We start from the raw sequence: 114438 nt of genomic DNA, 5'->3' as shown, positions 1-114438 counted from the left end.
CTGCTTCTTCTCTTCTGGTGTCATGTCGACCTCCTCGGGATCGATGGGGTTGAGGGAGGCGGGATATCCGCCGGTGAAATGCCAGGATTCGGGCGTCGGTCGGAAGTCCCTTCCCGTATGGCGGATGCCTCGGAGGCGTCCGCGTGCGACGACCCACGCGTGGGCCGCCTCGTCGTCCTCGAGCGCCCGGTTCCGCCCGTCGGGCAGTGTGATGCCGAAGTCGAGGCCGGCGCCCTGCGCCTGGTCGTGCGACGACGTGTAGGGCACCGCCGCGAGCGGGGCCCAGGGGCCGCCGTCGACGAACGCCTCCCATGCGGCCCGCTTGATCTCCTGGTCGCGTCGTGAGCGGAGCCCCTCGTTCACCGACAGGATGCCGCCGTCCGCGAAGACGCCTGCGGACTCGGCGATGAGCGAATTGACCTGCGCTGCGTCGGTCTCGTCCGTCACGTACTGGACGACACCCCGGAGCGAGCCGTAGCTCGAGGGGCCGACGGGGTGGAGGGTCACGGCTCCTCCCCGGAGAGGGAGGGGAGGCCCCCGCCGAAGCGGAGGCCTCCCTCGTCGTCGTCCGTCAGGCGCCGACCTTGGTCCGGATCGCTCCGACACCCGACTTCACGGCCTCGAGGTTGCTCGAGACGGTGTACTGGATGTTCGGGGTGGGGGAGTCCGCGTTCAGCGCGAGGCTGATGTTGCGGTAGCGGTCGAAGTCGTTGATCGACACGCTGCCCGAATCGGGGATGCTGTGCAGCGCGAGCACGCGACCCATCTCCGATGTCGTGACCTCGATGCCGTCCGAGAGCGCCAGGCCGACGAGGGCCAGATCGGCGGTCGACACGAGCCGGCTGCGTCCGTTCGAGATGAGGAACTTGCTGCCGGGAGCCCAGCGGCTCGTGGTTCCCTGAGTGATGATGTAGAGCTTGTCCATGTCTTCTTCTTTCGTATCTGTCGGAGGTGCGGTGATGGGCTCGTAGGCCCGGATGTAGTCGAAGTGCCACGGCTCCCGGGAGGGGAAGCCGTTGCCGGTCGGTGACCAGCCGAAGGTGGGCGCGTTGGCGTCCATCCAGGCCTTCTGAGGTGTGCCGTAACTGGCTACGCCGGCGCCGAAGTCGCAGGCGGTCGCCCACCCGTGATTCGACGTTCCGGGTTCTGCTGCGTAGTTGAAGCCCGGCTGACCGTTGAGCCAGCCGTCGTAGAGGTACTTCTGACGCTCGTAGCTCCGGTAGCCCTCGGTGATGACGAGGTCTGCCCCGAACCGAGCCTGGAATGCACTGTTCAGTGCGGTGTACTGCCTGGCGGCGTCGCTTCGCAGATAGCCGGAACCGGTGAGGGTCGCCGGCACGGGTACGAGTGCCGAGGCGGGTATCTGGCCATTCGTGTGGCCTCCCCATTCAGGAATGTGAATCTCCGTTTCTTCTCTTTCTTCGGCTCAGCGGTCGCTGAGCCGCTCCCCGTGTGGGGAAGCAGGTGCTCGGTTGTCGTGGCGAGCGTGCACGGGACTCAGCGGTGGCGGAGTCCGAGTGGTGCCGACCCGACCTGATGGCGGGTGGCGAGCAGTCGTTCGACGACGAAGAGCCGGTCGAGCGGTGCCGAGGGGAAGAGCAGCTTGGTCCGGGCCATGAAGCCGTTGGACGGCGGACCGCCTGCTGCGACCCGGGCGAGGGTCGTCCGGTCGACGCCGATCATCCGGGCCAGCTCGGCGTCGGACTCGATCTGGTGAGTCCTTCGCAGCTCGTGCAGAGCGACGACGTCCAGAACCAGACGGTCGACCCTGGTCGGTGTTGCATGTGCGGATGGCTTGTTCATGCGAGGAACACTACGGCGTATCTCCGCACGTGCAACAGCATCCCGCGGGCGGAACACGGCGTGTCGCGACAGGATGCCCACAGGACTGCTGCTCCGTATATGGAAATGCGTTGCACGTATGCAGCGAGACCTGTAGCGTCTCCTCGTGATCACCCAGACCTGGTCGGCCTTCCTCACTGCGATCGCCGGCCCCGAAGCCGGAGTACCCAACCAATCCGAGATCGCCCGTGTCGCGGGCGTCTCGACGGCCACCGTGAGTCGATGGGTCTCGGGCGAGGTGCAGCCCAAGGCGGAACAGGTCATCGGAGTGGCACGGGCCTACGGGGTCAGCCCCTTCCTGGCCCTCGTCGCCGCCGGCTACCTCCGGCCAGGCGACATCGAGGGCACGCTGAGCGTTCCGCGAGCCCTGCAGATCACGGACTTCACCGATCTCGAGATCGCCCGCGAGATGCTCCGCAGGGTCAGCTCGGCGGCGGACGCCTCCGCGACCTCCGCGCCCCCGGTCGATCACCCTGCGTGGGCCGTTGTCAGTGGCTCCAGTCAAGATGACATCGAGTCGCTGCCGAGTGCGGCCAAGAGCGACGCCCACGAAGTCGAGGAGGACGACCACACACCGTGACTCAGTACGTACCGCGGGAGCACGCGGCGGATCTGGGGGTCCCGATCATCGAGTACCCGCTTCGAGCGGACTTCGGCAGGTACGTACCCCAGCTCGGCGCCATCCTCATCAAGCCCCGGATGCGAGGCGCGCTCGAGCGGTCCGTCCTCGCGCACGAGCTCGTCCACGCCGAGCGAGACGAGTACGAGACGGGCGTCCCGCTCATCGACCTGCGGATGGAGCGCAATGCCGACAGGGTCGCCTCCCTCCGACTCATCGACGAGGACGAGCTGCTCGATCTGATGAGGTGGTCGTCCGACCCGGGGCGTTGGGCGGTCGAGCTGGCCGTCACGGCCGACCTGCTGGAGGCGCGCATCGCGCAGCTGAGGGTGTCGGAGTCCGACCGGGCGGCTGGTAGACAGGTGTCATGACGATTCGATGGGGAATACTCGGCGCGGGCGGCATCGCCCAGGCCTTCACCTCCGACCTGCTGGGGGCCGGCCTGGCCGTCTCGGCCGTCGGTTCGCGCGACCAGGCCAAGGCGGACGAGTTCGCCGGCCGGTTCGGCATCGACCACGCGCACGGCAGCTACGAAGACCTCGTGGCCGACCCGACCGTCGACGCCGTCTACGTCGCGACTCCGCACGTCTTCCACGCCGAGCAGGCCCTGCTCGCGATCGCCGCCGGCAAGCACGTGCTCGTCGAGAAGGCCTTCACCGTCAACGCCGCCGAGGCGCAGACGGTCCTCGACGCCGCGTCCGCCGCCGGCGTGGTCGCGATGGAGGCGATGTGGACCCGCTACCTCCCGCAGAGCGCGCGACTGCGGGCGATCGTGCGATCCGGCACCATCGGCGAGGTGCGCCTCCTGACGGCCGTGCACCTGCAGTCCCTGCCGACCGACCCGCGCCACCGCCTCAACGACCCGGCGCTCGGCGGCGGCGCGCTGCTCGACCTCGGCGTCTACCCGGTGTCGTTCGCCCACGATCTGCTCGGCGCCCCGACCGACATCGCGACCGTCGGGGTCCTCAGCGACCAGGGCGTCGACGCCCGCCATTCGGTGACCCTCGGCTATGCGAGCGGCGCTTCGGCGCAGCTGTACTCGGCGCTCGACTCGACGGGGCACAACGTCGCCGTCGTGCACGGCACGGCCGGTCGCGTCGAGATCGACGCGACCTGGTACACCCCCGTCGGCTTCACCGTGTACGACAGCGACGACGCCGTCATCGAGCGCTTCGACTCCGACGAGGGGTCCCTCCGCGGCATGCACCACCAGGCCATCGAACTCGACCGCGTCGTCTCGGCGGGCGAGACCGAGAGCCCCCTGCTCACGGCCGAGGGCATCGTCGACGTCATGCGCACCATGGACGAGATGCGGAAGCAGATCGGGGTCCGCTATCCCGGCGAGTAGAAGGCACGGGTAGGAGGCGCGGCGACGGTTTCGTACACTGGCTGCGATGGACGACCACGCACCCCGAGAACGTCCGCGTGACCGACGCGGCGGTCCGCGGAGAACCCTCGCGCGCCTCCTCGACGAGCACCCCCGAGGGGTGCGCGTGACCGCGGTCGTGACCGCGATCGCCCTGCTGGCGGGGGGAGCGGTCGCGGCCGGGGCCATCACGACGCCGGGCGAGCCGACCGTCTCGACCTCGTCGCCGACCGACTCGCCCCGTGCGACACCTGAGCCCACCGCGGACGACACCCCGACGGCGGCACCCGACGTGGCCCCGACGAGCCCGACGCCGACCGCGACTCCGACGGCGGCCCCGGTGCGCTCCTGCTCGGTCGCCGCCGCGGCCGCCGACCCCCGCCTCGCGCAGTTCGAGGGCACCGTCGTCGACGCCGCGACCGGCGAGGTGCTGTTCGACCGAGACGGATCGACGCCCGCCCGCACGGGCAGCGTCCTCAAGACCCTGACGAGCGCGGTCGCCCTCGCGGTGCTCGGGCCCGACCATCGTCTGACCACCAGGGTGACGGGCGACGTCGGCAGCGGCGCGATCGCCCTCGTCGGCGGTGGCGACGCCACGCTCAGCGCCGTCCCCTCCGGCGGCAGCGTGTACGCCGGGGCGCCGACGCTCGCCGACCTCGCCGCGCAGGTGAAGACCCGGCTGGGCGACGCCCCCGTCTCGCGGATCACTCTCGACGCCACCTACTGGAGTCAGGCCGACGAGTGGGACCCCTCCTGGAAGCGCTCCGAGCAGACCATCGGCTACCACTCCGAGGTGACGGCGCTGATGGTCGACGGCGACCGGGCCGACCCCGCCGCGCAGACCAGCCCGCGCAGCACCGACCCCGTCGCTCGCGCCGGCGACGCCTTCCGGGCCGCGCTGGTCTCCGCGGGGGTCGCGGGGGCCGACACCGCGGCGATGTCGCAGGGCGCCTCGAGCAGCGCCACCGTGCTGGGCGAGGTAGCGTCGCAGCCCGTCTCCACCCTGATCTCGCAGCTGCTGCCCACCTCCGACAACACGCTCGCCGAGATGCTCGCACGGACCTCGTCGCGTGCGTCGGGCGCCGACGGGTCGTCCGCCTCGCTGACGCCCCTCTACCGTTCGGTGCTGTCGTCGACGTACGGGCTCGACACCTCGACCACGACGATCATCGACGGGTCGGGGCTGAGCGAGAACGACGCGGTCCCCTCGACGGTCGTGGCGAGGCTGATGATCGCCGTGGCCGACCGCCGCGACGGCCTCGGCGTCGTCTACGACGCGCTGCCGATCTCGGGGCGCACGGGCACCCTCGCGAGTCGCTTCACCGGCGACAACGCGGTCGCGGCCGGCTCCGTGCACGCGAAGACGGGCTGGATCGACACGGCCTACACGCTGGCGGGCAGCATCGACTCCGCCGACGGCACCCGACTCGCCTTCGCGTTCTACGCGATCGGCGACGTGCGCGACGACGCCCGCGCCGCACTCGACACGCTGACGGCGGCCGTGTACCGCTGCGGCACCGATCTGTCAGGAGAATGAGCGCATGGTCAGAGCACTCCTCGTCATCGACGTCCAGAACGACTTCACCGAAGGAGGCGCGCTCGGCGTGGCAGGTGGCACCCGCGTCGCCGAGGGGGTCGCCGAGCACCTGGCGCTCGCGGCAGGCGACTACGCCCTCGTGCTGGCCAGCCGCGACTGGCACGAGGCCGAGAGCGACAACGGCGGGCACTTCTCCGAGCAGCCCGACTACGTCGACTCGTGGCCGGTGCACTGCGTCCGCGGCACCACCGGCGCCGACTACCATCCGGCGCTCGACGCGTCGTCGATCGACGTGCATCTCACGAAGGGCACGGGCAGCCCGTCGTATTCGGCGTTCGAGGGCGTGACGGCCGACGGCGAGAGCGCCGCCGAGGTGCTCCGGGCTCGGGGCGTCGACTCGCTCGACGTCGTCGGGCTGGCCACCGACCACTGCGTGCGGGCGTCGGTGCTCGACGCCGTGGCCGCCGGGCTCGCCGTCCGGGTCGTGACCGATCTCGTCGCCGGTGTCGCCCCCGTCTCGAGCGAAGCCGCACTGGCCGAGATGTCGGAGGCGGGCGCGACGCTCGTCACCCGCTCCGATCTCGGGGTCGAGTCGTGAGCGGGGCGCCGATCCGGGTCGGCATCGTCGGTTTCGGGCTCGCCGGGCGGGTGTTCCACGGCGCCCTCCTCGCCGCCGACCCCGACTACGACGTGGCGGCCGTCGTCACGCGAGACGCCGATCGCGCGGCCGACGCTGCGCATCGGCACCCCGCCGCAGCGGTCGTGGCCTCCAGCGCGGACCTCGCGGGCATGGGGCTCGACCTCGTCGTCGTCGCGACACCGAACGCGACGCACGCCGACGTGGCCGCCGAGGCGCTCCGTGCCGGGTCGGCCGTCGTGGTCGACAAGCCGGTGGCGACCTCGGCCGCCGAGGCTCGCGCACTGATCGCGCAGGCCGAGAGCTCCGACCGACTGCTCACCGTCTACCAGAACCGCCGATGGGACGGCGACTACCTGACGGCGTCACGTCTGATCGCCGACGGGGCGCTCGGCGACGTCCACACCTTCGAGTCCCGCTTCGAGCCGTGGAAGACCGCGAACCGCGCCGGCTGGAAGTCCTCCGCCACGGTCGCCGACGGCGGCGGCATCCTCTTCGACCTCGGCCCGCATCTCGTCGACCAGGCACTGCGGCTCTTCGGCCCGGTCTCCGACGTGCACGCCGAGATCGCGACGCGTCGGCCCACCGCGTCGGCCGACGACGACGTCCTGCTGTCGCTGCGCCACGAGAGCGGCGTCCGCTCGCGTCTCTGGATGAGTCACGTCGCCGCGCAGCCCGGCCCGCGCCTCCGGGTGCTCGGATCGGAGGGCGCCTACGTCGTCTCGGGTCTGGACCCGCAGGAGGCGCAGCTCGCGGACGGTCTGTCGCCTGCGGACGACGCCTACGGACTCGTCGACCCGGCACGGCACGGCACGATCGGCGTCGGAGACGACGCCCGGGTGGTGCCCACCGAGCGGGGCCGCTACCCGCTGTTCTACGGCCGCCTCGCCGCAGCGCTGCGGGGCGAGGCCGAGGTGCCCGTCGACCCGCGAGACGCGGTCGCAGCGCTCGAGGTCATCGAGGAGGCGCGGCGCGGCACCCGCTGACCCTCGCGCCCCAGCGGCCCCGGCGGCCCCGGCTCGCCGCTAGACGAGCAGCTGGTGCTTCGCGAGGTCGCGGTAGAGCGGCGTGCTGACGACCAGCTCGGAGTGCGTGCCGACCCCGACGACCCGCCCGCCGTCGACGACGACGATCTGGTCGCTGTCGACGACGGTCGACAGTCGGTGGGCGATGACGATGAGCGTGCGGTCCTCCGCCACGGCGTCGATCGCGCCGCGCAGACGCTGCTCGTTGACGCCGTCGAGGCTCGACGTCGACTCGTCGAGCAGGAGGATGGGCGGGGCGGAGAGCAGGGTGCGGGCGATCGCGAGACGCTGGCGCTCGCCGCCCGAGAGCATGACGCCGTCTTCGCCGACCTGCGCGTCGAGGCCCTCGTCGCCGCGATCGAGCACCGCGGTGAGGTTCACGGCCTCGAGCACCCGTCGGCAGTCGTCGTCGGTGGCGCCCGGCGAGCCGAGGGTCAGGTTGTCGCGGATGGTGCCCGCGAGCACGGGGGCGTCCTGTTCGACGTACCCGATGCGCGAGCGCAGCTCGTCGCGGTCGAGGGCGCGCAGGTCGACCCCGTCGATCCGCACGACTCCGGACGTCGGGTCGTAGAAGCGCTCGATGAGCGCCAGCATGGTGCTCTTGCCCGCGCCCGACGGCCCGACCAGAGCGGTGCGCCCGCCGGCCGGGACCGAGAAGCTGACCCCGCGCAGCACCGTGAGGTCGTCGTCCGGCACGACGCCGTCGACGCCGTCGACCCCGCCGGCCGCTGCGTCCGGTGCCGCGGGGTAGCGGAAGTGCACGTCGTCGAAGGTCACGGCGTCGGTGGTCTCGACGCGGGCGACACCGGCGAGGTCGGCGGCGGTGCGGCGGTCGTCGTGGTCCTCCGACGGGAGATCGAGGATCTCCTGGATGCGACCGAGGGCGCCCAGCGCCTGGTTGACGCTGAGGACGGCGCCGAGCGCCTGGCCGAGCGGCATGATCATCAGGAAGAGGAAGAGCACGAACGACACCAGCGACGCGATCTCGATGGCGCCGCTGGCGACACGGAAGCCCCCGACTCCGAGCACGACCAGGAACGAGGCCTGCAGCGCGATCGACGAGATGGGCACGACGAGCGCCGAGATCCGGGCGACCTGCAGCCCCCGCTCGTAGGCCCCGACGGCGTCGAGCTCGACCGCGGCGACCTCGCGTTCGGTGGCCCCCGACGCCCGGATGGTGCGGACCGAGCTGATGGCCCGTTCGACGGCCGCCGTGAGGTCTCCGACCTTCTCCTGCGCCTGTCGGCTTGCGACCCGGATCCGTCCCGAGAGCAACACGACGACGAGCACCGAGACGGCGACGACCAGCACGGTGAGTCCGAGCAGCACGGGGTCGATCAGGAACATGCCGACCAGGGCGCCGATGAAGGTGAGGCTGCCGCCGATCGCCTCGACGAGGCCCTGCGTCAGGACGGCGCGCAGCAGCGTGGTGTCCGAACCGACCCGCGAGACGAGGTCGCCCGTGCGGCGGGAGTCGAACTCGCTGACCGGCAGTCGCAGCATGCGCCCGACGAGGCGGCGCCGGCTGGAGAGCACGACGCCCTCGCCGGTGCGCTGCAGCAGGTAGTGCTGGAACCCGCTCAGCAGACCGGCCACGACCACGAGGCCCACGAGGGCCCAGACGAGCGAGCCCAGGGCCCCGCCCTGCTCGACGACGGCGATCACCCGCTGCACGAGCAGCGGCTGACCGAGCGAGGCCGCGGCGCCCAGCACGCTGAGCACGATGATCACCGTCATGACCTTCTTGTGCTCGAAGAGGTACGGCAGCAGCTGACGGAACGTGGCACGGGGCCCCTCGGGAGGGCGACGGCGTCCGAGACCGCGGCGCGCCCTCGGGGGGTCGACCCGCGCCTCCTCGGCAGGGGTCGTCGGGGTGCGCGCGCTCGTGTCGGAGCTCATGGTGCCTCTCGTGCCTGGAGGCCGCGCGGCGCGCGGCGGGTGACCGGGGCGGCCGACGGACCGCCTGAGACGACCGTACTTCGTCGGCGGCCCCGGCACCTGTCAGTCGACGGCCTCGTAGTCGACGTCGCGGGTCTCGCGGCTGAGGATCAACGCGACGAGCGTCAGAGCGGCCATCGACGAGAGGTAGAGCCCGACGAGCCAGGTGCTGCCGCCTGCAGCCGTCCAGAGCCACACGGCGATGAACGGGGCCACGGCCGCGCCGAGGATGCTCGCGACGTTGTAGCTGATCGCCGAGCCGGTGTACCGGACGCTGGTCGGGAACAGCTCGGGCAGCACCGCGCCCATGGGGCCGAAGGTGAGCCCCATCAGCACGAAGCCGATGATCAGCAGTGCCTGCGCGCCGAGCACGCCGCCGGCGAACAGCGGGGCGAACAGGAACCCGAACACCAGGATGCCGGCCGTGACGCAGATGAGCATCGCCCGTCGCCCGTACCTCTCGGCGAGCGGCCCGGAGACGAGGGTGAAGACGCCGAAGAAGACGACCCCGAGGATGAGCATCCACAGGAACTGCGTGCGGGGGATGCCGAGACCCGCCGGGTCGCCGGCGGCATCGGCCGTGCCGAAGGTCAGGGTGAAGGTCGTCATCAGGTAGAACAGCGTGTACGTGGCCAGCATGATGAACGTGCCGAGGATCAGCGGGCGCCAGCTCGTCGTGAAGACGCGGGCCAGGGGCAGCTTCGCGACCGAACCCGAGTCGACGACCTTCTGGAACGCCGGGGTCTCGATCAGCTTGAAGCGGACGTAGAGCCCGATGATCACCAGCAGGGCGCTCGCCAGGAACGGCAGCCGCCAGCCCCAGGCCATGAACTGCTCTTCGGTCAGGGTGGTGTTCAGCAGCACGAACAGCAGGTTGGCGATGATGAAGCCGATCGGCGCGCCCAGCTGGGGGAACGTGCCGTAGATCGCCCGTCGGTTCTTCGGGGCGTTCTCGGTCGCCAGCAGCGCCGCGCCGCTCCACTCGCCGCCGAGGCCGAGACCCTGGCAGAAGCGCAGCACGACGAGGCACGCGGGGCCCGCGACGGCCCAGCCGGGCGTCGTGCCGGCGGGGATGCAGCCGATCAGCACCGTCGCGATGCCCATCGTGAGGAGGGAGGCGACGAGGGTGCCCTTGCGGCCGATGCGGTCGCCGAAGTGGCCGAACACGATCGAGCCGACGGGTCGGGCGATGAAGGCGACCCCGAAGACGGCGAACGAGGCGAGGCGCGCGACGGCGGGGTCGTCGTTCGCGAAGAAGACGGTCGGGAAGACGAGGACGGCGGCCGTCGCGTAGACGTAGAAGTCGTAGAACTCGATGGACGTGCCGACGAGGCTCGCGATGATGACGCGCGAGCGCTTGTTGGCAGGAGGTGCGGGCTGCGTCGACGAGGCGACGGCTGATGACGACATGGGGGGACTCCGGAGCGGCGGGGAGGACGATGCCGGCGACGACGGCGGAGCGGGGCCGGGTGGGGCACGCAGGGGCTCGGTCGTGGACGTGCGTCGGCCGGGGATCAGCAGGGGCGCACGACGCCGGTGGGGTGTGGCCGCTCGTGACAGCCGTCGTTCAGTTTAGCGCCTTCGTGAGTGGTGCTCAGCCGTCGGTGGGGAGGTGCCCGGGCAGCTGGTGACCCATGCGGTCGCGTTTCGTGTCGAGGTAACCCTCGTTGAACGTGCCGACGCCGACCACGAGGGGCACGAGCTCGGAGACGGCGATGCCGTGCTCGACGAGCTGGCGGCTCTTCTCCGGGTTGTTGCTGAGCAGCCGGATCTCGTGGATGCCGAGGTCGCGCAGCACATCGGCCGCCGCGCCGTACTGCCGGGAGTCGGCCGGCAGCCCGAGGGCGAGGTTCGCGTCGAGGGTGTCGAGACCGTCTTCCTGCAGCCGGTAGGCGCGGAGCTTGTCGATCAGACCGATGCCGCGGCCCTCGTGGCCCCGCAGATAGACGACCACGCCGCCGTGCTCGTGGATCGTGTCGAGGGCGGCGTCGAGCTGCGGACCGCACTCGCACTTCAGCGACCCGAAGGCCTCGCCGGTCAGGCACTCGGAGTGCACCCGCACGAGCGCGCCGTCGCCGGGAGCACGACCGTCGGGGCCGGTCGCGACGACGGCGACGTGATCGGCCCCCGTGACGAGGTCGCGGTACGCGCGGAAGGCGAACGTGCCGTGCCGGGTCGGCACGGTGGTCTCGACCTCGAAGGTGATCTGGGGCGAGGCGGCGGGCGAGGCGGTCATGGTGTTCTCCGGGGCTGGGCGCGGGCGACGATCAGGACGTCGTCGCCGAGGGGGGTCACGCGGGTCGTCACGAGACGGACCTGACCGTCGATGCTCGCCACACCGAGGTCGCCGAGGGCCGTGCGCGGTCCGCCGAGGAGCGTCGGGGCGAGGTAGACGAGATAGTCGTCGACGAGGCCGCGTCGCACGAACTCGCTGGCGACGGTCGGACCGCCCTCGACGAACACCCTGCGGACGCCGCGCGCGTAGAGGTCGGCGAGCACGGCCTCGAGGTCTCGGCTGCCGGTCTCGACGAGAGCCCTCGGGTGTCTCCGGAGTCCGGCGTCGGCCGGGACGGGCCGGTGGCCGACCACGACGGGCAGCGGCTGGTCGGCGAGCAGCTCGCCGCCGTCGCCGCGCGCGGTGAGCCCGGGGTCGTCGGCCAGGACGGTGCCGGTGCCGACGAGGATGGCGTCGTGCGCGGCCCGCTGCTCGTGCACGTGCTGTCGGGCGGCCGTGCCCGTGATCCACCGGCTGGTGCCGTCGGCCGCGGCGGCGCGTCCGTCGAGACTGGAGGCCCACTTGAGGGTGACGAACGGGCGACCCGCACGGGTCGCCACGAGCCAGGGGCGGATGGTCTCTTCGGCGTCGTCGCGGAGGACGCCCGCCACGACCTCGACCCCGGCCCGCCGGAGGCGCTCGGCACCACCCGAGGACGACTCGCCGGGATCGGAGACGGCGTAGACGACCCTCGACACCCCGGCGCCGATCAGAGCCTCGCTGCAGGGGCCCGTCCGCCCGGTGTGATCGCAGGGCTCGAGACTGACGACGGCCGTGAGACCGACGGAGGACTCGCCCGGCGCGAGCCTCGACAGCGCGTCGACCTCGGCGTGCGGTGTCCCGGCGCCGCGGTGCCATCCCTCGGCCGCCACCGTCAGATCGGGGCGGAGGAGGACGCACCCGACCTGGGGGTTGGGGCCGAGGGACGTGCCGCGGAGAGCCAGCTCGAGCGCTCGCCGCATGGCGTCGTCGTACGCGCTCGAGGGGGTGGTCATGGTCTCTCCGGTTCGGTCTCGCCGATCGGTTCGTCGAGGCCACGGATGTCAACCGCAGGGTCGCGCGAGTATTCCGAGGGGGAGACGCCGACGGGCCACCCGGGCTTCACCGACCGGTCGTCGCTCGAACGGAGTCGCGCCGTCCGGCAGAGCGGATGGGAGCCGTCCCGTGCCGGATGGAGACCCGGGGCGTCGCCGGTGTACCGGAACCCCGTCGACCGGGCGACGCCGGCGCTGCCGTCGTTGTCGACGAACCCCTCCCAGTAGAGCTCGTCGACCCCACCGTGCGCGAACGCCCAGTCGGCCACGAGAGCGACCGCGGCCGTCATGAGACCGCGACCCCGATGGGCGGGTGACGTCCAGAAGCCGATGTCGTCGTCCGCGAAGCGCAGGCTGATCATGCCGACGAGCAGCGACGAGCCGGGAGACCGGAGCCCCCAGGTGCACTCGCGCCCGGTCGACCAGCCGTGGTCGACGATCCGTCGGAGGAAGAACTCGGCGTCGGACTCGTCGTAGGGCACGGGGACGGTCGTGAACCTCTGCAGCTCGGGGTCGCGGCACGCGTCGACGATGGCGGCGACGTCGGCCCGCTCGGGCACCGCCAGACGCACGGCGTCGGACTCGAGGACGAAGGGCTGCACGATCAGGCCTTGCGGAGGAAGCCGATGCGGTCGTAGACCGTGTCGAGGGTGGACTGGGCGAGCTCGTTCGCGCGATCGGCGTTGCCGGCCAGCACGCGGTCGAGCTCGGCGGGGTCGTCGAGCAGCTCGAGCGCGCGCGCCCGGATCGGCGTGAACGTCTCGACGACCACCTCGGCGACGTCCTTCTTGAGGTCGCCGTAGCCGCGGCCGGTGTAGTCGCGCTCGAGATCGGCGATGGCGCGCCCGGTGAACGCCGACTGGATCGTCAGCAGGTTCGACACCCCGGGCTTGGCGCCCCGATCGAAGCGGATCTCGCGCTCCGTGTCGGTGACGGCCGACTTGATCTTCTTCGCTGTGCGGGACGGCTCGTCGAGCATCCAGACCACACCCGACTCGGTGGCCGCCGACTTGCTCATCTTCGATTCGGGGTTCTGCAGGTCGTAGACCCGCGCCGACTCCTTCTGGATGGTGGCCTCGGGCACCACGAACGTCGTGCCGAACCGGGAGTTGAAGCGGGTGGCGAGGTCTCGTGTCAGCTCGACGTGCTGACGCTGGTCGTCGCCGACGGGCACCACCTCGGCGCCGTAGAGCAGGATGTCGGCCGCCATGAGCGTGGGGTAGGCGAACAGGCCGAGCGAGGCCGAGTCGGCGCCCTGCTTGGCCGCCTTGTCTTTGAACTGCGTCATGCGGCTGGCCTCGCCGAAGCCGGTGAGGGTGTTCAGCACCCAGGCGAGCTGCGCGTGCGCCGGCACGTGCGACTGGATGAAGAGCGTCGACAGCGACGGGTCGATGCCCGCGGCGATGTACTGGGCGGCCGTCCGCCGGGTGGACTCGCGGAGCGTCGCGGGATCCTGGGCGACGGTGATGGCGTGCTGGTCGACGACGCAGAAGAGGGCGTCGTGGGTCGACTGCTGCTCGCGCCACTGCAGCAGGGCCCCGACGTAGTTGCCGATGTGCAGCGAGTCGGCGGAGGGCTGCATGCCGGAGAAGAGCCGGGGGCGGCCGGCGCCGCGAGGGGGCTCGGCCGTCTCGGAGGCGGCGGATGCGGGGGAGGGGGTGGTGCCGGTCATGACGTCCTCAGGGGGTCGGAGAGATCAGATGTCGTAGTCGACGACGACGGGTGCGTGGTCGGACCAGCGCTCGGCGTACGACGGCGCTCGATCGATGGTGTGGTTCTCGGCCTTGGCCGCGAGAGCGGGCGTCGCCAGGTGGTAGTCGATGCGCCAACCGGTGTCGTTGTCGAAGGCCTGGCCGCGCCACGACCACCACGAGTACGGCCCCTCGACCTCGCCCGCGAGTCGGCGCCCGACGTCGACCCAGCCGAGTCCGCTGCCGCCGGTGCCGTCCACCGTCTCGATCTCGGTCCCGGCCTCGCCGAGGAACCGGTCGAAGTACGAGCGCTCGCGCGGGAGGAAGCCGGCCCGCTTGACGTTGCCCTTCCAGTTCTTGATGTCGAGCTCGCGATGACCGACGTTCAGGTCGCCCGTCACGACCGAGAGCCCGTTGTGGGCCGCCAGCTGCGGCAGCCGGGCGGTCATCGCGTCGAGGAATCTCCACTTCTCGTCCTGCTTGGGGGTGTCGACCTCGCCCGAGTGCACGTAGGTGCTGACGACCGTGACGATCGTCCCGTCGACGTCGTAGTCGGCCTCGATCCACCGCCCGGCGCTGTCGAAGTCGTCGTCGCCGAGCTCGACGCGGTGCACGGAGGCCGCCCCGCGGGAGGCGATGGCCACACCCGCGCGGCCCTTCGCCGTCGCGGGGTGGTGGACGACGTTCCATTCGGGGCCGAGCAGGCCCTCGAGGTCGTCGGTCGAGGCGCGCACCTCTTGGAGCGTGAGGATGTCGACGTCGCGCTCGGCGAGCCAGTCGCCCATGCCCCTGCGGTACGCGGCCCGGATGCCGTTGACGTTGACGGAGGCGAGGCGGAGACGTGTTCCCATGCGCAGAACACTACCGGCGGCCACCGTCGCCGTCGCCGCGCGGTCGGGAGGGACGGGGCAGGCGGGAGACGAGGCCCCGCACGGCCGCGACGGCACGCCGGGAGCGGGTGGCGACCCGCGCCTCCTGGGCCAGCCGCTCCTCCTCGAGCAGGCGCAGGCGCTCGGCCTCCTGGTGCGGGTCGGCGAGCACCCCGATGTCGTCCATGCCGACCGCGATCCAGGCCGCGGCGAGCAGCAGCACCTGGCAGAGCAGATCGATGACGATCAGCAGACCGATGACCGCCGCGAACGACGCCAGGAGGGGGTTGGCGCCCGTCGCGCGGAGCAGGGTCCCGCCGACGACCGTCAGACCGACGAAGCCCGCGGCGCCGAGGGCGGACCCCACGAGGAGGCGCGGGCCGGGGATGTGCAGACCCGCCAGCACCCGGAACAGCGCGGCGAGCACGAGAGCGTCGAAGACGAAGACGAGCAGGAGCGCCGTGACACGGAGCAGCAGGACGGACGCGGCCGACGTGGTCGACAGATCGAGCAGGTGCAGGGCCCAGCGCACCGCCGTGGTGCTGAGCAGCGAGACCGTGGCCGAGACGACCACGGCGGCGCCGAAGGCGAGGGCGAGGGCCAGGTCGCGCAGCACCAGCCGGAGGAACGGGGTGGCCGGCGACGGCGCACGGAAGATCGTGCGGACGGAGTCGCGCATCCCGCCGAAGAGGGTGATGGCGGAGAAGAGCAGACCCACGAACGCGATCGCGCCGGTCCAGCCGAAGACGGTGGCGTCGAGGAGGGCGTCGGGGTCGACCACCCCCGCCCCCGAGTCGTCCTGGATCAGGCCGGGGACGGCCGAGCGGATGAAGACGACCAGCTGGTCGCGGAGGGCCTCGTCGCCCGAGACGACGAAGCCCGCGACGGAGAAGCCCACCCAGAGGCCCGCGAACAGTGCGAAGAGGGCCTGGTACGTGAGACCGGCGGCGAGCAGCGGGCCCTTCGCTCCGACGTAGCGGCCGACCACCCGCACGGGCCGCGCCGTCGTGACGCGGCCGACCCTCGACCGGGCGTCGGCGTCGTCTCCGGCCACGGGGTCGTCGATCGACCGCTCGTCGTCCGGTCGTCGTCGCATCGCACCAGGGTAGGGGTGCGTGACGCTCGCGTCCGGACCACGCACCCGTGCGCCTCGCGTACGATGGCACGCGACCGCGCGGCACAGGGTCACCGCCCGTGCCCGGCATCCGAACTCACCGAAACGAAGAGGTCTCACAGTGGCACTACAGGGCGTTGGCGTCGGACGCGGAGTGGCCGTCGGCCCGATCCTCCGGATGCCGGATCCGCTGCCCGAGCCGAGCAGCGACAAGCGGACCGCCGAGGCGGACGCCGAGTTCGCCGACGTCACCCGGGCGCTCCGCTCGGTCGCCGCCGATCTGTCGGCACGGGGCGAGAAGGCCGGCGGCGAGGCGAAGGACGTCCTCGACGCCCAGGCGCTCATGGCCGAAGACCCCACGCTCTCCGACGACGTCCAGCAGCGCATCGCCGACGGCGCGACGGGCGAGCGGGCCGTGTTCGAGGCCTTCGCGGCCTTCCAGGAGATGCTCGTCGGCATGGGCGGCTACATGGCCGAGCGCGCCACCGACCTCGGCGACGTCGCCCAGCGCGTCATCGCATCCCTCCGCGGAGTCGCGGCGCCCGGCGTCCCCGAGAGCGACACCCCCTTCGTGCTCGTCGCGCCCGACCTCGCGCCCGCCGACACAGCCCTCCTCGACCTCGACAAGGTGCTCGCACTGATCACCCGCGACGGCGGACCGACCTCGCACACGGCCATCCTGGCCCGCTCGAAGTCGATCCCCGCCATCGTCGGCGTCACCGGAGCCCTCGACCTCGTCGACGGCACCGTGGTGGTCGCCGACGCGGCCACGGGCGTCGTGACCGTCGACCCCGCAGCCGACGAGATCGCCCAGGCGGAGCAGCGCATCGCCGACCGCCGCGCCGCAGCAGCCGCCCCGCTGACCGACGGCGCCCTCGCAGACGGCCACGCCGTGCCCCTCCTGGCCAACCTCGGCTCGCCCGACGAGGCCGGCGGCGCCGTCGAGCTCGGGGCCGAGGGCGTCGGCCTGTTCCGCACCGAGTTCCTCTTCCTCGGGTCGTCCACCGCCCCGACCGTCGAGAGTCAGACCGCCAGCTACACGGCGCTGCTCGAGGCGTTCCCCGGCAAGAAGGTGGTCGTCCGCGCGCTCGACGCCGGTGCCGACAAGCCGCTGAGCTTCTTGAACGACGCCCACGAGGAGAACCCCGCCCTCGGGCTCCGGGGGCTCCGCGCCCTCCGCGTGAAGGAGCAGATCCTCCGCGATCAGCTCACCGCGCTCGCCGAGGCCCAGGCGGCCACGACGGCCGACCTCTGGGTCATGGCGCCGATGGTGAGCGACGCCGAGGAGACCGAGTACTTCGTCTCCCTCGGTCGCGAGCTCGGACTCAAGACCGTCGGGGTCATGGCCGAGGTGCCCTCGCTCGCGGTGCTGGCCGACCAGGTGCTCCGCACCGCCGACTTCGTCAGCATCGGGACCAACGACCTGACGCAGTACACGCTCGCAGCCGACCGCATGCTCGGCTCGGTCGCGTCGTATCAGGACCCGTGGCACCCCGCCGTGCTCCGCCTGGTCCGGGCTCTCGGCGACGCCGGGGCGACCGCGGGCAAGCCCGTGGGCATCTGCGGCGAGGCGGCGGCCGACCCGCTGCTCGCCGTCGTGCTCGTCGGACTGGGGGCCACGACGCTGTCGATGACCCCGGCCGCCCTGGCCGACGTCCGCCTCGAGCTGTCGAAGTACACGATCGAGCAGGCGCGCGCCCTGGCGGCGGCTGCGATCGATGCGACGACGGCGCCGGGCGCGCGCGAGGCCGCCGAGGCGGTCGCCGCAGGCCTGTAGTCGAGCGGGCCGGTCGGGCCGGGGTCCGATCGGCTCACGGCCCGTCCGGCTGCCGTCCGACGGGCTGCGCACCGACCCGCCGCGAACTCACCGGCCCCGTGCCGAGGTCATCCGCTCAGCTGCCTGCGACGGCGGGTGCCCACGTCGGACGGTACTTCGCGCTGCGGGGGAAGCGCTCGAGGTCGGCCGCGTAGTCGGCATCGGACGGCACCTCGCCGGCCGGACCCGGCTCGAACGGGGACGCCGGGTTGTCGTAGACGCGACGGTCGAGGGTGAAGCGTGCCGTGAACGACCCGTCGCTGGTCAGCGTCAGGGCGAACGAGAACCATGCGCCCTTCTCGGGGTCGGCCATCACCTCGCGGAGGCGCGAGCCCGCGGCGGCGACGTCGGGGATGCTCAGGCCCTGCTTCGCGCCGCCGGCGGCGTCGAGCGCGTCGACCCACACGCGCGACGTCGAGCCGACCTCGAGCAGGAACAACGTCGCCTCCGCCCAGTCATGACCGGCGAGCGACTCGGCGAATGTCGCGGCGATGTCGTTCTGCAACTGCTGCTGGCGGGTGACGTCCATGGGTCGCGGCCTCTCGTTCGGGGTCGTGGTCGGCGCCGACGCGGGCGTCGACGACGTCCCGTGAGGAGCTCTCACCAGCTTAGGTGCCCACCGTCGCCGCGAGGCCCCTCGCACGGGGGGACTTCCCGTCCGCTGCATGGACGCCGCCTGCGAGTCCGGGTCCGAACGGACCCGACCGGCGCCCGCGGAGCACACTGGACGGGTGGGCACCCCTATTCGACATCCGCTCGTCGACGCCGTTACGGCGCGCGTCGTCCGAGTCGACGGTCGGGGCCGGGTCCTCCGCCTCAGCCCTCCCATGGCCGATCTGCTCCGGCGTCGCAGGCACCGACGGCGGGTCGTGCTCGTATCGAGCGAGCGCTCCCGTCTGACGGTCGGTCTCCGGTCGGCGCTCGTCGAGGCGGGTGCCGCCTGGGTCGTCCACGACGACCGAGGAGATCTGCGAGACGGCCTGACCGGTCGTCCGTACGGCGCCGTCGACGACGCCGGCATCCCCGTGGAAGAGCTCGGCGTCGAGAAGGTCGAGTTCCCCGAGATCGGTCCGGCCGTCGACACCAGGGTGCAGCTGACGATCGATCTCACGGTCCTCCACCTCCCCGCCCACGACATGAGCCTGGGAGGCGCGCTCGAGACCATCTCGCAGGCTGTGTCCGGTTCGCTCCCCGTCTCGTGGGGCGTCACCGAGCCGATGCTGTCCGCCTGGGATCGATGGGCTCTCACCCAGCACGCCCGCCATGCCGCGCCGGAGCCCCTCCGCATGCTCGTCGAGGGCCCGCATCTGTCGGCCACCGTCACCGCCCGGGTCACCGAGCACGGGACGGAGGAGACGATGTCGATCACGGTCGACGTCGTCCACCCCGCCGACGGAGAATCCCTCGACGCGGGCATCGACCGGCTGACCGGCGCCCTCGCCGACATCGCCCGGGACAGCCTGCCGACCTTCGCCCTCGTGGTCGCACGGGAGGGCGAGGTGGATCGCTGCGTCTGCGCCGTCACCTACCCGCCGCCCAACCCGGTCGCACTGCTCATCGGAGCGCCGTCCGTCAAGCGTCTCGGGCTCGACCTGACCGCGTTGCCGACCGGCGAGACGGTCCGGGTCGTAGGCCGCCCGAGCCTGCCGGCCTTCGTGGTGCCGCTCGGTGACGCCAGCACGCCCGGGTGGGACGCACTGCATCAGACCCTCGAGGCCGTGGGGCCGGAGCGTCTCGCCACCCTGGTCTCGCCGCCCCTCCTGCAGGCGTGGGAGGAGGACCTCGACGAGTTCGACCTCCTCGACGAGAGCAGGGTGCAGGGCGACGCGAAGGGTTCCGAAGCTGGCGACATGGAGGAGGGGCGTGACGACAGTGCCTCGTGAGATCACCATCCTGAGTCCTCAGGCTCCCGACGGGCTCGATCTCGCGAGCGCCGCGCACGCGGTCGACGAGTCGTACGGGGTCCGCCCCATCGACGGCGCGACCGCCCATCAGGTCTTCGCCCGCGGAGGCCGCGCTCTGCTGACCGTCTACGGCGCCCAGGAGCTGAACACGTCGGGTGAGATCGAGCGCCTGCTGACCGATCCGCCGGAGGTGCGCCTCCCGGTGTTCTGGGTCGATGCCATCGCGCCGCTCGGTGAGGACGGCGAAGCCGGTGTGTCGGTCGCGCTCCGGCTGGCTCTCGCTCTGGACGCCGTCTGCATCGTCGAAGACGACTGAACGGCCCCGCACCGTGCGCCCGCCGACCGACGGCGCGTCTCGGATGCACGAGAGGCGCCGGGCTCGACAGCCCGGCGCCTCTCATCCGCGTGTCTTTCGCGACTAGGCGCGACCTCGCAGCACGGCCTGCTTGACCTCGGCGATCGCCTGGGTCACCTGGATGCCGCGGGGGCACGCCTCGGTGCAGTTGAAGGTCGTGCGGCACCGCCACACGCCCTCCTTGTCGTTGAGGATGTCGAGACGGACCTGAGCGCCCTCGTCGCGGGAGTCGAAGATGAACCGGTGCGCGTTCACGATCGCGGCCGGGCCGAAGTACTGCCCGTCCGTCCAGAAGACGGGGCAGCTCGACGTGCAGGCCGCGCAGAGGATGCACTTGGTGGTGTCGTCGAACCGCGCACGCTGGGTGGCGCTCTGGATGCGCTCCTTCTCGGGCTTCGATGAGGCCATCAGGAACGGCTGGATCTCGCGGTACGACTGGAAGAACGGCTCCATGTCGACGACGAGGTCCTTCTCGAGGGGCAGGCCCTTGATGGCCTCGACGTAGATCGGCTGCGTCACGTCGAGGTCTTTGATCAGGGTCTTGCAGGCGAGACGGTTGCGGCCGTTGATCCGCATGGCGTCCGAGCCGCAGATGCCGTGGGCGCACGAGCGGCGGAAGGTCAGCGAGCCGTCCTGCTCCCACTTGATCTGGTGCAGGGCGTCGAGCACCCGGTCGGTGGGCAGCACCTCGACGTCGAAGTCCTGCCAGCGCGGCTCGGAGTCGACCTCGGGGTCGAAGCGTCGGATGATGAGCGTGGCGGTGAACGTCGGGATCGCGTCGGCCCCTGCGGGGGAGTTCTCGAGGACTGCGGTGCTCATGTCAGTACTTCCGTTCCATCGGCTGGTAGTTCGTGATCACGACGGGCTTCGTGTCGAGGCGGATGTGGTCGCCGGCGAGCGACGAGTGGGGGTCGCCCGTCAGATAGGCCATGGTGTGCACGAGCCAGTTCTCGTCGTCGCGCGTCGGGTAGTCCTCTCGGAAGTGCCCGCCGCGGCTCTCCTGTCGCGACCGGGCCGAGTAGACGACGACCTCGGCGAGGTCGAGCAGGAACCCGAGCTCGATCGCCTCGAGCAGGTCGGTGTTGAACCGCTTGCCCTTGTCTTGCACGCTGATGTTCTTGAACCGCTCACGCAGATCGGCGATGACGTGGGTCACCTCGTCGAGGGTCTCTTCGGTGCGGAACACCTGGGCGTTGCGGTCCATGCTGTCCTGCAGCTCTTTCCGCAGCGTGGCGATGCGCTCGGTGCCGGTCGCGGCGCGGACGTCGGCGACGAGCCCGCGGACGAAGCCCGCCGGGTCGTCGGGGAGCGGCACGAACGGCGCGTCCTTCACGAACTCGACGGCGTTGTTCCCGGCGCGCTTGCCGAAGACGTTGATGTCGAGCAGGGAGTTGGTGCCGAGTCGGTTCGAGCCGTGGACGCTGACGCAGGCGCATTCGCCCGCGGCGTAGAGACCGGGCACGACGGTGGTGTTGTCGCGCAGCACCTCCGCCTTGACGTTGGTGGGGATGCCACCCATCGCGTAGTGCGCCGTGGGCAGCACGGGCACGGGCTCGGTGTACGGCTCGACACCGAGGTAGGTGCGGGCGAACTCGGTGATGTCGGGCAGCTTCGCATCGATCACCGCGGGGTCGAGGTGGGTGATGTCGAGGTAGACGTAGTCCTTGTGCGGGCCGCCGCCGCGTCCTTCGCGGATCTCGGTGGCCATGCACCGGGCGACGATGTCGCGCGGTGCGAGGTCTTTGATCGTCGGTGCGTAGCGCTCCATGAAGCGCTCGCCCTCGCTGTTGCGGAGGATGGCGCCCTCGCCTCGGGCCGCCTCGCTGAGCAGGATGCCGAGCCCGGCGAGACCGGTCGGGTGGAACTGGAAGAACTCCATGTCCTCCAGGGGGAGGCCCTTGCGCCAGATGATGCCGACGCCGTCGCCGGTGAGAGTGTGGGCGTTCGACGTCGTCTTGTAGATCTTGCCGAAGCCGCCGGTCGCGAAGATGACGGCCTTGCCCTGGAACACGTGCAGGTCACCCGTCGCCAGCTCGTAGGCGATGACGCCGGCGGGGCGCTCCTCGCCGTCGATCTCGCCCATGATCAGGTCGAGCACGTAGAACTCGTTGAAGAAGTTGATGCCGTGCTTGACGCAGTTCTGGTACAGCGTCTGGAGGATCATGTGACCCGTGCGGTCGGCGGCGTAGCAGGCCCGACGGACGGGATTCTTGCCGTGCTCGGCCGTGTGGCCGCCGAAACGACGCTGGTCGATCTTGCCCTCGGGGGTCCGGTTGAAGGGCAGACCCATGTTCTCGAGGTCGAGGACGGCGTCGATGGCCTCCTTCGCCAGGATCTCCGCGGCGTCCTGGTCGACGAGGTAGTCGCCGCCCTTGACGGTGTCGAAGGTGTGCCACTCCCAGTTGTCGTCCTCGACGTTGGCGAGGGCCGCGGCCATTCCGCCCTGAGCGGCGCCCGTGTGCGACCGCGTCGGGTAGAGCTTCGAGATGACGGCGGTGCTGGCGTTCGGACCGGCCTCGATGGCCGCTCGCATCCCCGCGCCTCCTGCTCCGACGATGACGATGTCGTGCTGGTGGTAGTGGATGCCGTCGACGACGGTGCTCTCAGGAGCGGGAGAAGGTGTGGTCACGGTGCTTTCCGTCGGTATGTGGTGCGGGCGTGGGGCTGAGGAGGCGCGGGTCGGGCCGGTCGCCTACGAGCAGATCGAGGGCAGCAGGTCGGCGGGGGCGCCGGCCGGGCACGGATCGAACGTGTAGATGACGAGGGTGCCGAGGGTCAGCAGCACCACGGCCGAGACGAGCAGGGCGCCCAGCAGCACCTTGCGGACGGCGGGTTTCGACACGTAGTCGTTGACGATCGTCCGCATGCCGTTCGAGCCGTGGATCAGGGCCAGCCAGAGCAGGAGGGTGTCGTAGACCTGCCAGAACGGCGACGCCCACTTGCCGGCGACGAAGGCGAAGTCGATGGCCTTGATGCCGCCCTCCGCCGCCAGCAGGTTGATGAAGAGGTGGCCGAAGATGAGGACGACGAGGACGACGCCGCTCGCCCGCATGTAGATCCAGCCCCACTTCTCGAGGTTGCTGCTGCGCGAGGCGGGTCGGGCCGAGCGGGGGGCCTCGATGGTTTCGGTGGTCATCGTGCTACTCCGAGAAGACGTTCATGAGGTGGCGGGGGGCGAAGCCCGCGAAGAGGACGACGGCCACGCCGATGACGATCCAGAAGAGGAGTCGCTGGTGCTTGGTGCCGGGTCCCCAGAAGTCGATGAGGATGATGCGGAGGCCGTTGAGCGCGTGGAACAGGATCGCCGCCACGAGCGCCGTCTCGCCGAGCCCCATGATCGGGTTCTTGTACGTGCCGATGACGGCGTTGTACGCCTCGGGGCTGATCCGCACGAGGGCCGTGTCGAGGATGTGCACCAGCAGGAAGAAGTAGATGCTGACACCGGTGATGCGGTGAAGGACCCACGACCACATGCCCTCGCGACCACGGTAGAGCGTGCCCGCCAGCCGGTTCTTGCCGCGTGGCGCGCCGATCTCGGGTGCTCCCCGTCGGCCTGCCGGTGGGGGCAGGGTCTCCGTCGACTGCTCGGCCATGAGCGGCCCTCCTCGCGGACTGGGGCGGGTCGGGCTGTCATCGGGAGAGGACAGCCGTGTCCGCCGTGTGTGTTCTCAGAACGCCCTCAGTCTATGTTCGAGGCCCGTCGCGGCGCCGCCAAGGCCCGCCTAACTAGTTCGATGTCGAGACACCGCGATCACGGTCGGGAGCGGCGCGTCGGAGGGCCGCGGGCAGGGGCGCGTGCACCGATCGGCGGGCGTCGGCGTAGTGGTCCAGCAGCTCGTCGCCGAGGCGCTCCCAGGTGCGGCCGACGACGGCGCGCCTCCCCGCCTCGCCGAATCGGGCGCGCAGCTCGGGCTCCTCGACGAGGCGGCGCACGGCTCGGCGGAGCGAGTGGTCGTGTCGGGGGTCGACGAGGTAGCCGTCCACACCGTGCCGCACCAGGTCGAGGGGCCCGCCCGCGGCCGGTGCGACGACCGGCAGTCCGCTGGCGTGCGCCTCCTGCACCGTCTGACCGAAGGTCTCGGTCGTGCCCGTGTGCACGAAGACGTCGAGCGCGGCGTAGGCCGTGGCGAGCTCGGAGCCGTGCAGCGGTCCCGTGAAGACCGGGTCGAGGTGGCGGAGGCGACGGCGCAGCCCGGGGAGGCTCGGGCCTCCGCCGATGACGGCCAGACGCATTCCGTCGAGGCCGCGCAGGGCGGCGAGCCGGTCGAGCTCCTTCTCGGCCGCGAGGCGCCCGACGTAGCCGACGACGACCTCGTCGGGGCGGGCCAGCCCGGCCCGGAACGCCGCGGCCTCGGGCGAGTGCCGGTTGTTGGGGTGGTACCGGACCGAGTCGACGCCTCGTCCCCAGGTCGCCAGGCGGCGGACGCCCACGGCCTCGAGGTCTCGCCGGGAGGCGGTCGACGGCACGAGGGTCAGCGTCGCCTGCTCGTGGATCCGTCGGACGAGACGCCAGGCCAAGGAGGCGGCGGTCGCCCCGAGCCCGGAGGTCGAGGCGTACCGCGCCACGTCGGTCTGGAAGACGGCGACGCTGGGGACGCCGAGACGCGCTGCCGCGGAGATGGCCTGGGCCCCGAGGAGGAACGGCGACGCAGCGTGCACCACGTCGGGTGCGAAGGCCGCGATGGCGCCGGCGACGAGGGGGTTGGGCAGCCCCACCGGGAACTGCCGGTAGGCCACCGACGGCACCCGGTGGACGGGGAACCCGGCGTACGAGTCGTGCCCGCGACCGGCGGGGGCGATGATCAGGGCCTCGTGACCCCGGGCGGTGAGATGGTCGAGCACGCGGAGCACGCTGGTCGTGACCCCGTTCACGGTCGGGAGGAAGCTCTCGGTCACGACGACGACTCTCAAACGGTGCTCCTCGGCTCGCGGTGAGCCCAGGCTGACGCCGCGACGTGTCGTCCTCGTCTCGACGCCGTGGCCGACGGATGGCGGCTGCGTGAACGCCCGGGTGAGCGGACGGGTGGCCGCGTCGTCCACCGGCGGCCGACGGCGCGGCCCGGCGCGGTGCCCTCAGTAGGGTGGGGGGATGACGACCCAGAGCAGCCTCGACCGGTTCTACAGCATCATTCCGGCCGGCGGGATCGGCTCACGGCTCTGGCCCCTGAGCCGCGCCGACGCCCCGAAGTTCCTGCACGACCTCACCGGCAGCGGCTCGACCCTGCTGCGCGGCACCTGGGACCGCCTCGCGCCGCTCAACGGCGAGCAGCGCATCATGGTCGTCACCGGCCGGGCGCACCGCGCCGCGGTCGAGCGCCAGCTGCCCGACCTCGAAGACCACAACGTCGTGCTCGAGAGCGAGCCGAAAGACAGCACGGCCGCCATCGGACTCGCGGCCGCCATCCTCCGACGCCGCGAGCCCGACGTGATCGTCGGCTCGTTCGCCGCCGATCACGTGATCGCCGACACCCGCGGCTTCGCGCGCGCCGTCCGCGAGGCCATCGTCGTCGCCGACGACGGGTACATCGCCACGATCGGCATCACGCCGACCGAGCCGGCCATCGGCTTCGGCTACATCCACGTCGGCGGGCCGCTCGCCGTCGAGGGCGCGCCGTCCGCGCGCATGGTCGAGTCGTTCGTCGAGAAGCCCGACCTCGAGACCGCCGAGGCGTACGTCGCCGGGGGCGACTACCTCTGGAACGGGGGCATGTTCATCGCACGCGCCGACCGCCTCCTCGAGCAGCTCGGTCAGACGGATCCCGCTCTGCTCGCCGGCATCGAGGAGCTCGCCGAGGCCTGGGACACCCCGCGGCGTGGCGCCGTCGTCGACGCCGTCTGGCCCGCCCTCGAGAAGATCGCGATCGACTACACGGTGGCCGAGCCCGCCGCGGCGGCCGGGCGGCTGGCGGTCGTGCCCGGCGACTTCGACTGGGACGACGTGGGCGACTTCGCCTCGATCGCCAAGCTGCACTCCGGCGGGCGCAAGAGCGACCTGGCGATCCTGGGCGAGAACGCCCGGGTGCTCGCCGACGCGTCGAGCGGCATCGTCGTCGCCGGCAGCGATCGGCTGATCTCGCTGATCGGCGTGAACGACATCATCGTCGTCGACACCCCCGACGCCCTGCTCGTCACGACGACGGCCAACGCCCAGCGGGTCAAGTCCGTCGTCGACGCCCTGAAGCTCAGCGGTCGCAGCGACGTCCTCTGACCCATCGCGGCGTCGCTTCGTTTCGTCTTCGTTTCGCGCCGGTCCCGCTTGTGTAACGGGACGGCATCACTCCATCGGGACGGCCGTGAGCGCTCGTCGCAATGAGTAACCTGACAGCCATACGTGCCCGGCTCAGCTGCCGGGCTGCATCTTGGAGGACAACTTGACTACAACTGCGCGCAAGGCCGTGCTCAGCGGTATCGCCCTGTTCGGCACCGCGGCGATCCTGGCCGGCTGTGCCTCGGCTCCCGAAGAGTCCGAGGGCGGCTCGTCGAACGGCGCCTCGAGCGACTTCGTCCCCTGCATGGTGTCCGACGCCGGCGGGTTCGACGACAAGTCGTTCAACCAGCTCGGCTTCGAAGGCCTGACCGAGGCCGCGGAGGAGATCGGTGCGACCCCGAAGACCGTCGAGTCCGCCGACGAGACCGTCTACGACGCCAACCTCACCAACCTCGCCTCGCAGGGCTGCAACCTGATCGTCACGGTCGGCTTCGCGCTCTCCGACGCGACCGGCACGGCGGCGGCGGCGAACCCCGACATCGACTACGCGACGATCGACGACGCGGCGAACGACGCCGAGAACGTCCGTCCCATCACCTTCAACACCTCGGAGGCGGCGTTCCTCGCGGGCTACGCGGCGGCCAGCTTCACGAAGACCGGCACCGTCGGCACCTTCGGCGGCATGCAGTTCCCGACCGTCACCATCTTCATGGACGGCTTCGCGGACGGCGTCGAGTACTACAACGAGCAGAAGGACGCCGACGTCAAGACGGTCGGCTGGGACGTCGCGAGCCAGACCGGCACCTTCACGGGCGGGTTCGAGGCCGGCACGGTCGCGAAGCAGAGCGCCCAGACGCTGATCGAGCAGGGCGCCGATGTGATCCTGCCCGTCGGCGGACCGATCTACCAGAGCGCCGCCGAGGCGATCCGCGATTCGGGCGACGAGATCGTGCTGATCGGCGCCGACAGCGACACCTACGAGACGGACAGCGCCAACAGCGACCTGTTCCTGACCTCCGTGCTCAAGGGCATCAAGCAGGCGACCGACGACGTCACCAGCCAGGCCGCCTCCGGCGACTTCACGAACGAGCCCTACGTCGGCACGCTCGAGAACGACGGCGTCGGCATCGCGCCGTTCCACGACTACGAGGACCAGGTCGACTCCGGCCTGCAGGACGAGCTGGACGACATCGAGGCCGGCATCATCGACGGTTCGATCGAGGTCGAGTCGCCTTCCGCCCTCACCGAGTAACGACGCACCACCCGTCATCGATTAGCATCGACTGACCCAGGGCCGGGAGCGACGGTCACCCCGTCGCTCCCGGCCCTCGCAACGCCTCCGGCCGCACGCCGACCCGACGTGCACCGGCGCCCTACCCATCACCCGACCCGAGGTAGACACCTGAGATGAAGCTCGAACTGCGGGGCATCACGAAGCGCTTCGGCGCACTCACCGCCAACGACCACATCAGCCTGACGGTCGAGCCGGGCGAGATCCACTGCCTGCTCGGCGAGAACGGTGCCGGCAAGTCGACTCTGATGAACGTCCTCTACGGCCTGTACCAGGCCGACGAGGGCGACATCCTCCTGGACGACGTCGTCCAGGACTTCGCAGGCCCCGGCGACGCGATGGCCGCGGGCATCGGCATGGTCCACCAGCACTTCATGCTCGTCCCCGTGTTCACCGTGGCCGAGAACGTCATGCTCGGCCACGAGCAGACGAAGGCCGGCGGTCTGCTCGACCTGGCAGCCGCCCGGGCGAAGGTCCGCGAGATCAGCAGCCGCTTCGGCTTCGACGTCGACCCCGACGCGCTCGTCGAGGAGCTCCCCGTCGGCGTGCAGCAGCGGGTCGAGATCATCAAGGCCCTGTCGCGCGACGCCAAGGTGCTCGTCTTCGACGAGCCGACCGCAGTGCTCACCCCGCAGGAGACCGACGAGCTCATGGTCATCATGCGTCAGCTGCGCGACGCGGGCACGGCCATCGTCTTCATCACCCACAAGCTGCGCGAGGTCCGCGAGGTCGCGACCCGCATCACGGTCATCCGTCTCGGCCAGGTCGTCGGCGAGGCCGAGCCGAGCGCCTCGAACGCCGAGCTGGCCTCGCTCATGGTCGGTCGCGCCGTCGAGCTGACCGTGCAGAAAACCCCGGCCGAGCCCGGCGACGCGGCTCTCGTGGTCGAGAACCTCCGTGTCGTCGACCCCATCGGGCAGGTCGTCGTCGACGACGTCTCGTTCGAGGTCCGCCGCGGCGAGATCCTCGCGATCGCCGGCGTGCAGGGCAACGGCCAGACCGAGCTGACCGAGGCCATCCTCGGTCTGCAGCCCCGGGTCGAGGGCCGCGTGTCGCTCGACGGCAACGACATCACGGGGCGCAGCGTCCGCCAGGTGCTCGACGCCGGTGTCGGCTTCGTCCCGGAGGATCGCAACCAGGACGGCCTCGTCGGCGAGTTCACCGTCGCCGAGAACCTCATGCTCGACCGCTCGCAGTCCGGTCCGTTCGTGAAGCGCGGCTCGCTGAAGCTCGCGCAGCTCGCCGCCTTCGCAGTCGAGAAGGTGCGCGAGTTCGACATCCGCACCCAGGGCATCGCGACTCCCGCGGGTCGCCTCTCGGGCGGCAACCAGCAGAAGGTCGTCCTGGCGCGCGAACTCAGCCGCGATCTGCGACTGTTCGTCGCCGCGCAGCCCACCCGGGGGATCGACGTCGGTTCGATCGAGTTCGTCCACAAGCGCATCGTCGAGACGCGCGATCGCGGCGTCCCCGTGATCGTCGTCTCGACCGAGCTCGACGAGGTCGCCGCACTGGCCGACCGCATCGCGGTGATGTACCGCGGAACGATCGTCGGCATCGTGCCGGCGAACACGCCCCGCGAGGTTCTGGGGCTCATGATGGCCGGCGAGATGCCGCACGGAACGGAGCAGGCAGCGTGAGCGACGCCACCACCACGACGTCGGGCACGACGCCCCCGAGCACGCCTGGCGCCACGCCCGGTGCCGGCGCCGAGGGCGGCGACTCGCGCGGGTCGCGCCTCCTGAGGGAGCTCACGACCGGCAACGCCGCGATCTCGGTGCTCGCCGTCGTGCTCGCCCTGATCGTCTCGGGTCTCCTGATCGGCTTCACCGATCAGGACGTCCAGAGCACGATGGGCTACTTCTTCTCGCGCCCGACGGACTTCCTCCAGGCCTTCGGGTCGGCGGTCGGCGGGTCGTACTCGTCGCTGTTCCAGGGTGCGGTGTACAACTTCCGGGTCGACGGCTTCGCCAACGGGATCCGGCCGCTGACCGAGACCCTGAACTACGCCGTGCCCCTGATCGCCGCCGGGCTCGGGGTCGCCGTCGCGTTCCGGGTCGGGCTGTTCAACATCGGCGCCCGCGGTCAGATGCTGATGGCGTCCGCCGCGGCCGGCTGGGTGGGCTTCTCGTTCCACCTCCCGCTCGCTCTGCACCTGCCCCTGGCCCTCGCTGCGGGCATCGCCGCCGGTGCCCTGTGGGGCGGCATCGTCGGTCTCCTCAAGGCCCGCACCGGCGCCCACGAGGTGATCCTGACGATCATGCTGAACTACATCGCCTTCTACCTGCTGGCGTTCATGCTCCGCACGCAGGGTCTGCTCCAGGCCCCCGGCAGCAACAACCCGAAGTCGCCCGCGACCCTCGAGACGGCGATCCTGCCCGATCTGTTCGGTCCGAGCTACGGGCTGAACTGGGGTTTCATCCTCGTGATCGCGATCACGGCCGCCGTCTGGTGGCTGATCAACCGGTCGACGCTCGGATTCCGGTTCCGGGCGGTGGGCGAGAACCCGCACGCGGCCCGCACCGCCGGCATGAACGTCAAGAACATCTACCTCTACGCGATGCTCATCTCGGGTGCGCTGGCCGGTGTCGCCGGGTCGACGCAGGTGCTCGGCACGCTCACCTCGGGCTTCACGTCGGGCATCGACGCCGGGATCGGCTTCGACGCCATCACCGTCGCGCTCCTCGGTCGTTCGCGCCCCTGGGGCGTCTTCGCGGCCGGCATCCTGTTCGGCGCCCTCAAAGCGGGCGGATACTCGATGCAGGCGGCCAACGGCGTGCCGATCGACATCGTGCTCGTCGTGCAGTCCCTCATCGTGCTGTTCGTGGCGGCCCCGCCGCTCGTCCGCAGCATCTTCCGTCTGCCGGCCCCGGGCGCCCGTCCCGTGCGCAAGGCCTCGACCAAGGAGGCGGTGGTCACCAAGTGAGCACCCTCAGTCCCGACACCGCGGCACCCGCCGCCGCGTCGCCCGATCTGGCCCGTGCGGTGAGCCGCAGCTACAAGGCCCCCATCGCGTTCGCCATCTTCACGGTGATCGCCTTCGTCCTCTTCGTCGGCTTCGGACGCGACGGTTCGAGCACGTTCCGACTCGCCACGGCGCGCGACTTCTTCGCCCTGCCCGACGCGGTTCTGCCCTCGGCCGCCACGGGTCTCGTGCTCTCGATCGTGCTCGCGCTCCTCACGGCGGCGTCGGTCGCCCTGGTCGTCCGGGCGCAGCGCGTGCCGATCTGGCTGGTCGCCGTCTTCGGCGTGCTCTTCCTGGTCGCCTTCCTCACCTGGACGAGCGCCGGCGCGACGATCCCCGTGCCCGGCCTGCTGCTCGGCGCACTGGCGCTCAGCACCCCGCTCATCTTCGGAGCCCTCGGCGGAGTCATCTCCGAGCGGGTGGGCGTCGTGAACGTCGCCATCGAGGGCCAGCTGCTGGCCGGCGCCTTCGTGTCGGCCCTCGTCGCCTCGGCGACCGGATCGGCGTACGTCGGTCTCGTCGGCGCCATGGTCGCCGGCGTGCTCGTCTCGATGGTGCTGGCCGTCTTCAGCATCCGCTACATCGTCGACCAGGTCATCGTCGGCGTCGTGCTCAACGTCCTGGTGACGGGTCTGACGAGCTTCCTGTACTCGCAGGTGCTGGCGCGCTCCGAGTCGCTGAGCCGCGGTGTGCGGTTCCCGCAGCTGGACATCCCGGTGCTCAGTCAGATCCCGATCGTCGGGCCGGTGTTCTTCCGCCAGACGATCATCGTGTACCTGATGTACATCGCCATCGCGCTGGTGTTCTACGGTCTGTTCCGCACCCGCTGGGGTCTGCGCCTCCGCTCGGTCGGCGAGCACCCGCAGGCCGCCGACACCGTCGGCATCAAGGTCAACGCGACGCGGTTCTGGAACGTCTCGCTGGCAGGGGCCATCGCGGGGCTCGGCGGCGCGTACTTCACGCTCGGCTCGCTGGGCAACTTCCAGAAGGAGATGACGGCGGGAGCCGGCTTCATCGCGCTGGCCGCGGTCATCTTCGGTCGCTGGGATCCGATCCGGGCCACTCTCGCCGCCCTCCTCTTCGGCTTCGCGAGCAATCTGCAGAACGTGCTCGGCGCCATCGGCTCGCCGGTCCCGAGCGAGTTCATGCTGATGCTGCCGTACATCGTGACCATCTTCGCCGTCGCCGGTCTCGTCGGGCAGTCCAGGGGTCCGGCGGCGTCCGGCAAGCCCTACATCAAGTCGTGAGCGTCGTCGAGAGCACCGACTGGGCCGCGCTCCGCGACGCCGCCCGTTCGGCGATGGCCAAGGCGTACGTCCCGTACTCGAAGTTCCCGGTGGGTGCGGCCGCGCTGACCACCGACGGGCGACTCGTGTCGGGGTGCAACGTCGAGAACGCCTCGTACGGCATCACGCTCTGCGCCGAGTGCTCGCTGGTCAGCGATCTGATCATGTCGGGCGGCGGGCGCCTCGTGGCCTTCGCCTGCGTCGACGGGAACGGCGACGTGCTCATGCCGTGCGGCAGATGCCGTCAGCTGCTCTACGAGCACTCCGACGCCTCGATGGTGCTCGACACCGTCTCGGGCTTCAAGACCATCGACGAGGTCATCCCCGACGCGTTCGGGCCCCGCCAGCTCGACGAGTTCAGGGACTCGCGACCGTAACCAGACCGCGCGGGGCGACCCGCGCCTCCTCGGTGCCCTGCTCCTCCCGTCGTTCTGACATCATTCCGGAGGCGCGCCACCGGATCCGGGGAGCCGCCAGCACCGAAGGAGAATCATGGCCAGCATCGTCGAACCGTTCGACACCGTCGACCTCATCCGCGTCAAGCGCGGGTCGGGCGAGCTCAGCACCGCCCAGATCGACTGGCTGATCGACGCGTACACCCGGGGCTACGTCGGCGACGAGCAGATGGCCGCGATGACGATGGCGATCTTCCTGAACGGGATGGAGCGCCGCGAGATCCGCGACATGACCCTCGCCATGATCCGCAGCGGCGAGACCATGGACTTCGCGGGTCTGGGCAAGACCACCGTCGACAAGCACTCGACCGGGGGAGTGGGCGACAAGATCACGCTGCCGCTCGCTCCGCTCGTGGCCTCGTTCGGCGTCGCCGTGCCGCAGCTCTCGGGTCGCGGCCTCGGTCACACGGGCGGCACCCTCGACAAGCTCGAGTCGATCCCCGGCTGGCAGGCGTCGATCTCGAACGACCGGATGCGCGAGATCATGGCCGACAGCGGCGCGGTCGTCTGCGCGGCCGGTTCGGGGCTCGCGCCCGCCGATGGCAAGCTCTACGCCCTGCGCGACATCACGGGCACGGTCGAGGCCATCCCGCTGATCGCGTCGTCGATCATGAGCAAGAAGATCGCCGAGGGCACCGCCGCGCTCGTGCTCGACGTGAAGTTCGGCTCGGGGGCGTTCATCCAGGACATCGACCAGTCGCGTCTGCTCGCCCGCACCATGGTCGACCTCGGAACGGACGCCGGCGTGGCCACGACCGCGCTGCTCACCGACATGAACGTCCCGCTCGGTCTCACCATCGGGAACGCGCTCGAGGTGCGCGAATCGGTCGAGACCCTCGCCGGCGGGGGACCCGCCGACATCCGCGAGCTGACGGTCGCCCTCGCGCACGAGATGCTCGCGTCGGCGGGTCTGCCCGACGCCGACGTCGAGGCCGCCCTCGACGACGGGCGCGCCATGGACGCCTGGAACCGCATGATCCGAGCACAGGGCGGGGACCCCGACGCCGAGCTGCCGACCGCCCGCGAGACCCAGGTCGTGACCGCCGAGCGCTCCGGGTTCCTCACCGAGCAGCACGCCCTGCCGTTCGGCATCGCGGCCTGGCGGCTCGGTGCGGGGCGGGCGCGCAAGCAGGACCCGGTGCAGGCCGCGGCCGGCATCGAGCTGCACGCCAAGCCCGGCGACGCCGTCGTGGCGGGGCAGCCGCTCTTCACCCTGCACACCGACGAGCCGGAGCGGTTCGACCGCGCCCTCGAGGCCGTCCAGGGCGGCTGGGCGATCGGCGACGAGGCGCCGGCTGCGCGCCGCATCGTCGCGGAGCGCATCGCGTAGCAGGCGGCGTCCAGATCCGCGGTCGCGGGCGCGAGTAGATTGAGCCGTATGAGCGCACCGGACAAGGACTACCGCATGCCCGACGGGGGGCCGAGGCTCGCCTCGTTGCCGAAGGTGTCGTTGCACGACCACCTCGACGGCGGCCTCCGCCCCGAGACCGTCGTCGAGCTGGCCGCCGAGGCGGGTCTCGATCTGCCGGTGCAGGGCGGGGCGCAGGCTCTCGGACGCTGGTTCGTCGAGTCGGCGTCGGCCGGCAACCTGCCCGACTACCTCGCCACGTTCGACGTGACCGTCGGGGTCATGCAGACCACCGCCGCGCTCGAGCGCGTGGCCCGCGAGTTCGTGCTCGACCTCGCAGCCGACGGCGTCGTCCACGCCGAGATCCGCTGGGCGCCCGAGCAGCACCTCCGCGGTGGTCTCTCCCTCGACGACGCCGTCGCCGCCGTCCAGTCGGGGATCGACGACGCGGTCGACGAACTCGCCGACGGCGGGCACGAGCTGTCGGTCGGTCAGATCCTGACCGCCCTGCGGCACGGCGACCGCTCGCTCGAGATCGCCACGCTGGCGGTCCGTCACCGCGAGACGGGGGTCGTCGGCTTCGACATCGCCGGGCCCGAAGAGGGGCACCCGGCCGGGGCGCATCGAGCCGCGTTCGACCTCCTGGCCCGCGAGTTCTTCCCCGTCACCGTGCACGCCGGCGAGGCCGACGGCCTCGACAGCATCCGCGGGGCCCTCCTCGACGGCCGGGCGCTGCGTCTCGGTCACGGGGTCCGCCTCGCAGAGGACATCCGGGTCGTCCGCAACCGCGGCGACCAGACGACCGTCGAACTGGGGCCGATCGCGGCGTGGGTCCGCGACCGCGAGATCGCACTCGAGCTGTCGCCGCAGTCGAACCTCCAGACCGGGGCGATCTCGGCCTGGGGCGCCGACCTCGACGACCACCCGTTCGATCTGCTCTACCAGCTCGGCTACCGGGTGACGGTCAACACCGACAACCGCCTCATGAGCGGCACGAGCCTCAGTCGCGAACTCGCCCTGCTGACGCAGGCGTTCGACTACTCGCTGTCCGACCTGCAGGCGTTCCAGCTGAACGCCGCGGCGGCGTCGTTCCTGCCGTTGGAGGACCGCGACGACCTCGCCGACCGCATCGTGCGCGGCTTCGAGGCGGTCTGACGTGGCGCTCCCACCGCTGCCCGACAGCGCCATCGTCATCGCGACCCGGGTCGACGACTGGCGCGAGGCCGTCCACGTCGCCGGTGCGGCGCTCGTCGCCTCGGGCGCGGCCCTCGAGGGTTACGGCGACGAGATGGAGCGGATGATCGACGAGCACGGCCCGTACGTCGTCATCGCCCCAGGGCTCGCCCTGGCCCACGCGCGACCGGGTGACAGCGTCGTCCGCGACGGCCTCGCCGTCGTCACCCTCGCCGAGCCGGTGCCCTTCGGGCATCCGCACAACGACCCCGTCTCGGTCGTGCTGGGTCTCGCTCTGCCGACCGTCGGCGCTCACCTCGAGTCCGTCGCCGATCTCGCGAACGTCTTCAACGACGAGACGGTGATCCCGGCTCTGGCCGCGGCCACGACCTCGGACGAGATCAGACGCCTGATGGGCGTCCCGGCCTGAGCGCCGGCCCCGACCCCTGCTGCACCGAGACGGAAGCCATGTCATGAAGATCGTCACCATCTGCGGGGCCGGCATCGGCAGCAGCGGAATCCTCAAGGTCAACGCCGAGCGGGTGCTCGCCCGTCTCGACATCGAGGCCGACGTGGTGGCCGCCGACATCGGCTCCATCTCGACGGTCGCCGACGACGCGCAGGTCATCCTGACCTCGGCCGAGTTCGTGGAGGCGATCGGCAGCACATTCGCCGACGTGATCGTCATCCAGAACCACTTCGACCAGCAGGAGCTCACCGAGAAGCTGCAGAAGTCGCTCGGCTGAGCGACGCCCGGGCTGCGCGCCCCCGACCCTCAGGCCAGGAGCGCGCGCATCCCCGCCTCCAGGTCGGCGACCGCGGCCTCGGCGGCTGCGCGTCGGGTGATCGCATCGCCCTCGGTGCTCGAGGCGTCGATGTAGACCTTGAGCTTCGGCTCGGTGCCGCTCGGGCGCACGATGACCCTCGAGCCGTCGGTGAGCCAGTACCGCAGGATGTCGCCGGCGGGGAACGCGCCGAACCCGTCGCGGAAGTCGTCGACGCGGTCGACGCGTCGTGAGCCGATCGTCGAGGGCGGCGACTGCCGGAGGCGCGACGTGAGGGCGCCGATCGTCGCGAGGTCGTCGACGCGGAGGGAGACCTGCGCCGAGGCGTAGGCCCCGAACCGCTCGTCGAACGCGACGAGGTGCTCGCCCAGGCTGGAGCCCGCCGTGTGCAGCTCGGTGGCGAGGGCGAGCAGGTCGACGGCTGCCGAGATGCCGTCCTTGTCGCGGACGACCTCGGGGTCGACGAGGTAGCCGAGCGCCTCCTCGTAGCCGTAGAGGAGGCCGCCGACCCGCGACACCCACTTGAAGCCGGTGAGCGTGTCGACGTAGTCGAGGTCGTAGACCCGGGCGATCTCGCGGAGCGCCGGGGACGAGACGATGCTCGCCGCGAGCGTGCCGTCGGCGTCGGCGCGCCGCGCGCGTTCCGCAGCGCGCCAGCCGAGGATCGCTCCGACCTCGTTGCCGCTCAGTCGACGCCAGCCGCCCTCTGACGGGACGGCGACGGCAAGACGGTCGGCGTCGGGGTCGTTCGCGATGATCAGGTCGGCGCCGACCCGGTCGGCCGTGGCGTAGGAGAGGTCCATCGCGCCGGGCTCCTCCGGGTTGGGGAACGCGACCGTGGGGAACGCAGCGTCGGGGGCGCTCTGCTCGCTGACGGGGATCGGCTCGGCGAACCCGGCGGTCGCGAACACCCGGCGCGCGACCTCCCATCCGACGCCGTGCAGGGCCGTGTAGACCACCCTCGGCTGGCGGCCCGTCGACGAGGTGCCGGCGACGGCGGCCGTCCGTCGGACGTACTCCATGACGAGGTCGTCACCCGCCACGCTGTAGTCGTCGGATCGGGCGATGTCGGCGACCGACGATCGCGCGGCCTCGTCGATGCGGGCGGCGATCTCGCCGTCGACGGGCGACACGATCTGCGATCCGTCGTCGACGCCGCCGAGGTAGACCTTGTAGCCGTTGTCCTGCGGCGGGTTGTGACTCGCCGTGACCATCACGCCGGCGCTGACGTCGAGCTGACGGACGGCGAAGGCGAGCACGGGGGTGGGGAGCGCCCGCGGGAGGATCGTGGCGCGCACGCCCGCCGCGGCCATGATCTCGGCGGTGTCGCGGGCGAACACGTCGGAGTTCCTGCGCCCGTCGTAGCCGATGACGATCGACGGCTCGCTCTCGCGCCCGGTCAGGAACGCCGCGAAACCGGCGGCGGCCTGGGCGACGAGCACGCGGTTCATGCGCTGCGGACCGGCGCCGAGGGCCCCGCGCAGCCCGGCCGTGCCGAACTGGAGGCGCCCGGTGAAGCGGTCGCCGAGGTCGTCGGCCGCGTCGGCGTCTCCGTCGCGGGCCCGCGTGATCAGGGCGTCGAGCTCGTCGCGGGTCTCGACGTCGGGGTCCTGGTCGCGCCAGGCGACGGCGAGGGCGAGCAGTGCGTCGCCGCCGGTCTGCGCGGTACGGCTCACAGCGCGGCCACGATGCGGGCGAGGAGGTCGCTGATCACGGGCTCGGCCTCGCGGCCGGCCTCGAGCACCTCCTGATGGCTGAGCGGCGTGGTCTGGATGCCCGCCGCGAGGTTGGTGATGAGCGACATGCCGAGGATCTCCATGCCGGCCTGACGGGCCGCGATCGCCTCGAGCGCCGTCGACATGCCGACGATGTGACCGCCGATGGCCTTGGCCATCTGCACCTCTGCGGGGGTCTCGTAGTGCGGCCCGCGGAACTGCGTGTACACGCCCTCGTCGAGCATGGGGTCGATCGACCGGGCGACGTCGCGCAGCCGCTTCGAGTACAGATCGGTCAGATCGATGAAGGTCGCGCCCTCGAGGGGCGAGTCGGCCGTGAGGTTGATGTGATCGCTGATCAGGACGGGAGTGCCGGGCTTCCAGGTCTCGCGGATGCCGCCGGCGCCGTTCGTGAGGATCATCGTCGTAGCCCCCGTCGCTGCGGCGGTGCGGACGCTGTGCACCACCCGGCGTACGCCGTGGTTCTCGTAGTAGTGCGTGCGGGCGCCGATCACGAGCGCGTGCTTGCCCGACGGCAGCAGGATGCTGCGGATCGAACCCGTGTGACCCACGACCGCGGACGCGCTGAAGCCGGTGATCTCGGTGGCGGGGACCTCGGCGACGGTCTCGCCGATCAGGTCGGCGGCCTTGGCCCAGCCGCTGCCCAGGGTCAGGGCGATGTCGTGGTGGGCGACGCCGGTCTTGTCGGCGATCTCGGCGGCGGCGGTGCGGGCGACCTCGAACGGGTCTGCGGCGCGGTCGTCGAGCGGGTGCATGGTGGTCTCGGACATGCCCACCACTCTAGAGTCTGCGGCCGTCCCGACCTGCTCGACCCGCGCCTCCTCGGCGCTCCTCCCCGAGTCGGGATGCGCTGCACCGGATCGGGGGGAGGAGGGCGCCGGGGGCGATCAGTCGATGCTGAGCAGCACGTGACCTGACGAGACGGTCTGGCCGACCGTGGCGTCGATGCCCGAGACGACGCCGTCGCGGTGGGCGGCGACGGGCTGCTCCATCTTCATGGCCTCGAGCACGAGCACGAGGTCGCCCTTGACGACCTGCTGACCCTCGGTCACGGCGAGCTTCACGACGGTGGCCTGCATCGGCGACGTGACGGACGAGCCGGTCGCCGTCACGACACCCGAGCGGGAGGCCCCGCGGCGCTTCGGGGCGACCGAAGGAGGCGCGGTGCGGGCACCGAGACCGGCCGGCAGCGAGACCTCGACCCGCTTGCCACCCACCTCGACGACGACGGTCGTGCGCTCGTCGTCGGGTCGGGGAGCCTCGGCCTCGCCGCTCCAGGCGGGGATGGTGTTGTCGAACTCGGTCTCGATCCAGCGGGTGTAGATCGAGAACGGGGCGCCGTCGGCCGGCGCGAAGGCCGGGTCGTCGACGATGGCACGGTGGAACGGGAGGACGGTGGGGAGCCCGGCGACCTCGAACTCGGCCAGGGCCCGGCGCGAACGCTCGAGCGCGACCTCACGCGTGGGGCCGGTGACGATCAGCTTGGCGAGCAGCGAGTCGAACGAGCCGCTGATCTCGTCGCCGGCCTGAACGCCGCTGTCGACGCGCACGCCCGGCCCGCCCGGGGCCTTGAAGACGTGGACCGGGCCGGGGGCGGGCATGAAGCCGCGACCGGCGTCCTCGCCGTTCACCCGGAACTCGAACGAGTGCCCGCGGGCGATGGGGTCGTCGTAGTCGAGCACGCCGCCCTCGGCCAGACGGAACTGCTCGCGGACGAGGTCGATGCCGGTGACCTCCTCGGAGACGGGGTGCTCGACCTGCAGGCGCGTGTTCACCTCGAGGAACGACACCGTGCCGTCCTTGCCGATGAGGAACTCGCAGGTGCCGGCGCCGACGTAGCCCACCTCGCGGAGGATGGCCTTCGACGACTCGTACAGCGCGGCGGTCTGCTCGTCCGTCAGGAACGGCGCGGGGGCCTCCTCGACGAGCTTCTGGTGCCGACGCTGCAGCGAGCAGTCGCGCGTCGAGACGACGACGACGTTGCCGTGCTCGTCGGCGAGGCACTGGGTCTCGACGTGTCGCGGCTGGTCGAGGTACTTCTCGACGAAGCACTCGCCCCGGCCGAACGCCGCGACGGCCTCGCGGGTCGCCGAGTCGAACATCTCGGGGACCTCGTCGCGGGTCCGGGCGACCTTGAGGCCGCGACCGCCGCCGCCGAAGGCCGCCTTGATGGCGACGGGGAGTCCGTGCTGGTCGACGAACGCGAGCACCTCGTCGGCACCCGAGACGGGGTTGAGCGTGCCGGGGGCGAGGGGTGCGCCCACGCGCTCGGCGATGTGCCTCGCGGAGACCTTGTCGCCGAGCTGCTCGATGGCCTCGGGCGACGGCCCGATCCAGACGAGGCCGGCCGCCTGGACGGCGCGGGCGAAGTCGGCGTTCTCGGCCAGGAAGCCGTAGCCGGGGTGCACGGCGTCGGCGCCCGAACGACGGGCCACCGAGAGGATCTTCTCGATGACGAGGTAGGTCTCGGCGCTCGTCGAGCCGTCGAGCGCGTAGGCCTCGTCGGCGAGGCGGGCGTGCTGGGCGTCGCGATCCTGGTCGGCGTAGACGGCGACGGAGCCGATGCCGCTGTCACGCGCGGCCCGGATCACCCGGACGGCGATCTCTCCACGGTTGGCGATGAGGACCTTGCTGATACGCGGCATAGTCCCTCAGCCTATTGGGCACCTCTCATCGGTCTTTGGCTGACGTGCACAAAAAGGCGCCGGAGGCGCGTGACGAGTTCTACAAGAGACCCGCGGTCGACGAGTTCCAGAGCTCGTGCCACGGCACGCCGAACGCGCGCACCATGGCTCGGAGCTCCGGCAGCGACAGGCCGACGACGGCACTCGGCGTCCCGTCGATGCGGGTGATGAAGGCGGCCGCTCGCCCGTCGATGGTGAAGGCCCCGGCCACCTCGAGGGGCTCGCCCGTGGCGACGTAGGCGGCGAGCTCGTCGGGGTCGAGATCGTCGGCGAAGGTGAGCGTCGCGCTCGCGACCCGACCCGCGCCTCCTTCGGGGTGCTCGCGGCTTCGACGGGGCGCCCCGCCCCGATGGTCGATCAGCCAGTGACCCGACCAGAGGGTGCCGTGGCCGATCTCGGCCATCCGCCGCCAGCGCTCGAGGGCGATCGCGGGCTCGTGGGGCTTGCCGTGCACCTCGCCGTCGAACTCGAAGGCGGAGTCGCCGCCGAGGACGAGCCCGTCGAGGGGGAGGCCGTCGCGCCGGGTGTCGAGCACCGCCTCGGCCTTCGCCCTCGCCAGCAGCGCCACCGTCTCGGCCGCGGTCAGCGCCCGACCCGCGGCCGCTTCGGCGACGGCGACCGCCGCCTCCTCGTCGACCCCGGGGCTGATCAGGACGGGTTCGACGCCAGCCGACCGGAGCAGCGACAGACGGGCCGGGGAGGTGCTCGCCAGGAAGAGGGGAACGGTCATGTCGACCAGCCTGTCAGACTCGTCGTATGGGAGACATGCAGGGCCGAGAGGTCGAACTGGACGTGACGGGCATCGCACACGGGGGGATCTCGGTGGCGCGACTGGACGGCCGCGTCGTCTTCGTCTCGGACACGCTGCCGGGCGAGCGGGTCGTGGCGCGCATCACGGAAGACCGCAAGAAGTCGTTCTGGCGTGCCGAGACCGTGTCGGTCGTCGAGGCGAGCGAGCACCGCAGGCCTCACGTCTGGTCGGCCGCCGCGGTCGAGGTCGACCCCTCGGCGCGGGCCGGCGGCGCCGAGTTCGGACACATCGACCTGGCCCATCAGCGCGAGCTCAAGAGGCAGGTTCTCCGCGATGCGCTGACCCGCACCGGCGGTCTCGACGCCGAGCGGTCCGACGTCGAGGTCGCGGCCCTGCCGGGTGACGACGAGCGCGGCGGCACCGGCTGGCGCACGCGCGTGCGACTGCACGTCGACGCCGACGGACGCACGGGGCCGTACGCGGCACGGTCGCACACGGTCGTGCAGGTCGACGACCTCCCGCTCGCGACTCCCGAGCTCGTCGAGGCGGCGCCGCTCGGCGACGTCTTCCCGGGTGAGGCCCACATCGACGTGCTGGCCCCGAGCGTCGGCGGCGCCCGTCTCGTCATCGGCGACCAGTCGCGCACCACGATCTACGAGACGGTCGGCGACCGCGAGTTCCGACTCGACGACCGGGGCTTCTGGCAGGTGCACCGCGAGGCCGCCACGACGCTGACGGAGGCCGTCCAGCAGTCGATCCGACCCGACCTGTTCGACCCGAAGGCCGCGAACCTCGACCTCTACGGCGGCGTCGGCCTGCTCGCCGCGGCCGTCGGCGACGCCTTCGGCGCGGGGACCCGCATCACCAGCGTGGAGAGCGACGAACGCGCCACCGAGCACGCGTCCGAGAACCTCGCCGACTGGCTCGGCGCCTCGGCGGTGACCGGGCGGGTCGAGCGCTGGATCCGCCAGACCGCCGCCCAGGCGGGATCCCTCGACCGTGGTCGCTACGCCGCCTCGACCGTGGTGCTCGACCCGCCGCGGTCGGGCGCCGGTCGAGACGTCGTCACGGAGATCGCCGGGCTCGCACCGGCCCAGATCGTGTACGTCGCGTGCGACCCGGTCGCCCTGGCCCGCGACATCGCCCTGTTCCGCGACCTCGGGTACGACGTCGACGCGCTCGCCGCGTACGACCTCTTCCCCAACACCCACCACGTCGAGACGGTCGCGCGGCTCGTCCGGGCCTGACCCGTCGACGCGGACCCCGAGCCCCGGACCCCGAGCCCCGACCGATATGCCGATACGATGGGGCCCGTGCACGCCCGGGGTTTCCAGGGGCCCGGACGCACGCCGAGCGAAGGAACACCGTGTCTGAGACATCGACTGATCCGAACAAGCCCGCCCCGACGACCGCGCCCGTGCGCGTCGCGATCGTCGACGATCACGAGTCGGTGCGGTTGGGCATCCAGGCGGCGTGCCAGAACGAGGGCTTCGAGGTCGTGCTGACGGCCGCCGGCGTGCAGGAGCTCGTCGAGAACCTCTCGGGCCGTGAGGTCGACGTCGTCGTGCTCGATCTGTCGCTCGGCGACGGCTCGACCGTGACGGAGAACGTCAAGCGCGTCCAGGCGACCGGCTCGGCCGTCCTGGTGCACAGCATCGCCGACCGCGTCGCGTCCGTCCGCGAGGCGCTCGCCGCCGGCGCGGCCGGCGTGATCCCGAAGTCGTCCGCCACGAAGACGGTCATGGCCGCGGTCGCGACGGTGGCCCGCGGCGACGTGCTGAACAACCTCGAGTGGGCGAGCGCGATCGACGCCGACCGCGACTTCGCCAAGGCGCAGCTCGGACGGCGCGAGCGCGAGATCCTGCACCTCTACGCCTCGGGGCTGCCGCTCAAGCTCGCCGCGCAGCAGCTCGGCATCGGGTACTCGACCGCGCGCGAGTACCTCGACCGCATCCGCGTCAAGTACGTCGAGGTGGGTCGTCCCGCTCCGACCAAGGTCGACCTCCTGCGCCGTGCCGTCGAGGACGGAATCCTCCCCGGGCTCGACGCGGACGGCGGGGATGGTCGCTGACCAGGCCTCCGTGGGGCCGACGGCGCCACCGCGTCCGTCACGGAACCCGATCAGTCGGGCGCTCCTCGAGAAGGTCGTGGGCAGGGTCGTCGGGGCCGGCGGCATCGTCTTCGGCGTGCAGACCATCCCGTCGATGGTCGACCAGATCGGTTCCATGCAAGAGGCGTGGGCGTGGTTCATCGGCATCTCGATCTTCGGCGGGTTCGTCGCCGTCGCCGTCGCGAGCATCGTCGTCCGCGGTGCCGAGACCGCTGCGGCCTTCGTCGCCATCTCCTATCTGATCGCGCTGATCACCTGGCCGCTGGCGGTGAACGACCCCAGCGCGGTGCAGACGTCGGTGCCGTGGCTCTGGTACCTCTGCACCGTCGCGACGGCTGCGGCCGCGTACGCGTTCACGGCGTGGATCGCGGTCGGGTACCTGTTCGTCGCCCCGCTGGTCTACGGGCTCATCCGTCTGACCCCCTCAGGAGGCGCGGTGTCGCTGGCGCACGCCGCCCTCGACTCGATCTACGCCGTGCTGCTCGGTGGCGCCGTGCTCATCCTGGTCGTGATCCTGCGGCAGGCGGCCGCCAACGTCGATGCGGCGCAGGCTCTCGCCGTCGCGCGCTACTCGAACGCCATCCGCGAGCACGCCACGGAGCTCGAGCGGGTGCAGGTGGACGCGATCGTGCACGACAGCGTCCTCACGACGTTCATCCAGGCCGCGCGGGCCTACTCGCCCGACGAGCGCGTCCTGGCGACCAACATGGCCCGGAACGCCGTGGCGCACCTCGCCTCCGCTGCGGCCGCGACGCCGTTCGACGAATCGACGACGACCCTCGAGTCCCTGCGTGAGCGGCTCGCCGTCGTGAGCTCCGAGATGGGGGTGTCGGTCGATCTCAAGGCCGGCGACCTCGAGGAGTGCAGCATCCCGTCCGCGGCGGCCGAGGCCCTGTACAGCGCCGCCGTGCAGGCCCTCGTCAACAGCTCGCAGCACGCCGGCCACGGGGTCGAGGTCCGACGATGGGTCGGCATCGACGCGGGTCCGGACGGCGGGGCGCTCATCGAGGTCGGCGACACCGGGCACGGCTTCGATCCCGCCGTCGTCCCCGGGGAGCGCCTCGGCGTCCGGGTCTCCATCGTCGAGCGCCTGCGGAACGCCGGCGGACGTGCCTGCATCGACTCGCGGCCGGGCGACGGCACGGTCGTCCGTCTGCTGTGGCCGAGCGGCGACATCACCCCGCCGATGCCGGGGCGGCTCTCGTGAGGGTCTCCGTGCCGCGGTGGCTCATCGTGCTGCTCGCCGCCGTCTTCTCCTGCTACCACCTCGTGCTGGCCTCGGTCTCGCTCGACCGCTTCGACGATCCCTGGCCCGTCGTGGCCTGCATGGTCGCGTACGCGGCGGCGACCGTCGCGGCGCTCTGGCCGGGCAGGGGGCCGGCGATGCCCGTCTGGATCGCGGCCTTCGCGCTGGCGGTCAGCATCGTCATCCCGTTGCAGATCACGTCGCAGCTCGACTCGGCGGGGAGGAACGGCTACGCCACCTGGTACGTGGCCGCGATCGGCACCTTGATGGTCATCGTCGCCACGCGGCGCCGGCAGGCGTTCGCCTGGCTCGGGGTGGGCTTCATGGCGCTGCACGGTGCTGCCTGGAGCGGAGCCGACACCCTCGCCGATCTCGGCGTGATCGGCAGCGTGACCTGGGTCGCGTTCGCCACCGCCATGTCGTCGTCGTTGACGAGGGCGAGTCGCGAGACGCGCGAGTTCATCCTCGCCGAGCACGAGGCGGCCGACTGGCAGGCGGCGCAAGAGGCCCATGTCAACGAGCGTCAGTACCGTCTGCTGCAGACCGGACGGACGGCCCGTCCGATGCTGCTCGCCATCGTGTCTCAGGACGGCGATCTGAGCGCCGAGCAGCGGCGCGAGTGCTTGAACCTCGAGGGCGCCATCCGAGACGAGATCCGCGGTCGACGTCTGCTCGACGACGACGTGCGGCGCGAGGTGATGGCGGCTCGTCGGCGCGGCGCGGTCGTGAGCCTGCTCGACGAGGGCGGCCTCGATGACGTCGACGGTGCGGATCTGGCGCGCATCCATCGGACTCTGGCCGATGCGCTGCACGGTTCGGTCGCCGATCGCATCGTCATCAGGACGGTGCCGGGCGGGGGCGACCACGCCGTGACCGTGGTCGGGCTCGGATCGCCGGATCCGAGTTCGAGCGCCCTGGGGCGCGGCTTCTCGAGCACGTCGGACGACGACGAGGGCGACGACGACGAGGTCCAGCTCTGGCTGCAGATCCCGAGGACCCTCTCGGCCTGAACGCCCGAAAAGAAGAAGGGCCGGACGATGTCCGGCCCTTCTGGAAGATTTCGGATCAGGGCGGCAACCCGAATGCCGCCCTGACCCGCCCCCGATTGAGAACCCGCTTACCCTAGTTGATTCTCAAACGGTGGTGCGACTCGAAGAGTTACACCTAGCAAGAACAATGATGCCCATCGTCGCACCGAGTGCAAAGTCGACATTTAGGGGGACAACCAGGGGACGATAACCTCGTCTACCCCTGTTCGGGTGGCCGGAACGGTGCCGATTCGCCGGGTTGTCGATCCGGAGCCGCATGACGCGCGGGGGACAACGGCGCCGAGGAGGCGCGGGTCGGGTCGATCAGCCCGAGAACGAGCGCCAGTGGCCCGGTCCGACGGTCAACGGCCCTCGGGGGCGACGTCTCGAGCGCGTCCACGCCGATTCGGGCTGCGGCACGAGGAGGGTGGTCTGCTCCGCGGCCGCCGCGGCCTCGCCGGCCGCCAGGACGGCCGTGATGGCCGCGAGCTCGTCGTCGGTGGGACGCCCCGAGACGATGGTCAGCATGACGGGCAGGGCGGGCGCGGGATCGGCGAGGACCTCGCGCGGGTCTCCGTCGACCGGGAGCGCGGCGTGCCGTCCGCTCACAGGGGGATGTTCCCGTGCTTCTTCGCGGGCTGTGCGGCCCGCTTCGTGCGGAGGGCCCGCAGGGCCTTGATGACGGCGACGCGGGTGGCGGACGGCTCGATGACCCCGTCGAGCTCGCCGCGCTCGGCTGCGAGGAACGGACTCGCGACGTTGTAGGTGTACTCCTTCGCCAGGCGGCTGCGCACGGCCGCGACGTCCTCGCCCGCGGCCTCCGCGGCCTTGATCTCGTTGCGGTAGAGGATGTTCACGGCGCCCTGGCCGCCCATCACGGCGATCTCGGCCGTCGGCCAGGCGAGGTTGATGTCGGCGCCCAGCTGCTTCGAACCCATCACGATGTAGGCCCCGCCGTACGCCTTGCGGGTGATCACGGTCACCAGGGGCACCGTCGCCTCGGCGTAGGCGTAGAGCAGCTTCGCCCCGCGGCGGATCACGCCGGTCCACTCCTGATCGGTGCCCGGCAGGTAGCCGGGGACGTCGACCAGCGTGAGGATGGGGATGCCGAAGGCGTCGCAGAACCGCACGAAGCGGCTGGCCTTCTCGCCGGCCTCGATGTTGAGGGTGCCGGCCATCGCCGAGGGCTGGTTCGCGATGATGCCGACCGAGCGACCCTCGACGCGGCCGAAGCCGATCACGATGTTCGGCGCGAACAGCGGCTGGACCTCGAGGAACTCGCCGTCGTCGACGACGTGCTCGATGACGGTCATCACGTCGTAGGGCTGGTTCGGGCTGTCGGGGATGATCGTGTCGAGCGCACGGTCGTGGTCGGTGGTCTCGAGTTCGACGGCCCGGTCGAAGACCTGCGGTTCGGACAGGTTGTTGTCGGGCAGGTACGACAGCAGCGAGCGCGCGTAGTCGAGCGCGTCGTCCTCGTCGCTGGCGAGGTAGTGCGACACCCCGCTGATCTTGTTGTGCGTCAGCGCGCCGCCGAGCTCCTCGAAGCCGACGTCCTCTCCGGTGACCGTCTTGATGACGTCGGGGCCGGTGACGAACATGTGGCTCGTCTTGTCGACCATGATGACGAAGTCGGTCAACGCGGGGGAGTACACCGCGCCTCCGGCGGCCGGGCCCATGATCAGCGAGATCTGCGGGATGACACCCGACGCGGCCGTGTTCAGACGGAAGATCTCGCCGTACTTGCCGAGGGCGACGACCCCCTCCTGGATGCGGGCGCCGCCCGAGTCGAGGATGCCGAGGATCGGGACGCCGGTCTTCAGAGCGAGCTCCATCACCTTGATGATCTTCTCGCCGGCGACCTCGCCGAGGGACCCGCCGAAGATGGTGAAGTCCTGGCTGTAGACGGCCACCTGACGACCGTGGATCGTGCCGGTGCCGGTCACCACGGCGTCACCGTAGGGGCGCTTCGCCTCCATGCCGAAGGCGTGCGTGCGGTGGCGGACGAACTCGTCGAGCTCGACGAAGGAGCCGGGGTCGAGCAGCTGGTCGATGCGCTCGCGAGCGGTCTTCTTGCCCTTGGCGTGCTGCTTGGCGACGGCCGCCTCGCCGCTGGCCGTCACGGCCTCGTGGTACCTCGCCCGGAGGTCGGCCAGCTTGCCCGCGGTGGTGTGCAGGTCGGGCTCGGTGCCGGCGGTGGTCTCGGGGGAGGGCGTCGTGTCGGAGGTCACCCGCCTCATTCTACTGACCACGTCGTCCGACACCGTTGGAGGTTTCCACGCGTGGGGAGCATCGTCCGTGGTGGGTTCCGTGAACACCCGGGGCCGTCCGGCCTAGGCTGACGCGATGACCTTCCCACTCAGCTCGGCACGGAGCCCGTTCTTCGAGCACGTCGGGACGACGGGTTCCACCAACGCCGACCTGGTCGCCCGAACGGACTCCCGTCACGGCGGCGTGGTGGCCACCCTGCGTCAGACCGCGGGCCGTGGGCGACTCGACCGCTCGTGGTCGGCACCGCCCGACGAGACCCTCGCGGCGAGCGTGCTGCTCGACGCGAAGGGGCTCGACGGGTCGTCCCTCGGCTGGCTGCCGTTGCTGGCCGGGGTGGCGATGCGCGCCTCCCTCGCCTCCCTGGTGGCGCCCGGTCGGGGCGAGGTCGGTCTCAAGTGGCCGAACGACGTGCAGGTGGACGGCCGGAAGATCTGCGGTGTGCTGGCCGAGGCCCGACCGGACGGCGCAGTCGTGATCGGCGTGGGCGTCAACCTCACCGTGCCGGCGGAACGCCTGCCGACCCCGACCTCCACCTCTCTGTCGCTGCACGGGGTCGACGGCGCCGCCTCCGACCTCGCCGATCGGGTGCTGGCCGCGTTCCTCGACGAGACCCTCGGTCTCTTCGGCACCCTCGTCGAGCACGGGGGCGACGCGATGGCGTCCGGACTCCACGCCCGCGTCTCGACGGACTGCTCGACCCTGCGGCGCGACGTCCGCGTCGAGCTGCCCGACGGGACGGATCTGCACGGCGTCGCCGTCGCGATCGACCCGACCGGACGCCTGGTCGTCCGACCCCGCACAGGGGCCGATGCGGCGGTGTCCAGCGGCGACGTCACCCACCTGCGCTATGAATGACCCCATGAGCACCGCCGACCAGCAGGCCCCCGAGGCCGTCGTCGCGCGCCTCCGGCCGCACTCCCGCGTCATGTTCTGGCCGTCGGTCGCGCTCGTCGCGGTCTGCGCCGCGACGGGGTACCTCGGCGGGCGCTTCGACGCCGACTGGCAGAACACGCTGGTCTTCGCCGCCGCCGGGGTGCTCATCGTGCTGGTCTGGCTCGTCCCCCTGCTGGTGTGGCTCGGTCGGCACTACGTCATCACGACGCGTCGCATCATCCTGCGGCGGGGGCTGCTCGTCCGGACCCGTCAGGAGCTCCTCCACAGCCGCGGCTACGATTTGACGGTCAGGAAGAACGGCGTGCAGAGTCTGTTCCGCAGCGGCGATGTCCTGATCAACAGCGGTCTCGATCGGCCCGTCGTGCTGTGGGACGTGCCGGGGGCCGACCTCGTGCAGTCCACTCTTCACGACATGATGGAATCGAACACGAACTTCGTCGCACAGCGGCGGCAGCACGACCAATCGGCCCCGGTGGACGGGGCGCCCCTCTGGAACGGCGACTAGACCCGTTCCGACCCTCGAACGACAAAAGGTGTCTCCATGCGTATTTCTGTGATCGGTTGCGGCTACCTCGGCGCCGTGCACGCGGCCTGCATGGCCGAGCTCGGGCACGAGGTCGTCGGCATCGACGTCGACGAGCGCAAGGTCGCCGAGCTGTCGGCGGGGCGCGCCCCCTTCTTCGAGCCGGGCCTCCCCGCGGTCCTCGGCCGGGCGCTCGACTCGGGTCGGCTCCGATTCTCGACGGATCTCGCCGACGCCGCGGGCGCCGAGGTCCACTTCGTCGCCGTCGGCACACCGCAGACGAAGGGCAGCCACGCGGCCGACCTCACCTACGTCGACGCGGCCGTCGAGGGGCTCCTCCCGTACCTGGCCGACGGCGACCTCGTCGTGGGCAAGTCGACCGTCCCGGTCGGGACGGCGAGTCGCCTCTCCGAGCTGGTGCGCGCCTCCTCGGGGGCCGATCTGGCCTGGAACCCCGAGTTCCTCCGCGAGGGCTTCGCCGTCAAAGACACCCTCACCCCCGATCGCTTCGTCTACGGCGTCGCACGAGGCGAGACCGGCGAGCGGGCCGCCGCCCAGCTCGACGCCGTCTACGCGACCGCGCTCGCGGCCGAGACGCCGCGTCTGGTCACCGACTACGCCACGGCCGAGCTCGTCAAGGTCTCGGCCAACGCGTTCCTCGCCACGAAGATCTCGTTCATCAACGCCATGGCCGAGGTCGCCGAGGCGACCGGCGCCGACGTCACCCAGCTCGCCGACGCCATCGGCTACGACGCGCGCATCGGTCGCAAGTTCCTCAACGCCGGCATCGGCTTCGGCGGTGGCTGCCTCCCGAAGGACATCCGGGCGTTCCAGGCCCGAGCCGACGAGCTCGGTCTCGACTCGCTCGCCTTCCTGGCCGACGTCGACGCCATCAACCTCCGTCGTCGCGATCGCGTCGTCGCGCTCGCCGGCGAGCTCGTCGGCGACCTCGCCGGGGCGCGCGTCGCGGTGCTGGGACTGGCCTTCAAGCCGAACAGCGACGACGTCCGCGATTCGCCCGCGCTCGACGTGGCGCGCCGCCTCCGGGCGAGCGGCGCGATCGTCACCGCGTTCGATCCCGAGGCGAACGCCACGGCCGGTCGCGTGGCGCCCGAGCTCGAGTACGCGACGGACGTCGAGTCGGCGCTCCGCGACGCCGACGTCGTCCTCGTCCTCACCGAGTGGACCGAGTTCCGTGAGCTCGACCCGGCCGTCGTCGCCGGACTCGTGTCGCACGCTCGCGTCGTCGACGGCCGCAACACGCTCGACTCCGAAGCCTGGCGTGCGGCCGGCTTCGACTACAGGGGACTCGGCCGCCCCTGAGCCTCGATGCCGGTCCGCGCGGGGTGGAACACCCAGAGCTTGTAGAGCGTGAACCGGAAGGCCGAGCCCAGGGCGAGGCCGACGACGTTGCTCGAGACGTTGTCGGCCGCTGCCGATCGGAATCCGAGCACGTAGTGGGACACCCCGAGGCAGGCCAGCCCGATCAGGAGACCTCCGAGCGCCACGCCGAAGAACTCGACGGCCTCGCGGAGGGCGCGGCTGCGTCGCGTCGCGCGGAACGTCCAGTACCGGTTGCCCAGCCAGACGACGACGATCGCGATGACTCCCGAGGCGACCTTGGCGAGGAGCGGCCCGGCCGCGATGCGCTCCGGGTCGAAGACCGTCGCCCGGAAGACGTTGAACAGACCCAGGTCGACGACGACCCCGAGGGCGCCGACGGTGCCGTAGCGGACGAGCTGCAGGGCGAGCCGGCGCATGCGCCTCCTCGGGGTATCGGCCAAGATGGGGAGGGCTCGACGAGCCCGGAAGATTCTACCGCGCCCCTCTCGGACCGGCCCCGCGCAGGGTCCGGGACGGACGCCCGCATCGAGGAGACACCATGGCCTACCGGATCGGCGTGATCGGAGGCGGGCAGCTGGCCCGCATGATGGTCCCCCCGGCCATCCATCTCGGACTCGACATCCGCGTCCTGGCCGAGACGGAGGGCAGCTCGGCGCGCCTCGCCGCGACGCAGGTGGGTGACTACCACGAGGTCGAGACGGTCCTCGCCTTCGCCCGCGACGTCGATGCGGTGACCTTCGACCACGAGCACGTCCCGCAGGACGTCCTCCGGACGCTCGTCGACGCCGGCGTCGCCGTCCACCCGTCGCCCGAGGCGCTGGCCGTCGCGCAGGACAAGATCGTGATGCGCCGTCGGCTCAGCGAGCTGGGTCTGCCCGTGCCCGACTGGGCGGCCGTGCGCGACGCCGAGGCGCTCGGCCGGTTCCTCGCGGAGCACGGCGGCAGCGCGGTCGTCAAGACTGCCCGCGGCGGCTACGACGGCAAGGGCGTGCGGGTCGTCCGCGAGGCCGACGGTGCTGACGACTGGTTCGCCGACCTGGCCGACGGAGAGGCACTGCTCGTGGAGGAGCTGGTCGACTTCCGCCGCGAGCTCGCGCAGTCGGTGGCCCGCCGCCCGAGCGGTCAGATCGTCGCCTGGCCCCTCGTCGAGAGCGTGCAGAGCGACGGCGTCTGCGCGGAGGTCATCGCGCCGGCGCCGAAGAGCGCGGGTCGTCTGGCGGAGGCCGCGGAGGCCATCGCGCGCACGGTTGCCGAGCGGCTCGGGGTGACGGGCGTGCTGGCCGTCGAGCTGTTCGAGACCGACGACGACCGCCTGCTGATCAACGAGCTGGCGATGCGCCCGCACAACACGGGGCACTGGACGATCGACGGATCGACGACGAGTCAGTTCGAGCAGCACCTCCGTGCCGTCCTCGACCTCCCTCTGGGCGACACGAGACCGCATGACGCCTGGAGCGTCATGGTGAACGTGCTCGGAGGGCCCGAGGCGGGCACCCTGGCCGAGCGGCTCCCCGCGCTCATGGCGGATCACCCGTCGGTCAAGGTGCACGACTACGGCAAGGACCCGCGCCCCGGTCGGAAGGTCGGGCACGTGACGGCGACCGGCGACGACCTCGACGAGGCGACCTACCGGGCGCGCGCCGGTGCGGCGTTCTTCGAGGGCTGACGCTATCCTCTAGCTCGTGTCCGACCCGAACCGCGCCTCCTTCGCCCCCTCCGTCGCGAACGATCCCGGCACGCCGCCGCGGGTCGCGATCGTCATGGGGTCCGACAGCGACTGGCCGACGATGCGGAGCGCGTCCGAGATCCTCTCCGAGTTCGGCATCGCGCACGAGGTCGAGGTCGTCTCGGCGCACCGCACGCCCGACAAGATGATCCGGTTCGGGCGCGAGGCCGCCGGGCGCGGTCTCGGCGTCATCATCGCGGGTGCAGGAGGCGCGGCGCACCTCCCGGGGATGCTCGCCTCGGTCACCACCCTGCCCGTCGTCGGCGTGCCCGTCGCCCTGGCGAAGCTCGACGGTCTCGACTCCCTGCTGTCGATCGTGCAGATGCCGGCCGGCATCCCGGTCGCGACGGTCTCCATCGGCGGGGCGGCCAACGCCGGCCTCCTCGCCGCGCGCATCCTCGGGGTCTCCGACCCGGGCCTCGCCGCCCGGCTGACGGACTACGCGACCAGCCTCGGCGAGCTCGTCGAGGAGAAGAACACGGCCCTGCAGCGGTCGCTGTGAGCACGGCTCTGCCGGTCCGCAACCCCGACCTCGGGTCGGAGCCGTTCATGACCCGGCGGGCCTGGGTGCTGGTCGTGCTGAACGTGCTCGTGCCGGGCTCCGCCCAGGTCCTGGCCGGCAACCGGCGACTGGGTCGGATCGGGCTCGCCTCGACCCTCGTCTTCTGGGCCGTGCTGGTCGTCGTGCTGCTCTCGGCGCTGTTCTTCCGCCGCCCCCTGATCGAGATGGCGACGAGCGTCGTGGCCCTGACCGTCGTGCAGGTCTACCTGGTCTACTTCGCGGTGCTGTGGGTCGTGCTGACCCTCGACACCCTCAGACTCCTCCGCATCGTCCGCACGAATCCGACGTCGCGCGGCTTCCTGGCGGGCGTGATGGCCCTGCTGCTCTTCGTCACCGTCGGCCCGGCCGCCTGGGGCGCCTATCTCTCGGGTGTGCAGCACGGGCTGCTCAACGACCTCTTCACCTCTCAGGCCCAGGCGGCCGACCCCGTCGACGGCCGGTACAACATCCTGCTGCTCGGCGGCGATGCGGGGGCCGATCGCACGGGGCTGCGTCCGGACAGCATCTCGGTCGCGAGCATCGACGCCGAGACCGGGGCGGCCACGCTCATCGGGATCCCCCGCAATCTGTACAACTCGCCCTTCTCCGAGGGATCGCCGCTCTGGGGCGTCTACCCGGACGGGTACTCCTGCGGTGACGACTGCCTGATCAGCTACCTCTACACCTACGGTGAAGAGCACCCCGAGCTCTATCCCGATGCCGAGCAGAACGGCTCGAACGCCGGGGTCGAGGCGATGCGCGACGCCGTGTCCGGCGTCACCGGTCTGACCCTGCAGTACTACGTGCTGATCGACATGGAGGGCTTCGCGCAGTTGATCGACGCTCTCGGCGGCATCGAGGTCGACAACACCGAGGGTCGTCTCCCGATCAACGGCGGCGTCGACGCGGCCGGTGAGCCCATCAACGTCGACGGGTGGATCGAGCCCGGCCGACAGACCCTCGACGGCTACCACGCCCTCTGGTACGCCCGAGCGCGGCACGGATCGGACGACTACCACCGGATGGTCAGACAGCGTGAGGTGCAGCAGGCCCTGCTGACCCAGTTCCAGCCGACGACCGTCCTGGCGAAGTTCCAGGCGGTCGCGAGCGCGGGCGTGCAGACCGTCGACACCGACATCCCTCGGGGAGCGCTGAGCGCGTTCGTCGAGCTGGCGCTGAAGACGAAGGGGCAGGAGATCGGCGACCTCGAGATCGTGCCGCCGACCTACGACAACGTGTACCCCGATTACACGATCATCCGCGCCGACGTCGCCGCCGCGACCGCGTCCGCCGCGGGCTGACCGGCCTCGCGCTGCTCGCCCGCGGGCGGACGGGCCTCGCGGTGCTCGCTCGTGGCCTGACGGGCCTCCGCCCGTCCGGACTCGACCCCGTCGGCCGAGCCCCGACGGATCGGGTCGACGGGTCTAGAGGTCGGCGTGCAGCTGCCAGACCTTGTCCGCCGAGTCCGACCAGCTGAAGGCGTGCGAGCGGTCGATGCCGACCACTCCCAGCCGCGTGCTGAGCTCGACGTCGTTGACGATCTGGTACATGGCCTGAGCGAGGCGCTCGGGGTAGTGCTCGGGGTCGTCTCGCGCCACGACGGCCGCGGCGTCGGCCGCGACCTCGACGAGGGCCGGAGTGTCCGAGATGATCGTCGGGGTGCCCAGGCTCAGGGCTTCGACCACCGGCAGGCCGAAGCCCTCGGCGAGGCTCGGGAAGACGAAGACCGTCGCGCGCTGCAGCAGCACGGCCAACTGCTGGTCGCTGACGAAGCCGAGCGACCGCACCCGGTCCTCCGGCAGGTTCTCGCGGGCGACGATGTCCGCGATGCTGACGTCGCCCCAACCGGCCGGCCCCACGATGAGGAGCGGGATGTCGGGGGCGTCAGGGTGTCCCATGGCCTGGATGAGGGGCTCGATGCCCTTCCGTGGTTCGAGCGTGCCGATGCTGAGGGCGTAGGCCTCGGGCAGACCCAGTTCGTCGGCGACGGCGTTTGCATCGGCGGGCACGGTGAGGTCCCGGCTGACGGCGCCGCCGATTACGCGGAGGCGATCGCCGAAGTCGAAGCGCTCGGAGAGCTCGTCGGCCACCGCATGGGTCGGGACGACGACGGCGTCGGCGAACCGGTGCGCGCGCCGGGCCATCGCCTTGTGCCAGCGGACACCGCGAGGGGTGAGCGTGTGCGGGTGGGTCCACGGGACCGTGTCGTGGATGGTCGCGACGGTCTGCGTCGCGGGCTCGAGCGCACGGTCGTGCCGGAACAGCGGTGCGAGCAGGCTCGTCGAGTGCACCATGCCCCGCCCGGGGAGCCCGGCGAGTCCGGTCTGCCAGGCGAGCGAGAGCTCCCGCCGACCGAGCGGCGCCTTGGCCAGCCCGGAGAGACCGGGGATCAGATCGGTGAGCCGGTCGTACTCCGCCTGCGGGTGGGCCGCCACGACGCCTTCGACGTCGCACCCTCGCGGGGCGTTCGCGATGAGACTGCGCGTGAGCTCTACGGTGTAGCGGCCGATGCCGCCGGGAACGGGTGCGAGGACCTGGTCAACGACCACTCGGAGTGTCGTCATCGGACGAGAAGACCCCCTTCGCGGCGGCGTCGTGGAGTGCTTCGTCCCACGGACGCAGCGGAGCGAGGCCGGCAGCGGTCCACGCGTCGTGGCCGAGGACGCTGAACGCCGGGCGGGGGGCGGGGCGGACGAAGCTCGAGCTGTCGGTCGCCTTCACGCGGTCGGCATCCAGACCGGCGGTCTCGAAGACCGCACGGGCGAAGTCGAACCAGCTCGCGCGACCGCCGTTCGTGCCGTGGTAGACACCGGCCGGTGCGTCGGAGTCGACGAGTCGGACGATCTGCTCGGCGAGGTCGAGAGTCCAGGTCGGCTGACCGATCTGGTCGTCGACGACGCTCACCGTGTCGTGGGTGGATGCCAGACGGAGCATGGTCTTCGCGAAGTTCGGACCGTGCTGCCCGTAGAGCCAGGCCGTCCGGACGATGTAGGTGCCGTCGGGGTTGGCCTCACGGGCCAGGCGCTCGCCCTCGGCCTTGGTGCGGCCGTAGGCACTGACCGGAGCCAGGGGAGTGGACTCCGCGTAGGGCTCCGTGGCGGTGCCATCGAAGACGTAGTCGGTCGAGACCTGGACGAGTCTCGCCCCCGAGGAGGCGGTGGCCTCGCCGAGCAGACCGGCTGCGGTCCCGTTGACGGCTCGGGCCGCCTCCTCGTCGGTCTCCGCCGCATCGACCGCCGTGTAGGCCGCGGCGTTGATCACGACGTCGTGCCCGGCCACCGCGGAGAAGACCGCGTCGCGGTCCGTGACGTCGAGGTCGGCGCGACCGAGCACGGTCACCTCGCGGCCGAAGAGAGCCTCGAGGAGGTCGGACCCGAGCATGCCGCGGGCGCCGGTGACGAGGTAACGGAGGTTCTGCGGAGTGCTCATCAGAGGGCCGCGCGCTCTTTCAGGGGCTCCCACCACTGACGGTTGTCGCGGTACCACTGCACGACCTCCGCGAGTCCGTCGGCGAACGGGACGCGAGGCTCGTAGCCGAGTTCGTCGCGGATCTTGGAGATGTCGACGGAGTACCGGAGGTCGTGGCCGAGGCGGTCCGCGACGCGGTCGACGTAGGACCAGTCCTTGCCGGTGGACTCGAGCAGCATCTCGGTCAGCTCGCGGTTGGTGAGCTCGGTGCCACCGCCGATGTTGTAGATCTCGCCGGCGCGGCCGTCGACGAGCACCATGGCGATCCCGCGCGTGTGGTCGTCGACGTGCAGCCAGTCGCGGATGTTGTTGCCCTCGCCGTAAAGGGGGACGTGCTTGTCGTCGATGAGGTTCGTGACGAAGAGGGGGATGACCTTCTCGGGGAAGTGGAACGGGCCGTAGTTGTTGCTGCAGCGCGTGATCGAGACGTTGAGGCCGTGGGTGCGGTGGTAGCTGCGGGCCAGGAGGTCGCTGCCCGCCTTCGAGGCGGAGTACGGCGAATTGGGCTCGAGCGGGCGGTCTTCTGCCCACGACCCCTCGGCGATCGAGCCGTACACCTCGTCGGTCGAGACGTGGACGAAGCGCTTCAGGTCGTTGCGCAGGGCGGCGTCGAGGAGCTGCTGGGTGCCCAGGACGTTCGTCTCGACGAAGATCGACGCGTCGCGGACGGAACGGTCGACGTGCGACTCCGCAGCGAAGTGGACGACGGCGTCCACCCCGGGGAAGAGCGTGTCGAGGAGTGCGCCGTCGCGGATGTCGCCCTTGACGAAGGAGTACCGGGGCGAGTCGGCCACGGAGGCGAGATTGGCCTCGTTGCCCGAGTAGGTGAGGGCGTCGAGGACGACGACCTCGGCGCCTTCGAGACCCGGGTAGGCGTCTTCGAGAGTGCGGCGGACGAAGTTGGAGCCGATGAAGCCGGCTCCGCCGGTGACGAGGATTTTCACACTGATTCCTTGGTGTTGAGGCGCGGACGTGTCGGTCGATGCTACCGGAGGCCGCTCGTGTCCCCCTTTCTGCCGATGCCCGATAGGGGGGTGGACGATCCACTTCCCGCATGAGAGGTTTGACCAATGGTCTGCTCTCCAGACGACCCCACGCGGTCTGCTTCCTCTCTCGGGCGCCGACGGGTGCTGGCCTACGCCGCGGCCGCGACGACCCTCGGCACGGCGGCCGTGCTCGCCGGCGAGTCGGACCGCGCATCGGCGGCGGTCAGTCTGGGCGAGACCTCCGGCTCCGTCGAGACCGTCGCGGACGCCCAGGCGCTCGCGGCGCTGTCGGCCTGGGGCGGGCACTCGAACGGCAAGATCCCCGCCGGTGCGCTGACCCGGGTCGTCTCCGACGTCGCCGGGTCGGGGTTCCTCCGCGACGACGCCGCCCGGCAGTACCTCAAGATGAGCCTCGCCTTCGCCCAGGCCATCGGCACATCCCTGCTCATCACCGAGGGATACCGCAGCTTCGCGCGTCAGACCGACTACTGGAACAAGTACCAGAACGGAACGGGCAACCTGGCGGCCTACCCCGGCACGTCGAATCACGGCTGGGGGATCGCCTGCGACTTCGGTGCGGGTGTTCAGACGGCCGGGTCCGCGGCGAAGCGGTGGATGGACGCCAACTCGATGTCGTACGGCTGGAAGCCCACGGGCAACGCCTTCTCCCAGCCCGAGCCGTGGCACTTCGACTACGTGGCCACCTACGCGGCGACCACCGGTGGCGGTGCGATGACGCCTGCCGACGCCGGGATGATGATCCTCCGAGCCGTCGAGCCGCTCACCGAGGTCGCGTCGATCTACACCGCCGTCGTCGGCGTCCGGAGCCTCCGGCACGTCCCCGTCATCACCCGGATCAACGCCCTGCGCGTCGCAGGCGTCCCCTACTTCGAGGTCACGCGCAAGGCCTTCTACGAGATCACCAACGGTCTCTCCATACCCCGCAAGGCCATCCGGGTCGACGCCGACTACTGGCGCCCCTGACGGCGGTCCCCTCCCCGGGGACCCGTTCCGCACCGAATCCCCGAGCCCAGAAGGATCCCCACATGCTGCTCCTCCGATGCACCGACTCGCTCTCCGGCGTGGGCAGGGGGTACACCTGCGTGGTCGACACCCGTTCGCTCCGGCACATCGCCTCCGCTTCTCAGATGAACAACCTCGTCGCCGTCGGCATCCCCGCCCGCAACCTCAACGCCGTGGCCTTCTACGAAGTGCTGAACGGCCTCGGTATCCCGCGGGCCGCGGTCAAGAAGAACGCCGACTGGACGCGCGGCTGAGTCGAGGGCTCGTCCTCCCCGCCTCGGCGGAGGCCCTTGCTAGGCTCGCCGGGTGCAGATTCGCGAACTGAAGATCCCAGACAGCTACGAGATCACACCGAAGCAGTTCGGTGACGACCGGGGAGTCTTCCTCGAGTGGTACCGGTTCGACCGGTTGTCCGAGGCCGTCGGGCACTCCATCGACCTCCGGCAGGCCAACACCTCGGTCTCGAAGCGGGGTGTGGTCCGCGGCATCCACTTCGCCGACGTGCCGGTCGGTCAGGCCAAGTACGTCACGGCGACCCACGGCGCCGTCCTCGACTTCGTCATCGACATCCGGGTCGGATCGCCGACCTTCGGCGAATGGGACTCCGTCCTCCTCGACGGCGTGGACCGCCGGGCCATCTACCTGGCCGAGGGCCTCGGGCACGCCTTCGTCGCTCTGACGGACGACGCGACGGTCAGCTATCTGGTGACCGACACCTTCAACGCCGCCCGCGAGCACGGCATCAACCCGCTCGACGAGCGCATCGGTCTGGTCTTCCCCGACGAGGCGGGCGAACCCCTCCTGTCGCCGAAGGACACCGACGCTCCTGGTCTCGACGAGGCCGCCGCGCAGGGTCTGCTCCCCACCTACGACGCCATGCGCGAGTTCTACGCCACCCTCGATTCGAAGGAGAACCGGTCATGAAGGGCATCATCCTCGCCGGCGGGTCCGGCACCCGCCTCTGGCCCATCACCAAGGGCATCTCGAAGCAGCTCATGCCCATCTACGACAAGCCGATGGTCTACTACCCCCTGTCGACGCTGATGATGGCGGGCATCAACGAGGTGCTCGTGATCACGACCCCCGAGTACAACGATCAGTTCCGTGCGCTCCTCGGAGACGGTTCGCACCTCGGCATGCGCATCGAGTACGCCGTGCAGCCGTCGCCCGACGGTCTCGCCCAGGCGTTCATCATCGGTGAGGAGTTCATCTGCGACGACAGCGTCGCCCTCGTCCTCGGCGACAACATCTTCCACGGGGTGGGTCTCGGCTCGAGCCTCTCGAAGAACGCCACGGTCGACGGAGCCACCATCTTCGCTTACCACGTGGCCGATCCGACCGCATACGGAGTCGTCGCCTTCGACGACTCGTTCCGTGCGACGTCCATCGAGGAGAAGCCCGTCGCGCCGAAGAGCAACTACGCCGTCCCCGGTCTGTACTTCTACGACAACAGCGTCGTCGCCATCGCGAAGACCATCGAGCCCAGCGCTCGCGGTGAGCTCGAGATCAGCACGGTCAACGAGCGCTACCTCCGTGAGGGGCGCCTCCAGGTGCAGGTCCTCGATCGCGGCACCGCCTGGCTCGACACCGGCACCTTCGGCTCGATGATGCAGGCCTCCGAGTACGTCCGGGTCATCGAGGACCGTCAGGGCCACAAGATCGGCTGCATCGAGGAGATCGCCTGGCGGAACGGCTGGATCTCCGACGACGATCTCCGCGAGCTCGCATCGCCCTTGGCCAAGAGCGGCTACGGGGTCTACCTGAGCAACCTGCTGGGCTGAGCACCGCCGTGGGGTCGATCGTGCGACCGAAGGTCGCCCTGGTCGTCCACGGCGCGGACGGGAGGCACCCCGGGTCGGCGTTCGTTCGTGTGGTCCTGCGGGCACGCTGGGCCGGACGTCTCGGCCTGGCGGACTTCATCTTCGTCACGCCTGAGGCGCTGGCGGTGGGGCGGCACCTCGACGGGGTCGACGCCGTGATCGTCCAGCGCGACGCCCTGCTGGACAGCGTGCTCGCCACCGCCGCGGTCGGCGAGATCTCCCGACGCGGGATCCGGATGGTGCATGACGTCGACGACGACTTCTGGTCGGAGGAGTCCCGAGCGCGCCTCCTCGGTCAGGACTACTCGCCTGCGCGACTGGCGGCCTTCGACGTCGCGTCGACGGCGGCCGACATCACGCTGGCGAGCACGGCGGTGCTCGCCACGCGGCGGCCGGACTCCACGGGAGCCGTCGTCGTCGTCCGGAACGCACTCGACCCCGAGCTCTGGTTCGGCGGGGTGCCGGCCGACCCGGGCGGGCATCCCCGGGGCGAGTCGGCGGTGACGGCCCTCGACCGGGACGCCGTGGGCGGATCGTGGTACCTGTACTCGGGCAGTCACACGCACGGCGACGATCTCGAGCTCCTCCGTCGCGTGCCGTCGGCGCATCGCCGTCTCGAGGTCGTGGGCGTCACCCCGGAGAGCGCCTCGTGGTACTCGCTCTCGCATCTCGCATCGACCCCGATGCCGTATCCCGAGTACGTGCGTCTTCTCCGTGCGTCCTCCGCACGATGGAGCGTGGGCCTGGCCCCGCTCGTGTCGAACGGCTTCAACCGTGGGAAGAGCGACCTGAAGTTCCTCGAGTACTCGGCGCTCGGCATCCCCACCATCGCATCGCAGGGCACCGCGTACGACGAGGCGGGCCCGCACGGAGCGGTCCTGGTCGGCAACGACCCCGACGAGTGGCGCGAGGCCGCCGATGCTCTGTCCGACGACCCGCACGGACGCCGACGTCACGCCCAGCAGGCCCGCAGCCACGTCGAGGAGGAGCGGGTCTTCAGGGTCGACGACGGATGGTGGGAGGCGGTCGTCGGCCTGGGTGGTCTACCGTCGTCGTGAGGCGGCTCGGTCTCGGACCGCCGCTCACGCCTGGACGGGGCGTCCCGTCTTGGGTCGCGCCGAGCGGTTCCGTCGGCGTCGAGGGCTGGTCTTCAGCGACAGGAAGGCGCCGGACGGGCGGACCGTCACACGAGCGGCCTGCTCGCTGTTGTCCGCGCCGAGGGTCAACGGGAGGTCCAGGACACCGGGGACGTCGAGCCGGGCGAAGACGTCGTAGTTGCCGGGACGGGTGATGACGGCCCGGGGCACGGGGACGCCGTCGGCCTGTCCAGGTGACGACTGCACCACGTTCTCGACCAGCGTGCTGCGGTTGAGGAAGACCGTCGAGACGGCCGGGGTCGATTCGTACGCGGCCTCCGGAACGATGAGGAACTTGCCCCGTCGTTCTTGCACCAGCGAGAAACGACCGGTCTCGCCGAGGCGCACCACCGCCCGGGCCGCCTCGACCGAGTGCGCCAGTGCCGCGGTCAGGGAGCCTGCCCAGGGCCAGAAGTCGGCGTGCAGCACGTACGGACGCAGACGGTCCGCGAAGCGACCCGTGATGGCGGCGAGCTCGGCGAACTCCGCGTCGTCCGCCGAATCCACGACGGCGATCAGGTGACGCAGCAGGTGCGCCTCGTAGATGGTCGTGACGAGTCGTTCGGGGGCCGAGCTGCGGACGATCTGCTGTGCCAGGTCGAAGCCTCGCTGGAGGTCGTCCGCCCCGATCCGCCGGCCCTTGAGGTAGGTGCCGCCGGGCACGTCGGGGAGCATCGACGCGAGGTCGGATCGATCGGCCGACAGGAGCTGGTAGATGCGTCGCTGCTTCGGCTCGAGGCCGGCGACGACCTCGGGACGCGCGCCCAGTACGGCGGCGAGCGGGCCGGCGAGCGTCTCGCCCGATGTCGCGCTGCGGGTCAGCGTCCCCTCGGTGAGCGCGCGCATGGTGGGTGTCCACCAGGTGTGGCGGAGGAGACGATCCAGTTCGGGCTTGGGGACGTCGCCCGCCCGGCCTGCGACCTCGGCGATCTCGGCCGCCAGCTCGACGACGTCTTGCTCGTCGGTGCCGAGTCCGGTGGCGGTGCCGGCTTCGGCTGCTGGGCGGTGAGTGTTCTCGGGTTGCACCTTGTCCTGCCTTCCATCCGCCACGACGGCGACGACGACGATCTTACGGCAAGGGTGCAGGCCGACCTCGGGGGATGCCCCAGTAGGCTCGAACAATGAGAGAAACGCCAGATTCGGGCCTCGGTCACCTCACCAACCGCCTCCGCTCGGCGGCCAGGAACCCCCGATCGGTGCTCGCCGCCGCGGCACGGCGTCTCGATCCGCCGACCGTTCAGGCCCCCTCGCTGGTGGCGACACGGGTGCGTGACATCGCTCGCTCAGGGCCCGGTCGACCGGGCGTGACCGTGGTCCTCACCGTCCGGCACGACCAGGGCGCCTTCGTGCCCCACCGCCTCGCCGAGCTCGACGCCGCCCTGCCGCAGATCTCCGCGGAGCACGAGGTGATCGTCGCGGCCTATCAGGGTGCGGGCCTCCCGGCGGCCACCGCTCTGCCGACGGCGGCGCCCGCGCGCGCCTTCCTCGCCGACCTCCACGACGATTGGACCTCGGCCTTCGCCGCCGGTGCGAGCAGGGCCGCCTTCTCGCGTGTGCTCGTGCTCGACGCGGCCGTCGAGATCGACTCGTCGGTCATCGTCCGACTGGTCGGGCTGCATGACGGCGGCGTCACGACCCCCGTCGTGCGGGGGACCGACGACGTCGTCCTGTCGGCCGGGGCGTTCCGTCCGCATCGCTCGCTGGCCCCTGCGGACCTCCTCGAGGGGCATCCCTACGAAGACGCCGAGATCATGGGGGCGGCCGAGGTCTTCGGCGCCACGCAGCCGGTGTTCGTCACCGACCTCGTCGATCTGCCCGAGCGACTGCCCGAGACATCGGACGAGGTCCTCGCGATCACCGCCCTGACCCGCGACGCGGGGCTGTCCGGCGGCCGAGGCGTGACGTCGACGCCCGTCGGTCGTGTGTACCGGGTGTCCGGTGCCGCGCCCCGCAGGCTCGACGCGCCCGCGGCCGAGCTCGTCGCGGCATGGAGCGACATCCCCGCGGACTCGTCGGCCCTGGGTCAGGCGGGGCTCTCCCTCGATGCCGTCGCGGGCGCCCGGGTGCCGGTCCGTCATCTCGTCAGGCCGGCCCGCCCGGTCGTCGGGGGCGGTCGAGTCGATCCGGCCTTCGACGGTGTCGACGGTCTCCCGCGTCTCCGCTGGTCGATCAAGATCGCGGCCCACCCCGGTGCGCGGGGCGACGACTGGGGAGACCTCTTCTTCGCACGCGACCTCGCCAACGCCCTCCGTCGTCTGGGCCAGCGGGTGGTCATCGATCACCGGCAGGCGCACAGCCGCCCCTGGTCCGAGCACCTGGACGACGTCAGCCTGACGCTCCGCGGGCTGGACGTCACCACGCCCTCGTCGGCCCGGACGAACATCCTCTGGGTCATCAGCCACCCCGAACTCGTCTCACGAGACGAGCTGTCGCTGTTCGATCTGAGGTACTCGGCCGGCGCCGCCTGGGCTGAGAGGACGACCGCATCGACGGGTCTGCCCGTCGAGACGCTGCTGCAGGCCACGGATCCGAACCGGTTCGCGGCCGGGGCGCAGGCATCCGACGTCGCGTCCGACGTCCTGTTCATCGGCAAGACGCGTCTCGTCTTCCGCCCCATCGTGCGAGACGCCCTCCAGGCCGGCGCGGACCTCACCCTCTACGGCGAGGGGTGGGCGGAGTTCGTCGACGCCGACTCGGTGGCGGGGGAGTTCGTCTCGAACGACGACCTGCCGGGTCACTACCGGGGTGCCCGCATCGTGCTGAACGACCACTGGGCCGACATGCGGGACTTCGGCTTCTTCTCGAACCGGCTGTTCGACGCGGCCAGCGCGGGGGCGCGCATCGTGTCGGACGACATCGCCGGCATCACGGACGTCTTCGGTCCGTCCGTGCAGGCGTACTCGAGCCCGGACGACCTCCGCAGACTCCTGAGCGACGATCAGGCATGGGCCCCCGACTCGGAGATCCAGGCGAACGCCCGCCGAATCGGTGCCGAGCACTCCTTCGACGCCCGAGCACGGCGCCTCATGACGGACGTCGTGCGTCACCGATCCTGATCGTCCCGCCGACGTCCCGGCCATCGGGCGGACCCTGAAGGAGGTGCGCGGCACCTCCTTCGGGGCCTACCGACGGCGGAGCCGGTTCAGCTGCTCGGCGGCCTTGACGATGCGGCGGTTGCGGAATCCCTCGAGCTCGCGATCGCGACGGTCGATCTCGGCGACGAGCTGACGGCGCTCTTCGGCCCACATCTCCTCGGCGAGCTCGAGGACCGCGGCACCGTCGGCCTCGACGAGCATGTACGTCTGCGCCAGCTCACGCTGCTCGGCCACGAACTCGGCCTCCATGAGGCTCTCGGGCGCCGTAGCCAGCTCGTGACGAGGGGCGGGGAGGAGCTCGAGCGATCGGGCGAGGGAGTCGTCGAACCGGAAGGGGCCGTGGTCGGCGCCCGGCAGCAGGTCGGCGGGATCAGGTTGGCGGAGCAGGTAGATCGGCAGGAGTCGGTCCTGCTGGAGCCGTGCGTAGTCGCGCATGCCGTGGTGACGAGGGCTCGGCTTCAGTCTCGGGTTGTCGCGGTACGCGCGACCCGCTATCTCGACCTTGTGCTCGAACTGGCGCCACGAGCGCCACGGCAGGTGCAGCACCTCGAGCTCGAGACCGGCCGGCGGCTGGCCGGCCGAGGGGATCGACACGTGGTGGTTGCCCTGCTTGACGATGACACCCGCGTCTCCGACGTGGATCGCGTTCGGGGTCGGCTGGGCGTGGACTCCGCCGAGGCGCAGCTGCTCTTCGGAGCGGCCGTCGCGCCAGACGAGACGACCGACGCCCGAGCCCGACCACGCCGGAGGGCCGACGAGGTTGACCACCGGAGCGGTGAAGGCCCCGAGCGAGGTCGGCATCTCACGGAAGACGTCGCGCAGCGTCTTCGAGGGGTCGACGGGACGCAGGAACTCGTCGGCGTCGGCGTTGATGACCCAGTCCGCCCCGAACTCCGTGTGGGCGCGGCGTGCCATGTTGGTGACCAGCTGACCCTGCTGCTTCTTCTGGACCGGTTCGTGGAACAGCCGGATGCGCCCCGCGGCCGCGTACTCCTCGAGGATCTCCGTCGTGCCGTCGGCCGACCCGTTGTCGGTGACGAGGATCTCGTCGACGCCCTGGGCGAGGTGGAACTCGAGCATCGTCTCGATGATGTCCGCCTCGTCGCGCACCATCATGGTCAAAGCCAGCGTCACGTCGGCGCTCCCGGTTCTCGTGGTCTTGTCGTCGGCGGTCATCAGGCGACGGGGCCTCTGCGGCTCGAGACGATCTCGATGGCCTTGTCGAGCATCACCGTGACGTCGTCGGCGACCGAGCCCGTCCGGGTCAGCACGGACTGCGTCGCGGGGACCGCTGCGGTCCGGCCGACGTCGCCGTCCGCCACGACGAGGTCGTAGGAGTGCGCTTCGTCGGGGGAGATCCGGACGGGGTCGCCGACCGTCCAGAGGAAGCTCGTCGCGCCGGGCTGCGGCGAGACGGCGACCGAGCCCTGGATGGTCACGGTCGCATCGTCGAGGTAGTCCGAGGTGCGGTAATGCGTGCCGCGCTGGTCGACGACGACCTCCTGTCCGTGCTGCTGCAGGACGCTGCGGATCTCGTCGACGAGCGGGTCGGTGGACTCGACTCCCCAGGTGGTCTCGTCGAACACGCTGTCGACCTTGATGGCCCAGCGGAGGCTCGGACGGCCAGCCGACGGCCCGTCGGGGACCATGCGGGGCGGGCGCACCACGACGGGGTGGCTGGTCCGCAGCAGGCGGAAGGCCTGGGGGGTGCCGGCGGTGGTGTGCAGCGCCTGGAGACCGGCGGCGGTGTAGCGGGGGAGGTCCGATGCGGGATAGCGCCCACGCCACCGCAGGTCGAACAGACCGCGGTTCAGCACGCTGGAGTTCATCCGGCCGACGCTCTTGGACTCGTGGTGGAAGACGGTCGACTCGAGGACCGTCTCGAAGTGGGCGTCGTCGCGGAGCAGGTTGCCGCGCAGGCACAGGTCGACGTCCTCGAGACCGTTCTGGAACTCCGGATCGAACCCGCGCAGCTGGACCACGTCCGACGCGCGCATCATCAGCGCTGCGGCCGTGACGGCGGAGAACCGTCGCACCCCGGCGGCGTACGCATCGCTGCGCGGGTGGCTCGCCAGGAAGTGCCACGGCATGATGCGCTCGCCGTTGAAGAAGGTGCCGGCGGTCTGCACGGTGCCATCGGGATAGAGGAGGAGCGGCTGCACGCCGACGACATCGGGCGCCTCGCTGAGTCGATCGCGCAGCGCAGCCAACGACCCGGGTGCGACCACGGTGTCGTTGTTGAGGAAGATCGCGAACTCGCCCGAGCTCTGCGCGAAGGCCAGGTTGGAGCCCGTCGAGAAGTTGTGGTTGCGGGGCGAGCGGACGACGCGCACCCGGTCTTCGTCCTCGTAGAGGGCCGTCAGGATCGACGACACGGAGCGACGCGAGCCGTTGTCGACGATGACCACCTCGACGTCGCCGTCGGGCGACGAGTCGAGCACCGCGGCGACCGCGCGGCGGGTCATCGACCAGTCCTCGTAGGTGGGCATGCAGACGGAGATGCGCCCGGCGACCCGCTTCGGGAGTCCGACCTCGAGGGCTTCCCAGTCGATCAGATGCTTGCTGACGACGACCTTCTCCCAGACCCGGGGGTCTGCGGTGGAACGCGGCCTCACCGGTCGCTCGGGGAAGGTGTGTCGGACACCGCGCCCCGCGCGCACGCCGCGGCCCGACGAGAGCAGGCGGATGAGGAGATCGAAGTCCTCCGCGCCTCCCAGGTCGGTGTCCATGCCGCCGATCTCGGCGACGAGCTCGGCCTCGACGACGACGGCGGCCAGAGAGGTGTCGATGCCGCGTTCGCGGAGGGCGACGGGACCGAGGTCGTTGGCACTCCAGGCGACGAGATCGGAGTTGTGCTCGGAGACGCCGGCCGAGAACCAGGCGAACGATGTTCCGCTGCAGCGGGTGACCCCGTCGAGCAGCACACTCGGAGCCCAGCGGGACCCCGCGACCAGGAAGCCGACGGGGCCCGAGGCCACCTGCGCCAGGGCGGCCGCGAGGATGCGGCTCGGGTCGCCGTCGGCGGCCACGAACGTGAAGCGGTCGACGGCGAGACCCGACCCGGCGACGACGTCGCGGGCGGAGTCGACGTCGCCGACGACCACGGCCTTCCAGTCGCCGTGCGTCTGGGCCGCGAGGTCGCTCAGACGCTCGGTCAGGTCGGAGGCCTCGAGGGAGGTCGGGATGACGACCGTCACGGCGCGCGGACCGGCGATGGCCGGATCGGTGGCGGTCGAGCGCTTGGCGCCGACCGGTGCGAGCCAGGCACGCTCTTCGGCGAAACGGCGCGCGTTCTCGACGACGGCGGCGCGGATCGCCGCGGTGGAGTCGTCGGTCTGGAGCGAGCGGAGCTGCGACAGCGGCCCCTCCGCCCCGACGGGGAAGCGGTCGTCGACGGGCCCGCAGGAGGTGCCCGCCGCATCGTCGAGGAGGTACGCGACGCCGAGCTTCTCCGCCGGAGTCGACAGCCCAGCCAGCAGCCATTCGGGCTCGAAGAGGGGGTTGAGGGAGAAGTCCTCACCGCGTGTCCGGCTCATCAGATGACGCGCCGCCGCCTCGTCGGACGAGAACGTCTGCCCCGTCTGGATCTCGTAGTAGCGGCGATCCACGACGCCGGCCCGGGCGATGCGTCTCGCCCAGAGCTCGCGCCGGACGGGGGCCGCCTTGGGCGTCTGAGCGAGACTCCGCAGACCGGCGGTGGCACGGTCTCGAAGAGCGGGTAAGGGGCTCGTGCGTTCGTTGATGATTGCTCCGTCTGTGAATGTCGAGGGCCGCGACGTCGACACGATCTTACCCAGGGGTCGTCGTGCAGCCCGTCGGGTCAGGGGGCCCCGTGTCTCGCGAGCAGCGCAGCCCGCACACGCAGGCCGACGTGGACCACGAGCCGGAGCGGGGCGGCGAGAGGACCGGGATAGAGGGTGTCGACGAACCGCCCGGCCGAGACGTGATGCGCCTTGACCATGGCCGCCCGCCGACCCGACGTCGAGTGCGCGCCGACGTGGACGATCGAGGCCGACGGGACGAAGCGCCTGAGCCAGCCCGCCCGGTGGAGCCGGAGCGAGAGGTCGACGTCTTCGAAGTACATGAAGTAGCCCTCGTCGAAGCCCGAGACGTCGACGTACGCCTCGCGGCGGACGAGCAGGCACGCGCCGCTCAGCCAGTCGACGTCGCGCGAGCCGCCCTCGACCCCCGCCATCAGGTAGGCGGTGCTCCAGGGGTTGTTCTTCCAGATGCGGGCGAAGAGCGCGTGGCCTGTTCCCGAGACGATCGAGGGGAACCGTCGGGCCGACGGGTAGGGCACGCCCGCCTCGTCGGTGATCGCCGGGCCGAGCGCGCCGATGCGGGCGTCCCGCATGCCCTCCTCGACGAGTGCGTCCGCCGAGCCGGGTGCCAGCTCGGTGTCCGGGTTCGCGATCAGGATCCAGTCGACGTCGGCGTCGAGATCCCGCGCAGCGGCGTTGATGGCGCTGCCGTAGCCGACGTTCTCGTCGAGCTCGAGCAACGAGAGGTCGGGGTCGGCGAGGGCCGCGGCGCGGGGGGCGCCGTCGGACGAGCCGTTGTCGACGACGACGACCGTGTACGCCCGCGTCGTGGCCGCGGGCACGGAGGCCAGGAACTTCTCGAGATGCCCGCCCGAGTCGTAGGTGACCGTGACGATGAGGATGCGTCCGTCGGGGCTCATCGGTGTCCTCTCGTCGCCGCACCCGTCCAGGCGCGCTCGTGGGCTTCGGCGCAGGACGCCCAGTCGAAGGTCTCGGCACGCTCTCGGGCACGAGGGCGCAGGTCGTCGCTCGCGGGGGACAGGGCCGTGACGAGTGTAGCGGCGAGCGACGCGTCGTCGACGTCGCTGTACAGGACGCAGTCGCCGCCCACCTCGGGCAGCGACAGGCGCGTCGTGGTCACGACCACCGCGGCGCACGACATCGCCTCGAGCACCGGCAGACCGAAGCCCTCGCCGAGGCTGGGGTAGGCCACGCAGTCGGCGTCGCCGAGGAACGCGGCGAGGGCTTCGAGGGGCAGGTAGCCGAGGAGGCGCACGTCGAGATCGTCCGCCGCGTCGCGTACCGCGTCGTCGACCGTGGCATCCCACCCCGGTGCGCCCGCCAGCAGCAGGGCGGGCGCGCTCAGACCGGCGGCCCGGCGCTCTCGGGCGACCCGTCTCGCCGCGCGGATCAGCGCCGCCGTGTTCTTGCGGGGCTCGAGTGTCCCGAGGAAGGCGATCCAGGTCGCAGGGAGGTCGGGCACGGCGTCGGCCAGGGCCTGGCGGTCGGCGGCGGTGGCGGGATGGAAGATCTCCCCGTCGACTCCGAGAGGAGCGACGACGACACGGCGGAGCGGGCGCCCCAGGGCCTCGCGCACCCCCTCGGCGGTGGCCCGACTGGGTGTCACGACCGTGTCGGCGAGACGCGCCGTCAGTCGTGTCCATGCTCGGAAGAACCGCGCCTTCGACGGGATGTGCCACTCGGGTGAGCTGAAGAACGTCGCGTCGTGCAGTGTGACGACGCGGGCCCGACGTGTGGCCAGAGGCATCGTGTAGTGCGGCGAGTGGATGACGTCGGCGCCCAGTCTGTCGGCCAGGCGGGGGAGGCCCGTCTGCTCCCAGACGAAGCGACCGAGGGTCGACGATGTGAGGGCGGGTGCCGCGAAGATGCGCGCACCCGGGGCCGCACGGAGCAGCTCGGCCTCCGCCCCGGGGCTGACGACGACGATCAGCTCGACGACGCCCCGCGAGGCGACCTCACGGACGAGCGAGACGATGTAACGGCCGACGCCGCCGAGCGAATCGGGCATCGACGTCGCATCGAGGAGGACCCTCGGTGTGCTGGTCGAGTGCCGAGAGGCGTTCGAGTATGATGACGTGTCGATCTTTCGAGTCTAGACCAGGAGCATCGGCGACGAGTCTCTGTCGCCACCTGGCAGAAAGCTGTTGCATGACGTACTTCCGAGAACTCTGGGCGTCCCGGGAACTCCTGCTGAATCTCACCATGAGAGAGATCACGGGACGATACAAGCGCACTGTTCTCGGACAGCTCTGGTCGCTTCTCAACCCGCTCGCCTCCATGCTCGTCTACACGATCGTCTTCGGCATCATCTTCCGAAGCGACCCGGGCCCCGGTGATCCCAGCGGACTCGACGTCTTCGCGCTCTGGCTGCTCTGCGGGCTGCTGCCCTTCCAGTTCTTCCAGAACGCGGTGAACGGCGGCATGGGCGCCATCTGGGCCAACACGGCTCTCGTGAAGAAGGTCTACTTCCCGCGGACGAACCTCGTGCTCGCCGCCTCGTTCTCGGCGGCGTTCAACTGGTCGATCGAGATGCTGATCCTCGCCGCGGCCGTCCTGGTGGCCGGCGCCTTCGTGCTGCCGTTCCTGCCCCTCGTCGTCGTCTTCATGGTGCTGCTGGTGATCATGTCGACGGGCATCGGGCTCATCCTCGCCGTGGTCAACGTCTACTTCCAGGACATGCAGCACATCATCGGCATCGCGCTCCGACTGCTGATGTACCTGAGCCCCGTCGTCTACCCGGTGAGCTACGTCGCCGACCGGTCCGCCAACTTCGGGCCGATCGTCGGCGACATCACGCTGCTGCAGATCTACGAGCTGAACCCGCTCGAACGCTTCATCAGCGTCTTCCGGCAGCTGCTGTACGACAACCGTCTGCCCGACATGAGCGACACGCTCTGGTGCCTCGCCTGGACCATCGTGTTCGCGGTCGTGGGAATCCTGGTCTTCAAGGCCAACGAGAAGAAGCTGGCGGAAATGCTGTGACCGAACCCGCAGTGGTCGTCGACCACGTCTCGAAGAAGTTCCGCCTGTTCAAAGAGAGCAACCGCTCGCTCAAGTCCGTCGCCATGCGGGGTCGTTCCGTCCATGAGGACTTCTGGGCAGTGCGCGACGTCAGCTTCACCGTCCCCCAGGGGTCGACCTTCGGCTTGATCGGTCGCAACGGCTCGGGCAAGTCCACGCTGCTCAAGACCCTGGCGAAGATCCTCTACCCCGACCGCGGCACGATCTCCTCGACGGGGCGTCTCGCCGCGATGCTCGAGGTCGGCAGCGGCTTCCACCCCGAGCTGTCGGGGCGCGAGAACATCTACCTCAACGGGTCGATCCTCGGGCTGAGCCGCAAGCAGATCTCCGCACGGCTCGACGAGATCATCGATTTCTCCGAGGTGGGCGACTTCATCGACCAGCCGGTCAAGAACTACTCGTCGGGCATGTACGTCCGGCTCGGGTTCTCGATCGCGATCACCGTCCGTCCCGACATCCTCGTCGTCGACGAGGTGCTCGCGGTCGGCGACTCGGCCTTCCAGCGCAAGAGCGCGAAGAAGTTCGAAGAGCTCCGCGACGGTGGTCGCACGGTCATCCTCGTCACCCACTCGATGGCCAACATCCGCAACATGTGCGACCACGTCGCCTGGCTCGACCGCGGCAAGCTCGTCAGGGTCGGCGAGGCCAAGCCCGTCTCCGCCGAGTACGAGGAGTTCATGCGCTCGCAGTGATGCTCCGGCGTCTCCGTCAGCGTGTGATCAGCGCGCGGATCTCGGCGGAGGTCAGCGTCGTCGTACGACGCAGTCGTCGGCGCGTCGCCAGATCGCGGGGGAGCGCCCGTAGCGCGCCGAGCGTGCCTCGAGCGACCGGCCCCAGCGTGCGCCGTCCCGCAGGGCTCGTCGCGAGACGGGCCATCCTCACCAGGGCGGACGCCCAGGCTGCGGAGGCGACTCGGGCCGGAGCGTGGCGGGTGGCGACGATCAGCCGGTTGCGCGTGTTGTAGAACGTGAAGACGGGGCTGTCGAGCCCGCTGCTGAAGGCGTGTCGATGCGTCACGACCGCGTCATGGGCGTAGCCGACGTCGTATCCGTGTCGTCGCAGGCGCCAGCTCAACTCGGTGTCCTCGTAATACAGGAACAGCGTGGGGTCGAAGTTCCCGACCTCGTCGAGAGCACTCCGACGGAGGGCGGCGGCGCCGCCGCAGAAGCCGAACACCTCAGGAGGTGCAGGAGGCGCGTCGTCCCTCTCGAGGTAGCCACGGTCGCGCCCGTTGCCGGTGGGCCCGACCTCGGAGCCCGTGGAGTTGACGAGCGGCACGCCGCGGTCGTCCTCGCTTCCGGCGAGCACGATGTGCCCGGTCACGGCGCCGCGCCGCGGACCGCCGCGGTCGAGGGCGTCGACGATCCGCTCGATGAAGTCGGGGTCGACCGTGGCGTCGTTGTTCACGAGGACGATCGCCTCGCCGGTCGTGGAGTCGATCCCGAGCGCCACGCCGCCCGCGAAGCCGAGATTGACCTGCGAACGCACGATCGCCGCCGACGGAGCGACAGCGCGGGCGAGCACCACCGAGTCGTCGACCGAGCCGTTGTCGACGACCGTGATCGTCACGGCGCGGCTGGAGCGGTCGGCCGAGACCAGCAGGGACCGGAGGCAGTCGCCCAGGACGGCCGAGCCGTTCCAGTTCACGACGACGACATCGACGGAGATCATGCGTCGCCTTTCACCGAACTTATGGGTCGCGACCCGACGACGGTCGAGGTTATGATCGCTGCACAACACATGACGTCTGGACCAGCATCCGGCCCGAGAATATCAGAGCGATCAGGCGCTCGGACCGCAGGGGCACTCCCGCGCTGGGTCCGGCGGCGTCGACCGATCAGGGGATACGCCTATGTTCACCGATTCCAGGCGGGCACGACCGCGACGAGCGCTGACCAGGGTCGTGGCGGTCGTCGCGGCGTCGATGCTGCTGGCGACGGTCGCCGTCGTGGCCGACGGGACGACGGCCCCTCGGGCGGAGGCCGCCACGGGCTCGGACTTCAACCCCGGCTTCATCATCAGCGATCAGAACTTCTACGATGCGTCGTCGATGACCGGCGATCAGGTGCAGACCTTCCTCCAGGCACGGGGCAGCGCGTCGTGCACGGGGGCCACCTGTCTGAAGCACGTCAGGGTCGATTCGCAGAACCGTGTGGCCGACAACGTGTGCCGTGCCTACACGGGTGGCAGGTCCGTGCGGTTCGCGGACGTCCTCTCGCGGGTCGCCGCGGCATGCGGCATCAACCCCAAGGTGCTCCTGGTGACCCTTGAGAAGGAGCAGTCGCTCATCACGACGTCGAGGTCGCCGAGCCGGTCGACCCTCGACCGGGCGCTCGGCTACGGCTGCCCCGACACGGCCGCGTGCGACCCCGCCTTCGCGGGTCTCGACCGGCAGATCTACTCGGCTGCGCGTCAGTTCAAGAACTACTCCGTGGCCTCGGACTTCTTCACGTGGTTCCCCGTCGGGGGCACGGTGTCGGTCTCGTACCAGGCCAACGCCCCCTCCTGCGGCAGCTCCCGGGTGACGATCCAGAACAAGGCGACAGCGGCTCTCTACTACTACACGCCCTATCAGCCCAACGCGGCGGCTCTGAAGAACCTGTACGGCACGGGCGACTCGTGCTCCGCCTACGGCAACCGCAACTTCTGGCGACTCTTCAGCGACTGGTTCGGCAGCCCCATCGGCAGGGTCGACCCGCGCGGCGCCCTCGACGCGGCCTCCCTCGACGGGCTCGGGGTGGCTCGAGTGTCCGGCTGGGCGGCCGACCCGGACACCGCTGCGCCGATCTCCGTCCACCTGTACGTCGACGGGCGGGCGACGACGAGCGTCCGCGCCGATCGCAATCGACCGGACATCGCCCGCGCCTACCCCGAGTGGGGTGCCCGACACGGGTACGCCGCCACGCTCACGGGGCTCTCCGCGGGCACCCACCAGGTGTGCGCCTACGGGATCAACGTGTCGGTCGGGAAGAACAGTCTCCTCGGCTGCCGCTCCGTGACGACGCCGACGCAGCCGCGGGGCAGCGTCGACTCGGTGCGCGCGACGGGCCCCGGCACCGTCTCGTTGGCCGGCTGGGCGATCGACCCGAACACGACGGCGCCCATCCGCGTCCACGCCTACGTCGACGGTCGGGCGGTGACGTCGGTCCCGGCGAACGGCGCGCGCCCGGATATCGTGTCCTCCGTCCCCGGCTACGGGGCCGCACACGGCTACTCGACCACGCTGACGGGCCTGAAGCCCGGTGATCGTCGCGTCTGCGTCTACGGGATCAACGTCGGTCGGGGCAGCAACGCCCTCCTCGGCTGCAAGACGGTCAGTGTGCCGTCGGGCTCTCCCGTCGGCCGGCTCGACTCGACCACGAGTCCGCAGAAGGGCGTCGTGAAGGCATCCGGGTGGGCGCTCGACCCCGACACGGCCTCCTCCATCACCGTGCATCTCTACATCGACGGCAAGCCGGTCCTCGCGACACCCGCCACCGGTTCGCGCCCCGACGTCGCCGGCGCCTACCCGGGCTACGGGGCAGCTCACGGCTACTCGGCGAGCATCTCCGGCGTCGCGCCCGGCACGCGCCAGGTGTGCGCCTACGGGATCAACGTGGGCGTCGGGAAGAACATCGCCATCGGCTCGTGCAAGACCGTGGTCGTCTCGTGAGGAGACCACGACTGGTGGCTGCCATCGCAGGAGGCGCGGTGATCGTCGTCGCCGCAGGAGTCGCCCTGTACGTGCTGCGTCCGACCACGGACGATGCGGCGGGGCCTGTGCCCACGTCGGAGGCACCCAGCCCGACGGCGACGGCGACGGCGACACCCGCACCGTCGCGCACGGCGACGGCTCCGGCTCCGTCGGCTTCGGCTCCGCAGCTGGAGACGCCTCCGGCGCAGTCCGACGACGATGCGACGTCGTCGGGTTCCGCGCCCGTGGTCCCCGAACCCCAGGCGGCGCCCTCGGCCCGTCCGACCGCCGCGCCCGACGACTCGGTGGACGATCAGGATCTCACCACCGTCACGGTGACCGTGCCGACGGCCCGATGGGACGCGGCGACCGAGACGCTGACCGCGGCGGGGATCGTCGACGGCGTCGTCGAGACCGGAGGGGTGTGCACCCTCGAGGCCAGATCGGGTGGTGAGGTCGTGCGGGCGACGTCGACGGCTCGAGGCGATGCGACGGCGACGTACTGCGGTTCGGTCTCGGTCAGCACCGCGGACCGCGCGGCCGGAGACTGGTCGGTGACGATGTCGTACCGCTCGTCCACGTCGACCGGCACGTCGGCGGTCGTCCCGGTCGGCGTCCGTCGATCCTGACCGGAAGCCGGACGGGCCCGCCCGCCCCCGAGGGGCTGGCGGGCCCGTCGTCTTCTCAGCGGGGCTTGATCAGACGGCGTCGCACCCGGGTGTAGACCGCGTTGACGCCGCCGTGGCGGAGGTAGAACAGCGCCCGCTCGGCGTCGTGCGCGAGACCGTGACGACGAGGCGGTCGCACGGTGATCAGGCTGCGAGCCGATCGCCGGCCAGGGCCGGGGGCCCCCGGCATGGGCGCGCTCGATCGCGGCGTCTTGTCGGCGGCACGTACGGGCTGACGGCAGAACTCGAGGAGGGGCGCGAGAGCGTTCTCCCACACGAACTGCTTCCGCACGGCGGCGATCTCGCGCTTGGCCGACGCTCTCGCCTCGTCGTCGTAGAGCATCGACTCGAGAGCGGCCGACAGGGCGTCGACGTCGAGCTCGGGGACGGCGATGCCGAGCCCGCTGCTCTCCACGAGGTCGCCGAAGCTGTCGCCGCGCGTGCTGACGATGGGCAGACCCGTCCAGAGGTAGTCCAGGATCCGCGTGCGGAACGAGAAGGTGGTCTCGACGTGCGTGAAGTGCGTCGAGACCCCGGCGTCCGCTTCGAGCAGGTAGTTCTGGCGGTCCTCGTAGTCGACCCACGAGTCGTTCAGGAAGACGTTCTTGTCGAGCACGCCCAGCTGGCGGGCGAGATCTCGGGTCTCGGCGACGATGGCCATCTCGGGGACGTCGGGGTTGGGATGCTTCGTCCCCATGAAGAACAGCCGGACGTCGTCGCGTCGCGTCGCGAGATCGGCGACCGCTCGCACCAGGGTCTTCGGGTCGAACCAGTTGTAGAGACCACCGGCCCAGACGACGATCTTGTCGTCCTCGCCGATGCCGGGGACGACGCCCCGGAGAGCGCGTCGCGTGTGCACGGGCTCGCTGTCGGGCAGACCGAACGGCGCGATGGCGAGCAGCGAGTTGAGCGACTCGTCACGGCTGTAGTTGTGGGCGTTGATGCGGCCCATGGCGGCCATCTGCCCGAGCCAGAAGAGCCTCTGGCGCTCGGACGCGCAGAGGAAGAAGTCGCCGAGACCGATCTGCTTGTTCAGCGAGTCGGCGGCACCCAGGATCTGGTCGTCCCACTCGTCGAGGTCCTTCTCCCGTCCCTGTTCGAGCTGCTCGAGGTGCATCGGGTCGTAGATGTCAACGACGAGCACCTTCTGCGTGCTCTCGAGCACCTCGAACTGCTGGAGCGCGTAGCCCTGGACGACGATGACGTCCGCCCAGTCCTCGTGACGGGCCATGGCGGCCGGGAAGTGCGGCGACACGACCTCGATGTCGAAGGGAGCCTCCATCGTCTCGGCCGTGGTGAGGCTGACGACGCGGACGTCGTGCTCCTTCGAGAGCAGCAGAGCCATGTTCCAGACCCGGATCGCCGGCCCGGCCATCTTCTTGCCGAAGGAGTCGCCGGTGACGATGAGGATGCGTCGTCGGTTCGAGGCCGTGGCGGAGGGGTCGTCCGTCGACGCCTCGAGGGAGGACGGTCGCCCGGCCATGACGGCGAACGCGTCGACCACGGCGTCGTAGCCGTCGAGGTAGCGGGGCATGTCGGCCAGCGGGGTGTCGGTGACCCCGAACAGTCGCGAGAGCTCGCGGTCGGTTCGACGTCGACCGGCCTGCAGCTCACGGCGGGTCTCGGTCAGCGAGGGGAGGTCGTCGACGAAGGCGTCGATGGCGAAGGCGCCGGCGGCACTCGTCTTGGGGATGGACATGTCGGGATCGCTGTCGTCGCCGGGCACCCGCAGGTCGAGCACGCCGGAGTCGACTCCGCCCCGGGCGAGAGAGCGACGGATGATGAGCGACATCGCGGCCGGGAGGGCACTGTTGAGCGACTCCTCGTCGAGGTTCTTGTAGATCGTGTAGAGGGCGTTGCGCTCGAGCAGGTACATCTCTCGGAAGTCGCCGTAGTCCTTCATCGAGGCGTGGTGCTTGTGGTACGCCAAGGACGCCGGCTGGTAGCGGACGCGCCACCCCAGCAGGTTCAGCCGCCAGCCGAGGTCGACGTCGTCGTAGAACATGAAGAGGCGCTCGTCGAAGCCGCCCACCTGCTCGAAGACCTCGGCCCGGACGAACAGGGCGGCACCGGTGCCGAAGAGGATGTCTCGGGCCTCGTCGTGGCTGCCGTCGTCGGGCTCGAGGTAGTGCGGCTTGTGACCCATGCCGAACCACGAGACGGCGGAGTCGACGAAGTCGATCTTCCGGCCCTCCCAGTCGAGCACCTTCGAGGCCACCGCGGCGATGTCCCGACCCTGGTGGAAGGTCTGCACGGCCGCGCGGACCCAGGCCGCGTCGGGGCGCGCGTCGTTGTTCAGGAAGGCGACGAACTCGCCGCTCGACTTCGCCACGCCGAGGTTGCTCCCGCCCGTGAACCCGAGGTTCTTCTTGGACTTGACGAGCATGATGTCGCGGTGCGCCTCGCGGATGCGGGCCGCGCTGTCATCGCCCGAGCCGTTCTCGACGACGATGATCTCGAGGCGCTCCTTCGGCCAGTCGACCTTCTTGAGCTCGGAGATGCAGGCGATGGTGTCGTCCGCACCGCGGAAGTTCACGAGGACGACGGAGACGACTCCGGGGCGGCGTTCAGTCACGAAGGGCCTTTCACAGGGGGCGGAACGGCGAGTCTAGCAACCGGCCGACACGCCGGATGGGGCTCGGTGCCCCGGCAGCATGCCACGATGGATGCTCATCTGCTCGGTCGCCCAGGGGGAATCCATGTCGTCAACTGCTCCTCCGGCGATGGTCGCCGACGATGGCACCTCGGCCGGTCCTGTCGCGCGCAGGATCGCGGGGATCGCCGTGCCCCTGCTGCTCGTCGTCGTCGGCACGGTGGTGTCGTGGCTGCGTCTCCCTCCCGCGGCGCGCTCCACCCTCTGGGCCGAGGACGGTCGCAACTTCATCGGGGACCGCATCGCGGACGGCCCGATCGCCGGCCTGCTGACCGTCTACGAGGGGTACTTCCACGTCGTACCGCGGATCATCGCCGACCTCGTGGTCTCACTGCTGCCGGTCGACCGGTACGCCGTCGCGATGTCGGCCGCCTCCTGCGTCGTGGTCGGTCTCGTGACCGCCCTCGTCTACGTCACCTCGCGCTCGGTCGTGCCCGGGGTCGCGGGCCGGGTCGTCGTCGCGTCCATCACCTTCCTGGTGCCGAGCGCCTCGATCGAGGTGCTCGGCAACACCGCGAACCTGCACTGGTACTTCATCTGGGCCGCACCGTGGATGCTCCTGTCCGAACCGCGGACGAGACGGAGCGGCGTCCTGCTCGGCGTCGTGATGCTCGCGGCCGGCCTGACCGAGATCCAGCTGATCCTCTTCGTGCCGCTCGTGCTGCTGGCCTGGCGCCGACCGTTCGCACGCCCGATGTGCGTCGCGCTCGTCTTGAGCGTCGGTGCCCAGGTCGCCGCGACCCTGCTGTCTCCTCGAACCGAGAACACCAACGCGATCAGCGGCCTCGACTCGATCGCCATCGGGTATCTGCTCAACGCGGTGGGCGGAACGATCGCGGCGACGACGGACGGCGTGAAGAACCTGGTCGCGGACGCAGGACTCCTGCCGTTCGTCCTCACTCTGCTCGTGGCGGTCGCCGCCGCCGTCTACCTCGTGGTCCGCGGAGATCTGCGCGAGCGCGTCTTCGCCGTGACAGCGGCCGCCGCCTCCGCAGGGATCTGGGTGGCCGCGGTGACGCTGAACCCCCAAGAGCAGTTCGAGTACGCGCAGACGATCGACGAAGGGCTCCCGACGTTCGTCCTGCTGCGCTACGCGGTCGTCCCCTCGATGTTCCTCCTGGCGGTGACGGTGGTGGCCGCGTCACGACTCTGGCGCGAGCGTGGCCCCGTCCGTCTCATCGCCCCGCTGCTGGCGGTGCTCGTCGTCGCCGTCCAGCTGAGCGGCGTCGTCACGACGGAGAACCGCCGACACAAAGGCCCCATCTGGTCGGTGCAGGTGGACCAGGCCGAGACGGCCTGCCTCTCGATCGATCCGTCCGCCGTCGAGACCATCCGGACGGCGCCGGAGCGGCGTTCGCCCCCCAGTCCCTGGAACGTCATGATCGAATGCGACGATCTCCTCGACGGCCGCGTGGAGTGACCCGGGCTCGAGCAGACCGGGTCGTCAGTTCGGCAGGCGGGAGCGCCACGACCGCTTGCGGGCGGCGACGGTGGCCACCGTCACGAAGAGCATCAGCGAGCCCTCGAACAGCACGTAGCTCTCCGCCAGGGCCGTGACCCCGATCAGCACGAGCACGAGGGCCGGCCAGACGTAGGCGACGATCGGGTGGCCGGAGGCGGTGGTCCAGCTCCGGACGAACGCGAGGGTCCCGGCGACGACGAAGAGCAGGACGCCGGCGAGGCCGAGCTGCAGCCCCATGTCGTAGAAGGCGTTCAGGCCCGTCGCATGCGGACGGCCGCTCGGCGAGATGATGGTCGAGAACGGGAAGATCTCGCCGGGCCACTGCCCCACGAAGCCCCACCCCGTCACGTCGTGGACGCTCGTCAGCTCGCGGATCCGCGCCCAGAGGGCCGTCCGGACCGACAGGTCGGCCGTGGCGTCGACGGAGTCGAGGAGGCGCGAACGGCCCGCGTAGGCCAGCGTCCCGCCGATCACGACGAGCGTCGCCAGCGCTCCCTGCAGCAGAGGGCGACGCCGTTCGGGCGCCCGACGCAGCGCGTTGAGCGCCAGCCCGGCCACCACGAGTGCGAGAACCGCCACGGCCGTGACCGGCGAGCGGGCGAGCAGCAGGGTCGTCATGGCGACCAGCCCGGAGGCGACCGCCTGCGGACGGGGCACAGACCGGGTGAGGAACTCGACGGCGAAGGTGATGAGGGCCAGTGCGGCGAGGTAGCCGATGTAGTTGCGCGTGCCGGCGATGCCCTGGATGGGCCCGCCGTAGGCCAGGTTGCCCTGGATGCCGAGGAAGGGGATGGGCTGGTCGATGAGCAGCCCGCTGAACACCTCGAGAGCCAGCGAGGTCACCAGCACGATCCGCAGTGCGTCGCCGACGGCGCGCACCACCTGGACGAGATCCCGTCCGAGCGCGAGGTAGATGCCGAGGGCGCCGAACGCGGCCGCGTACGCCGCGCCTCCTACGGTCACCCAGGTGTACTCGCTCCAGAACACGCTGAGGCCCATGAACCCGAACAGGGCGATGAGCGACACGGGCAGGATGCCGCGCCACTCGATGTGGTGCCGCTGGCCGAAGAGCGAGACGCCGGCCAGGACGACCAGGGCCGCCAGGATCGCCACGGAGCCCGGCCAGCCCATCAGCGTGCGGACCGACTCGGTCGTGAAGGCGTAGAGCACGATGGCGACCGCGAGGGCCTGGCTGAAGTGACCGCCCGCCGAGAACCCGATCCAGGCCGACACGTAGCGGCGGATCGGGTCGCGCTCGTCTCGGGTCTGCCTCACGCGACCATTGTGGCAGGGCGGCCTCTGGGCGCCGTCGTCACGGACGGAGGGCGTCGGTGGGCTCGGCGACCCGGTCGTGGTCGCTCCAGCCGTGGGCGTCGCGCCGGGTCACGACCACGACCACGACCAGCAGCGCGAAACCCCACTCGACGATCAGGCGTGACTCGGCGATGCCGTGCACGAGCAGCGCGACGACGAGCAGCAGCGGCAGCAGGTCGAGCGTCGCCCACGGGGCCTCCCGCCCGACGCCGAGGACACGGCGGTCGGTGGCCCACCACCACGAGCGCGCCAGCACGCCGAGGCACACGAGGCCGAAGAGCACGAGCCCGATCCAGCCGAGCTGGAACCAGACGTCGAGGTAGGCGTCGTGCGCCTGCAGATAGACGACGCCGTTCCGCTCGGCGAGGTCGGTGAACGGGGCGGCCCAGGGAACCCAGTAGCCGACCCAGCCCCAGCCGACGACCGGGTGCTGCGCGCCCAGGTCGAGCACCGCGGCCCAGATGTCGGTGCGGCCGGTGAGGTCGCTGCTGCGACCCAGCGCGCCGAGCAGAGGCGTGCGGGCGAGCACGGCGACGACGGCCACGACCACGACGGCGGCCACGGCGGCCAGGTACAGACGAGGACGCCGAGGAGGCGCGGTGCGGCGGACCAGCAGCACGAGCGCCAGCACGGCCACCACGGCGAGGCCGCTCGCCGCGGTGGTCGCCGATCGGGTGAGCAGCAGGGCGGCGATCGCGAGGGCGACCCCGATCGTGCCCGCACGCGAGCTGATGGTGCGGGCCGACCACTGCGACGCGGTGACGACGAGCGCCAGGAGGGCCAGGATGCCCAGGATGTTGCTGTTGCCCTGCAGCCCCTGGATGCGACCGCCCTCGAGCAGCACGTCGCGCGACCAGAAGAAGGCGTCGGGCACCCCGCCGGTGCAGTCGAGGTAGACGGGGCAGACTGGGCGTCGGACGAGGGTCGCGACGATCAGCTCGAAGAGCAGCGACAGACCGACGTGGATGCGGAGGGCCCGACCGAGCGCCGCGACGATGAGCGGCCAGGGGAGCGACCAGGCGACCGCCAGGGCGCCGAGCATGGTGGCCAGGGTCGCGACGATGCCGAGCGCCGACGCGCCGGGGTACTGCGACCAGGTGATCGAGACGACCGCCCAGATCGTGAAGAGCACGAGCAGCCGGGGGAGCCGCCGGGGGTCGGGCCGGTTGCGGGCGACGACGACCGCGGAGGCGACGACCATCGCCCCGCAGGCGACGCCCCAGCCCCAGAAGGAGGTGCCGTTGCGGAGCACGTCGCCGCCGAACAGGACGAGGAACGCCAGCGTCGCGAAGACCGTGCCCTGTCGACGCGGTGCCAGGACCGCGGGCGGGGAGGTGGTCGTCGACGTCATGGGCACCAGGCTAGACGACGGGCCGCCCCGGCCGGGGCGGCCCGTCGTGGACCTGTGGAGGAGCGGGGTCAGACGAAGGCCGCCTGGCCGGTGATCGCCCGACCGACGATCAGCGTGTTCATCTCGCGCGTGCCCTCGTAGCTGTAGAGGGCCTCGGCGTCCGCGAAGAACCGGGCGACGTCGTAGTCGAGCACGATGCCGTTGCCCCCGAGCACCTCCCGCGCGTAACCGACGGTCTCGCGCATCCTCGCCGTCGTGAACGCCTTGGCGAGCGACGCGTGCTCGTCGCGCTGGACCCCCTCGTCGAGCATCTGCGAGCAGCGCGCCACCAGGGCGATCGAGGCGGTGATGTTGCCGATGCTCTTGACCAGCAGATCCTGGACGAGCTGGTGCTTGGCGATCGGCTTGCCGAACTGGACGCGCTCGTTGGCGTAGGCGAGCGCCGCCTCGTAGGCGCCGATGGAGTTGCCGACGGCGGCCCAGGCCACGTCGGCGCGGGTGAGGCGGAGGACGGCAGCGGTGTCGCGGAACGACGTCGCCTGCTGGAGGCGCAGGCGGTCGGGGACGCGTACGTCGGTGAGGGTGATGTCGGCGTTCTGGACGATGCGGAGGCTCTGCTTGTCCTCGATCTTGGTGGCCGAGTACCCCGGTGTCGAGGTCGGGACGATGAAGCCCTTCACCTGGCCGTCCTCCGCGCTCTTCGCCCAGATGATCGTGATGTCGCTGAAGGTCGCGTTGCCGATCCAGCGCTTCGACCCGTTGAGGACCCAGTCGTCGCCGTCGCGGGTGGCGACGGTGCGCAGGCCCTGCGCCGAGTCGCTGCCCGAGAGGGGCTCGGTCAGCCCGAACGCGCCCACGACCTCGCCGCTGGCCATCTTCGGCAGCCACTCGGCACGTTGCTCGGGTGATCCGCCGACGCTGATCGATCCCATGGCCAACCCGTTCTGCACCCCGCAGAAGGTCGCGACGGAGGCGTCGACCCGGGCGAGCTCGAGGGCGACCCAGCCGCGGAACACGGCGGAGTTCTCGAACGGCCGGGTCTCGTCCCACGGCATGCCGAACAGGCCGAGACCCGCCAGGCCCTTGACGACCTCGTGCGGGAAGGTCGCGTCGGCCCAGTGCCGGTTGACGATCGGCTTGACCTCGGTCTCGAGATACGAGCGCAGCTCGGACAGCACGCCCTTCTCGCGATCCGAGAGCTGGTCTTCGAATCCGAAGAAGTCGCTGGCCAGCGTGCTGAACGAGGTGAGGGTCGTCGATGACATCCGTGCTCCATTGCTCTGTGTCGGGGCCCTGCGCGGCCTGGCCGCCGGGACCCGGCGAGCCTAGGCACGCCGCCCGCGCGCGGCAACGGACTTGGTAGTTTTGGCCAACGCCTCCCGGTTGAGGCCCCGATGTCTTTGTAGAGGGGCCCCAAGCCCTCCACTCGACAAGCAGGTAGAGCATGTTCCTGGCCATCACCAACACGCCCCGCGACTACGCATGGGGCTCGACCACCGCGATCTCGACGCTGCTCGGGCGCCGACCGTCCGGGCGACCCGAGGCGGAGCTGTGGCTGGGGGCCCACGCCGGCTCGCCGAGCGTCGTCGTCAACCCGGCCGTCGTGGGCGGGGCCGACACGCTGGCCGACTGGTTCGCCGCCGAGCCGGATCGCGCCCTCGGCCGTGGCCGGTCCGAGCTGCCGTTCCTCTTGAAGGTCCTCGCCGCCGATTCCCCGTTGTCGATCCAGGCGCACCCGACCCCCGAGCAGGCGAGGGCCGGCTTCGCCGCCGAGAACGAGGCGGGCGTGCCCCTCGACTCGCCGTCGCGCAACTACAAGGACCCGTTCCCGAAGCCCGAGATCATCGTCGCTCTCAGCGACGCGTTCGAGGCGCTCTGCGGCTTCCGCACCCTGGCCGAGACCGTCGCCGACGTCGATGCCCTCGACGGCGGCACCGGCCGGCTGTCGACGCTCCGCGGCATGATCGAGACGTCGCTCGAGACGACTCTGACGCGGCTGTTCGACGGCTCCGACGACTCTGCTCGGATCGTCGCGGACGTCTCCGAGCTCGCGCAGGGCGTGGCCGACCCGTCGCCCTCGATCGCGACCGTCGCCGACCTCTCCGGTCGCTACCCCGGCGATCCCGGCGTCGTCGTCTCGCTGCTGCTCAACCACGTGACCCTCTCCCGTGGCGAGGCGCTCTTCCTCCCGGCGGGCAACGTGCACGCGTACCTCGGGGGTCTCGGGGTCGAGCTGATGGCGCCGTCCGACAACGTCCTCCGCGGCGGCCTCACCCCGAAGCACGTCGACGTCCCCGAGCTGCTCGAGGTGCTCGACTTCGACCCGCTGCCGGTCCCGTACCTCCGTCCGGTCGAGACCGCGCGCGGGGTCGAGCGGTTCGACCCGACGGGCGTCGGCTTCGCCCTCCTCCGGGTGGACGCCGGAGGCGCGGGCGCGGTCGTGCAGATCGGCGGACCGAGCATCATGCTCGTCACCGAGGGCGAGGTGCAGGTGAAGGGTCAGGACGGCAGCATCCGCCTCGCGACCGGCGAGTCCGCGTTCGTCACACCCGACGAGGTCCGGCTGGCCGTCACCGGGGGAGGGACCCTCTACGTGGCGACCCCCGCCTGAGCCGTCGACCCGCGCCTCCTCGGTGCGAGCGAGCCGCCGCGGCGGCGCCCCCGTCGCTGACTAGAGTTGCCCCATGTCTTGGTTGGTCACCGGCGGCGCCGGCTACATCGGATCCCATGTCGTCCGCGAGTTCCGGTCGGCGGGGATCGACGCGGTCGTGCTCGACGACCTCTCGTCGGGCATCGAGTCGTTCGTGCCCGAGGGGGTGCCGTTCGTCCGGGGGTCGATCCTCGATGGCGACCTCGTCTCCGAGACGATCGCCCGCCACGGCGTCACCGGCGTCGTCCACGTCGCGGGCTACAAGTACGCCGGTGTGTCCGTCCAGCGTCCGCTGCACACCTACGACCAGAACGTGACGGGCACGCAGCGCCTGCTCGAGGCGATGACCGGGAACGGCGTCGATCGCATCGTGTTCTCGTCGAGCGCCGCCGTCTACGGCACCCCGCCCACCGAGCTCGTCACGGAGGACACCCCCAAGGCCCCCGCCTCGCCGTACGGCGAGAGCAAGCTGATCGGCGAGTGGCTGCTGCGCGACCAGGCGGTGGCGACCGGACTCCGTCACACGAGCCTCCGCTACTTCAACGTGGTCGGCTCCGGACACCCCGAGCTGTACGACGCCAGCCCGCACAATCTCTTCCCCCTCGTGTTCGACGCGCTCGCCGCGGGTCGCACGCCGCGCATCAACGGCGACGACTACGCCACGCCCGACGGCACCTGCGTGCGCGATTACGTGCACGTCGCCGACCTCGCCGTGTCGCACGTGGCCGCCGCTCGACGCCTCGACGCGGGCGAGCCGGTCGAGCCCGCCTACAACCTCGGTTCGGGAGGCGGGGTGTCGGTCCGGGAGATCATGGACGCCATGCGCGAGGGCACCGGCATCGACTTCACGCCCGAGGTCGCCCCTCGGCGCGCAGGCGATCCGGATCGCATCGTCGCCGACGGCGCGCTCGCGGCCCGCGACCTCGACTGGACGATGCGACACAGTCTGCTCGACATGGTCTCGAGCGCCTGGGCCGCCGCCCCGCGCGCCTGAGCCGGCGCGACGAGCCGAACCGTACCCCGACACGCCGGGGCCCGCTTGACCCTCGATGAGGGGTTCAGGGTTTATTGGGCCCTGACTTGACGTGGCCGAATTACACCGGTGTAATTGACCCCATCGCAGCCGTTCAGGGGGCGACGACGACGAGGGGAGATGTGCTGTGACGATGAACGACACCCGTGTCGGAGTACCCGACGACTGGCACGTCGACCCGGTCCTGCTCGGCGTCCCCGGCGTGCGCAAGAACCAGGTCGACGACGAAGAGAACCAGCTCGCCTGGCAGGCCGACTCGCTCTGCGCGCAGACCGATCCCGAGGCGTTCTTCCCCGAGAAGGGCGGAAGCACCCGCGACGCCAAGAAGATCTGCGCCTCGTGCGACGTCAAGGCCCAGTGCCTCGAGTACGCCCTGCAGAACGACGAGCGCTTCGGCATCTGGGGTGGTCTGTCGGAGCGCGAACGACGGAAGCTCCGCAAGCAGGCCTGACCCGCGCCTCCTCGACATCACGGCGTGCTCCCCGAACGGGCGGCACGCCGTCGTCGTACCCGGTCATGGGTGGTTCACAGGTGCGCCGGGACCGGCGCGCCGGTCGACGGAGGTGCGAGGCTCGACCTAGGCTGCACAGGTCATGCAGCCGAGAGTCACAGCGATCCTCGTCGCCCCCGGTGGGGCGACCTACCTCGACCGAACCCTCGAGGGTCTGTCGCGTCAGACGCGACCGCCCGAGGCCCTCGTGGTCGTCGACACCGGTGGACCGGACTCGGCGGCGGGCCGCCTGTCATTGAGCGGCGCCGCCCAGCTGACCAGCGTCCCCGCGGCCCGGACGTTCGGCGAGGCCCTCTCTCACGGCGTCCGCGTGTCGGGCCCGACGTCGGACGCCCCGCACGACACCCACGACGAATGGCTGTGGTTCCTCGGGCACGACAACGCGCCGGAGCACGACGCGCTCGAGCGTCTGATGGCGACGGTCGAGGTGGCTCCCTCCGTGGCGGTCGCCGGTCCGAAGCTGATGCGCTGGGACGAGCCGGGCACGATCGCCGAGTTCGGCGAGACCATGACCCGCTACGGGGCGTCGATGCCGCTCGTCGAGAACGAGCTCGATCAGGGGCAGCACGACTTCCACGACGACGTCCTCGGCGTCGCCGCGGGCGGCATGCTCGTGCGGCGGAGCGTCTGGGACGCTCTCGGCGGGTTCGACCCGGGTCTGCCGCACGTCGACGCGTCGCTCGACTTCTCGGTGCGGGCGAGACTCGCCGGACACCGGGTGATCGCCGTCCCCGCCGCGCACGTCAGCAGCGCGGGCAATCCGGAGGACTTCGGGCAGTCGCACGGCGGGCAGGCTCGTCGGGCCCGGCTGCGTCGGGCGGCGCAGCTCCACCGACGCCTCGTCTACGCACCTCTCGCCGCACTGCCCCTGCACTGGCTCAGCCTCGTCCCGTTGGCCGTCGTCCGCAGCGTCTGGCACCTCCTCACCAAGAACCCCGGTGCGGTCCTCGGCGAGTTCTCGACCGCTCTGCGCGTGGCCTTCGGGGGAGGGCGCGTGCCCGCCGCACGCCGGGCGCTGCACCGGACCAGGACGGTGTCGTGGTCGGCCGTCGAACCCCTGCGGGCCAGCTACAACCAGGTGCGCGAGCGTCGGGTGAACGAGCGCGACGCCCTGGTCGCCCGGGGCGAGGACTCCGCCGACCCGAGGGCCAGCTTCATCGGATCGGGCGGACTGTGGGTCGTCGTCGCCACGGCCGTCGTGAGCGTGGTCGCGTTCCTCCGGCTGGTGCGCGAGCCCGCGATGACCGGCGGCGGACTCCTGCCGCTGAGCACCACCGTCGGAGAGCTCTGGAAGTCCGTCGGCTGGGGCTGGCGCGAGATCGGCGCCGGCTTCGTCGGCCCGTCCGACCCGTTCGCCCTCGTCGTGGCGCTCCTCGGGACGGCCACCTTCTGGTCTCCGTCGACGTCGGTGCTCGCCGTCTACCTCGTCGCTGCGCCCGTCTCCGCGCTCGGCACCTTCTTCGTCGCCCGGCGCATCACGACGCGTTCGTGGGTCCCCGCCGTCGCGGCCGCGCTCTACGCCGTGTCGTCGCCCCTGTTCTCGTCACTCCAGACCGGGCACCTCGGAGCGGTCGTCGCGCACATGGCGCTGCCGTTCTTCATCTGGGCGCTCATCGGAGCGGCGCGCTCGTGGGCCTCGGGGGCGGCCGCGTCGCTGCTCTTCGCGCTCGTCGCAGCCGGTGCACCCGTCCTCCTGCCGGCGCTGCTCCTCCTCTGGATCGGATCGCTCGCCACCCGGCCGAGGGGGATCCACCGCATGCTGGCGATCCCCCTGCCGGCCGTGGTGCTGTTCGCCCCGCTGGCGATCGTCCAGACGATGCGCGGCACGTGGTGGGCCCTCCTCGCCGACCCCGGAGTCCCCACCCGGACGGATCCCGCGTCGCCCCTCCAGCTCCTGCTCGGCTCTCCCGAGACCGGTCTGAACGGATGGACCGCCCTCCTCGGTGGGTCGGGCGTCCAGGGCGGGACGCTCGCGATCATCGTGGCAGTGGGTCTCGTGCCCCTCGCGCTCCTCGCGCTCGCCTCGCCCTTCGTCGGCTCGCGCACCCGTGCCGTGCCGGCGCTCGTCATCGCCCTGGCCGGCTACCTCACGGCCGTGGTGGCGACGCAGCTGTCGATCATCGGCGTCGGCAGCGAGAGCACGACGATCTGGGCCGGAGGCGCGCTCAGCCTCTACCTGCTCGGTCTGATCGGCGCGGCCTCGGTCACGCTCGATCGACTGCCCCGGATCGCGCCGGCGTCGGGTGTCGTCGTGGCGGTGTTCGCGGTCGCCGCGGCCGTGCCCGTGGTGATCGGCTCGCTCTCGGGCGCGGCGGACATCCGCTCGAGCACCGGTCGGATCCTGTCCGCCTACGTGACGGCGGAGGCCGAGGCGTCACCGGAGATCGGAACCCTGGTGCTGACGCCGCAGCCCGACGGCTCGCTGGCGGTCTCGCTCGAGCACGGGCAGGGGTCGACCCTCGACGACCAGTCGTCCCTCGACTCGACGGCGCAGAGTCTCACCTCGACCACCGACGACCTCACCGTCCTCGCCGGCAACCTGGTGAGCCGGAGCGGATTCGACCCCTCCGACGACCTCGCGCGCCAGGGCATCGGCTTCGTGCTGCTGACCGAGGGCGCGGACGACCCGGACTCCTCGGCTCTGGCCCAGCGATCGAGCGAGGCCCTCGACGCCGACGCGGCGTTCCTGCCGGTCGGCGACACCAGCAACGGTCTGCTCTGGCGCTACATCGACTCGACCGACCAGCGCGAGCCGCACCCCGACGGCGGTCCGCTCGGCGTGATCGTCCTGGTCACCTGGGCCCTCGTGCTCGGCTCGGCCCTCCTGCTGGCGCTTCCGACGACTCCGCGTCGTCGCCGCAGCCGTGCCGGGACGCCCGAAGCCGAGCAGCCCGCCACCACCTTCGACGAGGAGAGAGATGACTGAGCGATCCGTCGCCTCGACCACCGGACGCATCATCGTGGGGGTGGTGGGGATCGCGGTCGGCGTGGCCGTCGTGACCGCCGCGACCGTCCTGCCCCTGCCGAGTCTCGAGGCGACTCCGGCCGGTCAGGTCGTCACGCCCGTCCCCCTCGACCCGCAGCGGGTCTGCGGCGGCAGCGTGCTCAGGCTCTCCGACGCCGAGGGGCAGCAGGCGACGACCGCCAGCGCCGTCGACAGTGCGCAGGTCGTCACGTCCTCGAGCGCCGACGACGAATCGACGACGACGCTCGCCGGCGCGGACGGCAGCAGCTCCGACCCTCTGCTCGTGACCGCGCCTCTGGCAGGAGACGACGTCCCCCTCGTCGCGGCGGCGCAGAGCCAGGCGGTCGCCTCCGACGATCTCGTCGGATTCGCCAGTGCCCCGTGCACCGAGCCCAGCAGCTCGACGTGGTTGGTCGGCGGGTCGACCGAGACCGGTCGCGTCTCGCTGATCACCCTCGTCAACCCGAGCGACGTCAACTCCACGATCGACCTCGACATCTCCGCCGAGAACGGCCCCGTCCAGGGCCCCGGCATCGAGGGCATCGTGGTGGGCCCGCGCAGTCAGCGGGTCATCCCGCTCTCCGGCTTCTCGACGGGACTCCTCTCCCCGGTCGTGCACGTCACCAGCCGCGGCGGCCAGATCGTCGCGTCGATGCAGGAGTCGATCGTCCGGACGCTCGATCCGGGCGGGGTGGACATCATCAGCGGAGCGGCGGGACCCAGCACGACCTCGGTCGTCCCCGGGATCATCGTCCGCGGGGGCGAGACCCTCGAGGCGGCGTTGGCGGACCCGGCCGCCGGCGATCTGCAGAGCGCCCTGCGTCTCTTCGCGCCGGGCGATTCGGCGGCGCTGGTATCCGTGCGCATCGCCTCGGACGACGGCACCGGCACGTCCTTCGACACGCGAGTCGAGTCCGGTCTCGTGACGGACGTGCCGATCGACGGCCTGGCGGACGGCCGTTACACGGCGACCATCACGTCGGACGTCCCGGTCGTGAGCGCCGTCCGCACCTCGGCGCTGTCCGCCGACGGCGCCGTCGACGTGTCTTGGGCGGCCTCGGCGCCGGCCCTGTCCGGCAGCACCCTCCTGTCGGTGCCGGAGGGCGAGGGCGCAGGTCTCACCCTGGCGAACCCGACGGACGACGTCGTCTCGGCGACGGTGAGCGTCGACGGCAAGGATCAGGTCGTGGAGGTGCCGGCGACCGGCAGCGCGACTCTCGAGGTGTCAGCGGGGCAGTCGGTGCTGCTGACGGGCGCCGACGGGCTCCGTGCGGGCATGAGCTTCTCGGCGGACGGAGCGGTCGCGGCGTGGCCGGTCGTCTCGCCGCTGCCGGCGTCGTCCCCGGTCACCGTCTACCCCTGAGATCGACGCGGGGCGGGGCCGATCACTGGTCGCGCCAGCGGTCGGGCGCGAGCTCCCACGGGTCCTTGCCGAGCAGTTCGGCCACGGCGCGGAACACGTGGCCTTCGACGAGCACCCGGTGGTCCCAGTCGCCGTCGGGCGAGGACCGGTGCTCGTGCGCCGGCGCGAGTCGTTCGATCGGCAGACGGTACAGGAGGACCCGGCGGGCCTGCCGGTCGACGAGCCAGCGCTCGACGCGGGTCCGATCGGGCTCGGCCGGCAGACCGGCCACCTCGAAGGTCACGCCCTCGAGCTCGTCGGGCCAGAGCTCGCGCAGGTAGTCGGCGGTCGAGGCGACGATGTCGTCGAACAGGTCGACCCGCGTGCGGAGGAACGGCAGATGCGGACCGGCCGCCGACGAACGGAGCCCCCGGCCGTGACGGTCGCGGTGATGCGAGCGATCGGTGACGCGGACGTGATGTGGCCTGGCCATCCCGTCATGCTAGCCCGCGGCGCGGATCTGCCCCCGGCGGTACGCACTAGTCTCGTGTCCGATGAACGCGCGTCCCTGCAGCAAGGTCACCTGCCACCGCGAGGCGGCGGCGACCCTGACATACGTGTACTCCGACCAGATGGTGGTCGTCGGCCCGCTGAGCGGCGTCGTCGAACCCCACGGATACGACCTCTGCGAGCGACACGCATCGACGTTGTCGGTTCCGCAGGGGTGGGAGGTCCTGCGCCGGGTAGTTTTGGGGAATGACATCTGAGAGCCCCGACCTCACCGCCTTCGTGAAGACCTACGACGTCAGGGGGCTCGTCGGCAGCCAGCTGACCGAAGAGGTCGTCGAGGCCTTCGGTGCGGCCTTCGCCGACGAGATCGAGGCCGCCGGCTCCGAGCTCGTCGTCGGCCACGACATGCGCGACTCCTCGCCCGCCTTCGCCGCCGCCTTCGCCCGGGGGGCTCGCGCCCGTGGCGCGGACGTCGTCGCGCTCGGGCTCTGCTCGACCGACGAGTCGTACTTCGCCTCGGGCTCGCTGTCGGCTCCGGCCGCGATGTTCACGGCCAGCCACAACCCGGCCAGCTACAACGGCATCAAGATGAGCCGTGCGGGTGCCCAGGGCATCAGTCTCGACACCGGGCTGGCGTCAATCCGCGACCGCGCCTCCTCGTATCTCGACGGCGGCATCGAGGCCGTCGCCGAGCCGGGCGGGATCCGCGAGTACGACGCGCTGGGCGACTACGCCGCGTACCTCCGTCGACTCGTCGACCTGTCGACCATCCGGCCGATCAAGGTCGTCGTCGACGCGGGCAACGGCATGGGCGGGCTGACCGTCCCGGCCGTGCTCGGCACCGCCGCGGGGCTCGCCGAGCTGCCGATCGAGATCGTGCCGATGTACTTCGAGCTCGACGGCACGTTCCCCAACCACGAGGCGAACCCGCTCGAGCCCGCGAACCTCGTCGACCTGCAGAAGGCCGTCGTCGAGCACGGCGCCGACCTGGGGCTCGCCTTCGACGGCGACGCCGACCGCTGCTTCGTCGTCGACGAGAACGGCGACGCGGTCACCCCGTCGGCTGTGGCGGCCATCGTCGCGGTGCGCGAGATCGCGCGCGTGCGGGCCCTCGAGCCCGACGCCGACATCGCCGTCATCCACAACCTCATCACCTCGCGGGCCGTGCCCGAGGCCATCGAGGCGGCGGGCGCGACGCCGGTCCGCACCCGGGTGGGGCATTCGCTGATCAAAGACGAGATGCGCGAGACCGGCGCGATCTTCGGCGGCGAGCACTCGGCACACTACTACTTCCGCGACTTCTGGGGTGCCGACAACGGCATGCTCGCCGCCATGCACGTGCTGGCCGAGTTCGGTTCGCAGGACGAGCCGCTGTCGACGCTCACGAACCGCTACACGCCGTACTCGGCGAGCGGCGAGATCAACTCGACGGTCACCGACGTGCCCGCCGCCTATGCGCGCATCGTCGACGCCTACGCGGGGGTCGGCGACTTCGACGAGCTCGACGGTCTCACGGTGAACGGCGCGTCCGACGAGGGCGGCTTCTGGTGGTTCAACGTGCGCCCCTCGAACACCGAGCCGCTGCTGCGTCTCAACGCCGAGGCGGCCACCGAGCCCGAGATGATCCGCGTCCGCGACGACGTGCTGCGTCTCATCCGCGGTTAGTCTGTACCCCCAGGGGGTATCCGCCGGTCGGGTGCGTCGGGCCCGTCGGCCCGCTCGCCCCACCCGGTGATCGATGGACGAGGAGGCGCGGTGACGGACCACGAGACGGCCAGCCCGGCACACCACGTCGGCTACAGCGGCGACAAGGAGCAGATCCTCAAGCGCCTGCGTCGCGCCGAGGGGCAGGTCAGGGGCATCCAGCGGATGGTCGACGACGACACCTACTGCATCGACGTGCTGACCCAGGTCAGCGCGGCGACCAAGGCGCTCGAGACGGTCGCCCTGCAGCTCCTCGACGACCATCTCGCGCACTGCGTGGCCGAGGCGGCCCGAGAGGGCGGCGAGATCGCCGATCAGCGCATCCGCGAGGCCTCGGCGGCCATCGCGCGTCTCGTCCGCTCGTAGGTCAGCGCCGGGGGAACCCGGGGACGGTGCCGGTCAGGGCCGGTTCGAGACGGGCCAGCATCGCGGCCTCGCGGGCGAGGGCGGTCGACTCACGTTCGCGGCGGAGCACCGCGACTGCGGTCAACCAGAGCTGGGGATCCACGTCGGGCACCGGCGAGACGTGGGCCCGGACCTCGTCGGCGAGCTCGGCGGCCACCCGGAGCCGACTCGACGGGATGAGGCGCGAGCCCTGCTGCACGAACGCGGCGACCCGTCGGGCCGTGCCCTCGGGCAGCCGGGCGACGTCGGCGATCGAGGCCCAGCCGGCGAGCTCGGGCGGCATCACGGCGATGACGCGGCTGTCTCTGGCCAGTCTCTCGTTGCGGCTGTACGTGCCCGCCATCAGATCGCCGAGACGTCGGGACGAGCCGTTGAGCAGGCCGACCACGACCGCGAGCCCGCCGGTCGTGAGGACGATCTCGAGCAGCCCGACGAGCGACCGGGTGAGGGCGTGCCGGAAGCCGATCGCGCCTCCGTCGACTCGGACGATCCGGGCGCCGACGACCAGGCGCCCGAGCGAGCGACCGTGGGACACCGTCTCGACGACGGCGGGGACGATGATGAGGCCGAAGGCGACGGAGCCGATCACGAAGGCCTGCGAGAGCGCGTCGTCGAGCACGCCCGCCTCGTTCAGCAGCCCCACCAGGACGATCAGCCCGACGACCGAGGTCGCGTACACGAGGTAGTCGATGATCACGCCCGCACCCCGCAGGACGATGCTCGTGGGGCGGAGGTCGAGGGCCACGGCCTCGCCGGTCACGAGCTCGTCGCCCCCCGCCGTGAACGTCTCGACCTGGTCGGCGCGCAGGGCCACCGGGGAGGCGCGTGGTGGCGTGCGGCGAGGCATGCCTAGTATCTAATCAGAATGGACATCGACGCCTACGCCGCAGCCCACGGCCACGACTGGGCCGAGCTCGACCGTCTGGCGCGCCGTCGGCGACTCACGGGCGACGAGGCGGACCGGCTCGTCGCGCTGTACCAGTCCGGTGCCGGCGAGCTGTCTGCGCTCACGACGGCCACCGGCGACTCGCCGGCCGCCGACCGGCTGTCGATGACCCTGTCGCGTGCCCGGCTGCGATTCACCGGCGCGGGTCGGAACGTCCTCCGGCAGCTGCCGACCTTCTTCTGGGTGCAGCTGCCCGCGGCCCTCTACCGGGTCCGCTGGGCGTCGATCGCGGTGGCGCTGGCGACCGCGATCGTGGCGACCGTGTTCGCCGTCTGGGCGGCGCAGACCCCGGCCGTCCTGGCGTCGTTCGGGTCGGAGGAGTTCCGGCGCCAGTTCGCCGAGCAGGACTTCGTGCAGTACTACTCCGAGAGCGCCTCCAGCTCGTTCACGGGGCAGGTGTGGACGAACAACGCCTACATCGCCGCCCAGTGCGTGGCCTTCGGCATCACCGGCGTCTGGGTGCCCTACGTCGTGTTCGGCAACGCCGTGAACCTGGGGGTATCGGCCGGCATCATGGCCGATCAGGGTCGGCTCGACTACTTCTTCCTGTACATCGCCCCCCACGGCCAGCTCGAGCTCTACAGCATCTTCGTCGCCGCCGCGGCCGGACTCCTGATCTTCTGGTCCTGGGTCGCCCCGGGCGCCCGCACCAGGGGTCAGGCGCTGGCCGAAGACGGTCGGGCCCTCATCACGATCGCCGTCGGGCTGGTGCTCGCCCTGCTCGTGTCCGGGGTCATCGAGGGGTTCGTGACCCGTCAGGCCTGGCCCTGGCCGGTGAAGATCGGCATCGGGACGATCGCCCTGCTGGCGTTCCTGGCCTACCAGTGGGTGCTGGGCGGTCGTGCCCACCGGGCGGGCGAGACCGGCGACCTCGACGAGTTCGAGGCCGGCGCGACCCGCCTCGTCTCGGCCTAGAGCCGCCCCGCGGCCTTCAGGGCCAGGTACCGGTCGGCCAGAGCGGGCGGCAGGTCGGCCGGGGCGGCCATCACGACGTCGGCGCCCGACTGGAGCAGAGCCGTCCGGACTCTCGCGCCGTCGAGGCGGGCGCGCTCGGCGGCGGCCGCGTGGTAGACGGCGTCGCGGGAGCTCCGATCGACGCTCAGCGCCTCGAGCGCGGGATCGGCCACGGAGGCCACCACGACGAGGTGCTGCCGGGTCAGCTGGGGGAGGGCGGCGAGCAGCGCCCGCGCGGAGCCGGGGCTGTCGACCGTCGTCGCGATCACGACGAGCGCACGCTGCGTGGTGACCGAGCGCACGATGCCGGGCAGGGCGGCCCAGTCGGTCTCGACCAGTTCGGGGTCGAGGGGGGCCATGGCGGTCACCATGGACGACAGCAGTGCGGGCCCGGTGGTGCCCTGCACCCTGGCACGGACCCGGCGGTCGACGACCACGAGATCGACCCGGTCGCCCGCTCGGGAGGCCAGGGCGCCGAGCAGCAGCGCCGACTCGAACGCGGTGTCCAGGCGGGGCTCGTCGTCGATCCGGGCGGCGGAGGTGCGGCCGCTGTCGACGATCACGACGACCCGACGGTCGCGCTCGGGTCGCCAGGTGCGGACGACGGCCTCGTCGCGCCGGGCCGTCGCGCGCCAGTCGATCGACCGCACGTCGTCGCCGCGCACGTACTCGCGGAGACTGTCGAACTCGGTGCCCTGCCCGCGGATCATCACGCTCGTGCGACCGTCGAGCTCGCGGAGACGGGCCAGCCTCGACGGCAGGTGCTTGCGCGACGAGAAGCGCGGCAGCACCTGCACCGAGCCGGGCACGGCGTGAGTCGCCTGGCGGCCCGCGAGCCGGAGGGGGCCGACGGTGCGGAGCGTCACGGAGTCGGCGAGTCGCTCACCGCGGCGGAACGGGGTCAGCGTCGTCGTGAACGTCGTGGCCGCGCCCGGTCGGAGGTGGAGACGACGTCGGGTCGGCGAGGCGCCCGCCGAGGGCTGCCAGGCGTCGCGCAGCTGCCCGCGGATGGTCCGACGTCCGTCGTTCGAGATCGTCAGGCGGGCCGTCGTGCTCTCGCCCAGCCGGATCGGCCCGGGTAGCCCCCGATGGAGGCCCAGGGCTCGCGCCGACCCCGCGAGGGCGACGTCGAGCCCGGTCAGGGCGCCGACGACGACGAGCCAGACGACGAGCGCCCAGGGGCTCTCCGTCGCGATGACGGGCACGACGCCGAGGGCGACGAGCACGACGAACCATCCGGTGACGGCCATGGCTAGATCGGCACCCTGACCTGCTGGAGGACCGATCGGACGACGCTGTCGGCGTCGACGCCCTCCAGCTCGGCCTCGGGGCGCAGCTTCAGCCGGTGCCTGAGCACCGGCAGCGCCATGGCCTGCACGTGGTCGGGGGTGATGCGGTCGAACCCCGTCAGCCATGCCCAGGCCTTCGCCGCCGCGAGCAGTGCGGTCGAGCCGCGCGGGCTCACGCCGACGACGACCGACGGGCTCTCACGGGTCGCGCGGGCCAGGTCGACGATGTAGGCGAGCACGTCGGGGGAGGCTCCGACCCGTCCGACCTCGGCCTGGGCCCGGGCGAGGTCGTCGGGGCCGAGGACGGGCGTGACCCCCGCCGCCCGCAGGTCGCGGGGCGAGAAGCCCGCCGCGTGTCGACCGAGCACCTCGACCTCGGCGTCGCGCGGGGGCAGATCGAGGGTCAGCTTCATCAGGAAGCGGTCGAGCTGCGCCTCGGGCAGCGTGTACGTGCCCTCGTATTCGATCGGGTTCATCGTCGCCGCCACGATGAAGGGGGTCGGGAGGGGACGGCTGACCCCGTCGACCGAGACCTGGCGCTCCTCCATCGCCTCCAGCAGCGCGGACTGGGTCTTCGGCGGCGTCCGGTTGATCTCGTCCGCCAGGAGCACGTTCGTGAAGACGGGCCCCGGTCGGAACTCGAACTCGCCGGCCTTCGCGTCGTAGACGAGCGAGCCCGTGATGTCGCCGGGCATCAGATCGGGGGTGAACTGCACGCGCGAGGTGTCGAGCGACATCGAGTGGCCGAGGGCGCGCACGAGCAGGGTCTTCGCGACGCCGGGCACGCCCTCGAGCAGCACGTGCCCCTGGGCGAGCAGCGTGACGATGAGACCGGTCACGGCGCCGTCCTGGGCGACGACGGCCTTGCCGACTTCGACGCGGACTCGCGAGAAGGTCTGCTGGAGGTCTGAGGTCATGTCGTGCTCTTCTCCGGGTGGTGGTGGTCGTCTGCGGATGGGGGAGGCGCGGGGGGAAGCCGAGGAGGCGCGGCGCCGGTCACGAGGGAGCCACCGCCGCCCGCACGGCCCGCTCCAGATCGAGGAGCGCGTCGCTGAGCGAGAGCAGCTCGCGGTCGTCGGCCGGGTCGGCGTCGAGGAGGACGTGGCGGAGCGCCGCCGGCGGGGCCGAGACCAGCGGTGCGACCCGGTCGACGATCTCGTCGACCGACGCGCCGGCGGCCAGCCCGGTGACGCGTGCGAGGCGACCCAGCGTCCCGATGCGCAGCTGGTCGAGGGCGTGCCGTCGGTCGCCGGATCTCTCGTACAGCCGTGCCCGCCCCTCGGTGGTCTCGGCGGCCTTCACCGTGACCGGCAGCCGCTCGACGACGAGGGGGCCGAGGCGGCGGCCCCGCCAGACCATGGCGGCGACGCCGGTGAGCAGCAGGACGACGAGCGCCGGGGTGACCCACGACGGGGTGAGCGTGGCGAGCGTGCCCTCGCCCTCGGGCAGATCGGTCGCACTCGGCAGGTACCAGACGAGCTCGGGCGAGCCGCCGAGCAGCGCGAGGGCGTAGGCGGCGTTGTCGTCCGAGCCGACCTCCTCGTTGGTGAGCGCCGTGGTCGCGCCGACGACCGTGACCGTCGAGTCGGGCCCGGCGAGCTCGACGAGGCCGAGGCCGGCATCGGTCGGGAGGCACGCGGCCGTGTCGGAGTCGCGGGAGCCGGAGTCGTCGATCGCGTAGGCGACCCCGCCGGCGTCGACCCGGTCGACGCGCGACAGGATCTCGACGTCGCAACGGGGCGCCACGACGTCGTCGTCGGACGGACCGGCCTCCGTCACCCCGGGCGCGATGGAGTCGAGCGCGGTCTGCGAGGGGGCGAGCAGCACGAGCGAGGCCCCGGTGCCGGCGAGTCGGGCCCACTGCGAGTCGGTGACGAATCCGTCGGCGTCGTCGACGACGATCGCGGTGCGTGTCGGGTCGGTCGATCTCGACAGGGTGTCGGCGAGCGACGTCGTCACCGTCACGCCGACGCCCTCGTCTCGGAGCACCTCGACGACGGCCTTCGCCCCGGCCGGAGCGGCGTTCTCGGGCCCGAGCGGTCGTCCGCCCGTGCCGCCGCCGACCCCGAGCAGGGTGACGACGATCGCACCCGCGAGGGCCACCGCCGCCAGGGCGATCCAGACCCGCGCCGAACGCAGTCGGGCCCCGATCGTGGGGGTGACGACGCTCATGCGTCCGCCCGTACCGTGTCGCGGCCGGCAGACCGTGCAGGGGGCTGCTCGCTCGACAGGATCCGGTCGAGCTCGGCGACGGCCCGGTAGTCGTCTTCGGAGCCGGTGCGACCCAGATAGCGGACCTCGTCGAAGGCCCGGGCCGCGGCCCTGGAGGCCCGCTCGTGCTCGGGGAACACCGCCGAGGCGCGCTCGCCCACGCCGTTCGCCGTGGTGCCGGGGGACGTCTCGATCAGCCCTCGATCGACGAGTGCGCGCGTCAGACCGCGGAACGCCTCGGCGATCGCGGTCGCGTGATCGCCTCGGGCGGCGGCCGCCCGGGCCGCGCGGCGCAGGGTGTCGGCGTCGCGCTCGTCGTCGACGCCGAACACGGAACCCGAAGAGGCCGACCGGCGGTCGAGCCGGGGTCTGCCGTAGACGACGAAGACCACGACCACGACACCCACCAGGACGATCAGGGCGACGAGGAGCCCGGCCGCCGGTGCACCGTCGACCCCGCCGAACCGGATGCCCTCGATCCAGTCCCAGAAGGACTGCGCCGCGCGGTCGAGCCAGGTCGGTCGAGCGGCGACGTAGTCGGCGCCGGTCAGTTCGCGGAGCAGCGCGCGTCGGGCGTCGTCCGGCTCGGGCAGCAGCGGGGCGGCGGCCGACACCGTCGTCGTGATCACCGAGGGGACGCCCCCGCGTGGTCGTGCGCGTCGCTCGGAGTACGGAACGGGTCGAGGCCGGTCGGGTCGGAGGCGCGCTCGTCCATGCTCCGTGCCAGCTCGAGATCGAGGCCCTCGAGACGCATGCGGCGGTCGACGTAGACGAGACCGACCGAAGCGGCCTGGACGACCGAGCCGATCGCCGTCACCACGGAGGTCACGAGGATGGTCAGCAGGTAGCCGATGCCCGTGACGACGAGCGAGGTCGGGTCGAGGGTGTCGCCCGTGGGCGCGAGGGTGCCGCCGAGCAGGGCGAACAGGATCGAGAACGGGGTCGCGACCACCTGCGCGGCGACCTGGATCATGACGAAGACGAGAGCGACGATGCCGAAGGTCCGCCAGAAGTCGCCGCGCACGAGCGACCACGATCGGGTTATTGCGGTGCGCAGCGTGGTGCGCTCGAGCATCAGCGTGCTCGGCACGAGGCACAGCCGCACCGTGAGCCAGACACCGAGGGCCGTGGCTCCGAGCCCCGCGAGCAGACCGGCGCCGATGCCGATTCCGATGCTGGGGCCCGTCCCGATGACGACGCCGAGGGTGACGATCGCGGCGACGACCGCCAGGGCGACGATCGTCGCCAGGGCGACGAGGGCCGACCAGCCGATCAGGGCGCCGATGCGCCCCCTGGCCAGGGCGAGCAGACCGCCCAGCCGGAGACGCTCGCCCCGGATCTGCCGCGAGGTCTCGAGCACGAAGAGCCCCTGGAGGACCGAGCTCACGACGAGCGACAGGGCGGCCGGGACGAGCGCCGAGAGCAGGATGAGGGCGATGGCGCCCGAGGTCACCGTCTCGAGGTCGGAGGGACGGGCCGATTCGATCCGGTCGAAGGCGGCGAACGTGGCGGCGCCGACGGCCCCCGCCGTGACGATCGCGACGACGACCTGGGCGAGCAGCGCCGTGCCGAACGTCGTCCGGGGGTTGCGTCGGAAGACCTGGAACGACGCCCCGAGGATCTCGCCGAAGGTGAGCGGGCGCAGCGGCACGAGACCGGGCTTGGCCGGAGGGGTCCAGCCCGCCTGCGGGGGGAGCGGTGCGGATTCGGGGGCGACGCGTTCGCCCCAGCGAGGGCCGTCGTCGGCGCCGCCGGGGGCCGCCCAGGCGTTCGGATCGGTCATTCGTCCCCCCGGGTCGTCCACCGCCGAGGTCGTCCTCGCGTCTCCCGCCATGTTTCCATAGCGGAGGCGAGGGTGCCAGCCGATGCGCGCCTCCTGCAGTAATCTGATCCGACGTGCCGCCTTCCGAGCGGCCCATCCCGAAGACGGAGACCATGACCCCGCGCATCCTCGTGGTCGACGACGACCCCGCTCTGGCCGAGATGATCGGCATCGTCCTCCGGGCCGACGAGTTCGAGCCCCACTTCTGCAGCGACGGCAGCGCGGCGCTCGACGCCTTCCACAACTCGAGCCCGGACCTCGTGCTGCTCGACCTGATGCTGCCGGGCATGGACGGACTCGAGGTCTGCCGCGCGATCCGCGCCGAGAGCGGCGTCCCGATCATCATGCTGACCGCGAAGGGCGACACGGTCGACGTGGTCAAGGGCCTCGAGAGCGGCGCCGACGACTATGTGGTCAAGCCGTTCAACCCGAAAGAGCTCGTCGCCCGCATCCGCACCCGCCTGCGCCCGGCGACCGAGCCCACCAACGACGTCCTCGCCGTCGGCGACCTGCGGGTCGACGTCGCCGCCCACGAGGTGCGACGCGGCGAGACGGCGATCCCGTTGACGCCGCTCGAGTTCGAGCTGCTGCTCGCACTCGCGTCGAAGCCCCAGCAGGTGTTCACGCGCGAGATGCTGCTCGAGCAGGTCTGGGGCTACCACTACAAGGCCGACACGCGCCTGGTGAACGTCCACGTGCAGCGCCTCCGGGCCAAGGTCGAGCACGATCCCGACAACCCACGCATCGTCACGACCGTGCGCGGCGTGGGGTACCGGGCCGGTTCGAGCGCGTGACGGCGTGCACGGGTCGCGGTCGCCCGTGAGCTCCACGAGCTCGGCGGGCTCACCCGGCGCGACGGGCCCCCGGGTCCCCGTGGGCGCAGCCGGGCGATGACGTCGCCGCGCCTGGCCCTCCCCGGGGCGACGGTCCGACGGCTCGCCGTCGTGGGTCGCCGGCTCAGCCACGTCTGGCGCTCGTCGCTCGAGCTCCGCACCGTCGCCCTCACCGTGGTGCTCGCGGGGGTGGGCGCGTCGATCATCGCGGCGTCGATCTCGGTCAGCATCGGCGCGAACCTGTTCGATCAGCGTCGCGACCAGGTGCAGTCCGAGTCGCTGCGGGCGACCTTGCTGGCGCAGAGCATCTTCGACTCGGCGACGGCCACCGAAGACGCCGACCAGGTCGAGCTCGACTCGTTGCAGAACGAGGCCCAGAGCGCGATCCTCGGCTCGACGTCGAGCCCGGGCGGCACCCGCATCGCCATCCTCCGCACGCCGGGTCAGACCACCGCCCGCACCATCCAGAACATCGCCAGCCCCGACTTCCCTGCCGACGTCATCACATCCGACCTCCGTCGGCAGGTGGCCGCCGACACCGGGTCGCTGGCCCTGCAGTCGGTGTCGCTGGCGTCGACCTCAGGAGGCGCGGCGCCGGGCATCGCCGTCGGTTCGACCCTGCAGGTGCCCACCGCGGGCCAGTACGAGCTCTACCTCGTGTACGACCTCGGCGACGCCGAGGCCACCCTCGCCCTGATGCAGAGGACCCTCGCCATCGGCTCGATCGCCCTCGTCGCGCTGATCGCCCTCATCACGTACGCCGTCGTCCGGCTCGTCGTCGCACCCGTGCGGGTGGCGGCCGAGACGAGCCAGAAGATCGCCGCCGGTCATCTCGAGGAGCGCATCCCCGAGAAGGGCGAGGACGTCGTGGCGACGCTCGGGCGGTCGTTCAACGGCATGGCCGACGCCATGCAGAGGCAGATCTCGCAGCTCGCCGAACTGTCGAGGGTGCAGCAGCGCTTCGTCAGCGACGTGTCGCACGAGCTGCGGACTCCGCTCACCACCATCCGTCTCGCCGGCGACGTGCTCTACGACCAGCGCGAGGGCTTCAGCCCGTCGGCGGCGCGCACCACCGAGCTGCTGCACACCCAGGTGGACCGCTTCGAACTGCTCCTCGCCGACCTCCTGGAGATCTCCCGGTTCGACGCGGGCGCCGTCGAGCTCGAGCTCGAGCGCATCACCCTCGTGCGACTCGTCGAGGACGGCGTCGCCGAGTACGAGCCCCTGGCGGCCGAGACGGGCAGCGAGATCGAGATCGTCGCCCGGGGCGGCTACTTCGAGACGGAGGTCGACGCCCGTCGCGTCCGCCGCATCTTCCGCAACCTGCTCGGCAACGCGATCGAGCACGGTGAGGGGCGCCCGATCACCGTCGAGGTCGACTCCGACCCGGACTCCGTCGCGATCGCCGTCCACGATCACGGGGTGGGCATGACCGAGGCCGACGCCGAGCGCGTCTTCGACCGCTTCTGGCGGGCCGACCCGTCACGCCGTCGGACGATCGGGGGCACGGGTCTCGGGCTGGCGATCAGTCTGGAGGACGCCGTGCTGCACGGCGGGCGCATCGACGTGTGGTCGAGACCCGGCGAAGGCAGCCGCTTCGTCATGACGCTGCCCCGCGTCGTCGGGCGGCCGGTCGACTCGTGGCCCCTGCCCATCCGCCCGGAAGGACTCTCATGACCGGTCGGATCTCCCGACGCCCCGCGGCCCTCGCCGTGGCCGCCTCGGTCGTCGCCGTGCTCGTCGGCTGCGCGGGCATCCCCGACAGCGGCTCCGTGCAGCAGGGCGAGCCCATCACGAGCGACGTGGTCGACAGCGACGTCGTCTACACGCCGAACGGCCCCTCCGTCGGCAGTTCGCAGGAGCAGCTCCTCAACGGCTTCCTCGCCGCGGGCACGGGGCCGCAGAACGACTACGCCGTCGCGCGGCAGTTCCTCTCGACGGGGTTCGCCGACGGCTGGGACCCTCGGGCGAGCGTCACCGTCCGCCCGGGGACGGGCACCACGACCCGGGTCTCGGACACCGAGCTCGACTACACGTTCGTCGACTCGGCGACGGTCGACGACGACGGGCGCTACGCCCCCGCGACGTCGTCCGTCCCGACGACGCTCGGCTACCGGTTCGTGCAGGAGGAAGGCCAGTGGCGCATCAGCGACGCGCCCGACGGGATCGTGCTCACCCCGGCGACCTTCCAGTCGGTCTTCCGCGCCCATTCGGTCTACTTCTACGACCCGACCTTGACCTACCTGGTCCCCGACGAACGGTGGTTCCTGGCGCGCTCCTCCACGGGCACGCGCATCGCCAGCGCGCTGCTCTCCGGCCCGTCGCCGTGGCTGCAGGGCGCCGTCGTCTCGGCGTTTCCCGACGGCACGAGGCTGTCGCTCACCGCCATCACCGTGGAGGACGGCACGGCACGGGTCGACCTCACGGCCGACGCCCTCGGGGCCGGGGCGGACGCCCGGGCCCGCATGCAGGCGCAGCTGCTGGCGAGCTTCTCCAGCGTCGCGGCGATCACCAGGGTCGAGCTGAGCGTCGAGTCGACGGTGCTCGAGGTGCCCGACCTGGGCTCCGACTCGCCCCTCAGAGATCCGACCGTCGACGCGCGACCCCTCGTCGTCGCCGACGGGATCCTCGGCTTCGCGTCGCGGAGCTCGGTGAGCGAGCTCGACGGGCTGTCGTCCGCCGTGGCCGATCTCGGCGCGACGTCCGTCGAGCTGTCCGGAGACCAGTCCTCCGCCGCCGTCGCGACCCCGGAGGGGGCAGTGCTCGCGAGGGCCGACGGCAGCACGCGCCTCCTCGACGCGCGCCCCGGTCTCGTGCCGCCGACCCTCGACGACCGGGGCTTCGTCTGGAGCGTCCCCGAGAGCGACCCCGAGGGTCTCCGCGCCATCGGCGCCGACGGCGTGTCGCACCGGGTCGTCTCGTCGCTGCCGGGCGGCGCCGACGTGGTCGCCCTCCGCGTCTCGCGCGACGGCACCCGCGTCCTCGCCCTCCTCGACGACGACGGCGACGCGCGGATCCTCGTCGCCGCCGTCGTCCGAGACGCGGACGGCATCCCCACGGCCCTCGGCGAGGCGCTCGAGCTGGCGGCCCCCACGGGGGTGCCCGTCGATGCGACCTGGGCCGATCAGTCGTCGGTGGCCGTCCTCACCCGAGCGGGCGACGAACCGCAGGTCACCGTCTCCGAGGTCGGCGGACCGGCCACCTCGCGGGGCAGGCCGCCCGGCGACCCCGACACGATCGTCGGCGGCAACGGTCTGGCCCGTCTGCAGGTCCGCACCTCCGACGGGACCGTTCTCGAGCCCCGCGGCAGCAGCTGGCAGGACAGCGGCGTCCGAGCCGATCTGCTCGGCACCCAGCGCTGATCCCGACCCGGCGCCTCTCCTCCCCGGCGGGCCGAGGTCCGCGCCTGCTGTGGACGACTCCCGTCGCGGCGCGGACCCCGCCGGCGGGCCGGGCACGCTGGGGGCATGACGACTCGAACCGCCCTCCGCGAGGCCCTGTCCGTCGTGTCCCCGGTGGCCTGCGCGGGGTGCGCTGCGCCCGACGTCGAACTCTGCACCGACTGCCGCGTGCGACTGGAGCCGGCGGTCCGATCGCGCACCCTCGTCACCGGGCTCCGGGTGGTGTCGGGACTCGACTACGAGTTCGAGGTGCGCCGCGCGGTCATCGCCTTCAAGCAGCAGGGCAGGCTCCGGCTCGCGCGATGGCTGGCCCCCGCTCTGCGGGCGGCGCTCGCCGAGGCCTGCCCGCCGGGTGCGCCGCCGCTGCTCGTCGCCGTGCCCGCCTCGAGGGCGGGCTTCAGGAGGCGCGGGTTCGATCCCGTGGGTCTGCTCGCCCGCGAGGCGGGGCTGGTCCTCGCACCGCGCCTCCTGAAGTCCGTCGTCGGTGCGGGCGGTTCGCAGAAGCACCGCGACCGGGTGCAGCGGCACCGCGATCGATTGGGCAGCCTCCGGGCTGCCGCCGATCTGACAGGACGTCGCGTGCTGCTCGTGGACGACGTCGTCACGACCGGATCGACGCTGCTCGAGGCGGAACGTGCGCTCGTGACGAACGGGGCGACCGTCGTCGGGGCCGCCTGTCTGGCGTCCACGCCGCTCACCGGGAGACGGCTGTGACCGATCGACAGAGGGCATTCGAATCCGCTGGAGAACGGGCGACTCGGTGGACACGGGGTGACGGGCGGGGGCCGTCACGGTTACGGTGGGGCAAACGGCGTGAAAGAACACTCGCCTGGCTGACAGGCGGCACGTCTTAGCCAAAGGAGGTCGTCATGGAAATTTCCGTCACGGGTCGAAACGTCGGGATCACCGATCGTTTCCGCGACTACGCCACTGACAAGGCCGACAAGGTGGCGCAACTCGCCACCAAAGCCCTGGCACTCGAGATCAAGGTCTCGAGGCACCACGAGAAGTCGAGCGGTCAGGCGGGAGACGACCGCGTCGAGCTCACCCTCATCGGACCGGGTCCGCTCGTGCGCGCCGAGTCGACGGCCGGCGACAAGTACGTCGCGTTCGACCTCGCCATCGCGCGTCTGCTCGAACGGGTCCGCCGGGCCAAAGACCGCAAGAAGGTGCACCGGGGTCAGCACCGACCCACGTCGCTGCACGAGGCGGCGACGTCCGACTTCAGCACGCACGGCGTGACGCCGGCCGCCGCCGAGACCCTCGACGCCGTCCGCACGGGCGCCGTCGCGGTCGTCACCGACGACGACGCGGCGACCGCGGCCGCCGAGGCGGAGGAGGAGTACTGCCCCGTCGTCATCCGCTCGAAGGTGTTCGCCTCGACGCCCATGACGGTCGACGACGCGCTCTACTACATGGAGCTCGTCGGGCACGACTTCTATCTCTTCATCGACTCCGAGACCGATCGGCCGAGCGTGGTCTACCGCCGGAAGGGCTGGGACTACGGCGTCATCGGCCTCGACCAGTCGGCCCCCGAGCTGCAGGAGGTCGCCACGGCGCTCCGGGCGGGTCTGGCCGGCTGACCCGACCCACGGGGGCCCGTGAAGCGGGCCCCGACACGGCCGCGGCTCTGCGGAGACGACGAGGCTCTCGCCTTGCCGGCTCCCAGGGCCGCGGCCGCTAGTCTTGTTACCATTCTGTGCTCGTCCGTCCGCGGGTCGAGCCGATCCCGGCGAGGCCCTCGGGCCCGCCTCACGGGGTGCGCGGGTCTCTTCGCGTGCTCGACCGAAACACAGGGAGTAACCGGTGGCCAACGTTCTCGAGAAGGTCCTTCGCGTCGGCGAGGGCCGTACCCTCCGCAGGCTCAAGGCGTACGCCAAAGCCGTCAACGAACTCGAAGACGACTTCACCACGCTCACCGACGACGAGTTGAAGAACGAGACCGTCGAGCTGCGCGAGCGCTACGCGGGCGGCGAGTCGCTCGACGATCTGCTCCCCGAGGCGTTCGCCGCCGTCCGCGAGGCCTCGAAGCGGACGCTGGGCCTCCGGCACTTCGACGTCCAGCTGATGGGCGGCGCCGCCCTGCACCTGGGCAACATCGCCGAGATGAAGACCGGTGAGGGCAAGACCCTCGTCGCGACGACCGCGGCCTACCTGAACGCGATCGCCTCGCGCGGCGTGCACGTGATCACCGTCAACGACTTCCTCGCCAGCTACCAGTCCGAGCTGATGGGCCGGGTGTTCCGTGCGCTCGGCATGACCACGGGCTGCATCCTCGCCGGTCAGACCCCGGCGCAGCGTCGCGAGCAGTACGCGGCCGACATCACGTACGGCACGAACAACGAGTTCGGCTTCGACTACCTGCGCGACAACATGGCGTGGCAGTCGCAGGACATGGTCCAGCGCGGCCACTTCTTCGCCGTGGTCGACGAGGTCGACTCCATCCTCATCGACGAGGCCCGGACGCCGCTCATCATCTCCGGTCCGGCCAGCGGCGAGGCGAACCGCTGGTTCGCCGAGTTCGCGACCATCGCCCGCCGCCTCGTGTCGGGTGTCGACTTCGAGGTGGACGAGAAGAAGCGCACCGTCGGCGTGCTCGAGCCCGGCATCGAGAAGGTCGAGGACTACCTCGGCATCGACAACCTGTACGAGTCGGCCAACACGCCGCTCATCTCGTTCCTCAACAACGCGATCAAGGCCGACGCGCTGTTCAAGCGCGACAAGGACTACGTCGTCATCAACGGCGAGGTCCTGATCGTCGACGAGCACACCGGTCGCATCCTGAGCGGGCGCCGCTACAACGAGGGCATCCACCAGGCGATCGAGGCGAAGGAGGGGGTCGAGGTCAAGGCCGAGAACCAGACGCTCGCCACGGTCACCCTGCAGAACTACTTCCGCCTCTACAAGAAGCTCTCCGGCATGACGGGCACGGCCGAGACCGAGGCCGCCGAGTTCATGAGCACCTACAAGCTCGGCGTCGTCCCCATCCCGACGAACCGTCCGATGCAGCGCATCGACCAGACCGACCTCGTCTACAAGAACGAGACGGCGAAGTTCGACCAGGTCGTCGAAGACATCGTCGAGCGTCACGCGAAGAACCAGCCCGTGCTGGTCGGCACGACGAGCGTCGAGAAGAGCGAGTACCTCTCTCGTCTCCTCGCCAAGAAGGGCGTCAAGCACGAGGTCCTGAACGCCAAGAACCACGCCCGCGAAGCCGCTATCGTCGCCCAGGCGGGGCGGGCCGGGGCCGTCACCGTGGCCACCAACATGGCCGGTCGCGGTACCGACATCATGCTCGGTGGCAACGCTGAGTTCCTCGCGGTGGCGGAGATGAACGCCAAGGGTCTCAGCCCGGTCGACACCCCCGACGAGTACGAGGCCGCATGGGACGCCGTCTTCGCGTCGCACAAAGAGGCCGTGGCCGAAGAGGCCGCGAAGGTCATCGAGGCCGGCGGGCTGTACGTCCTCGGGACGGAGCGCCACGAGTCCCGCCGCATCGACAACCAGCTGCGCGGGCGCAGCGGACGTCAGGGCGACCCGGGAGAGAGCCGCTTCTATCTGTCGCTGACCGACGACCTCATGCGTCTGTTCAACTCGGGCGCCGCCGAGTCGCTGATGGGCCGGGGCAATGTGCCCGACGACCTCGCCATCGAGAACAAGATCGTCGGACGCGCCATCCGGTCGGCGCAGTCGCAGGTGGAGTCGCGCAACGCCGAGATCCGCAAGAACGTCCTCAAATACGACGACGTCCTCAACCGTCAGCGCGAGGCCATCTACGGCGACCGCCGGCACATCCTCGAGGGAGACGACCTCCAGGACCGTGCCTCGAAGTTCCTGGACGACGTGGTCAACGAGGTCATCGACCAGCACACCGGCGAGGGCAGCCCCGACGACTGGGACCTCGACGCGCTGTGGACGGAGCTCCGCACGCTGTACCCGATCTCGATCACGATCGACGAGGTCATCACGGAGGCCGGCTCGAAGGGCAAGGCCACCCGTGACTTCCTCGGCCAGGAGATCCTCTCCGACGCCAAGGTGGCGTACAAGACCCGTGAGGAGTCGCTCGGCGAGGCGGCGATGCGCGAACTGGAGCGTCGTGTCGTCCTGTCGGTCATCGACCGCAGATGGCGCGACCACCTGTACGAGATGGACTACCTGAAAGACGGCATCGGTCTGCGTGCCATGGCGCAGCGCGACCCGCTGGTCGAGTACCAGCGCGAGGGCTACGCGCTCTTCCAGAGCATGATGGGCCAGATCCGCGAGGAGTCCGTGGGCTTCCTGTTCAACCTCGAGGTCGAGGTGCAGGGGCAGGTCGACTCGCAGAAGGCCCCCGTCATCGCCGCGAAGGGTCTCGGCAACGAGCAGGCCCCGCCCGCGCTCGAGTACTCGGCCCCGAACATCGACGGCGAGGTCGAGGTGCGCGACCAGAAGGGTCGTCTCGAGAAGGCGGCGACGGCGCGGGCCCAGCGACAGCAGGACACCGCCGAGCGCACGACCGCCCCCGAGGTCGCCGCGGCACGCGCCGCGAGCGGTCCGGCGCCGGCCGCGGCGGGCAAGGGCGCCTTCGGTCAGAAGACCGGCGGCGACGAGCCCGCGCCCGTGAACCGGGCCGAGCGCCGCGCCGCAGGCAAGAAGGCCTCCGACTAGACGTCAGGTCGAGCAGCAGAAGGAGGCGCACCCGCTCAGGCGGGTGCGCCTCCTTCTCTCGTCCGCTCTGGCGGATGTCGCTCTGTCGCTCAGAGGATGTGCAGGGCGCTGGCGCGCCAACGACCTCGGACGGTCTCGAGTCGCACGGCGACGCCACGGCTGCGGCCGCGACCGTGGACGACGACGACCGCCTCGACGATGCCGGGGGAGGGCTCGGCGATGTGGACGCGCCCGAATCGCAGGATTGGTCGATGTCTGCGGACGCCGTGGGCCAGTCGGGCCTGCGTCGAGACCCTGACCCGGTTGCGCAGCGTGGCGAAGACGTCGGCGGTGACCCATCGCGCCAGCTGGTCGATGTCGCGGGCGCCCGCCATGACCTCCAGCACCGATCTGGCCAGCGCCTCGACGGCGGCTTCGGCGGTGATGGGTCGGACATTCGACGACAGGGAGTCTGGCGACACTGCGGCGAGTGCCCCGCACCCCTCGACGGCGCTGAGATGGCGCACGGGTGCGATCGTCGCCGTCGGCGTGTCGCCGCCCCCGGACTCGGGCTCGACGCGGGGCGGTGGGGTGGCTGGTGAGGAACGTGGCATGGTGCTCGAACTTTCGTGAAAGCGGCTCGGACGAACACAACATATGACATTCGGTATTGATTTGCTAGGGACAGGCCGATCTGTGGAGAACTCGTGTCGCACCGATTTTCCGTGATCGCGGCTCGACTTAGACTGGGGCGGTGTCGACGCTCAGTGATCTCGTACTCGCCCAGGGCCGCTCCAGCGAAGCGGACATCGAGTGGCTGCACCTGCTCGTCGGCGACTGGCAGCTGCTGGCCGACCTGGCGTTCGCCGACATGGTCCTGTGGGTGCCGACCCAGACCGGCAGTTTCGTGGCCGTCGCCCACGCGCGGCCGTCGAGCAGTGCGACGCTCTTCTACCGCGACTTCGTGGGGCAGGAGGTCCGGCCCGAGTGGCGGGTGCAGATCGACTCGGCCTTCTCGTCGACCCGCATCGTCGACTCGGCGGCCCCCGACTGGTACGAGGAGACCCCGACCCGAGTCCGGGCCGTCCCCGTGCTGCGTCGTCTCGGCGCCAGCCGCCCCGACGTGACCGAGGCTCCGATCGCGGTCATCACACGGCACACGAATCTCAGCGAGGCCCGCACCCCGAGTCGTCAAGAGCTCACCTTCAACCAGTGCGCCAACGACCTCTTCGCCATGATCGCCGCGGGCGACTTCCCCGACCTGGGTGCGCCCACCGGGCCTCGTCGGGGCGCCCCCCGCGCCTCCGACGGGCTGCTCCGGCTCGACGTCGACGGCACGGTCACCTTTGCGAGTCCCAACGGCCTGTCGGCCTTCAACCGGATGGGCTTCGACGGCGAGCTCGAGGGCGAGTCGTTGGCGGAGGTCACCACGAACCTGCTGCAGGGCAAGCTCGTCATCGACGAGTCGCTGCCTCTGGTCGTCACCGGGCGCGCCCCCTGGCGGACGGACATCGAGGCGCGCGGCGTGACGGTCTCGCTGAGGGCCATCCCGTTGCGCGACCGTGGTGACCGGATGGGCGCGATCGTCCTCTGCCGCGACGTCACGGAGCTGCGGCACCAGGAGCGCGAGCTCATCACCAAAGACGCGACGATCCGCGAGATCCACCACCGTGTGAAGAACAACCTGCAGACGGTGGCGTCGCTGCTCCGCATCCAGGCCCGACGGACGCACACCGATGTCGCCCGCGAGGCTCTGACCCAGGCCATGCGCCGGGTGGCCTCCATCGCCGTGGTGCACGACACGCTGTCCGAGGGGCTGAGCCAGAACGTCGACTTCGACACCGTCTTCGATCGCGTCCTGATGCTCATCGCCGAGGTCGCCTCGAGTCACAACACGACGGTCCGGCCCGCGCTGGTGGGCAGTTTCGGTGCGCTGCCGAGCGAGTACGCCACCCCGCTGGCGCTGGCGCTGACCGAGCTCGTCACGAACGCCGTCGAGCACGGTCTCGACGGTCGCGACGGCGAGGTGCAGATCGTCGCCGAACGCGACGACGAGCAGTTGACCGTCAAGGTGCGCGACAACGGCGTGGGTCTCCCCGAGGGCAAGGTCGGCTCCGGGCTCGGCACCCAGATCGTCCGCACGCTCATCCAGGGCGAGCTCGGGGGCACCATTGACTGGCACACGCTCGTCGGCAGCGGCACCGAGGTCACCATCGAGATCCCGTTCCGCTGGCTCACGCAGCCCTGAGCGGCTGTCAGCGCTCCCTGATCGGCTGTCAGCGCCTTCTGCGACGACGAAGAGAGGCCGGCTCCCCATGGGGGAGCCGGCCTCTCTTCGCCGTCCGGATGGCCGAGGCCACCCGACGACGGGTTCGTCTAGCTGGCGCGGCGGGCGCGGGCGGCGCGGCGCTTGAGCGCGCGGCGCTCGTCTTCGCTGAGGCCGCCCCAGACGCCGGAGTCCTGGCTGGTCTCGAGCGCGTACTGCAGGCACGTCTCGGTGACGGTGCACCGGCCGCAGACGGTCTTCGCCTTGTCGATCTGGTCGACGGCGGGGCCGGTGTTGCCCACGGGGAAGAACAGCTCCGGGTCTGCGGTCAGGCAGGCGGCCTTGTCACGCCAATCCATCGATGGGTACTCCTTTAAATGCTGAACCGGCGCAACGAAGCACCGGTTCCGGATGGGGGAAAGAGAAAGAATTCGGGAGGCGCGCACGGCCGTGTGCACGTCACTTCGACCTCGAATATGGTCGCATACTGGTACGGCCAAATCAAGGATTTTGTGGAGGGCGACGCATGAGCGGAGCGGCTGAGAACGACCCGGTGACGCCGACAGATCCGTCTGCCGACCGGCGGCGCCCCGCCCTGCTGTGGCTGCTGATCGTGCTCCTCGTCGGCGAGCTCGCCGTCGTGGCGTCCGCCGCCGGCTACCTGCTCGTCGAACTCGTCGTCGAGACGCCGTCGTCGTACGCGTCGGCCGTCGCCGTGCTCCTGCTGACCCTGATGGCGACCGCCTGGATCGGCTCCATCGTGGTCGGCGCCTTCCGTGGTCGAGCCTGGATCCGCGGTGCGGCCATCGTGTGGCAGGTGCTGCAGATCGCGGTCGGCGTCGGCAGCCTGCAGGGCACGTTCGCCAACCCGACCATCGGCCTCTGGCTCATCGTGCCGGCCGTGCTCGTCGTCGTGCTGCTGCTCACCCCGTCGGTGGTGGCGGCCACGTCCCGCCGCGACGACGTGCCGCCCCGCACCTACTGACCGGACGGTGCAGGAGGCGCGGGGCGGCGACAGGGGGAGGGGTCAGTCGAGCGCAAGCTTCTTCCGCAGCGACGCCACGTGCCCCGTCGCCTTCACGTTGTAGAGCGGCAGCACGACCGCGCCCTCACCGTCGACGACGAACGTCGAGCGGATGGTGCCGGTGACGATGCGTCCGTAGCTGTTCTTCTCGCCGTAGGCGCCGTACGCCTCGTGCACCGTGAGCTCGGGGTCGCTCAGCAGCGGGAAGTTCAAGCCCTGCTCGTCCTTGAACCGACGGAGCGCCTCCGGGGCGTCCTTCGACACGCCGAGCACCTGGTAGCCAGCCGACTTCAGCGAATTGATGTTGTCGCGGAAGTCGCATGCCTCGGTCGTGCAGCCGGGCGTCGATGCCGCCGGGTAGAAGTACACGATGACGTTCTGCCCCGCGAAGTCCGACAGCGAGACCGGCGAACCGCTCTCGTCGTCCAGGGTGAAGGTCGGCGCCGGGGCGCCCTTCTCGAGTCTCGTGGCCATGATGCTCCGATCTGAGGGCGCGCGAGGCGCCCGGGTGTTCAAGTGGGGTCAGAACTCATGCTAATGTTGGTCCTCGTTGCGGGGCATACCGCGGCGCGCACCTCTAGCTCAATTGGCAGAGCAACTGACTCTTAATCAGTGGGTTCTCGGTTCAAGTCCGAGGGGGTGCACGAAAAATGGGTCCCCCGTGTTCATCAGTCGATGAAGCGGGGGATTTTTCGTCGTGCCGGTCTGGTCGGCTCCGCCGACGTGCGGCCTGGGGCCGCGCGGGGTGGGGGTGCTTTGCCGCCAGGTGCGTGTTGCTCGGGGGCGACGTCGCTTCGCTCGTCGCGGTGCGGCTTCGCTTCGCTGGCCGCGGGGTGGGGGCGGGGCGACGTCGCTTCGCTCGTCGCGGGGGCTGGGGGCGCGGGAGCGGGACGGAGGAGGGCGGAGTCCGTCCCGCTCGCGGCGGGGGAGTGGGGCTACGGGCGGTCGTCGCCCGGGCGGGGGTGCTGCGCCGCGGCGTCGCGGCCCGTGACGGGATACGGGCCGGTCATGCCCTCGCGGAGGCGCGCTGCGGCGAGGATGCGATCGCGCTGCAGGTGCCAGCCGAGCATCAGCAGCGGGATGATCACCACGAGCGACATCACCGTCAACGAGCCGATCGGCCAGTCGATCGCCATCAGCACGACCACGGCGAGCAGGAACGCCAACGTCAGGTAGCTCGTGACCGGGGCGCCCGGCAGGCGGAACGAGGGCTCCTTCGCCTTGCCCTCCTTCGCCCACCGGCGGAGGCGCATCTGGCAGAGGATGATCGTGCCCCATGCGGTCAGGATGCCGAGCGACGCGATGTTCAGCACGATCTCGAACGCGGCGCTCGCGCCGACGATCGCGTTCAGGCCGACGCCGAGCAGCGTGATCGACGCCGTCAGCAGGATCCCGCCGAACGGCACCCCGCCCTTCGACATCTTCGTCGTGAACTTCGGGGCCGAACCGTTCATCCCCATCGAGTGGAGCACGCGGCCCGTCGAGTACAACCCGGCGTTCAGGCTCGACAGCGCGGCCGTCACGACCACGAAGTTCATGATCGACCCGGCGATGCGACCCACCTCGGGGCTTCCGATGCTGCTGAAGAACGTGACGAACGGGCTCTCGCCCTCGGCGTACGCGGTGTAGGGCAGCAGCAGCGACAGGAGCACCAGCGAGCCGACGTAGAAGACCGCGATCCGGATGATCACCGTGTTGATCGCCCGCGGCACCACCTTCTCCGGGTTCTCGGTCTCGCCCGACGCCGTTCCGACCAGCTCGATCGCGGCGTACGCGAAGACGACGCCCTGAACGACGAGCACCGCCGGCAGCAGACCGCTCGGCAGGATCCCGCTCGCGGCGACCACCGACCAGCCGGTGTCGACGGCCGCGCCGTCGTGCGTCACCGGGAACGCCGCGGCGAGCCAGACGACCCCGACCACCAGGAAGATCACGAGCGCGGCGACCTTGACGATCGCGAACCAGAACTCCATCTCGCCGAACACCTTCACGGCCAGCAGGTTCACCGACAACACGACGGCCAGGGCCACGAGGGCCAGCAGCCACTCCGGGGCGGCCGTGAAGGCCTTCCAGTACTGCAGGTACAGGGCCACCGCGGTGACGTCGACGA

At 71.1% G+C, this 114438-nt stretch carries 104 protein-coding genes, 1 tRNA gene and 1 pseudogene (2 of these 106 running past the window's edge); 58 read left to right on the top strand and 48 right to left on the bottom strand.

Annotated features, from left to right (window positions below; translation table 11 throughout):
* The 3 genes from SOM11_RS00790 to SOM11_RS00780 form a co-directional block, all read right to left on the bottom strand.
* Positions 1–507, bottom strand: partial view of a hypothetical protein gene (locus SOM11_RS00790; protein ID WP_320476914.1) — the 5' portion only. Its footprint begins 174 nt before the window's first position; 507 of the gene's 681 nt are visible here — the first part of the coding sequence; it begins with the start codon at positions 505–507; its stop codon lies off the left edge, out of view.
* 64 nt (positions 508–571) lie between these two features.
* Complete coding sequence (locus tag SOM11_RS00785) at positions 572–1339, bottom strand: M15 family metallopeptidase (RefSeq protein ID WP_243213641.1); 768 nt, start codon at positions 1337–1339, stop codon at positions 572–574.
* A gap of 158 nt (positions 1340–1497) precedes the next feature.
* Positions 1498–1803: a hypothetical protein gene (locus SOM11_RS00780; protein ID WP_192058640.1), complete on the bottom strand. Its 306-nt coding sequence runs from the start codon at positions 1801–1803 to the stop codon at positions 1498–1500.
* A 145-nt stretch (positions 1804–1948) separates the two neighbouring features.
* On the opposite strand from SOM11_RS00780, the gene SOM11_RS00775 reads away from it, so the two are divergent.
* Genes SOM11_RS00775 through SOM11_RS00750 form a run of 6 tightly spaced genes read left to right on the top strand, consistent with a single transcriptional unit; the run spans position 1949 to position 6987 of the window.
* Positions 1949–2422 (top strand): helix-turn-helix domain-containing protein, encoded by a 474-nt coding sequence (locus SOM11_RS00775; RefSeq protein ID WP_192058638.1) that lies wholly within the window; start codon positions 1949–1951, stop codon positions 2420–2422.
* Positions 2419–2832, top strand: a complete 414-nt coding sequence (locus SOM11_RS00770; protein WP_192058635.1) for an ImmA/IrrE family metallo-endopeptidase — start codon at positions 2419–2421, stop codon at positions 2830–2832. Before SOM11_RS00775 ends, SOM11_RS00770 begins: the two co-directional genes overlap by 4 nt.
* A complete protein-coding gene (locus SOM11_RS00765; protein ID WP_320476913.1) occupies positions 2829–3809 on the top strand; it encodes a Gfo/Idh/MocA family oxidoreductase in 981 nt (326 codons plus the stop codon). Before SOM11_RS00770 ends, SOM11_RS00765 begins: the two co-directional genes overlap by 4 nt.
* Positions 3810–3855: 46 nt before the next feature.
* Positions 3856–5364, top strand: a complete 1509-nt coding sequence (gene dacB, locus SOM11_RS00760) for a D-alanyl-D-alanine carboxypeptidase/D-alanyl-D-alanine endopeptidase (RefSeq protein WP_320476912.1) — start codon at positions 3856–3858, stop codon at positions 5362–5364.
* 4 nt (positions 5365–5368) lie between these two features.
* The gene (locus SOM11_RS00755; protein ID WP_192058628.1) at positions 5369–5962 is read left to right on the top strand and encodes an isochorismatase family protein; all 594 of its coding nucleotides are present in this window, start codon (positions 5369–5371) and stop codon (positions 5960–5962) included.
* Complete coding sequence (locus SOM11_RS00750) at positions 5959–6987, top strand: Gfo/Idh/MocA family protein (RefSeq protein ID WP_320476911.1); 1029 nt, start codon at positions 5959–5961, stop codon at positions 6985–6987. Before SOM11_RS00755 ends, SOM11_RS00750 begins: the two co-directional genes overlap by 4 nt.
* A gap of 39 nt (positions 6988–7026) precedes the next feature.
* Here the strand turns inward: SOM11_RS00750 and SOM11_RS00745 are convergent, their stop codons facing one another.
* From SOM11_RS00745 to SOM11_RS00710, 8 genes and pseudogenes are all read right to left on the bottom strand, one after another.
* A complete protein-coding gene (locus SOM11_RS00745) occupies positions 7027–8925 on the bottom strand; it encodes an ABC transporter ATP-binding protein (protein WP_320476910.1) in 1899 nt (632 codons plus the stop codon).
* Positions 8926–9027: 102 nt separating this feature from the next.
* Positions 9028–10374 carry an MFS transporter gene (locus SOM11_RS00740; RefSeq protein ID WP_192058621.1) on the bottom strand — a complete coding sequence of 449 codons (1347 nt, stop codon included), beginning with the start codon at positions 10372–10374 and terminating at the stop codon, positions 9028–9030.
* Between the two features lie 184 nt (positions 10375–10558).
* A pseudogene (ribA, locus tag SOM11_RS00735) lies at positions 10559–11212 on the bottom strand (GTP cyclohydrolase II); the annotation flags it as partial.
* Complete coding sequence (ribD, locus tag SOM11_RS00730) at positions 11197–12234, bottom strand: bifunctional diaminohydroxyphosphoribosylaminopyrimidine deaminase/5-amino-6-(5-phosphoribosylamino)uracil reductase RibD (RefSeq protein ID WP_320476909.1); 1038 nt, start codon at positions 12232–12234, stop codon at positions 11197–11199. The gene ribD and the pseudogene ribA, both read right to left, overlap by 16 nt.
* Positions 12231–12875: a GNAT family N-acetyltransferase gene (locus SOM11_RS00725; protein WP_320476908.1), complete on the bottom strand. Its 645-nt coding sequence runs from the start codon at positions 12873–12875 to the stop codon at positions 12231–12233. The genes ribD and SOM11_RS00725 overlap by 4 nt, the downstream gene beginning before the upstream one ends.
* Positions 12876–12877: 2 nt before the next feature.
* On the bottom strand, positions 12878–13945 hold the full coding sequence (trpS, locus tag SOM11_RS00720) for a tryptophan--tRNA ligase (RefSeq protein ID WP_320476907.1): 1068 nt from the start codon (positions 13943–13945) through the stop codon (positions 12878–12880).
* 24 nt (positions 13946–13969) lie between these two features.
* Positions 13970–14815 (bottom strand): exodeoxyribonuclease III, encoded by an 846-nt coding sequence (locus SOM11_RS00715; protein ID WP_320476906.1) that lies wholly within the window; start codon positions 14813–14815, stop codon positions 13970–13972.
* A gap of 10 nt (positions 14816–14825) precedes the next feature.
* Positions 14826–15929 (bottom strand): YihY/virulence factor BrkB family protein, encoded by a 1104-nt coding sequence (locus SOM11_RS00710; RefSeq protein WP_192058609.1) that lies wholly within the window; start codon positions 15927–15929, stop codon positions 14826–14828.
* A 139-nt stretch (positions 15930–16068) separates the two neighbouring features.
* On the opposite strand from SOM11_RS00710, the gene ptsP reads away from it, so the two are divergent.
* Positions 16069–17724: a phosphoenolpyruvate--protein phosphotransferase gene (gene ptsP, locus SOM11_RS00705; RefSeq protein WP_320476905.1), complete on the top strand. Its 1656-nt coding sequence runs from the start codon at positions 16069–16071 to the stop codon at positions 17722–17724.
* 115 nt (positions 17725–17839) lie between these two features.
* Here the strand turns inward: ptsP and SOM11_RS00700 are convergent, their stop codons facing one another.
* On the bottom strand, positions 17840–18292 hold the full coding sequence (locus SOM11_RS00700) for a hypothetical protein (protein WP_320476904.1): 453 nt from the start codon (positions 18290–18292) through the stop codon (positions 17840–17842).
* Positions 18293–18428: 136 nt separating this feature from the next.
* Between SOM11_RS00700 and SOM11_RS00695 the strand changes: the two genes are divergently transcribed.
* Together SOM11_RS00695 and SOM11_RS00690 are read left to right on the top strand one after the other, a co-directional pair.
* Positions 18429–19646, top strand: a complete 1218-nt coding sequence (locus SOM11_RS00695; protein ID WP_320476903.1) for a DUF6177 family protein — start codon at positions 18429–18431, stop codon at positions 19644–19646.
* A complete protein-coding gene (locus SOM11_RS00690) occupies positions 19627–19983 on the top strand; it encodes a hypothetical protein (protein WP_192058600.1) in 357 nt (118 codons plus the stop codon). Before SOM11_RS00695 ends, SOM11_RS00690 begins: the two co-directional genes overlap by 20 nt.
* A gap of 102 nt (positions 19984–20085) precedes the next feature.
* Here the strand turns inward: SOM11_RS00690 and SOM11_RS00685 are convergent, their stop codons facing one another.
* The 5 genes from SOM11_RS00685 to SOM11_RS00665 all read right to left on the bottom strand — a co-directional run bounded on the left by SOM11_RS00685 (position 20086) and on the right by SOM11_RS00665 (position 24933).
* Entirely contained in the window at positions 20086–20841 is a 756-nt protein-coding gene (locus tag SOM11_RS00685) for a succinate dehydrogenase iron-sulfur subunit (protein WP_192058597.1), read from the bottom strand.
* Between the two features lies 1 nt (position 20842).
* Positions 20843–22651 (bottom strand): succinate dehydrogenase flavoprotein subunit, encoded by a 1809-nt coding sequence (gene sdhA / locus SOM11_RS00680; RefSeq protein WP_192058595.1) that lies wholly within the window; start codon positions 22649–22651, stop codon positions 20843–20845.
* A gap of 63 nt (positions 22652–22714) precedes the next feature.
* Positions 22715–23158, bottom strand: a complete 444-nt coding sequence (gene sdhD, locus SOM11_RS00675; protein WP_192058593.1) for a succinate dehydrogenase, hydrophobic membrane anchor protein — start codon at positions 23156–23158, stop codon at positions 22715–22717.
* 4 nt (positions 23159–23162) lie between these two features.
* Positions 23163–23615: a succinate dehydrogenase, cytochrome b556 subunit gene (gene sdhC, locus SOM11_RS00670; RefSeq protein ID WP_192058591.1), complete on the bottom strand. Its 453-nt coding sequence runs from the start codon at positions 23613–23615 to the stop codon at positions 23163–23165.
* Positions 23616–23748: 133 nt separating this feature from the next.
* Positions 23749–24933 carry a glycosyltransferase family 1 protein gene (locus tag SOM11_RS00665; protein ID WP_320476902.1) on the bottom strand — a complete coding sequence of 395 codons (1185 nt, stop codon included), beginning with the start codon at positions 24931–24933 and terminating at the stop codon, positions 23749–23751.
* Between the two features lie 178 nt (positions 24934–25111).
* On the opposite strand from SOM11_RS00665, the gene SOM11_RS00660 reads away from it, so the two are divergent.
* From SOM11_RS00660 to SOM11_RS00615, 10 genes are all read left to right on the top strand, one after another.
* Entirely contained in the window at positions 25112–26230 is a 1119-nt protein-coding gene (locus SOM11_RS00660; RefSeq protein ID WP_192058587.1) for a mannose-1-phosphate guanylyltransferase, read from the top strand.
* Between the two features lie 163 nt (positions 26231–26393).
* The gene (locus SOM11_RS00655; protein WP_192058586.1) at positions 26394–27482 is read left to right on the top strand and encodes a BMP family lipoprotein; all 1089 of its coding nucleotides are present in this window, start codon (positions 26394–26396) and stop codon (positions 27480–27482) included.
* Between the two features lie 155 nt (positions 27483–27637).
* Positions 27638–29158, top strand: a complete 1521-nt coding sequence (locus SOM11_RS00650) for an ABC transporter ATP-binding protein (RefSeq protein ID WP_320476901.1) — start codon at positions 27638–27640, stop codon at positions 29156–29158.
* The gene (locus tag SOM11_RS00645; protein ID WP_192058582.1) at positions 29155–30444 is read left to right on the top strand and encodes an ABC transporter permease; all 1290 of its coding nucleotides are present in this window, start codon (positions 29155–29157) and stop codon (positions 30442–30444) included. The genes SOM11_RS00650 and SOM11_RS00645 overlap by 4 nt, the downstream gene beginning before the upstream one ends.
* On the top strand, positions 30441–31730 hold the full coding sequence (locus SOM11_RS00640) for an ABC transporter permease (protein WP_192058579.1): 1290 nt from the start codon (positions 30441–30443) through the stop codon (positions 31728–31730). Before SOM11_RS00645 ends, SOM11_RS00640 begins: the two co-directional genes overlap by 4 nt.
* Positions 31727–32146: a cytidine deaminase gene (locus SOM11_RS00635; protein ID WP_308196149.1), complete on the top strand. Its 420-nt coding sequence runs from the start codon at positions 31727–31729 to the stop codon at positions 32144–32146. Before SOM11_RS00640 ends, SOM11_RS00635 begins: the two co-directional genes overlap by 4 nt.
* Positions 32147–32261: 115 nt before the next feature.
* A complete protein-coding gene (locus tag SOM11_RS00630) occupies positions 32262–33554 on the top strand; it encodes a thymidine phosphorylase (protein WP_320476900.1) in 1293 nt (430 codons plus the stop codon).
* Positions 33555–33602: 48 nt separating this feature from the next.
* On the top strand, positions 33603–34727 hold the full coding sequence (locus SOM11_RS00625) for an adenosine deaminase (protein ID WP_320476899.1): 1125 nt from the start codon (positions 33603–33605) through the stop codon (positions 34725–34727).
* 1 nt (position 34728) lies between these two features.
* Positions 34729–35175, top strand: coding sequence for a PTS sugar transporter subunit IIA (locus tag SOM11_RS00620; RefSeq protein ID WP_320476898.1), 447 nt, complete (start codon positions 34729–34731; stop codon positions 35173–35175).
* Between the two features lie 43 nt (positions 35176–35218).
* Positions 35219–35491 carry a PTS sugar transporter subunit IIB gene (locus tag SOM11_RS00615; protein ID WP_192058570.1) on the top strand — a complete coding sequence of 91 codons (273 nt, stop codon included), beginning with the start codon at positions 35219–35221 and terminating at the stop codon, positions 35489–35491.
* 29 nt (positions 35492–35520) lie between these two features.
* On the opposite strand, the gene SOM11_RS00610 is transcribed toward SOM11_RS00615, so the two are convergent.
* The 4 genes from SOM11_RS00610 to SOM11_RS00595 form a co-directional block, all read right to left on the bottom strand.
* Positions 35521–37206 (bottom strand): phospho-sugar mutase, encoded by a 1686-nt coding sequence (locus SOM11_RS00610; RefSeq protein ID WP_320476897.1) that lies wholly within the window; start codon positions 37204–37206, stop codon positions 35521–35523.
* Positions 37203–38036, bottom strand: coding sequence for a purine-nucleoside phosphorylase (locus tag SOM11_RS00605; RefSeq protein ID WP_320476896.1), 834 nt, complete (start codon positions 38034–38036; stop codon positions 37203–37205). The genes SOM11_RS00610 and SOM11_RS00605 overlap by 4 nt, the downstream gene beginning before the upstream one ends.
* A 117-nt stretch (positions 38037–38153) precedes the next feature.
* Positions 38154–39911, bottom strand: a complete 1758-nt coding sequence (locus SOM11_RS00600) for an acetyl/propionyl/methylcrotonyl-CoA carboxylase subunit alpha (protein ID WP_192058564.1) — start codon at positions 39909–39911, stop codon at positions 38154–38156.
* Between the two features lie 79 nt (positions 39912–39990).
* On the bottom strand, positions 39991–40680 hold the full coding sequence (locus tag SOM11_RS00595; protein WP_320476895.1) for a Maf family protein: 690 nt from the start codon (positions 40678–40680) through the stop codon (positions 39991–39993).
* A 26-nt stretch (positions 40681–40706) separates the two neighbouring features.
* Here SOM11_RS00595 and SOM11_RS00590 point away from each other — a divergent pair, with 26 nt between their 5' ends.
* From SOM11_RS00590 to SOM11_RS00575, 4 genes are all read left to right on the top strand, one after another.
* Positions 40707–41948: a class I SAM-dependent RNA methyltransferase gene (locus SOM11_RS00590; protein ID WP_192058560.1), complete on the top strand. Its 1242-nt coding sequence runs from the start codon at positions 40707–40709 to the stop codon at positions 41946–41948.
* A 119-nt stretch (positions 41949–42067) separates the two neighbouring features.
* Entirely contained in the window at positions 42068–42772 is a 705-nt protein-coding gene (locus tag SOM11_RS00585) for a response regulator transcription factor (protein WP_192058558.1), read from the top strand.
* Positions 42762–44018 (top strand): ATP-binding protein, encoded by a 1257-nt coding sequence (locus SOM11_RS00580; protein ID WP_192058556.1) that lies wholly within the window; start codon positions 42762–42764, stop codon positions 44016–44018. The genes SOM11_RS00585 and SOM11_RS00580 overlap by 11 nt, the downstream gene beginning before the upstream one ends.
* An 8-nt stretch (positions 44019–44026) precedes the next feature.
* On the top strand, positions 44027–45067 hold the full coding sequence (locus tag SOM11_RS00575; protein ID WP_243213607.1) for a hypothetical protein: 1041 nt from the start codon (positions 44027–44029) through the stop codon (positions 45065–45067).
* 342 nt (positions 45068–45409) lie between these two features.
* On the opposite strand, the gene SOM11_RS00570 is transcribed toward SOM11_RS00575, so the two are convergent.
* Together SOM11_RS00570 and SOM11_RS00565 are read right to left on the bottom strand one after the other, a co-directional pair.
* Positions 45410–45694 (bottom strand): acyl-CoA carboxylase subunit epsilon, encoded by a 285-nt coding sequence (locus SOM11_RS00570; RefSeq protein ID WP_320476894.1) that lies wholly within the window; start codon positions 45692–45694, stop codon positions 45410–45412.
* Positions 45691–47325: an acyl-CoA carboxylase subunit beta gene (locus tag SOM11_RS00565; protein ID WP_414655438.1), complete on the bottom strand. Its 1635-nt coding sequence runs from the start codon at positions 47323–47325 to the stop codon at positions 45691–45693. Before SOM11_RS00565 ends, SOM11_RS00570 begins: the two co-directional genes overlap by 4 nt.
* Before the next feature lie 106 nt (positions 47326–47431).
* Between SOM11_RS00565 and SOM11_RS00560 the strand changes: the two genes are divergently transcribed.
* Genes SOM11_RS00560 through SOM11_RS00550 form a run of 3 tightly spaced genes read left to right on the top strand, consistent with a single transcriptional unit; the run spans position 47432 to position 50096 of the window.
* Complete coding sequence (locus SOM11_RS00560; RefSeq protein ID WP_320476893.1) at positions 47432–48211, top strand: biotin--[acetyl-CoA-carboxylase] ligase; 780 nt, start codon at positions 47432–47434, stop codon at positions 48209–48211.
* Between the two features lie 4 nt (positions 48212–48215).
* A complete protein-coding gene (locus tag SOM11_RS00555; protein ID WP_192058545.1) occupies positions 48216–48755 on the top strand; it encodes a PH domain-containing protein in 540 nt (179 codons plus the stop codon).
* A 36-nt stretch (positions 48756–48791) separates the two neighbouring features.
* Positions 48792–50096: a UDP-glucose/GDP-mannose dehydrogenase family protein gene (locus tag SOM11_RS00550; protein WP_320476892.1), complete on the top strand. Its 1305-nt coding sequence runs from the start codon at positions 48792–48794 to the stop codon at positions 50094–50096.
* Here the strand turns inward: SOM11_RS00550 and SOM11_RS00545 are convergent.
* Positions 50072–50533, bottom strand: coding sequence for a GtrA family protein (locus SOM11_RS00545; RefSeq protein ID WP_320476891.1), 462 nt, complete (start codon positions 50531–50533; stop codon positions 50072–50074). The two genes, SOM11_RS00550 and SOM11_RS00545, sit on opposite strands and share 25 nt — an antisense overlap.
* Positions 50534–50655: 122 nt before the next feature.
* On the opposite strand from SOM11_RS00545, the gene SOM11_RS00540 reads away from it, so the two are divergent.
* Genes SOM11_RS00540 through SOM11_RS00530 form a run of 3 tightly spaced genes read left to right on the top strand, consistent with a single transcriptional unit; the run spans position 50656 to position 53685 of the window.
* The gene (locus SOM11_RS00540; protein WP_320476890.1) at positions 50656–51783 is read left to right on the top strand and encodes a 5-(carboxyamino)imidazole ribonucleotide synthase; all 1128 of its coding nucleotides are present in this window, start codon (positions 50656–50658) and stop codon (positions 51781–51783) included.
* A 16-nt stretch (positions 51784–51799) separates the two neighbouring features.
* Positions 51800–52345, top strand: coding sequence for a 5-(carboxyamino)imidazole ribonucleotide mutase (gene purE, locus SOM11_RS00535; protein ID WP_320476889.1), 546 nt, complete (start codon positions 51800–51802; stop codon positions 52343–52345).
* A complete protein-coding gene (locus SOM11_RS00530; RefSeq protein ID WP_320476888.1) occupies positions 52342–53685 on the top strand; it encodes an LCP family protein in 1344 nt (447 codons plus the stop codon). The genes purE and SOM11_RS00530 overlap by 4 nt, the downstream gene beginning before the upstream one ends.
* Positions 53686–53808: 123 nt before the next feature.
* Here SOM11_RS00530 and SOM11_RS00525 read toward each other — a convergent pair whose 3' ends face one another.
* Genes SOM11_RS00525 through rfbB form a run of 3 tightly spaced genes read right to left on the bottom strand, consistent with a single transcriptional unit; the run spans position 53809 to position 56796 of the window.
* Positions 53809–54948 (bottom strand): glycosyltransferase family 4 protein, encoded by a 1140-nt coding sequence (locus tag SOM11_RS00525; RefSeq protein ID WP_192058536.1) that lies wholly within the window; start codon positions 54946–54948, stop codon positions 53809–53811.
* Entirely contained in the window at positions 54923–55813 is an 891-nt protein-coding gene (gene rfbD, locus SOM11_RS00520) for a dTDP-4-dehydrorhamnose reductase (RefSeq protein ID WP_243213598.1), read from the bottom strand. The genes SOM11_RS00525 and rfbD overlap by 26 nt, the downstream gene beginning before the upstream one ends.
* The gene (rfbB, locus tag SOM11_RS00515) at positions 55813–56796 is read right to left on the bottom strand and encodes a dTDP-glucose 4,6-dehydratase (protein ID WP_192058531.1); all 984 of its coding nucleotides are present in this window, start codon (positions 56794–56796) and stop codon (positions 55813–55815) included. The genes rfbD and rfbB overlap by 1 nt, the downstream gene beginning before the upstream one ends.
* A 126-nt stretch (positions 56797–56922) precedes the next feature.
* On the opposite strand from rfbB, the gene SOM11_RS00510 reads away from it, so the two are divergent.
* The 5 genes from SOM11_RS00510 to SOM11_RS00490 all read left to right on the top strand — a co-directional run bounded on the left by SOM11_RS00510 (position 56923) and on the right by SOM11_RS00490 (position 60739).
* Complete coding sequence (locus SOM11_RS00510) at positions 56923–57822, top strand: M15 family metallopeptidase (protein ID WP_320476887.1); 900 nt, start codon at positions 56923–56925, stop codon at positions 57820–57822.
* A gap of 62 nt (positions 57823–57884) precedes the next feature.
* Positions 57885–58115 (top strand): hypothetical protein, encoded by a 231-nt coding sequence (locus tag SOM11_RS00505; RefSeq protein ID WP_192058527.1) that lies wholly within the window; start codon positions 57885–57887, stop codon positions 58113–58115.
* A gap of 52 nt (positions 58116–58167) precedes the next feature.
* Complete coding sequence (locus SOM11_RS00500) at positions 58168–58785, top strand: dTDP-4-dehydrorhamnose 3,5-epimerase family protein (RefSeq protein ID WP_192058525.1); 618 nt, start codon at positions 58168–58170, stop codon at positions 58783–58785.
* Positions 58782–59642, top strand: a complete 861-nt coding sequence (gene rfbA, locus SOM11_RS00495; RefSeq protein WP_320476886.1) for a glucose-1-phosphate thymidylyltransferase RfbA — start codon at positions 58782–58784, stop codon at positions 59640–59642. The genes SOM11_RS00500 and rfbA overlap by 4 nt, the downstream gene beginning before the upstream one ends.
* A gap of 20 nt (positions 59643–59662) precedes the next feature.
* Entirely contained in the window at positions 59663–60739 is a 1077-nt protein-coding gene (locus SOM11_RS00490) for a glycosyltransferase family protein (RefSeq protein WP_320476885.1), read from the top strand.
* 24 nt (positions 60740–60763) lie between these two features.
* Here the strand turns inward: SOM11_RS00490 and SOM11_RS00485 are convergent, their stop codons facing one another.
* Positions 60764–61843, bottom strand: a complete 1080-nt coding sequence (locus SOM11_RS00485) for a hypothetical protein (protein ID WP_192058519.1) — start codon at positions 61841–61843, stop codon at positions 60764–60766.
* A gap of 95 nt (positions 61844–61938) precedes the next feature.
* On the opposite strand from SOM11_RS00485, the gene SOM11_RS00480 reads away from it, so the two are divergent.
* A complete protein-coding gene (locus tag SOM11_RS00480; RefSeq protein WP_320476884.1) occupies positions 61939–63873 on the top strand; it encodes a glycosyltransferase family protein in 1935 nt (644 codons plus the stop codon).
* A gap of 66 nt (positions 63874–63939) precedes the next feature.
* Here SOM11_RS00480 and SOM11_RS00475 read toward each other — a convergent pair whose 3' ends face one another.
* The 4 genes from SOM11_RS00475 to SOM11_RS00460 form a co-directional block, all read right to left on the bottom strand.
* Positions 63940–65088, bottom strand: a complete 1149-nt coding sequence (locus SOM11_RS00475; RefSeq protein WP_192058515.1) for a glycosyltransferase family 2 protein — start codon at positions 65086–65088, stop codon at positions 63940–63942.
* Positions 65088–67520, bottom strand: a complete 2433-nt coding sequence (locus SOM11_RS00470; protein ID WP_320476883.1) for a glycosyltransferase — start codon at positions 67518–67520, stop codon at positions 65088–65090. Before SOM11_RS00470 ends, SOM11_RS00475 begins: the two co-directional genes overlap by 1 nt.
* Positions 67521–67732: 212 nt before the next feature.
* The gene (locus tag SOM11_RS00465) at positions 67733–68593 is read right to left on the bottom strand and encodes a glycosyltransferase family 2 protein (RefSeq protein WP_320476882.1); all 861 of its coding nucleotides are present in this window, start codon (positions 68591–68593) and stop codon (positions 67733–67735) included.
* Positions 68590–69702, bottom strand: coding sequence for a glycosyltransferase family 1 protein (locus tag SOM11_RS00460; RefSeq protein WP_320476881.1), 1113 nt, complete (start codon positions 69700–69702; stop codon positions 68590–68592). Before SOM11_RS00460 ends, SOM11_RS00465 begins: the two co-directional genes overlap by 4 nt.
* 140 nt (positions 69703–69842) lie before the next feature.
* Here SOM11_RS00460 and SOM11_RS00455 point away from each other — a divergent pair, with 140 nt between their 5' ends.
* Positions 69843–70676 carry an ABC transporter permease gene (locus SOM11_RS00455; protein WP_192058505.1) on the top strand — a complete coding sequence of 278 codons (834 nt, stop codon included), beginning with the start codon at positions 69843–69845 and terminating at the stop codon, positions 70674–70676.
* Positions 70673–71407 (top strand): ABC transporter ATP-binding protein, encoded by a 735-nt coding sequence (locus tag SOM11_RS00450; RefSeq protein ID WP_243213575.1) that lies wholly within the window; start codon positions 70673–70675, stop codon positions 71405–71407. Before SOM11_RS00455 ends, SOM11_RS00450 begins: the two co-directional genes overlap by 4 nt.
* A 16-nt stretch (positions 71408–71423) precedes the next feature.
* Here the strand turns inward: SOM11_RS00450 and SOM11_RS00445 are convergent, their stop codons facing one another.
* Positions 71424–72386, bottom strand: a complete 963-nt coding sequence (locus tag SOM11_RS00445) for a glycosyltransferase family 2 protein (protein WP_320476880.1) — start codon at positions 72384–72386, stop codon at positions 71424–71426.
* Positions 72387–72567: 181 nt separating this feature from the next.
* Here SOM11_RS00445 and SOM11_RS00440 point away from each other — a divergent pair, with 181 nt between their 5' ends.
* Both SOM11_RS00440 and SOM11_RS00435 read left to right on the top strand, forming a co-directional pair.
* Positions 72568–74367, top strand: a complete 1800-nt coding sequence (locus tag SOM11_RS00440) for a hypothetical protein (protein ID WP_320476879.1) — start codon at positions 72568–72570, stop codon at positions 74365–74367.
* Positions 74368–74381: 14 nt separating this feature from the next.
* Positions 74382–75017, top strand: a complete 636-nt coding sequence (locus SOM11_RS00435; RefSeq protein ID WP_320476878.1) for a hypothetical protein — start codon at positions 74382–74384, stop codon at positions 75015–75017.
* Positions 75018–75072: 55 nt separating this feature from the next.
* Here the strand turns inward: SOM11_RS00435 and SOM11_RS00430 are convergent, their stop codons facing one another.
* Positions 75073–77631 carry a glycosyltransferase gene (locus SOM11_RS00430; protein ID WP_320476877.1) on the bottom strand — a complete coding sequence of 853 codons (2559 nt, stop codon included), beginning with the start codon at positions 77629–77631 and terminating at the stop codon, positions 75073–75075.
* Positions 77632–77755: 124 nt separating this feature from the next.
* Between SOM11_RS00430 and SOM11_RS00425 the strand changes: the two genes are divergently transcribed.
* Positions 77756–79129, top strand: a complete 1374-nt coding sequence (locus SOM11_RS00425) for a hypothetical protein (protein ID WP_320476876.1) — start codon at positions 77756–77758, stop codon at positions 79127–79129.
* Positions 79130–79153: 24 nt separating this feature from the next.
* Here the strand turns inward: SOM11_RS00425 and SOM11_RS00420 are convergent, their stop codons facing one another.
* From SOM11_RS00420 to SOM11_RS00410, 3 genes are all read right to left on the bottom strand, one after another.
* Positions 79154–80446: an exopolysaccharide production protein gene (locus SOM11_RS00420; RefSeq protein ID WP_192058493.1), complete on the bottom strand. Its 1293-nt coding sequence runs from the start codon at positions 80444–80446 to the stop codon at positions 79154–79156.
* 37 nt (positions 80447–80483) lie between these two features.
* Positions 80484–81836 (bottom strand): O-antigen ligase family protein, encoded by a 1353-nt coding sequence (locus SOM11_RS00415; protein ID WP_320476875.1) that lies wholly within the window; start codon positions 81834–81836, stop codon positions 80484–80486.
* Between the two features lie 68 nt (positions 81837–81904).
* Positions 81905–83101 carry an acyl-CoA dehydrogenase family protein gene (locus SOM11_RS00410; protein WP_243213563.1) on the bottom strand — a complete coding sequence of 399 codons (1197 nt, stop codon included), beginning with the start codon at positions 83099–83101 and terminating at the stop codon, positions 81905–81907.
* A gap of 179 nt (positions 83102–83280) precedes the next feature.
* On the opposite strand from SOM11_RS00410, the gene manA reads away from it, so the two are divergent.
* The 5 genes from manA (at position 83281) to SOM11_RS00385 (ending at position 90358) form a co-directional block, all read left to right on the top strand.
* On the top strand, positions 83281–84447 hold the full coding sequence (manA, locus tag SOM11_RS00405) for a mannose-6-phosphate isomerase, class I (RefSeq protein WP_192058487.1): 1167 nt from the start codon (positions 83281–83283) through the stop codon (positions 84445–84447).
* A 73-nt stretch (positions 84448–84520) separates the two neighbouring features.
* Positions 84521–85480, top strand: a complete 960-nt coding sequence (gene galE, locus SOM11_RS00400; RefSeq protein WP_192058485.1) for a UDP-glucose 4-epimerase GalE — start codon at positions 84521–84523, stop codon at positions 85478–85480.
* Between the two features lie 172 nt (positions 85481–85652).
* The gene (locus SOM11_RS00395) at positions 85653–85970 is read left to right on the top strand and encodes a WhiB family transcriptional regulator (RefSeq protein ID WP_192058482.1); all 318 of its coding nucleotides are present in this window, start codon (positions 85653–85655) and stop codon (positions 85968–85970) included.
* Positions 85971–86112: 142 nt separating this feature from the next.
* Complete coding sequence (locus SOM11_RS00390) at positions 86113–88956, top strand: glycosyltransferase family 2 protein (protein ID WP_320476874.1); 2844 nt, start codon at positions 86113–86115, stop codon at positions 88954–88956.
* Positions 88949–90358 (top strand): DUF5719 family protein, encoded by a 1410-nt coding sequence (locus SOM11_RS00385; protein WP_320476873.1) that lies wholly within the window; start codon positions 88949–88951, stop codon positions 90356–90358. The genes SOM11_RS00390 and SOM11_RS00385 overlap by 8 nt, the downstream gene beginning before the upstream one ends.
* Before the next feature lie 22 nt (positions 90359–90380).
* Here SOM11_RS00385 and SOM11_RS00380 read toward each other — a convergent pair whose 3' ends face one another.
* Positions 90381–90830 (bottom strand): metallopeptidase family protein, encoded by a 450-nt coding sequence (locus tag SOM11_RS00380; protein WP_320476872.1) that lies wholly within the window; start codon positions 90828–90830, stop codon positions 90381–90383.
* Positions 90831–90891: 61 nt separating this feature from the next.
* Between SOM11_RS00380 and SOM11_RS00375 the strand changes: the two genes are divergently transcribed.
* From SOM11_RS00375 to SOM11_RS00365, 3 genes are all read left to right on the top strand, one after another.
* On the top strand, positions 90892–91104 hold the full coding sequence (locus tag SOM11_RS00375) for a DUF3499 family protein (protein WP_192058472.1): 213 nt from the start codon (positions 90892–90894) through the stop codon (positions 91102–91104).
* Positions 91094–92512: a phosphomannomutase/phosphoglucomutase gene (locus SOM11_RS00370; RefSeq protein WP_243213557.1), complete on the top strand. Its 1419-nt coding sequence runs from the start codon at positions 91094–91096 to the stop codon at positions 92510–92512. The genes SOM11_RS00375 and SOM11_RS00370 overlap by 11 nt, the downstream gene beginning before the upstream one ends.
* A gap of 153 nt (positions 92513–92665) precedes the next feature.
* On the top strand, positions 92666–92917 hold the full coding sequence (locus SOM11_RS00365; RefSeq protein ID WP_371740668.1) for a metal-sensitive transcriptional regulator: 252 nt from the start codon (positions 92666–92668) through the stop codon (positions 92915–92917).
* 1 nt (position 92918) lies between these two features.
* On the opposite strand, the gene SOM11_RS00360 is transcribed toward SOM11_RS00365, so the two are convergent.
* Complete coding sequence (locus SOM11_RS00360; protein ID WP_320476870.1) at positions 92919–93803, bottom strand: RDD family protein; 885 nt, start codon at positions 93801–93803, stop codon at positions 92919–92921.
* Positions 93804–93821: 18 nt separating this feature from the next.
* Here SOM11_RS00360 and SOM11_RS00355 point away from each other — a divergent pair, with 18 nt between their 5' ends.
* Positions 93822–94817: a stage II sporulation protein M gene (locus SOM11_RS00355; protein ID WP_320476869.1), complete on the top strand. Its 996-nt coding sequence runs from the start codon at positions 93822–93824 to the stop codon at positions 94815–94817.
* On the opposite strand, the gene SOM11_RS00350 is transcribed toward SOM11_RS00355, so the two are convergent.
* The 5 genes from SOM11_RS00350 to SOM11_RS00330 form a co-directional block, all read right to left on the bottom strand.
* Positions 94814–96106 carry a DUF58 domain-containing protein gene (locus SOM11_RS00350; protein WP_320476868.1) on the bottom strand — a complete coding sequence of 431 codons (1293 nt, stop codon included), beginning with the start codon at positions 96104–96106 and terminating at the stop codon, positions 94814–94816. The two genes, SOM11_RS00355 and SOM11_RS00350, sit on opposite strands and share 4 nt — an antisense overlap.
* 2 nt (positions 96107–96108) lie before the next feature.
* Positions 96109–97062 (bottom strand): AAA family ATPase, encoded by a 954-nt coding sequence (locus SOM11_RS00345; protein ID WP_192058458.1) that lies wholly within the window; start codon positions 97060–97062, stop codon positions 96109–96111.
* Positions 97063–97141: 79 nt separating this feature from the next.
* Complete coding sequence (locus tag SOM11_RS00340; protein ID WP_320476867.1) at positions 97142–98317, bottom strand: DUF4350 domain-containing protein; 1176 nt, start codon at positions 98315–98317, stop codon at positions 97142–97144.
* The gene (locus SOM11_RS00335) at positions 98314–98985 is read right to left on the bottom strand and encodes a DUF4129 domain-containing protein (RefSeq protein ID WP_243213549.1); all 672 of its coding nucleotides are present in this window, start codon (positions 98983–98985) and stop codon (positions 98314–98316) included. Before SOM11_RS00335 ends, SOM11_RS00340 begins: the two co-directional genes overlap by 4 nt.
* Positions 98982–100139, bottom strand: coding sequence for a glycerophosphoryl diester phosphodiesterase membrane domain-containing protein (locus tag SOM11_RS00330; protein ID WP_320476866.1), 1158 nt, complete (start codon positions 100137–100139; stop codon positions 98982–98984). Before SOM11_RS00330 ends, SOM11_RS00335 begins: the two co-directional genes overlap by 4 nt.
* Positions 100140–100291: 152 nt before the next feature.
* Here SOM11_RS00330 and mtrA point away from each other — a divergent pair, with 152 nt between their 5' ends.
* The 6 genes from mtrA (at position 100292) to secA (ending at position 109059) form a co-directional block, all read left to right on the top strand.
* Entirely contained in the window at positions 100292–100972 is a 681-nt protein-coding gene (gene mtrA, locus SOM11_RS00325) for an MtrAB system response regulator MtrA (protein ID WP_320476865.1), read from the top strand.
* A 96-nt stretch (positions 100973–101068) separates the two neighbouring features.
* Positions 101069–102688, top strand: a complete 1620-nt coding sequence (gene mtrB / locus SOM11_RS00320; RefSeq protein ID WP_243213546.1) for an MtrAB system histidine kinase MtrB — start codon at positions 101069–101071, stop codon at positions 102686–102688.
* Complete coding sequence (locus tag SOM11_RS00315) at positions 102685–104373, top strand: LpqB family beta-propeller domain-containing protein (RefSeq protein WP_320476864.1); 1689 nt, start codon at positions 102685–102687, stop codon at positions 104371–104373. Before mtrB ends, SOM11_RS00315 begins: the two co-directional genes overlap by 4 nt.
* Before the next feature lie 105 nt (positions 104374–104478).
* Positions 104479–105126, top strand: coding sequence for a ComF family protein (locus tag SOM11_RS00310; RefSeq protein WP_320476863.1), 648 nt, complete (start codon positions 104479–104481; stop codon positions 105124–105126).
* Between the two features lie 155 nt (positions 105127–105281).
* A complete protein-coding gene (gene hpf / locus SOM11_RS00305) occupies positions 105282–105995 on the top strand; it encodes a ribosome hibernation-promoting factor, HPF/YfiA family (protein WP_243213542.1) in 714 nt (237 codons plus the stop codon).
* Positions 105996–106218: 223 nt separating this feature from the next.
* Positions 106219–109059, top strand: a complete 2841-nt coding sequence (secA, locus tag SOM11_RS00300; protein ID WP_320476862.1) for a preprotein translocase subunit SecA — start codon at positions 106219–106221, stop codon at positions 109057–109059.
* A gap of 89 nt (positions 109060–109148) precedes the next feature.
* Here secA and SOM11_RS00295 read toward each other — a convergent pair whose 3' ends face one another.
* On the bottom strand, positions 109149–109565 hold the full coding sequence (locus SOM11_RS00295; protein WP_192058437.1) for an Rv3235 family protein: 417 nt from the start codon (positions 109563–109565) through the stop codon (positions 109149–109151).
* Positions 109566–109792: 227 nt separating this feature from the next.
* Between SOM11_RS00295 and SOM11_RS00290 the strand changes: the two genes are divergently transcribed.
* On the top strand, positions 109793–111286 hold the full coding sequence (locus tag SOM11_RS00290) for a sensor histidine kinase (RefSeq protein ID WP_192058435.1): 1494 nt from the start codon (positions 109793–109795) through the stop codon (positions 111284–111286).
* Positions 111287–111414: 128 nt separating this feature from the next.
* Here SOM11_RS00290 and SOM11_RS00285 read toward each other — a convergent pair whose 3' ends face one another.
* Positions 111415–111663, bottom strand: a complete 249-nt coding sequence (locus SOM11_RS00285; protein ID WP_055796236.1) for a WhiB family transcriptional regulator — start codon at positions 111661–111663, stop codon at positions 111415–111417.
* Positions 111664–111830: 167 nt separating this feature from the next.
* On the opposite strand from SOM11_RS00285, the gene SOM11_RS00280 reads away from it, so the two are divergent.
* A complete protein-coding gene (locus SOM11_RS00280) occupies positions 111831–112289 on the top strand; it encodes a hypothetical protein (RefSeq protein ID WP_320476861.1) in 459 nt (152 codons plus the stop codon).
* 42 nt (positions 112290–112331) lie between these two features.
* Here SOM11_RS00280 and bcp read toward each other — a convergent pair whose 3' ends face one another.
* The gene (gene bcp / locus SOM11_RS00275; protein ID WP_243213538.1) at positions 112332–112802 is read right to left on the bottom strand and encodes a thioredoxin-dependent thiol peroxidase; all 471 of its coding nucleotides are present in this window, start codon (positions 112800–112802) and stop codon (positions 112332–112334) included.
* Positions 112803–112899: 97 nt separating this feature from the next.
* Here bcp and SOM11_RS00270 point away from each other — a divergent pair.
* Positions 112900–112972 (top strand) — tRNA-Lys (locus SOM11_RS00270).
* Positions 112973–113263: 291 nt separating this feature from the next.
* Here SOM11_RS00270 and SOM11_RS00265 read toward each other — a convergent pair.
* Positions 113264–114438: the 3' portion of an amino acid permease gene (locus tag SOM11_RS00265; RefSeq protein WP_243213537.1), read on the bottom strand. 373 nt of this gene lie beyond the right edge of the window; 1175 of the gene's 1548 nt are visible here — the last part of the coding sequence; the start codon falls outside the window, past its right edge; its stop codon occupies positions 113264–113266.

The organism is Frigoribacterium sp. CFBP9029 (assembly GCF_034045305.1).
Lineage (GTDB): Bacteria > Actinomycetota > Actinomycetes > Actinomycetales > Microbacteriaceae > Frigoribacterium.
The sequence above is the reverse complement of the archived record's forward strand: the minus strand, read 5'-3'. Positions and strand labels throughout refer to the sequence as shown.

Bases quoted from the DNA above. Each gene is read 5' to 3' on its own strand.
- SOM11_RS00755 (WP_192058628.1), top strand. From the start codon at position 5,369: ATGGTCAGAGCACTCCTCGTCATCGACGTCCAGAACGACTTCACCGAA.
- SOM11_RS00475 (WP_192058515.1), bottom strand. From the start codon at position 65,088: ATGACCGCCGACGACAAGACCACGAGAACCGGGAGCGCCGACGTGACG.
- SOM11_RS00385 (WP_320476873.1), top strand. From the start codon at position 88,949: ATGACTGAGCGATCCGTCGCCTCGACCACCGGACGCATCATCGTGGGG.
- SOM11_RS00780 (WP_192058640.1), bottom strand. From the start codon at position 1,803: ATGAACAAGCCATCCGCACATGCAACACCGACCAGGGTCGACCGTCTG.
- SOM11_RS00555 (WP_192058545.1), top strand. From the start codon at position 48,216: ATGAGCACCGCCGACCAGCAGGCCCCCGAGGCCGTCGTCGCGCGCCTC.
- SOM11_RS00440 (WP_320476879.1), top strand. From the start codon at position 72,568: ATGTTCACCGATTCCAGGCGGGCACGACCGCGACGAGCGCTGACCAGG.
- rfbD (WP_243213598.1), bottom strand. From the start codon at position 55,813: ATGAGCACTCCGCAGAACCTCCGTTACCTCGTCACCGGCGCCCGCGGC.
- SOM11_RS00460 (WP_320476881.1), bottom strand. From the start codon at position 69,702: ATGCCCGATTCGCTCGGCGGCGTCGGCCGTTACATCGTCTCGCTCGTC.
- galE (WP_192058485.1), top strand. From the start codon at position 84,521: ATGTCTTGGTTGGTCACCGGCGGCGCCGGCTACATCGGATCCCATGTC.
- SOM11_RS00715 (WP_320476906.1), bottom strand. From the start codon at position 14,815: ATGGGAACACGTCTCCGCCTCGCCTCCGTCAACGTCAACGGCATCCGG.
- SOM11_RS00445 (WP_320476880.1), bottom strand. From the start codon at position 72,386: ATGATCTCCGTCGATGTCGTCGTCGTGAACTGGAACGGCTCGGCCGTC.
- mtrB (WP_243213546.1), top strand. From the start codon at position 101,069: ATGACGTCGCCGCGCCTGGCCCTCCCCGGGGCGACGGTCCGACGGCTC.
- SOM11_RS00615 (WP_192058570.1), top strand. From the start codon at position 35,219: ATGAAGATCGTCACCATCTGCGGGGCCGGCATCGGCAGCAGCGGAATC.
- SOM11_RS00455 (WP_192058505.1), top strand. From the start codon at position 69,843: ATGACGTACTTCCGAGAACTCTGGGCGTCCCGGGAACTCCTGCTGAAT.
- SOM11_RS00345 (WP_192058458.1), bottom strand. From the start codon at position 97,062: ATGACCTCAGACCTCCAGCAGACCTTCTCGCGAGTCCGCGTCGAAGTC.
- SOM11_RS00710 (WP_192058609.1), bottom strand. From the start codon at position 15,929: ATGCGACGACGACCGGACGACGAGCGGTCGATCGACGACCCCGTGGCC.
- SOM11_RS00600 (WP_192058564.1), bottom strand. From the start codon at position 39,911: ATGCCGCGTATCAGCAAGGTCCTCATCGCCAACCGTGGAGAGATCGCC.
- SOM11_RS00505 (WP_192058527.1), top strand. From the start codon at position 57,885: ATGCTGCTCCTCCGATGCACCGACTCGCTCTCCGGCGTGGGCAGGGGG.
- SOM11_RS00375 (WP_192058472.1), top strand. From the start codon at position 90,892: ATGAACGCGCGTCCCTGCAGCAAGGTCACCTGCCACCGCGAGGCGGCG.
- SOM11_RS00565 (WP_414655438.1), bottom strand. From the start codon at position 47,325: ATGAGGCGGGTGACCTCCGACACGACGCCCTCCCCCGAGACCACCGCC.
- SOM11_RS00595 (WP_320476895.1), bottom strand. From the start codon at position 40,680: ATGACCGTTCCCCTCTTCCTGGCGAGCACCTCCCCGGCCCGTCTGTCG.
- SOM11_RS00330 (WP_320476866.1), bottom strand. From the start codon at position 100,139: ATGACCGATCCGAACGCCTGGGCGGCCCCCGGCGGCGCCGACGACGGC.
- SOM11_RS00410 (WP_243213563.1), bottom strand. From the start codon at position 83,101: ATGTCATCGACGACCCTCACCTCGTTCAGCACGCTGGCCAGCGACTTC.
- manA (WP_192058487.1), top strand. From the start codon at position 83,281: ATGTTCCTGGCCATCACCAACACGCCCCGCGACTACGCATGGGGCTCG.
- SOM11_RS00510 (WP_320476887.1), top strand. From the start codon at position 56,923: ATGGTCTGCTCTCCAGACGACCCCACGCGGTCTGCTTCCTCTCTCGGG.
- SOM11_RS00700 (WP_320476904.1), bottom strand. From the start codon at position 18,292: ATGGACGTCACCCGCCAGCAGCAGTTGCAGAACGACATCGCCGCGACA.
- hpf (WP_243213542.1), top strand. From the start codon at position 105,282: ATGGAAATTTCCGTCACGGGTCGAAACGTCGGGATCACCGATCGTTTC.
- SOM11_RS00745 (WP_320476910.1), bottom strand. From the start codon at position 8,925: ATGAGCTCCGACACGAGCGCGCGCACCCCGACGACCCCTGCCGAGGAG.
- SOM11_RS00310 (WP_320476863.1), top strand. From the start codon at position 104,479: ATGACGACTCGAACCGCCCTCCGCGAGGCCCTGTCCGTCGTGTCCCCG.
- trpS (WP_320476907.1), bottom strand. From the start codon at position 13,945: ATGACCGGCACCACCCCCTCCCCCGCATCCGCCGCCTCCGAGACGGCC.
- ribD (WP_320476909.1), bottom strand. From the start codon at position 12,234: ATGACCACCCCCTCGAGCGCGTACGACGACGCCATGCGGCGAGCGCTC.
- SOM11_RS00480 (WP_320476884.1), top strand. From the start codon at position 61,939: ATGAGAGAAACGCCAGATTCGGGCCTCGGTCACCTCACCAACCGCCTC.
- SOM11_RS00350 (WP_320476868.1), bottom strand. From the start codon at position 96,106: ATGGCCGTCACCGGATGGTTCGTCGTGCTCGTCGCCCTCGGCGTCGTG.
- rfbA (WP_320476886.1), top strand. From the start codon at position 58,782: ATGAAGGGCATCATCCTCGCCGGCGGGTCCGGCACCCGCCTCTGGCCC.
- sdhC (WP_192058591.1), bottom strand. From the start codon at position 23,615: ATGGCCGAGCAGTCGACGGAGACCCTGCCCCCACCGGCAGGCCGACGG.
- SOM11_RS00765 (WP_320476913.1), top strand. From the start codon at position 2,829: ATGACGATTCGATGGGGAATACTCGGCGCGGGCGGCATCGCCCAGGCC.
- SOM11_RS00285 (WP_055796236.1), bottom strand. From the start codon at position 111,663: ATGGATTGGCGTGACAAGGCCGCCTGCCTGACCGCAGACCCGGAGCTG.
- SOM11_RS00370 (WP_243213557.1), top strand. From the start codon at position 91,094: ATGACATCTGAGAGCCCCGACCTCACCGCCTTCGTGAAGACCTACGAC.
- SOM11_RS00340 (WP_320476867.1), bottom strand. From the start codon at position 98,317: ATGAGCGTCGTCACCCCCACGATCGGGGCCCGACTGCGTTCGGCGCGG.
- SOM11_RS00390 (WP_320476874.1), top strand. From the start codon at position 86,113: ATGCAGCCGAGAGTCACAGCGATCCTCGTCGCCCCCGGTGGGGCGACC.
- SOM11_RS00550 (WP_320476892.1), top strand. From the start codon at position 48,792: ATGCGTATTTCTGTGATCGGTTGCGGCTACCTCGGCGCCGTGCACGCG.
- SOM11_RS00560 (WP_320476893.1), top strand. From the start codon at position 47,432: ATGACCTTCCCACTCAGCTCGGCACGGAGCCCGTTCTTCGAGCACGTC.
- SOM11_RS00425 (WP_320476876.1), top strand. From the start codon at position 77,756: ATGTCGTCAACTGCTCCTCCGGCGATGGTCGCCGACGATGGCACCTCG.
- SOM11_RS00685 (WP_192058597.1), bottom strand. From the start codon at position 20,841: ATGAGCACCGCAGTCCTCGAGAACTCCCCCGCAGGGGCCGACGCGATC.
- SOM11_RS00580 (WP_192058556.1), top strand. From the start codon at position 42,762: ATGGTCGCTGACCAGGCCTCCGTGGGGCCGACGGCGCCACCGCGTCCG.
- SOM11_RS00465 (WP_320476882.1), bottom strand. From the start codon at position 68,593: ATGAGCCCCGACGGACGCATCCTCATCGTCACGGTCACCTACGACTCG.
- SOM11_RS00360 (WP_320476870.1), bottom strand. From the start codon at position 93,803: ATGCCTCGCCGCACGCCACCACGCGCCTCCCCGGTGGCCCTGCGCGCC.
- SOM11_RS00625 (WP_320476899.1), top strand. From the start codon at position 33,603: ATGAGCGCACCGGACAAGGACTACCGCATGCCCGACGGGGGGCCGAGG.
- mtrA (WP_320476865.1), top strand. From the start codon at position 100,292: ATGACCCCGCGCATCCTCGTGGTCGACGACGACCCCGCTCTGGCCGAG.
- SOM11_RS00315 (WP_320476864.1), top strand. From the start codon at position 102,685: ATGACCGGTCGGATCTCCCGACGCCCCGCGGCCCTCGCCGTGGCCGCC.
- SOM11_RS00660 (WP_192058587.1), top strand. From the start codon at position 25,112: ATGACGACCCAGAGCAGCCTCGACCGGTTCTACAGCATCATTCCGGCC.
- SOM11_RS00545 (WP_320476891.1), bottom strand. From the start codon at position 50,533: ATGCGCCGGCTCGCCCTGCAGCTCGTCCGCTACGGCACCGTCGGCGCC.
- SOM11_RS00380 (WP_320476872.1), bottom strand. From the start codon at position 90,830: ATGGCCAGGCCACATCACGTCCGCGTCACCGATCGCTCGCATCACCGC.
- SOM11_RS00590 (WP_192058560.1), top strand. From the start codon at position 40,707: ATGGGAGACATGCAGGGCCGAGAGGTCGAACTGGACGTGACGGGCATC.
- SOM11_RS00280 (WP_320476861.1), top strand. From the start codon at position 111,831: ATGAGCGGAGCGGCTGAGAACGACCCGGTGACGCCGACAGATCCGTCT.
- SOM11_RS00415 (WP_320476875.1), bottom strand. From the start codon at position 81,836: ATGACGTCGACGACCACCTCCCCGCCCGCGGTCCTGGCACCGCGTCGA.
- SOM11_RS00355 (WP_320476869.1), top strand. From the start codon at position 93,822: ATGGACATCGACGCCTACGCCGCAGCCCACGGCCACGACTGGGCCGAG.
- SOM11_RS00395 (WP_192058482.1), top strand. From the start codon at position 85,653: ATGAACGACACCCGTGTCGGAGTACCCGACGACTGGCACGTCGACCCG.
- sdhD (WP_192058593.1), bottom strand. From the start codon at position 23,158: ATGACCACCGAAACCATCGAGGCCCCCCGCTCGGCCCGACCCGCCTCG.
- SOM11_RS00605 (WP_320476896.1), bottom strand. From the start codon at position 38,036: ATGTCCGAGACCACCATGCACCCGCTCGACGACCGCGCCGCAGACCCG.
- SOM11_RS00740 (WP_192058621.1), bottom strand. From the start codon at position 10,374: ATGTCGTCATCAGCCGTCGCCTCGTCGACGCAGCCCGCACCTCCTGCC.
- bcp (WP_243213538.1), bottom strand. From the start codon at position 112,802: ATGGCCACGAGACTCGAGAAGGGCGCCCCGGCGCCGACCTTCACCCTG.
- SOM11_RS00695 (WP_320476903.1), top strand. From the start codon at position 18,429: ATGGACGCCGCCTGCGAGTCCGGGTCCGAACGGACCCGACCGGCGCCC.
- SOM11_RS00525 (WP_192058536.1), bottom strand. From the start codon at position 54,948: ATGACGACACTCCGAGTGGTCGTTGACCAGGTCCTCGCACCCGTTCCC.
- SOM11_RS00650 (WP_320476901.1), top strand. From the start codon at position 27,638: ATGAAGCTCGAACTGCGGGGCATCACGAAGCGCTTCGGCGCACTCACC.
- SOM11_RS00630 (WP_320476900.1), top strand. From the start codon at position 32,262: ATGGCCAGCATCGTCGAACCGTTCGACACCGTCGACCTCATCCGCGTC.
- dacB (WP_320476912.1), top strand. From the start codon at position 3,856: ATGGACGACCACGCACCCCGAGAACGTCCGCGTGACCGACGCGGCGGT.
- SOM11_RS00540 (WP_320476890.1), top strand. From the start codon at position 50,656: ATGGCCTACCGGATCGGCGTGATCGGAGGCGGGCAGCTGGCCCGCATG.